Genomic DNA, 115,343 nt, shown 5'->3' with positions numbered 1-115,343 from the left:
TTACGCTAATGTTTTTGCCAGAAATTAAGGGGCGACAGCATCGTACACAGCCCCAAATAATGCAGCACAACAATATATGCGGCTAGTTTAATCTCATTACGTATCAACGGCTATAAGAATCGTGTGGGTGTGTTTTTGGCATGGAATGCCGAGTAACTTTATCTGACTGGACGCCTGCGGGCGAAAAGAGTGTTCGATAGAGAGGATGTCAGGAGGAACGATTGAAACATAAGCAAAGTTGGGCGGGTGCGATCTGCTGCTTTGTGCTCTTTATTGTAGTGTGTCTTTCATTGACGCTGAATATGAAAGGCGCATTTAGAGCGGCTGGGCATCCTGAGGTCGGGTTGTTATTTTTTATACTGCCTGGCGCTGTGGCAAGCTTTTTCTCCCACCGTCGGGAAGTGCTCAAACCCCTTCTTGGTGCAATACTGGCAGCACCGTGTTGCTTGTTACTGATGCGGTTCGTTTTTATGCCGACGCGTTCGCTGTGGCAAGAGGTGGCATGGCTGTTCAGTGCCGTGTTCTGGTGTGCGCTTGGGGCACTGTGTTTTTTATTTATCAGTAGTTTATTCAACCAGCGTCAGCGGCGGAAAAAAAACTGATGACGCCCTCCAGCGGAGGGCGTAGAAACAGCTATCAGGCGAACAGATTCATATTCTCTTTTGCCCACGCCTCAAAATCCGTGCAGCCGCCGATGTGTTGTTGATCAACGAAAATCTGCGGAACGGTTTCAACCGGCTTACCTACCGTTTTTTCCAGATCTGCTTTAGTAATTCCTTCGGCATGGATATCAATGTAGCGGAAGTTAAAATCGTCATGCTCATTGCTCAATTTTTCTGCTAATTCTTTTGCGCGCACGCAATACGGGCACCCTGGGCGACCAAAAATAACGGCAAACATCTCTATCTCCTCGAACTTATCAGGCCGGATGGCGAATGTTGTTATGATGCCGCGATTTGTGACGGATGGAAAGCAGGTTCAGCCTGTTGCTTTGATATCCTTAGTCTATGCCGCATTTTTGTTAAACATGGGCAGTCGGAACGTTTTACACTAAGCGCCATTTATCGGGAGGCACCTATGCGCACAGTGGGCGTGTTACCCAAAAGCGTATTGATTCTGGAAATCATCGGGATGATTTTGTTATCGCTGGCGCTGCTGTCGCTTAACGATTATCTCACTTTACCCGCACCGCTAAACGGGCCATTGGCCTGTGTGGTAATGATATTTCTGGGTGTACTGTTGATGCTTCCCGCCGCAGTGGTATTGATGTTGCGCATTGCGCAGCTGTTGGCACCGCAGCTGATGTCGCGTGCTCCCGACGCTTCTTCCCATTCAGCCAGAGAAAAAAAAGATGACTCCAACCATTGATTTAATTCGCAGCCACCGTTCCATTCGCCATTTCACCGATGAAGGTATTTCCGATGCACAGCGGGAGGCGATTATTGCTGCCGCTCAAGGAACATCAAGCTCAAGTTTTTTGCAGTGCACGACGATAATTCGTATTACCGATCAAAATCTGCGTGAGTCCCTGGTGACATTATCGGGGGGACAAAAGCACGTCGCACAAGCCGCCGAGTTCTGGGTTTTTTGTGCTGATTTTAATCGCCATTTGCAGATTTGCCCCGAGGCGCAACTGGGGCTGGCTGAGCAACTCTTGCTTGGCGTGGTTGATACGGCGATGATGGCGCAAAATGCGCTGACAGCGGCGGAATCGCTGGGGCTTGGCGGTGTGTTCATTGGCGGCCTGCGTAATAATATTGAGCCGGTAACGGAATTACTGATGCTGCCGAAGCATGTTTTGCCGCTGTTTGGCCTGTGTCTTGGCTGGCCTGCGGATAACCCGGACATCAAGCCCCGGCTGCCAGCAACACTGGTGGTGCATGAAAACCAGTATCAGCCGCTCGATCAGGATGCATTGTCGCAATATGATGAACAGCTTGCTCAGTACTATCTGACCCGTGGTAGCAACACGCGTCGCGATACCTGGAGCGATCATATTCGCCGCACCATCATTAAAGAAAGCCGTCCCTTTATCCTGGAATATTTACATAAACAGGGATGGGCGACGCGCTAAAGCGTTTAACCCAGTGTATGATACGCCAGCTTTTACCAGGTCTTTTAGAGAGGTGCAGGGTGAAAATTGCCATTTTGTCCCGGGATGGAACGCTCTATTCTTGCAAACGCCTGCGTGAAGCGGCGATGCAACGCGGTCACCTGGTTGAAGTTATCGATCCTCTTTCTTGTTATATGAACATTAGCCCGGCAGCGTCTTCTATCCATTATAAAGGCCGCCAGCTTCCCCATTTTGACGCGGTCATTCCAAGAATTGGCTCAGCCATTACCTTCTACGGTACGGCGGCATTACGTCAGTTTGAGATGCTGGGTAGCTACCCGCTGAATGAGTCAGTAGCGATTACCCGCGCACGCGATAAGCTACGCTCGTTACAACTGTTGGCGCGACAGGGTATTGACCTGCCGATTACCGGAATAGCCCACTCGCCGGACGATACCAGCGATATGATTGATATGGTCGGTGGTGCGCCGCTGGTGGTGAAGCTGGTGGAGGGGACTCAAGGCATCGGTGTGGTATTGGCCGAAACGCGCCAGGCCGCAGAGAGCGTAGTGGATGCATTTCGTGGTCTGAATGCCCATATTCTGGTCCAGGAATACATCGAAGAGGCGAAGGGGAAAGATATTCGCTGTTTCGTGGTGGGTGATGAGGTGGTCGCTGCTATTGAGCGGCGGGCTAAAGAGGGCGATTTCCGTTCTAACTTGCATCGCGGCGGAGTTGCCACTATTGCCAATATCACGCCGCAGGAAAGGGACATTGCGCTTAAAGCTGCCCGCACGATGGGGCTTGACGTTGCTGGCGTCGACATCCTGCGTGCAGAACGCGGACCGCTGGTTATGGAGGTCAACGCCTCTCCTGGGCTGGAAGGCGTGGAGAAAACCACTGGGATAGATATTGCTGCGCGAATGATCCAGTGGATCGAACGTCATGCTACTCCTGAATTTTGTCTTAAAATCGGCGGCTAAACGCATTATCGATAGCGATCGTGGTATGACACGGTCTTTTTGCGTAAGCTGTGCCGGTAATTTTTTCATCAATAGAGGTCACACATTATTATGACATCACTGGTCGTTCCCACTCTGGATACGTTGCGTCAATGGCTCGACGACCTGGGCATGAGTTTTTTTGAATGTGATACCTGTCAGGCGCTGCATCTACCGCACATGCAGAACTTCGACGGCATTTTTGATGCAAAAATTGATCTGGTGGATAACGTCATTCTGTTTTCCGCGATGGCGGAAGTCAGACCTTCAGCGCTGCTACCGTTGGCCGCCGATCTGTCCGCTATCAATGCGAGCTCGCTGACGGTAAAAGCCTTTCTGGATATGCAGGATGATAATCTGCCAAAGCTGGTGGTTTGCCAGTCTTTATCCGTTATGCCGGGTGTGACGTTTGAACAGTTTGAATGTTTTGTGCGTCAGAGCGAGGAACAGATATCGATGGTGATCCTTGAAGCCGGGGCACATCAGTTATTGTTTAACGCCGAAGAAGACGGGCAAAACAGCAACGCAGAGGTTCATTTCCTCCACTAATAGTTCCTGAATATGGGGACCTATAGCGCAGCCGCTGCCAGAGCGGTTGCGTATTTCACGTTTTTATTCTGCATTTAACCTTTTCTTAAAGAATTATTCACTTCGATTCCGCCCCTTCCGCTTTACGTCATAGACAAAACCTGCATAAAAAATTGATAAAAGACGTTTTTTTATCTGGGCTATATCCACAATTCCTGGCTAAAGTTATTCTTGCAAAGCTTGTAAACGTCACCGTTCAATTTGCCCATTATGAGCTATCTGTAGCTGTATGCATGTTGAATGAGCCAGCGGATATCAGCGAGCAATAGCGGCGGGGAGAGAGACCACTCTTTCATTGATGCCGCATGAAATAATATGCACGTTTCTTGCATATCATTAGAGTGTGACTTTTTTGTTCGTTTGTTAACGAACTTTCAGAAGGAAAGAGATTATGACCGCCTTAAATAAAAAATGGTTATCAGGCCTGGTTGCAGGTGCTCTGATGGCCATCTCTGCCGGCACGCTCGCTGCTGAACAAAAAACACTGCATATTTATAACTGGTCTGACTATATTGCTCCGGACACGGTGGCTAATTTTGAGAAAGAGACCGGCATTAAAGTCATTTATGATGTATTTGACTCCAATGAGGTGCTGGAAGGTAAGCTCATGGCTGGCAGCACCGGTTTTGACCTCGTTGTTCCGTCAGCCAGTTTCCTCGAACGGCAACTGACCGCGGGCGTTTTCCAGCCCCTGGATAAGAGCAAACTGCCTGGCTGGAAAAACCTCGACCCTGAACTGCTGAAACTGGTGGGTAAACACGATCCAGACAATAAGTTTGCTATGCCGTATATGTGGGCAACCACCGGTATTGGCTACAACGTGGATAAAGTTAAAGCGGTGCTGGGTGCGGATGCCCCGGTTAACAGCTGGGATTTGATCCTGAAACCGGAAAATCTGGAAAAACTCAAAAGCTGCGGTGTCTCTTTCCTCGATGCGCCTGAAGAAGTGTTTGCTACTGTGCTGAACTATTTGGGTAAAGATCCAAACAGTACCAAAGCGGATGATTACACCGGGCCGGCAACCGATTTGCTGTTGAAACTGCGTCCGAATATCCGTTATTTCCACTCTTCGCAATACATTAACGATCTGGCAAATGGTGATACCTGTGTCGCGATTGGCTGGGCAGGGGATGTATGGCAGGCCGCAAACCGTGCGAAAGAAGCGAAAAATGGCGTTAATATCTCCTTCTCGATTCCCAAAGAAGGGGCGATGGCGTTCTTTGATGTGTTCGCGATGCCTGCAGATGCGAAAAACAAAGACGAAGCTTACCAGTTCCTCAATTACCTGCTGCGCCCTGATGTGATTGCGCATATTTCCGACCACGTGTTCTACGCCAATGCTAACAAAGAAGCGACGGCTCTGGTCAGCCCAGAAGTGCGTGATAACCCTGGTATCTATCCACCAGCGGACGTGCGCGCCAAACTGTTCACACTGAAAGTTCAGGATCCGAAGATCGATCGTGTACGTACCCGCGCCTGGACGAAGGTGAAAAGCGGAAAATAACCCGATGATCGGGACACGACCCGGCGGTGCTTGTGCCTGCCGGGGATGTCGTGATCCCGAACACACAAAACCCGGCAATACGCACCAGTAAGGTGCGTTATTTGCACCGTTTCTTTGTTTTATGCCGGAGAGCACTTGAGTGAATGATGCAACCCCACGCCCACAAGCGAAAATCCGTAAGGCGCTGACCCCGCTGCTTGAAATTCGCAACCTGACGAAGTCATTTGACGGTCAGCATGCTGTCGATGACGTCAATCTCACTATCTACAAAGGCGAAATATTTGCCCTGCTTGGTGCGTCCGGTTGTGGTAAATCAACCCTGTTGCGCATGCTGGCGGGGTTTGAGTTGCCGACTACCGGACAAATCATGCTGGACGGTGTCGATCTGGCGCATGTTCCACCTTATCTGCGTCCAATTAATATGATGTTTCAGTCCTACGCTCTGTTTCCACATATGACGGTGGAACAGAATATTGCCTTTGGACTCAAGCAGGACAAGCTACCGAAAGCGGAAATCGCTGGCCGGGTGAATGAGATGCTCGGACTGGTGCACATGCAGGAGTTCGCCAAACGTAAGCCGCATCAGCTTTCAGGCGGTCAGCGTCAACGTGTGGCGCTGGCCCGGAGCCTGGCCAAACGCCCTAAGCTGCTGTTACTGGATGAACCGATGGGCGCGCTGGATAAAAAACTGCGTGACCGCATGCAGCTGGAAGTGGTTGATATTCTTGAGCGCGTAGGGGTGACCTGCGTGATGGTGACGCACGACCAGGAAGAAGCCATGACCATGGCGGGCCGTATAGCCATCATGAACCGCGGAAAATTTGTGCAGATTGGCGAACCGGAAGAGATCTACGAGCACCCGACCACCCGCTACAGCGCTGAATTTATCGGTTCGGTCAACGTTTTTGAAGGGCTGCTAAAGGAGCGCCAGGAGGACGGTCTGGTGATTGACTCTCCGGGGCTGGTGCATCCGCTAAAAGTGGATGCTGATACTTCTATCGTCGATAACGTGCCGGTGTATGTCGCGCTTCGTCCGGAAAAAATCATGCTCTGTGATGCCCCTCCGCCGGATGGCTATAACTTTGCGGTGGGCGAGGTGGTGCATATTGCCTACCTGGGTGATTTGTCTGTGTATCACGTACGTTTAAAAAGCGGCCAGATGTTGAGTGCCCAGTTGCAAAACGAACATCGCTATCGCAAGGGGCTACCGACCTGGGGTGACGAGGTACGTTTGTGTTGGGATGCAGACAGCTGTGTGGTGTTGACGGTTTAAGGAGTAAAGATGAGTACACTTGAACCTCCGGCACGTGCCGAAAAAGCGAGCCGTTTCACGCTGTATATGTCGCAGTTGCAAATGAAACATGGTCGCAAGCTGGTGATCGCGCTGCCGTATGTGTGGCTGGTTCTCCTGTTTTTATTGCCGTTTCTGATTGTCTTCAAGATAAGTCTGTCAGAGATGGCCCGGGCGATACCGCCATACACAGACCTTGTGGCATGGGCCGATGGTCAGCTCTCTATTACGCTCAATTTAGGTAACTTCCTGCAACTGACGGATGACCCGCTCTATTTCGATGCTTATCTGCAGTCTTTGCAGGTCGCGGGGATTTCGACGATCTGCTGTCTGTTGTTGGGGTACCCACTGGCGTGGGCCGTGGCACACAGTAAGCCTTCTACACGCAATATTTTGCTGTTGCTGGTGATCCTGCCTTCCTGGACCTCTTTCTTGATTCGCGTCTATGCCTGGATGGGGATCCTGAAAAATAACGGGGTGCTGAACAACTTCCTGATGTGGCTGGGCGTTATCGATCAGCCATTGACGATCCTGCATACCAACCTGGCGGTTTATATCGGTATTGTTTATGCCTATTTACCCTTTATGGTGCTGCCGATTTATACCGCACTGACGCGCATTGACTATTCTCTGGTGGAAGCTTCGCTGGATCTGGGTGCACGGCCGTTGAAAACCTTTTTTAGCGTGATTGTGCCGTTGACCAAAGGCGGGATTATCGCTGGTTCAATGCTGGTGTTTATCCCGGCAGTAGGGGAATTTGTTATTCCGGAACTGCTTGGGGGGCCGGACAGCATTATGATCGGCCGTGTGCTATGGCAGGAGTTTTTCAATAACCGCGACTGGCCGGTGGCGTCTGCTGTTGCCATCATCATGTTGCTGTTACTGATTGTGCCAATCATGTGGTTCCATAAGTATCAGCAGAAAAGCGTGGGGGAACACGGATGAATAATTTGCCGGTCGTCCGCTCGCCGTGGCGGATCTTTATCCTGGTCGTGGGGTTTACGTTCCTGTACGCCCCCATGCTGATGTTAGTTATCTATTCGTTTAACAGCTCCAAGCTGGTGACGGTGTGGGCGGGTTGGTCAACACGCTGGTACGGTGAACTTTTCCACGATACTGCAATGATGAGTGCCGTCGGCATGAGTTTAACGATTGCTGCCTGTGCTGCGACGATGGCAGCCATTCTGGGTACGATTGCTGCCGTAGTGATGGTTCGTTTTGGCCGTTTTCGTGGTTCAAATGGTTTTGCCTTCATGATCACCGCGCCGCTGGTTATGCCGGATGTGATTACGGGTTTATCATTGCTGTTGCTGTTTGTGGCCCTCGGACATGCGATTGGCTGGCCAGCCGATCGCGGTATGTTGACCATCTGGTTGGCGCACGTCACCTTCTGTACGGCGTACGTAGCGGTGGTGATTTCCTCGCGTTTGCGTGAACTGGATCACTCCATTGAGGAAGCGGCGATGGATCTCGGTGCGACGCCGCTGAAAGTCTTTTTCGTCATTACGCTGCCGATGATTATGCCGGCGGTCATTTCCGGTTGGTTACTGGCCTTTACGCTGTCACTGGATGATTTGGTTATCGCCAGCTTTGTTTCTGGCCCTGGGGCGACAACCTTGCCAATGCTGGTATTTTCCAGTGTGCGTATGGGGGTTAACCCAGAGATCAACGCACTGGCGACGTTGATCCTTGGCGTGGTAGGAATTATCGGATTTATCGCGTGGTATCTGATGGCGCGAACAGAAAAACAACGGATACGCGATATCCAACGTGCAAGACGCGGCTGAAAAAACTAAAATCTGCCAATCTGTCTATACGGCGCAACTGCGGTGGTTGCGCTGTTTTCAAGGAAGACGACGCGTTGGGATTTTTTAAGAAATCATCCACATCACATGCTCGCTTAAACGTCCCTGCTTTAGTGCAGGTGGCGGCGCTGGCTATCATCATGATCCGCTGTCTCGATCTGTTGATGATTTTTAATACGCTTGGTTTTCGTGGAACCAGTGAGTTTATTCATCGCAGTGTGCAGACCTGGAATTTGACGCTGGTGTTTCTGGGTAGCCTGGTGCTGCTGTTTGTCGAAATTTACTGCGCATTTTCGCTGGTCAAAGGACGAAACTGGGCGCGCTGGATCTACCTGCTGACCCAGGTTATCGCTAGCATTTATCTGTGGGCGGCTTCGCTGGGCTACGGATATCCGGAACTGTTCAGTATTGCGGGGGAGTCCAGACGTGAAATCCTGCATACGCTGGTGATGCAAAAATTGCCGGATATGCTGGTGTTGCTACTGCTGTTTATTCCTGCGTCCAGCAGGCGGTTCTTCCGTTTGCAATAACGTGTATAATCTTGGCCCCCGGTTAATTTGTAGGTCTTTGTATGCAGTGCGCACTATATGACGCCGAACGCTGCCGCTCTTGTCAGTGGATAACGCAGCCCATCGCCGAACAACTCTCTGCAAAAACAGCTGATCTGCAGAATCTGCTGGCCGATTTTTCGGTCGGGGAATGGTGCGCGCCGGTCAGTGGTGCGGAAAGCGCGTTTCGTAATAAAGCCAAAATGGTAGTCAGCGGCAGCGTGGAAAAACCGCTGCTGGGAATGCTGCATCGTGACGGTACGCCTGAGGACTTGTGCGACTGTCCGCTCTATCCTGAGTCTTTTGCGCCTGTATTTTCCGCGCTTAAGCCGTTTATCGCTCGTGCGGGGCTGACGCCCTATAACGTGGCGCGCAAACGCGGGGAGCTGAAATATCTGCTGTTAACGGAAAGCCGATACGACGGCGGTATGATGCTGCGTTTTGTCCTGCGTTCTGACGCAAAACTGGCACAACTGCGCGCGGCGCTACCCTGGTTGCAGGCACAACTCCCACAGTTAAAAGTGATCACTGCCAATATTCAGCCGGTGCATATGGCGATTATGGAAGGGGAGACAGAAATCTTCCTGACGGAACAACAGGCGCTGGCGGAACGCTTTAACGATGTACCGTTGTGGATCCGCCCGCAGAGCTTCTTCCAGACCAATCCGGTGGTAGCGGGGCAGTTATATGCCACGGCGCGTGACTGGGTGCGTCAGCTTCCGGTTAATCACATGTGGGATCTGTTTTGCGGCGTCGGGGGTTTTGGTCTGCACTGTGCTACACCGCAAATGAAACTGACGGGGATTGAAATCGCGCCAGAGGCGATTACCTGCGCGAAGCAGTCAGCGCAGGAGCTTGGGTTGCAGAATCTGCATTTTCAGGCGCTGGATTCAACCCAGTTTGCTACCGCTCAGGGCGAAGTACCGGACCTGGTGCTGGTGAACCCGCCGCGTCGCGGGATTGGCAAACCGCTGTGCGATTTTCTTTCCCAAATGGCGCCACGTTTTATTGTTTATTCCAGCTGTAATGCGCAAACCATGGCGAAGGATATTCGCGAGTTGCCAGGGTATCACATTGAACGTGTTCAGCTTTTCGATATGTTTCCGCACACTGCACACTATGAAGTGTTGACGCTGCTTAGCCGACAATAACTGCCATCCCTGATGGCGCTTCGCTTATCAGGCCTACGACGAGATGGAAGAAATGTAGGCCGGATAAGGTGCTTGCACCGCATCCGGCAAATGCAACAGGCGAAAAAAAAGCCCGTACTTGCGTACGAGGTCTTCTTAAAATATGGCGGTGAGGGGGGGATTGACTCGCTTCGCTCGCCCTGCGGGCAGCCTGTTCGCTGCGCGCTCAGTCTGTCCAACTGGCTGCGCCAGTAGTCGAACCCGGTCCGGGCTTCTCATCCCCGCCAGGCTGTGAAATATGCGAAAAAAAAGCCCGTACTTGCGTACGAGCTCTTCTTAAAATATGGCGGTGAGGCGGGGATTCGAACCCCGGATACGTTGCCGTATACACACTTTCCAGGCGTGCTCCTTCAGCCACTCGGACACCTCACCATATTGTATTGCTGCCTGACCGCTTGGGGGGCAACGGGGCGCTACTATAGGGAGTTGCGCTAAAACGGTCAAGCAGAATTTACGTGTTCATATTCGTTTGGTTACGCAATGTACATATTCCCCCACCCGGACGGGCGTGGGGGAGACGATTAGCGCTGAGAGTCCAGTTTTTCACCGTTGGTGATGACTTCCTGAGCTTTGCTGTAGCTCTCAATCAGCAACTGATATGCCGGGAATACTTTTGTGTACACTTCTGCCCACTCTGCGGCATCTTCACGGTTCCATGTTCCCTGCAACTCAGAAGCAACCGCGGCGGTATCCATCGGTACTACACCTGCCTGAACAACACGTGCCAGGGTAATTTCCTGCGCCATTTTACTGTAGGTGCCGGAAGCATCGATAACTGCGAACACTTTGTAACCTTCAGCAACCGCACTAATGGCTGGGAAAGCCATGCAAACACTGGTGATAGTACCGGCGATAATCAGCGTCTTACGACCGGTCGCTTTCACGGCTTTAACAAAATCTTCGTTATCCCAGGCGTTGATTTCACCTTTACGCGCCACGTATTGGGCGTGCGGCGCATTGGCGTGGATCTCAGGGATCAACGGACCGTTCGGTCCTTGCGGTACTGATGCGGTGGTAATCACCGGCATCTTCGCCAGAGAGGCCATTTTAGCCAGCGCGGCAGCACGTGCACGCAGTTCAGGCATTGGCATATCACCTACGGTCTGGAAAAGTCCGCTTTGGTGATCGATAAGCAGCATAACGGAATCATTTACATCGATGACCGGGCGTGAACCATTAAAGTTTGCAGGACTGGACATAGTATTCTCCTTTGATTCAGATTTGGCCAAAGCGGCCGGAGTTAAAATCGCGTACGGCTTCTGCGATTTCTTGTTTCGTGTTCATGACAAACGGACCGTAACCCACAATCGGTTCGTTTAACGGTTCGCCAGACAGCAGCAGCACGATGGCATCGCTGGTGGCTTCAATGTGCAGCGTTTTCCCTTGCTGGCTTAGCACCACCAGTTGCGCTTCGCTGGCTGGCGTGGTGCCGTTGACGGTGATATTGCCTTTCAATACCACTAGGGCGGTGCTCCATCCTTCCGGCTGGGACAACGTAAGCTGGTGATTACGTTGCAGGCGCATATCCCAGACGTTCAGTGGCGAGAAGGTATGTGCTGGCCCTTTTATATCCTCGTAGCTACCCGCAATAACGCGAACACTTCCTGCGTCATCAGGCAGAGCAACCGTGGGGATAACATCGCTGGTGATGCCCTGATAACCCGGCACGGCCATTTTGTCTTTTGCCGGCAGGTTGACCCAAAGTTGCACCATTTCCAGCTCGCCACCCTTCCGGGTAAATTCCGGAGAATGGAATTCTTCGTGTAATATGCCTGCACCTGCAGTCATCCACTGCACGTCGCCTGGGCCGATAATCCCACCGCGGCCAGTTGAGTCACGATGTTCAACTTCACCGCTGTAAACGATGGTCACCGTTTCGAAACCACGGTGAGGGTGTTCGCCCACGCCACGTTTTTCATTACCTGGGGTGAAGGTATGTGGCCCGGCGTAATCCAGCAGCAGGAACGGACTTAACTGTTCAGCATGAGACTGGTAAGAGAACATCGAGCGAACCGGGAATCCATCGCCAACCCAGTGTGGGCGAGGTGCGGTGTAGACGCCTGTTACTTGTTTCATATGTATCTCCTCAGTGGCGTTATCTTGATGTGAATAAGCTTATATTCATGACAGAGAACTGAGTAGTAGCTAAAATAGCCTTCACCGTCTCATAAATAGGACAATAAGATGACTAAGCCGGATCTCAATGATTTCGCATGGTTTGTTCACGTAGTTGAAGAGGGAGGATTCGCTGCGGCCGGTCGGGCGCTCGATGAACCGAAATCAAAACTGAGCCGCCGAATTGCACAACTGGAGGAGAGGCTGGGGGTGCGGTTGATTCAGCGAACCACCCGGCAGTTTAATGTTACAGAAGTTGGGCAAACGTTCTACGAACACTGTAAGGCTATGCTGGTGGAAGCGCAGGCAGCGCAGGATGCCATCGCGGCGTTGCAGGTAGAGCCGCGAGGTATTGTGAAGCTGACCTGTCCGGTCACTTTACTGCACGTGCATGTCGGCGCCATGCTTGCCCGTTTTATGGCGCGTTATCCTGACGTATCCGTACAACTGGAGGCCACTAACCGCCGTGTGGACGTTGTTGGTGAAGGCCTTGATGTCGCGATTCGCGTCAGACCCCGTCCTTTTGAGGATAGCGATCTGGTTATGCGTGTACTTGCAGACAGGGGGCATCGCCTATATGCCAGCCCGCGATTGATCGAGCAGATGGGCGCTTTACATGCGCCAGCGGAGCTGACCCGATGGCCGGGTCTGAGCCTGGCCACGGGTAAGCATGTGCATCGCTGGGAATTATTTGGCCCACAGGGCGCGCGTGCAGAGGTGCATTTCACACCGCGTATGATAACCACCGACATGCTGGCTTTACGCGAAGCGGCAGTGGCAGGTGTAGGGGTCGTTCAGCTCCCGCAATTGATGGTAAAAGAGCAAATAGCGGCGGGCGAGCTGGTGGCATTACTGGACGGTTGGGAACCAAAGCGAGAGATCATTCACGCGGTCTTTCCATCGCGCAGGGGGTTATTGCCGTCGGTTCGTGCATTGGTGGATTTCCTCACGGAAGAATATGCACGAATGAACGAGGATTAAATACGTAATATCAGTCCACAAAAAAGGCCGGTTAAACCGACCTTTTATTATCTGGACGCCATTCGGGCGTTAAAACAATCAGCGACTACGGAAGACAATGCGGCCTTTGCTCAGGTCGTACGGGGTTAGTTCAACAGTCACTTTGTCGCCCGTCAGGATGCGGATATAGTTTTTACGCATTTTACCGGAGATGTGTGCAGTAACCACGTGACCGTTTTCTAACTCTACGCGGAACATGGTATTAGGTAACGTATCGAGAACGGTACCCTGCATTTCAATATTGTCTTCTTTGGCCATCTAATCCTCTGGGGTATCACTACCGTAATTTGAACCGGCAAGATAATGCCGAAGTTCTTTTAATAAGTAAAGATTTGTGCGTTTAAAACGCAGCAAATCGGGTTTGGCGCATTACTCTAACCGCACACAACAAAGCCGCACTAAAAGCGCAACGTGTAAGGGAACGATGAGATAAACGATAGGCGTTGCCTGACGCGAACTGTTCCTTAACGGCGGCGGGGTAATGGGCTAAACCGACTCTGCGGCACCAATTATAACACCCCGACAAAAAATGTGCCGAAAACATTCACTCCTGAGGCGAAAATAACGTCCTGGGTACCCAGAAGTGGCTCGGTAGGCGCTGTTGGCGTAGCCTGCTTAAATGTTCAAGGTAGTCCCTGCGCGGAGTCTCAATGGCTCCCAGTGACGCGGTGTGGGTATTTAACACCTGGCAATCGATTAGTTTTCCGCCCTGACGGATAAATTCAGCGCAAAAAACAAGCAGTGCGGTTTTGGAGGCATTTTCCTGGCGACTGAACATCGATTCACCGCAGAAAAGAGTACCTTGCGCAACGCCGTACATCCCGCCGACTAATTCATTTTGTCGCCATACTTCAATAGAGTGCGCGTGTCCAAGTTCATGCAACCGATGATAGGCATCCACGACATCATGCGTTATCCAGGTGCCTTCTTCCCGGTCGTTTGCACATCCTTCAATGACCTGACCAAACGCGTAATTAAGCGTCACGCGATACGGTGAGTGTTTATGAAAGCGCTTCATGCTGCGACTTATGTGAAATTTGTCAGGCCAAAGAATGGCGCGTGGGTCGGGCGACCACCAGAGAATAGGGTCGCCAGGGGAAAACCACGGGAAAATACCGCGTTGGTAGGCCATTAGCAGGCGGGCAGGGCTGAGATCGCCCCCCAGCGCTAATAAACCGTTAGGCTCGCGTAAAGCGCCTTCCGGTGAGGGGAAGGCGATAGAATGGCGGGACAGTTGTACCAGGCGCATGACAGCGAAACTCCACTACGCGAGTCGGATCGTTCAATAATAGCTTACAGACGTTGCTTAAACTGGTAATAACGCCCCTGCCTGGCTAACAGATCTGCGTGATTACCTTGCTCAATTATGTGTCCGTTGTCCATCACTATTATTTGATTAAATCGCGACAGTCCGCGCAGGCGATGTGTGACCATGAGTACGGTTTTATTGCGCATCACATCGTTAATCAATTCAAGCATTTGACTTTCCGTTGTCGCATCCAGACCTTCAGTAGGCTCATCCAGAAGCATCAGCGGCGCATCGTGCAGCAAGGCTCGCGCGATAGCCAAACGGCGTAGCTCTCCGCCTGAAAGCTGACGACCGCCTTCACCTAACCAGGCATTGAGCCCGTCACCTTCAAGCAGTTTTTCCAGACCGACACGGCACAGCATCCCGGTTAGCGCTTCATCGCTGGCGTGTGGCGCAGCCAGCAGCAGGTTATCGCGCAATGTCGCACTGAACAGATGCACTCGCTGTGGTACGACGCTGATGCATTGGCGTAAAGCGGCTTCGTTCAGCGTTGAAATCGGATGATCGTTAATCAGGATTTCGCCGCTTTGCGGATCCCATGCACGGGTCAATAATTGCAGTAACGTTGATTTCCCACAGCCTGTCCGACCCAGAATCGCAATGTGTTCACCGGGTTTAGCGAGCAAAGAAAGGGTATCCAGAGCTTTTTGTGTTTGCCCAGGATAGCTGAAAGACACCTCACGCAATGTCAGAGTAATCTGTTCTGAAACAGTAGCTTCCGTATCCGGGAAGGTGACTTCCGGTTTCTGCTCTGTCAGCTCGGTAATACGTAGTGCTGAAGCAATCACCTGGCCGAGATGTTGAAATGCGCCGGTAACAGGGGCCAGCGCTTCGAAAGCGGCCAATGCGCAGAACACAAACAACGCTATCAGTGCGCCGGGTTGTGTGTTTCCGCCTACGCCACCTGAAGCCATCCATAACATCATCACCACAGCCAGAGCGCCAATCAGCAGCATGACAGCCTGAGACAAGGCCGTTAATTCGGACTGACGACGCTGCGCTTCGTGCCACTGTAATTCGGTGGTTTCCATTTGTGTGCGATAGCGATCGCTGGCACCAAAAATGGTCAGCTCAGCCTGACCCTGTAACCAGGAGGTCAACTGCTGACGATATTGCCCGCGCAGATGCGTCAGGTTCTGCCCGGTGCTTTTACCTGCCTGGTAAAACAACGGAGGCAAGATAAACAGAGTCAGCAGCATAATGCCGCCAAGGGTGATGGCGAGCGTGAGATCGAGAACGCTCAATCCTAGCGTGACCACCACAATAACGACAAACGCGCCAACCAGCGGGGAGAGCACACGTAAATAGAGATGATCGAGCGTATCGACATCCGCCACAACGCGGTTGAGCAGTTCGCCCTGACCGTATCGGGCGAGCCCGGCAGGGGAGAGCGGCAGCAATTTGCTGAAGGTGTAAATACGCAAATGCTGCAATACACGAAACGTCGCGTCGTGACTGACCAGTCGTTCGAAATAACGACCTGCGGTTCGGGTAATTGCCGCCCCGCGAACGCCAGCCGCCGGGAGCATGTAGTTAAAACTGTAGATCCCGGTGACACCGACAACGGCGGAAGCAGACAGGAACCAGCCTGAAAGCGTCAGCAAACCAATGCTTGCCAATAATGTGACGATCGCCAGAACGATCCCCAGTGTTAACATCCATTTATGACGTTTATACAGCGTCAGATAGGGTAGCAAAGCGCGCATTTAGATGTCCTCCTGACGGTGAGCCAGTAATGTCGCAAAAGCCCCGTTGGCTGCGCTAAGTTGCGCATAGGTACCTTGTTCGACAATCTGACCGTCTTGCATGACCCAGATAGCGTCCCAGTCGGCAAGATCTTCCAGCTGGTGCGTAACCATCAGTGTGCTCTGGCGGCGCGATGCCGCATTCAACGCCTGCATCACGCGTTGTTCGCTGTGTGCATCCAGACTGGCTGCGGGTTCGTCGAGCAGCAGTAACTGACACGGGTTGAGTAAGGCGCGGGCAACGGCAACGCGCTGTGCTTGTCCGACAGAAAGTCGACCTGCCTGGTCGCCTACAGGGGTATCCACACCCTGAGGAAGCAGCGGTAAAAACTCACTGACCCAGGCGCTATCGAGCGCGGCCTGTAGCTGTTCTTCGCTGGCATCAGGGCATGCCAGCAGCACATTTTCGCGCAATGTAGCAGCCGGAAGCTGCGGGTTTTGCCCAACCCATGAGAGTTGTTTACGCCAGGCGTCAGGCGACAAGTCACGAAGTTCAAAGCCATTAATACGCAATGAGCCCTGATACGAGAGAAAACCGGACAGGACATTCAGCAACGAGCTCTTACCGGACCCACTACGCCCAACCAGCACCGCGCGCTGGCCTGCAGGTAGGGAGAAGTTAAGCGGACCTGCCAGGATTTTTCCTTCGGGTGAGGTGATGATCAGATCTTCGGCTTCAATTGCAACCGCGTCTTTGGTCGCCAGCTCAATATCGCCACGCTCAGGATGCGCGAGCGGGGTTTCCATGAACGTTTTCAGACTGTCGGCAGCGCCTACCGCTTGCGCCTTGGCATGGTAAAACGTCCCCAGGTCGCGCAGCGGCTGGAAAAATTCCGGTGCCAGAATCAGCGCCAGGAAACCTGCCGCCAGCGTGACGCCGGTTCCGTAGTGGCCGAAATCAAGCTCGCCGAGATAAGAAAAACCGAAGTACACGGCTACCAGGGCAATAGAGAGCGAAGTGAAAAACTCCAGCACACCCGAAGAGAGGAATGCCAGGCGAAGCACTTCCATCGTGCGCTGACGGAAATCCTGCGATGCAGCCCGGATGCTTTCCGTCTCCGCTTCGCCGCGACCAAAAATTCTCAGTGTTTCCATGCCGCGCAAGCGATCGAGGAAGTGACCGCTGAGTCGGGCAAGTGCCTGAAAGTTACGCCGGTTGGCATCGGCAGCGCCCATACCGACCATCGCCATAAACAGAGGGATCAGTGGTGCGGTTCCCAACAGGATAAGGGCTGCAACCCAGTTTGACGGGAAAACGGCAGCCACAATCAATAACGGGACGCAAACCGCAAGCGCCATTTGCGGCAAATAACGCGCATAGTAGTCATGCATATCGTCAATCTGTTCCAGAATCAGCGTGGCCCAGCTTCCGGCAGGCTTCCCCTGTATCCATGCTGGCCCCGCCTGTTGCAGACGGTCCAGAACCTGGCGACGAATCTCAAAACGAATATGTTGGCCCGCGTGAAACCCTATTCGCTCACGTAACCAGACAACCCACGCCCGCAGGATAAAAATCAAGACCAGCACGACGAAAGGGAACAGCAGCGCTTCACGGGGAATATTTTCCATGATCATGTGCTGCAGAATCCGAGCCATGAGCCAGGCCTGAGCGACAATTAACAGGCCACTCACGAACCCCAACAGGCGTGAAATATTCAGCCAGCGTTGAGAAATGACACTTTGCTGTTTTAACCAGCGGGTAAGCTCTTTTTGACGGGTTTTATTCATTGCACGCTTAGCAGGTGAGTTATTGGAATTTTTGGGCAGGACAATGTTACAACGGGGCAAAAATAAAGGCGACTTATAGTCGCCTTTTTTACTTTTGTTACTGATTTGTAAAAACTATTTGCAGGCGTCCGCCAGACCGTCGAGATAACGTTCAGCGTCCAGGGCGGCCATACAACCTGTGCCAGCTGAGGTAATCGCCTGACGATAAATATGGTCCATCACGTCACCGGCAGCGAACACACCAGGAATGCTGGTTTGTGTCGCATTGCCGTGAATACCGGACTGAACTTTGATATAGCCGTTTTCCAGTTCAAGTTGACCATCGAAAATAGCCGTGTTCGGGCTGTGGCCGATGGCGACAAACAATCCGGCGACGTCGAGAGATTCAACGTTGTCAGTATTTTGCGTATCGCGCAGACGCAATCCGGTTACACCCATTTGATCGCCAGTCACTTCTTCCAGTGTGCGATGCGTGTGCAGCACGATGTTGCCGTTTTCAACTTTGTCCATCAAACGTTTGATGAGGATTTTCTCGGCACGGAAACTGTCGCGGCGGTGAATCAAGTGAACTTCGGAGGCGATATTCGCCAGGTATAACGCTTCTTCCACAGCGGTGTTGCCGCCGCCGATCACCGCAACTTTTTGGTTACGATAGAAGAAACCGTCACAGGTTGCGCAGGCGGAGACACCGCGGCCTTTAAAGGCTTCTTCTGAAGGTAAGCCCAGATAGCGTGCTGAAGCGCCAGTGGCGATGATCAGTGCGTCACAGGTGTATTCGCCGCTGTCTCCGGTGAGACGGAAAGGACGGTTTTGCAGATCAACCTTACTGATGTGATCGAAGATGATCTCCGTTTCAAATTTCGTTGCGTGCTCGTGCATGCGCTCCATCAGCAGTGGGCCAGTGAGATCGTTTGGATCGCCAGGCCAGTTCTCCACTTCTGTTGTGGTGGTCAGTTGACCGCCTTTTTCCATACCGGTAATCAGCACCGGCTGCAGGTTTGCGCGCGCAGCGTAGACGGCGGCGGTATAGCCCGCAGGGCCTGAACCCAGAATAAGAAGTTTACTGTGTTTGGTCGTGCCCATGAGATCCCCATAGTTGTTGGTAGGCAATGGGCAGGATTGTAGGGAATTTGCAGACGTAAAAAAAGAGTATGGCGATTTTGTTAACAATATGTGTAATAGCGGAAACCGATGATGGGCAAAATTGAGGGCCGTACACTTCTCTAACTCATTCGAGTTGGGGGGACGCGTGAAGCCAACGCACAGACAACGTGAAGTATGGCGGGGGTATAATGATTTCTACTTAAAATCGGTCAGTTATAAGGTGATAAAATGACGATTTTCCATCACTCCCAATGAATAACTGGCATGTTGTACTAAAAATCGATGTTTTGCTTTGACAATCACCTGCTGTTTTGCGAAAACATTCAAGGAAGAAAAAAACTGTGTCATGTATATGCTGCATAATCATGCATGTAGATACCATGTTTACCGGGTTAGTGAAATCTACGCATGGTGTGGACAGATGCCATTCGTGATGTCGATAGCCGCCGACAGGCAACGGTCTTCTCACCATAAACCCAGGCATTGCGCACCGTAAATCCCTCTGGGTTGCGGTTTATTGTGATGGGTAGCGACTCTGAACAGTGATGTTAGTAGAGTCAGGCAGGAGTAGGGAAGGAATACAGAGAGACAATAATAATGGTAGATAGTAAGAAGCGCCCTGGCAAAGATCTCGACCGTATCGATCGTAACATTCTTAATGAGCTGCAAAAGGATGGGCGTATTTCTAACGTCGAGCTTTCAAAACGAGTGGGACTTTCTCCAACGCCCTGCCTTGAGCGTGTGCGTCGGTTGGAAAGACAGGGTTTTATTCAGGGCTATACAGCGCTGTTGAACCCGCATTATCTGGATGCATCACTTCTGGTTTTTGTTGAGATTACTCTGAATCGTGGCGCCCCGGATGTGTTTGAGCAATTTAACTCTGCAGTACAAAAACTTGAAGAAATTCAAGAGTGTCATTTGGTTTCCGGTGATTTCGACTATCTGCTGAAAACACGCGTACCGGATATGTCGGCATACCGTAAGCTGCTGGGGGAAACCCTGCTGCGTCTGCCTGGCGTGAATGACACACGTACTTACGTGGTAATGGAAGAAGTCAAACAGAGCAATCGTCTGGTAATTAAGACGCGCTAACACGGAACAGGTGCAAAATCGACGCAGTTTGATTACACTCCTGTTAATCCATACAGCAACAGTGCCGGGGTAACCCGGTGCTGTTGTCCGTTTTAGCATCGGGCAGGAAAAGCCTGAAACCTGGAGAGCCGTTTTTGAGCCAGGAATACACTGAAGACAAAGACGTCACATTGACGAAGTTAAGCAGCGGGCGCCGACTTCTGGAAGCGTTGCTGATTCTTATTGCCCTTTTTGCCGTCTGGTTGATGGCTGCCTTACTCAGCTTTAACCCTTCGGACCCCAGTTGGTCGCAAACCGCATGGCACGAGCCTATCCATAATCTGGGCGGAATACCCGGAGCATGGCTGGCGGATACGCTGTTCTTTATTTTTGGTGTCATGGCTTACACTATCCCCGTGATAATCGTCGGCGGTTGCTGGTTTGCCTGGCGACATCAGGCCAGCGACGAATACGTCGATTACTTCGCCGTATCGCTGCGTATTATTGGCGTTCTGGCGCTGATCCTCACCTCTTGCGGGCTTGCCGCAATCAATGCCGATGACATCTGGTATTTTGCCTCTGGCGGCGTTATTGGCAGCCTGCTCAGTACCACGCTGCAACCCTTGTTGCACAGCAGTGGTGGTACGCTTGCGCTGTTATGTATCTGGGCCGCGGGTTTAACGCTGTTTACTGGCTGGTCATGGGTGAGCATTGCCGAGAAACTGGGCGGCTGGTTACTGAATATCCTGACATTTGCCAGCAATCGAACTCGTCGCGATGATACCTGGGTTGATGACGAAGAATATGAAGATGATGAAGAGTCTGTCGACGCTGTTGATGGCACCCCACATGAATCCCGACGGGCACGTATTCTGCGCGGAGCGTTAGCGCGTCGTAAACGGCTGGCAGAGAAGTTTACCAATCCACTTGGGCGTCACACTGATGCCGCGCTGTTCTCCGGCAAGCGCATGGATGATGAGGATGAAATTGAATACAGCGCGCGTGGCGTTGTAGCCGATCCTAACGATGTCTTGTTCTCTGGCAACCGTGCCACATTGCCTGAATACGATGAATTCGACCCGCTATTAAACGGCCATTCAGTGACTGAGCCGGTCACCGCGGCAGCGGCCACTGCGGCAACTCAGGCCTGGAGTGCGCCAGTCGACCCGCTGTTGCAACCTGCGCCAGTACCGGGAGCCGTTTTAGAACAACCCGTTCCTGCTGTGGCATGGCAATCTGCACCGGCTCCGCAAACCGGTGAAGCGGTTATCGCGCCAGCACCGGAAGGTTACCCACAGCCCGTTCAGTACGCACAGCCTCCGGTTCAGCCTTATGAACCCTGGCAGCAACCCGCACCGGTTGAACCGCAGATGCCATATTCTGTACCGCCAGTTGCCGAAGCTGGCTATGAACAGCCGACGATGCCGCAACCGGCAATGCCGTGGCAAGCACCTGAGCCGGTGGTGGAACACGCCTGGCAACCAGAACCGGTTTACCAGCAGAGTGCGCCGCTTGAACCGCAGCTTGTCTATCAGCAAGACACCGTGCAGCAACAACCCGTGGTTCATCAGCAGCCCGTGGTGGAACAGCCGCCGGTTGCCGAGCCTGAACCTGTCGTTGAAGAGGTGAAACCAGCACGTCCACCGCTCTACTATTTTGAAGAAGTGGAAGAAAAACGTGCGCGTGAGCGTGAGCAGCTAGCTGCCTGGTATCAGCCGATTCCAGAACCTGTACAAGAGCCTGAGCGGGTGAAACCCGTTGCACCGTCTATGCCTGCTGCATCCATACCTCCCGTTGAGTCTGTGGCTGCCGCAGCGCCGTTGGCTGCTGGGGCGAAAAACGCTGCATTGGGTGCCGGTGCAGCCGTTGCCGCACCGGTATTTAGTCTTGCTGGGAGTGGTGCGCCGCGTCCGCAGGTGAAAGAGGGAATTGGCCCGCAACTGCCACGTCCTAATCGTGTGCGTGTCCCGACACGCCGGGAGTTAGCTTCATATGGCATTAAGTTGCCTTCACAACGTATGGCTGAAGAGAAAGCGCGCGAAGAGCAGCTTGATACGGATGCGCAATACAGTGACGATGAAATTGATGCCATGCAGCAGGATGAACTGGCGCGTCAATTTGCTCAGTCGCAGCAGCATCGCTATGGCGAAGAGTATCAGGATGACACAGCGCATGCTGATGACGAAGATTCAGCAGCAGAAGCTGAACTGGCGCGTCAGTTCGCATCTTCCCAACAGCAACGTTATTCCGGCGCGCAGCCTGCCGGGGCGAATCCATTCTCGCTTGATGATTTTGAATTCTCACCAATGAAAGCGTTAGTGGATGAAGGTCCGCATGAGCCGCTGTTTACCCCCAGCGTGATGCCGGAACCTGCGCCACAGTATCAACAGCCTGTCGCACCGCAGCAGCATTATCAGCAGCCGCCACAGCCTGTTACACCGCAGCAGCATTATCAGCAGCCGCCGCAGCCTGTTGCACCGCAGCAGCATTACCAGCAGCCGCCACAGCCTGTCGCACCGCAGCAGCATTATCAGCAGCCGCCACAGCCTGTTGCACCGCAGCAGCATTATCAGCAGCCGCCACAGCCTGTCGCTCCGCAGCAGCACTATCAGCAGCCATCGCAGCCTGTCACACCACCGCCGCAGGAAAGCCTGATCCATCCGTTATTGATGCGGAATGGCGACAGCCGCCCTGTACAGCGTCCGACGACACTGCTGCCATCGCTGGATTTGCTCACCCCACCACCGGCGGAAGTTGAGCCAATAGATACATTCGCGCTGGAGCAAATGGCGCGTCTGGTGGAAGCGCGTCTGGCCGATTTCCGTATTAAAGCCGATGTGGTGAACTACTCGCCCGGACCGGTCATTACCCGTTTTGAGCTAAATCTGGCACCGGGTGTTAAAGCTGCGCGTATTTCTAACCTCTCCCGAGATCTGGCGCGCTCGCTATCCACTGCGGCAGTTCGTGTAGTGGAGGTTATTCCAGGTAAACCGTATGTCGGACTGGAATTACCGAACAAAAAACGCCAGACCGTCTATCTGCGTGAAGTACTGGATAACGCGAAATTCCGTGATAATCCGTCACCGCTTACTGTCGTTCTCGGCAAGGACATTGCTGGTGAACCTGTGACTGCCGATTTGGCGAAGATGCCGCATCTGTTGGTGGCAGGTACTACGGGGTCAGGTAAATCTGTTGGGGTCAACGCCATGATCCTCAGCATGCTCTACAAGGCGCAGCCGGAAGATGTTCGCTTTATCATGATCGACCCGAAAATGCTCGAGCTGTCGGTTTATGAAGGTATCCCGCATCTGTTGACTGAAGTTGTTACGGATATGAAAGACGCAGCCAATGCCTTGCGCTGGAGCGTTAATGAAATGGAACGCCGCTATAAGCTGATGTCAGCGCTGGGTGTGCGTAACCTTGCGGGCTACAACGAGAAGATTGCGGAAGCAGATCGTATGGGACGTCCAATCCCGGATCCGTACTGGAAACCAGGCGATAGCATGGATGTCACTCATCCGGTACTGAAAAAAGAGCCGTATATTGTGGTTCTGGTCGATGAATTTGCTGATTTGATGATGACTGTCGGTAAAAAAGTGGAAGAACTGATCGCCCGTCTGGCGCAAAAAGCGCGTGCGGCAGGTATCCACCTGGTGCTGGCAACCCAGCGTCCGTCAGTTGACGTTATCACTGGGCTTATCAAAGCAAATATCCCGACGCGTATAGCGTTTACTGTCTCGAGCAAAATTGACTCTCGTACCATTCTTGATCAGGGTGGCGCTGAATCCCTGTTGGGCATGGGCGATATGCTCTATTCTGCACCAAACTCAACGATTCCGGTGCGTGTACATGGTGCCTTTGTGCGCGATGAAGAGGTTCACGCGGTCGTCCAGGACTGGAAAGCGCGTGGCCGTCCACAGTACGTGGAAGGCATCACCTCGGACACCGAAAGTGAAGGTGGCGGCGGTGGTTTTGACGGTGGGGAAGAACTGGATCCGTTGTTCGATCAGGCGGTGAATTTTGTTACCCAGAAACGCAAAGCTTCCATCTCCGGCGTCCAGCGCCAGTTCCGCATTGGTTATAACCGTGCGGCGCGCATCATCGAACAGATGGAAGCGCAGGGAATTGTCAGCGAGCAGGGACATAATGGCAATCGTGAAGTGTTGGCCCCACCGCCCTTTGATTGATTGCAAAGTTAAGTAATTCAGTATTTTCTACTTTCCTCATGCTGATTTTTGGCCTGAAATGGATAGCAGAAGGAGCTCCCCGTTGGGAGTGACGTATTTTGAGGAATAACGATGAAAAGAATCGCAATCACCTGTGCATTATTGTCGAGCTTTGTGGTGAGCAGCGTTTGGGCTGACGCCGCCAGCGACCTGAAAAGCCGTCTGGATAAAGTCAGCAGCTTCCACGCCAGTTTTACCCAGAAGGTAACGGATGGTAGCGGCGCAGCGGTGCAGGAAGGCCAGGGTGATTTATGGGTTAAACGTCCGAATCTGTTTAACTGGCATATGACACAGCCTGACGAAAGCATTCTGGTCTCTGATGGTAAAACACTGTGGTTCTTCAACCCGTTTGTTGAGCAGGCGACGGCGACCTGGCTGAAAGATGCCACGGGTAACACGCCGTTTATGCTGATTGCGCGTAACCAGTCAAGCGACTGGCAGCAGTACAATATTAAGCAAAACGGCGATGATTTTGTGCTGACGCCCAAAACCAGCAGCGGCAACCTGAAGCAGTTCACCATCAATGTTGGACGCGATGGAACAATTCATCAGTTTAGCGCTGTTGAACAGGACGATCAGCGTAGTAGCTACCAGTTGAAATCGCAGCAGAATGGCGCGATCGAACCATCAAAATTCACCTTTACCCCGCCACAAGGCGTAACGGTAGACGATCAACGTAAGTAGAGGCGCTTGAGTGGGCAACCTGTCGCTCGATTTTTCTGATAATACCTTTCAACCCCTGGCCGCGCGTATGCGGCCAGAAAATTTAGCGCAGTATATCGGCCAGCAACATCTGCTGGCTGCGGGTAAACCCTTGCCGCGCGCCATCGAGGCCGGACACCTGCACTCCATGATTTTATGGGGGCCGCCAGGAACGGGAAAGACCACGCTTGCCGAAGTCATTGCCCGTTATGCGAACGCTGATGTTGAACGTATTTCAGCCGTCACCTCGGGCGTGAAGGAAATTCGCGAAGCGATTGAACGTGCGCGTCAGAACCGTAATGCCGGCCGACGTACAATACTGTTCGTGGACGAAGTTCACCGCTTTAATAAAAGCCAGCAGGACGCTTTTCTTCCGCATATTGAAGATGGCACGATTACGTTTATTGGGGCGACCACCGAAAATCCCTCGTTTGAGCTGAACTCGGCACTGCTGTCGCGCGCACGCGTTTATTTACTGAAATCATTGACCACTGAAGATATCGAGCAGGTGCTGGATCAGGCGATGTCAGATAAAGCGCGAGGTTATGGCGGCCAGGATATCGTTTTGCCGAACGATACGCGTCGGGCGATTGCTGAACTGGTAAACGGTGATGCGCGGCGGGCGCTAAATACGCTGGAAATGATGGCCGATATGGCCGAAGTTGATGATTCTGGCAAGCGCGTATTGAAACCAGAATTGCTCACTGAAATTGCCGGTGAACGTAGCGCGCGTTTCGATAATAAAGGCGATCGTTTTTACGACCTGATCTCAGCATTGCATAAGTCGGTTCGCGGTAGTGCACCGGATGCAGCTCTTTACTGGTATGCGCGCATCATTAGTGCAGGCGGTGACCCGCTCTACGTTGCCCGTCGCTGTTTGGCAATTGCCTCTGAAGATGTGGGAAATGCCGACCCTCGCGCTATGCAGGTGGCAATTTCTGCATGGGATTGTTTTACCCGCGTAGGTCCTGCGGAAGGTGAACGCGCTATTGCTCAGGCGATTGTCTATCTGGCCTGCGCGCCGAAAAGTAATGCGGTATACACCGCCTTTAAAGCCGCTCTGGCAGATGCCCGTGAACGCCCAGATTACGACGTACCGGTGCACTTGCGCAACGCGCCGACGAAGCTCATGAAAGAGATGGGGTATGGCCAGGAATATCGCTACGCCCATGATGAGCCAAATGCCTACGCTGCTGGAGAAGAATACTTCCCGCAGGAAATGGCACAAACGCGCTATTATCACCCGACAAACAGAGGTCTTGAAGGCAAGATTGGCGAAAAGCTCGCCTGGCTCGCCGGACAGGATCAAAATAGCCCTATAAAACGCTACCGTTAGTGTTATCGTTGCGGTAATGTTGTCGATGTATCCCTGTGACCGCAGGCTGTGGTCACTTTCTCCTATTTTAATTCGATAAGCACAGGATAAGCATGCTCGATCCCAATCTGCTGCGTAATGAGCCAGACGCAGTCGCAGAAAAACTGGCAAGCCGGGGCTTTAAGCTGGATGTAGATAAGCTGCGCGCTCTTGAAGAGCGTCGTAAAGTTCTGCAGGTACAAACTGAAAACCTGCAGGCAGAGCGTAACTCTCGATCGAAATCCATCGGCCAGGCAAAAGCGCGCGGGGAAGATATCGAGTCTTTACGTCTGGAAGTGAACAAACTGGGCGAAGAGCTGGATGCCGCGAAAGCTGAACTTGATACCTTACAGGCCGAGATCCGCGACATTGCGCTGACCATTCCTAACCTGCCGGCGGACGACGTTCCGGTAGGTAAAGATGAGAATGACAACGTTGAAGTGAGTCGCTGGGGTACCCCACGTGAATTCGATTTCGACGTGCGCGATCACGTGACGCTGGGTGAAATGCACACAGGTCTTGATTTCGCCGCTGCGGTTAAACTGACCGGCTCTCGTTTTGTTGTCATGAAAGGGCAGATTGCGCGTATGCACCGTGCGCTGTCTCAGTTCATGCTGGATCTGCATACTGAACAACATGGCTACAGTGAAAACTACGTTCCGTATCTGGTCAACCATGACACGCTGTACGGTACCGGTCAGTTGCCGAAATTTGCTGGTGATCTGTTCCATACGCGTCCGCTGGATGAAGAAGCCGACAGCAGCAACTATGCGCTGATCCCGACGGCAGAAGTTCCGCTGACCAACCTGGTACGCGATGAAATCATTGACGAAGACGCGTTGCCAATCAAAATGACTGCGCATACGCCATGCTTCCGTTCTGAGGCCGGTTCTTATGGTCGTGATACCCGCGGTCTGATCCGTATGCACCAGTTCGACAAAGTTGAGATGGTGCAGATTGTTCGTCCTGAAGATTCTATGGACGCGCTGGAAGAGATGACCGGTCATGCTGAAAAAGTACTTCAGCTGCTGGGCCTGCCGTACCGTAAGATCATCCTGTGTACTGGTGACATGGGCTTCGGCGCATGCAAAACCTACGATCTGGAAGTGTGGATCCCGGCACAGAATACCTATCGTGAAATATCCTCCTGCTCCAACGTGTGGGATTTCCAGGCTCGCCGCATGCAGGCGCGTTGCCGTAGCAAATCTGACAAGAAAACACGTTTAGTGCATACGCTGAACGGTTCTGGTCTGGCAGTGGGACGTACGCTGGTCGCCGTTATGGAAAACTACCAGCAAGCTGATGGCCGTATTCAGGTACCGGAAGTATTACGTCCGTACATGAATGGCCTGGAATTCATCGGCTAAGTCATTTTTCCTTGCTAAAAAAGCGCCTCAGGGCGCTTTTTTTACGCCCGTTTGATGCCGGACAATAACCCTTACTCCATTAGTGGTAATACTGCCTTCGAATGAAAGTCAGTATTTATCTCTGTCTTTGCATAAATTCGCTATATAACGGTCTGTATAACGATAGTATCGATATATAAACGACTATACAACGAACATTCCCTTTTTGTTTATTGTGAGCAGCAGAGTGAGCCACTATGAAAACTAAGATCCCCGATGCCGTGCTGGCAGCTGAGGTGAGTCGTCGCAGTTTGGTAAAAACGACGGCGATAGGCGGGCTGGCAGTGGCCAGTAGCGCGTTTACCCTGCCATTTACCCGTATTGCAAACGCTGCAGATGCCATCAACCCGTCACCCGTCAATGAGAAAGTGATCTGGAGTGCGTGTACGGTAAACTGCGGTAGCCGTTGTCCGCTGCGTATGCATGTCGTAGACGGTGATATCAAATATGTCGAGACCGACAACACGGGCGATGATAACTATGACGGCTTGCATCAGGTTCGTGCCTGCCTGCGTGGTCGGTCCATGCGTCGTCGTGTTTATAATCCCGATCGTCTGAAATACCCAATGAAGCGTGTCGGCAAACGTGGTGAAGGTAAATTTGAGCGCATCAGTTGGGATGAAGCCTACGATATCATCGCCAGCAATATGCAGCGTCTGATTAAAGACTACGGTAACGAGTCTATCTATCTTAACTATGGGACCGGTACGCTGGGCGGTACGATGACGCGCTCATGGCCGCCGGGTAAAACGCTGGTAGCACGTTTAATGAACTGTTGCGGCGGTTACCTGAACCACTATGGGGATTATTCTTCTGCGCAAATCGCGGCAGGACTGAACTATACCTATGGCGGATGGGCTGACGGTAACAGCCCGTCTGACATTGAAAACAGTAAGCTCGTTGTCTTGTTTGGTAATAACCCTGGCGAAACGCGTATGAGCGGTGGTGGGGTGACCTATTACCTTGAACAGGCGCGGCAGAAATCTAATGCCCGCATGATCATAATCGATCCCCGCTACACGGATACCGGTGCGGGACGCGAAGATGAATGGATCCCCATTCGACCGGGTACAGATGCAGCGCTGGTTAACGGTATTGCCTATGTGCTGATCAGCGAGAATATGGTTGATCAACCGTTCCTCGATAAGTACTGCGTGGGCTATGACGAAAAAACCCTCCCGGCGGGAGCGCCGAAGAACGGTCACTATAAAGCGTATATTCTTGGTCAGGGTAAAGACGGTATCGCGAAGACCCCGGAATGGGCTGCGCAGATAACCGGTATTCCTGCTGAACGAATTGTTAAGTTGGCGCGTGAAATTGGTAGCGCGAAACCCGCCTACATTAGCCAGGGCTGGGGACCGCAGCGCCACGCCAACGGCGAGATTGCGACCCGTGCCATTTCTATGTTGGCCATTCTGACCGGCAACGTCGGTATTAACGGCGGCAATAGCGGTGCACGTGAGGGATCATACGATTTGCCGTTTGAGCGTATGCCAACGCTGGAAAACCCCGTTGAAACCAGCATCTCAATGTTTATGTGGACGGATGCGATTGAGCGTGGTCCGGAAATGACGGCGCTGCGCGACGGTGTTCGTGGTAAGGATAAGCTCGACGTTCCGATTAAGATGATCTGGAACTATGCCGGTAACTGCCTGATTAACCAGCACTCTGATATCAACCGTACGCATGAAATCCTGCAGGATGATAAGAAGTGCGAAATGATCGTCGTTATCGACTGCCATATGACCTCCTCGGCGAAATATGCCGATATTCTGCTGCCGGACTGCACGGCCTCTGAGCAGATGGACTTCGCGCTGGATGCATCTTGCGGGAATATGTCCTACGTGATTTTCACCGATCAGGCAATCAAGCCACGCTTTGAATGCAAGACTATCTACCAAATGACCAGCGAGCTGGCGAAACGCCTCGGCGTCGAGCAACAGTTTACGGAAGGCCGTACTCAGGAAGAGTGGATGCGTCATTTGTATGAACAGTCGCGCAAGGCTATACCGGAACTGCCGACATTTGAAGAGTTCCGTAAGCAGGGCATCTTTAAGCAGCGTGATCCTGAAGGACATCACGTGGCGTATAAAGCGTTTCGAGAGGACCCCAAAGCCAATCCGCTTACCACGCCGTCAGGCAAGATTGAAATTTATTCTCAAGCGCTGGCAGAAATTGCCGCAACCTGGGAACTGCCGGAAGGCGATGTGATCGATCCATTACCGATTTATACACCGGGCTTTGAAAGCTTAAACGATCCACTGGTGGAAAAATTCCCTCTGCAATTAACGGGCTTCCACTATAAATCTCGCGTCCACTCGACCTATGGCAACGTTGACGTTCTGAAAGCGTCCTGTCGCCAGGAAATGTGGATTAACCCGATGGATGCACAACGACGCGGTATTAACAACGGTGACAAGGTACGTATCTTTAACGACCGTGGTGAAGTGCATATCGAGGCTAAAGTTACCCCGCGTATGATGCCTGGCGTTGTTGCACTGGGTGAGGGCGCCTGGTATGACCCGGATGTGAAGCGTGTTGATCAGGGCGGTTGTATTAACGTGCTGACGACCCAGCGGCCTTCTCCTCTCGCTAAGGGGAACCCATCACATACGAACCTTGTTCAGGTTGAAAAGGTGTAAGGAGTAACCGATGACAACCCAGTATGGATTTTTTATTGATTCCAGCCGTTGCACCGGTTGCAAAACTTGCGAACTGGCCTGCAAAGACTTCAAAAATTTAACGCCGGACGTCAGTTTCCGCCGTATTTACGAATACGCTGGCGGTGACTGGCAGGAAGATAACGGTGTCTGGCACCAGAACGTTTTCGCCTATTACCTCTCGATTGCGTGTAACCACTGTGAAGACCCGGCCTGTACCAAGGTGTGTCCAAGCGGCGCGATGCACAAACGTGAAGATGGTTTTGTGGTCGTGGATGAAGACGTGTGCATTGGCTGCCGCTATTGCCACATGGCCTGCCCGTATGGCGCACCGCAATACAATGCCGCCAAAGGACACATGACCAAGTGCGATGGCTGTCATGAACGCGTTGCTGAGGGTAAGAAACCCATCTGTGTCGAATCCTGCCCGCTGCGTGCGCTGGACTTCGGCCCGATAGAGGAACTGCGTAAAAAACACGGCACCCTGGCCGCGGTTGCGCCGCTCCCTGGCGCGCACTTTACCAAACCGAGCATCGTCATCAAACCAAATGCCAATAGCCGCCCGACCGGGGATACCACGGGTTATCTGGCTAATCCGAAGGAGGTGTAAGATGGGAAGTGGATGGCATGAATGGCCGCTGATGATCTTCACTGTTTTCGGGCAGTGTGTTGTGGGTGGCTTTATTGTTCTGGCGCTGGCGCTGATGAAAGGGGACTTACGCCCTGATTCACAGCAGCGTGTGATTACCTGCATGTTTGGCCTGTGGGTATTGATGGGCATCGGTTTTATTGCTTCCATGCTTCACCTGGGCTCACCGATGCGGGCGTTTAACTCCCTCAACCGTGTCGGCTCTTCCGCGCTGAGTAACGAAATCGCCAGCGGCTCGATCTTCTTTGCCGTTGGTGGTCTTGGCTGGCTACTGGCGGTGTTGAAAAAAATGCCGCCAGCATTACGCAATCTGTGGTTAGTTCTCACCATGGTGCTGGGCGTAGTTTTTGTCTGGATGATGGTGCGCGTATATAACACTATTGATACGGTGCCTACCTGGTATAGTGTCTGGACGCCGATTGGATTCTTCCTGACGTTGTTCATGGGAGGTCCGCTACTGGGATATCTGCTGTTACGGGTTGCCGGAATTGACGGCTGGGCGATGCGACTGCTGCCTGCTATTTCAGTGCTTGCGCTGGTCGTAAGCGGCATCATGTCCGTGATGCAGGGGGCCGAACTGGCGACAATCCACAGTTCTATTCAGCAGGCATCTGCGCTGGTGCCCGATTACGGTTCGCTGATGGCATGGCGGATTGTGGCACTGGCTTTAGCGTTGTGCTGCTGGATTATTCCGCAGGTGAAAGGCTACCAGCCGGCAATACCGCTGCTTTCCGTCGCGTTTATTCTGCTGTTAGTCGGTGAGTTGATTGGCCGCGGCGTGTTCTATGGTCTGCATATGACCGTCGGCATGGCGGTCGCCAGCTAACCTGAAAATGCCGAATGGCATCGCGCTTGTCCGGCCTACACATTACAGTACTGAACGTGTAGGTCGGATAAGGCGTTAATACGGTCATCTTGCAAATAAAAGATGCCGATTATCCATGAATTTTTTCGACTGAACGCAACGGGGCAATTTTGTTTTAGATCAATTAAAACAAATAGATGTATTTTCCCATTTTTTATCAATCCGCGTTAAGAATCAGTAATACGAATCGATCCCTCTGAAAGTGCCTCAGGTCCCTGATTGCGCCGATTGACAATGTTTTTTGCAGTGGCATGATGCGCATGAAATTTGAACTTCCTCACGGTTTTTATTCATGTCCACCTATACCCGTCCCGTCATGCTATTGCTGTGCGGGCTGCTTCTGCTGACCCTGGCGATCGCCGTGTTAAACACGCTCGTTCCGCTTTGGCTCGCCCATGAAAATCTGCCAACCTGGCAGGTAGGAGTGGTTAGTTCGTCTTATTTCACCGGAAATCTGGTTGGGACGTTACTGACCGGGTACTTAATTAAACACCTCGGTTTTAACCGCAGCTATTACATCGCTTCGCTTATTTTTGCCGCGGGCTGTGTCGGACTGGGCATCATGGTAGGTTTTTGGAGCTGGATGACCTGGCGTTTTATTGCGGGCATCGGTTGTGCCATGATCTGGGTGGTAGTGGAAAGTGCGTTGATGTGCAGCGGGACATCGCGTAACCGTGGACGCTTACTTGCCGCCTATATGATGGTCTATTACGTGGGAACGTTTTTAGGACAATTATTGGTCAGTAAAGTCTCGACAGAATTAATGAATGTTCTGCCGTGGGTGACCGGCACGATCCTGGCCGGAGTATTACCGCTGCTCTTTACCCGCATTGTGAACCAGCAGGGTGATGAACAACAGTCCACCCCCATTGTCTCTATGCTGAAGCTTCGCCAGGCCCGTCTGGGTGTGAATGGCTGCATTATCTCCGGGATTGTACTGGGGTCGTTGTATGGCCTGATGCCGCTGTATCTCAACCATCAGGGGGTCAGCAATGCCAGCATTGGTTTCTGGATGGCGGTACTGGTCAGTGCAGGTATTCTGGGACAATGGCCAATTGGTCGTTTGGCCGATAAGTTAGGTCGTCTGCTGGTTTTGCGCGTCCAGGTCTTTGTGGTGATCGTCGGGAGTATCGCTATGCTAAATCAGGCGGCGATGGCACCTGCATTGTTTATGCTGGGCGCGGCAGGTTTCACTCTTTATCCGGTTGCGATGGCCTGGGCCTGCGAGAAAGTAGAACATCATCAGTTGGTCGCTATGAACCAGGCATTATTATTAAGCTATACCGTGGGTAGCCTGCTTGGGCCGTCATTTACCGCAATGCTGATGCAAAATTATTCTGACAGTTTACTGTTTATCATGATTGCCAGCGTATCGTTTATTTATTTACTGATGCTGCTGCGTAAGACAGGGCATACCCCGAATTCTGTGGCGCATATCTGAGCTGATTTAACAGGATAAAAACAGGTTCCCATACATGCTGTTTATGTATACTTTATGGGAATCTGTTTTATTTGATTATCGCTATTCTTTCCTGAAAATAAAATGTGCAGAAGATTATAGTTTTACATTCTGCCGTTTCCGCTTGTCCATTTTACCGCGCATAATCCCTCGCTTCATTTATTGATTATCAAAAATAGCGTCTACGAAGGATCGCCAATGGCAAGTGTGCAGGAAAAACAATTGCGGTGGTACAACATCGCATTGATGTCTTTTATTACCGTATGGGGATTCGGCAATGTTGTAAACAACTATGCTAATCAGGGATTAGTGGTTGTCTCTTCATGGATATTTATTTTCGCCCTCTATTTTATCCCTTATGCACTGATTGTCGGACAACTTGGCTCCACGTTTAAAGACGGTAAAGGTGGGGTGAGTACATGGATTAAACACACAATGGGACCGGGACTGGCTTATCTCGCAGCGTGGACCTATTGGGTGGTGCATATCCCTTATCTGGCGCAAAAGCCACAGGCTATTCTGATTGCTCTGGGGTGGGCGCTGAAAGGTGATGGCTCTCTGATTAAAGAGTACACCGTGGTGGCGTTGCAGGGGCTGACGTTAGCGCTGTTTGTCTTTTTCATGTGGGTTGCATCCCGTGGCATGAAATCGCTTAAAATCGTTGGGTCGGTTGCGGGGGTCGCGATGTTTGTGATGTCCATTCTGTATGTCGTAATGGCCGTCACTGCTCCGGCGATTACTGATGTGCAGATCGCCACAACCAATATCACCTGGGAATCTTTTATCCCGCATATCGATTTTACCTATATCACAACGATCTCGATGCTGGTCTTTGCAGTCGGTGGTGCGGAGAAAATCTCTCCATACGTTAACCAGACGCGTAACCCTGGCAAAGAGTTCCCGAAAGGGATGTTAGTTCTGGCGGTTATGGTGGCGGTGTGTGCGATCCTGGGGTCTCTGGCAATGGGGATGATGTTTGACTCCCAGCATATTCCTGATGACTTAATGACAAATGGCCAGTATTACGCTTTCCAGAAGCTCGGGGAGTATTACGGCATGGGTAACACATTGATGGTTATTTATGCAGTTGCCAATACGTTAGGTCAAATTGCGGCTTTGGTGTTTTCTATTGATGCGCCGCTTAAAGTTTTACTGGGCGATGCCGATCGCAAATATATTCCTGAAAGCCTGTGTAAAACCAATGCCTCTGGTACACCGGTGAATGGCTATATTCTGACGCTGGTGCTGGTGGCGATTTTGATTATGTTGCCAACGCTGGGAATTGGCGATATGAACAATTTGTATAAATGGTTGCTGAATCTGAATTCAGTAGTGATGCCTCTGCGCTATCTGTGGGTGTTTGTGGCATTTATTGCCGTTATTCGTCTGGCGCAGAAATATAAACCGGAATATGTCTTTATCCGCAACCGCTCGCTGGCGATGACGGTGGGGATTTGGTGCTTCGCCTTTACCGCATTCGCTTGTCTGACCGGGATCTTCCCGAAAATGGAAGCCTTTACTCCAGAGTGGACGTTCCAACTCACGCTGAACATTGTGACGCCGTTTGTGTTGGTTGGACTGGGATTGATTTTCCCGCTGCTGGCAAGAAGAGGGCGTTAAGGGGAAATGGGGTGGGTAACAGGTCTGTTACCCACCACAAGACTTAGTACATCACTTTGTGACCATACTGCTCAAGGATGCCCTTGACGCGCTCCATGGTCTCTTTTTTCGGTGGCTTCACACCATCCAGTTTGTATTCTTCACCCATCGCCACCCATTTGTGTTTACCCAACTCGTGGTATGGCAGCAGCTCAATTTTTTCGACATTGCCCATATCGCGGGTAAATTCGCCCAAACGATGTGCTGAATCATCATCATCGGACCAGCCAGGTACGACAACATAGCGGATCCACACTTTGATATCTTTGTTGGACAGGTAGCGGGCAAACTCCAGTGTGCGATGGTTAGATACACCGACCAGGTTCTGGTGGATCTCGTCGTTCATCTGTTTCAGATCGAGCATCACCAGATCGGTCACTTCCAGCAACTCATCAATCACCGGGTCGTAGCGGCGAACAAAACCGTTAGTATCAAGACAGGTATGAATACCTTCTTTCTTACAGGCACGGAACCAGTCACGGACGAATTCAGCTTGCAGAATAGCCTCTCCGCCGGATGCTGTTACGCCACCACCGGATGCGTTCATAAAGTGACGATAGGTCACGACTTCTTTCATTAATTCATCGACGGTGACTTCTTTACCGCCGTGCGTATCCCATGTGTCACGGTTGTGGCAGTACAGGCAGCGCATCAGGCAGCCCTGGAAGAAGGTAATAAAGCGGATGCCTGGGCCATCAACAGTGCCACAGGATTCAAAGGAGTGAATGCGACCAATAACTGACATTGCGGTGTTTCTCCAGGTGTGGCCCATCCGGGGCCAGTGTTAGTGCACAGTTATTAACTGTGTCGAGTCTGTTTTGGCTGCTATCCATAAGTATAGATGGCTGACAAAGCAGGCTATTAAAAAGGCCCCACTTACGTGGAGCCTTTATTGTACGCTTTTTAAAGTACGATTTCAGTCAAAACCAATTACATGGTCTGAGTGAAGGTACGAGTAATAACGTCCTGCTGCTGTTCTTTAGTCAGGGAGTTAAAACGTACTGCGTAGCCAGAAACACGGATGGTCAGCTGCGGATATTTTTCCGGATGTTCCATCGCATCCAGCAGCATTTCACGGTTCATGACGTTCACGTTCAGGTGCTGACCACCTTCGATGGACGCTTCATGGTGGAAGTAACCATCCATCAGACCCGCCAGGTTGGTCTTACGAACTTCGTCGTCTTTACCCAGTGCGTTCGGAACGATAGAGAAGGTGTAAGAGATACCATCTTTCGCGTAAGCAAACGGCAGTTTAGCAACGGAGGTCAGAGAGGCAACAGCACCTTTCTGGTCACGGCCGTGCATTGGGTTAGCACCCGGTCCGAACGGCGCGCCTGCACGACGACCATCTGGGGTGTTACCAGTTTTCTTACCATACACAACGTTAGAAGTGATGGTCAGAACAGACTGAGTCGGGATAGCGTTACGGTAAGTAGTCAGTTTCTGAATTTTCTTCATGAAACGTTCTACCAGGTCAACCGCCATGTCATCTACGCGAGAGTCGTTGTTACCGAACTGCGGGTATTCGCCTTCGATTTCGAAGTCAACAGCCAGGCCGTCTTCGTCACGAATCGGTTTAACTTTCGCATATTTGATTGCAGACAGGGAGTCAGCAGCAACGGACAGACCAGCGATACCACACGCCATGGTGCGGATAACGTCACGGTCGTGCAGCGCCATCAGGGAGGCTTCGTAGCTGTACTTGTCGTGCATGTAGTGGATAACGTTCAGTGCAGTGACGTACTGTTTAGCCAGCCAGTCCATGAAGTGATCCATGCGGTCCATAACTTCGTCGAAGTTCAGAACGTCGCCTTTGATCGGTTCAGATTTAGGACCAACCTGCATTTTCAGTTTTTCATCAACGCCGCCGTTGATTGCGTACAGCATGGTTTTCGCCAGGTTTGCACGCGCACCGAAGAACTGCATTTGTTTACCAACAACCATTGGGCTTACGCAGCAAGCGATAGCGTAGTCGTCGTTGTTGAAGTCCGGACGCATCAGGTCATCGTTCTCGTACTGCAGAGAAGAGGTGTCGATGGACACTTTAGCGGCGAATTTCTTGAAGTTCAGAGGCAGTTTTTCAGACCACAGAACAGTGATGTTCGGCTCCGGAGAAGGACCCATGGTGTACAGGGTGTTCAGGAAGCGGAAGCTGTTTTTGGTAACCAGAGTACGGCCGTCAACGCCCATACCACCGATAGATTCAGTTGCCCAAATCGGGTCACCGGAGAACAGTTCATCATATTCAGGAGTACGCAGGAAACGAACCATACGCAGTTTCATGACCAGGTGGTCAATCATTTCCTGAGCGTCTTGCTCGGTGATTTTGCCAGCTTTGATATCACGTTCGATGTAAGCATCCAGGAAGGTGGATACGCGACCGAAGGACATTGCTGCACCGTTCTGAGATTTAACAGCGGCCAGGTAACCGAAGTAAGTCCACTGGATAGCTTCCTGAGCGTTGGTAGCCGGACCAGAGATATCGCATCCATATTTAGCCGCCATTTCTTTGATCTGACCCAGAGCGCGGTGCTGTTCAGCGATTTCTTCACGCAGACGGATAGTCGCTTCCAGGTTTACGCCATTTTCCAGGTCTGATTGCAGAGAGACGAACTGAGCGTATTTGTCTTTCATCAGGTAGTCGATACCGTACAGCGCAACGCGACGGTAGTCACCGATGATACGACCACGGCCATACGCATCTGGCAGACCAGTCAGAACACCGGATTTACGGCAGTTCAGAATGTCTTTGGTATAAACATCGAATACACCCTGGTTGTGGGTTTTACGGTATTCGGTGAAGATTTTTTTCAGCATCGGGTCCAGTTCGCGATTGTACGCTTTGCAGGAACCTTCAACCATTTTGATACCGCCAAACGGGATAATCGCACGTTTCAGCGGAGCTTCAGTCTGCAGACCAACAATTTTCTCGAGCGCTTTGTTGATGTAGCCAGCGTCGTGAGAAGTGATGGTAGAAGCAACGGAGGTGTCAAAGTCAACAGGCGCGTGAGTGCGGTTTTCCTGTTTAACGCCTTCCATTACGCTGTCCCACAGTGCAGTGGTCGCTTCAGTTGCGCCAGCCAGGAAGGACTCGTCACCCTCATACGGAGTGTAGTTTTTCTGAATGAAGTCACGGACGTTTACTTCATTCTGCCAATCACCTTTGGTAAAACCTTCCCAGGCTGTGGCTAACTTTTCATTAAGCTCGGACATGTAACACCTACCTTCTTAAGTGGATTTTTTATTTACTACGTGCAATGAGCATCAACAGATTAATGATGATCGTTACCACGCAGGTAAATGACCCAGTATGTCAACCCGACCAACAAACCGCCGCCGATAATGTTACCGATCGTAACCGGAATCAGATTATCGGTGATGAAATTCATCACGGTCAGGTGAGAAAAATTCTCCGGAGAAGAACCGACAGCGGTCCAGAATTCCGGGGTGGCGAAATCGCGTATTACGATACCCATAGGGATCATAAACATGTTTGCGATACTGTGCTCAAAACCGCTGGCAACAAACATTGCGACCGGTAATACCATGATAAACGCTTTGTCCATCAGGCTGCGGCCAGAGTAGCTCATCCAGACGGCCAGACACACCATTAGGTTAGCCAGAATACCAAGGCTTACAGCTTCAACAAAAGTATGGTGCACTTTGTGGTCGGCAGTTTGCAGGACGTTGAGTCCCCACGCGCCGTTGGCGGTCATATACTCGCCAGAAAGCCACATGAGTAACACAAAGATCAGCGCACCAATCAGGTTACCGACATAAACGTTAAGCCAGTTCTTCGCTAACTGACCCCAGGTAATACGACCACTGGCTTTAGCGACGACAATCAGTACGGTTGAAGTGAAGAGATCAGCGCCGCAGACAACGCAAAGGATCAGCCCCAGGGAAAAGCAGATACCACCCACCAACTTTGCCATGCCGAAAGGCATTGTGCCGGTACCGGTTGTGGCAGTGATATAGAAAACAAAGGCAATTGAAATGAACACACCGGCAGTAATTGCCAGATAGAACGTCTTAAGCGGATGTTTCGTTGCTTTATAGACGCCTGCTTCTTCGGCAACTTTGGCCATAGCAGCAGGAAGTATAAGATCAAAAGGGTTGTCAGCTTTCACACTAACTCTCTCTTTATTAAGTCGGCGACGAGATACTAACAAAGCATTATAGATGAGAATTTGATATAGATCATATCTCGCCTGGCTTATAGGCCCGCAAGACGCATGGTTTTTATGCGATTACGGTGTAACTTATTGATTATCCATATAAAAATAAATTTTAAAAATTATAAAGTGAGTTGAATTTTTTCTTTATGCCTCCAGTTGGACGGTTAATTAAAATGGAGTAATTGAGATAAATAGCGACATTAATAAACCAAAATTTTTAATATCAACTACTAATATTTAACCTTGCTTTTACATTTATTTTTGAGTAGACAAAAATAAAAAAACAGGGCGCTTAAAGCGCCCCGTAATATAGCCCAGACAATGCGTTTAGCCTACTCAACATAGGCTGTTTGCCACTATTTTGACCAGTGCGCTGCTTTCGCGCGTTGCAGCTTCTCATAGGCTTTCAGCAGAGACTGATGTGCCGGGAAAGCCTGCAGATCGCTATCAACTGTTTGTAATCCGTAGAATGGCGCTTCTCCGCTCATTGCTGCACTTGCTGCTTCAACTGCCTCTGCACCGTACATACGAACAAATGCGTTAAGATACTGCAGCGGCTGGCGGTCCTCTTCTTGTGACAACAGCAGCAGAGTTTGCAGGCAACGGTAATAGTTTGCGCGTTCAGCACTAAAGACGGATGCGTTAAATTCCATTGTCCATTCCGTCCAGATCAGTGCCTGCTCAAGGTCACCACCCGCCAGAGCCAGCATTACTTTGAGTTCGCCAATGCGCAGGGTATACCAGCCATTATCCGCACCGGTCGCCAAACCCAGAAGCTCACGTACGCGAGTGAAGTCGTCAAACCCTTCTTCATCCAGCTGTGCGAGCAGGTTGAGGTAGTCTTCTTTTTCCCATTCGCTACCCGGCAGAGACAGAATAGTGTCGCGCAGATGCGCGCCCATGCTGTTGTTGGCTAACCACAAATCTTCTGCTGGGTAGATGTCAGACATACCCGGAACGATAATGCGGCAAGCGTAAACGCTCAGATGCTCGTAGTCGGCGATGTAGACTTCTTTATCTTCCGCTTTGAAGATGGTCATCAGGGTTGCAAACTCTTTTTCCGTTGTACCGGAGAAATTCCAGTCAACGAACGGGTAATCGGCATCCTGCTTGAACAGATCCCAGGAGATCAGACCGCTGGAATCGATGAAGTGCGTTTCGAGGTTAGTGTGCTCAGCCACTTCTTCATTGTCGAAGGTTGGGGGGGTGAAGACATCAAGATCTTTCAGACCACGGCCCTGCAACAGCTCAGTGACGGTACGCTCCAGTGCAACACCGAAATCCGGGTGCGCACCGAAAGAGGCAAAACAGGTACCGTTAGCCGGGTTGAACAGTACAACGCAGATAACCGGGTATTTGCCGCCCAGCGAGCCGTCGTACGCGAAGATTGGAAATCCTTCGGCCTCCAGCTTTGCAATGGATTCAACGACTGCCGGGTAACGCGCCATCACTTCGGCCGGAATTTCCGGCAGGCTGATGCTTTCCGCGATAATGCGGTTCTTCACATAGCGCTCAAAAACTTCAGACAGCCCCTGAACGCGGGCTTCATTCGGTGTGTTACCCGCAGACATACCGTTAGATACGTACAGGTTACCGATAATGTTCATCGGAATGTAAACGGTCTGATTATCTGACTGACGGGTAAACGGCAGGCCACAAACGCCGCGTTCTTCATTGCCGGATTGCAGATCGATAAGCATGCTACCGGTCAGTTCATTGTCTGGATCGTAGAATGCACGCAGACGCGCATCCAGCAAACCTTCAGGTACGTCATCATCTTCAGTCAGTGGGAACCATTTTTCGTTCGGGTAATGTACGAACGGGCCGTTAGCGATGGTTTCGCCCAGCCAGAAATCCGCAAAGAAGTAATTCGTGGACAGACGCTCAAAATATTCGCCCAGTGCGGAGGCCAGCGCCGCTTTTTTCGTCGCACCTTTACCGTTGGTAAAGCACAGCGCGCATTCTTTGTCGCGAATATGTACAGACCAGACGTTAGGAACGGGATTCAACCATGAGGCTTCTTCAATTTGAAAACCGAGGTCGAGTAATTTTTGCTGGAAGCGAGCGATGGAATCTTCCAGTGCGGCATCTTTGCCGGGGATAAATGTTTGCGTCATGAAAATCACTTTTGTCGTACGGAAAGCGCGCAATGATACGGGTTTTCAATGAATGGCGCTATCGCCGCCGGAGCCTCGGCGTAAATAAAGCCTTTGATTCACACCGTAGCGTGTTCAGTCGAATGTCTGCGGACTATCTGCTGACGGGTAGGGGGCTTCTTTCTTTATGTCTCTCTGCGCCATGCAAAACCAGAATGGTCGAAGGTCGGCTGGGCAAAATGCGCCTCCTGATAGCGAAAATCTCGGTTTTTATCCGTCAATCCGATAGATTCTGTTGTGTGACGTATCGCTCATTTTGGTCCTGGTCAGTTTTACCCATTGCGGCGCGTGTCACTGAATGATAAAACCGATATCCACAGGAATAACTTATACCCAATGTCTGTCACAGGAATTATCGTAAACGACAGGATGTTGATTGGATGGATAACAACACAACGTGGTGAGGGGAAATGGCTCAGGTCTTCAATTTTAGTTCAGGTCCGGCAATGCTTCCGGCGGAAGTACTTAAACTGGCTCAACAGGATCTTTGTGACTGGAACGGTCTTGGCACGTCGGTGATGGAAATTAGCCACCGAGGCAAAGAGTTCATCCAGGTTGCAGAGGAAGCGGAGCAGGATTTTCGCGATCTTCTCAGTATCCCCTCCAACTATAAAGTGTTGTTCTGCCATGGCGGTGGTCGCGGGCAGTTCGCGGGTATCCCGTTAAATATTCTGGGTGATAAAACCACCGCGGATTACGTCGATGCCGGTTATTGGGCCGCCAGCGCGATTAAAGAAGCGAAAAAGTACTGCACGCCAAACGTTATTGATGCCAAAGTCACCGTTGACGGCTTGCGCGCTGTTAAGCCGATGAGCGAATGGCAGCTTTCTGACAACGCGGCGTATCTGCACTATTGCCCGAACGAAACCATCGACGGTATCGCGATTGATGAAACGCCGAATTTTGCCAGCAATGTGGTCGTCACGGCGGATCTGTCTTCTACCATTCTTTCCGCGCCGCTTGATGTTAGCCGTTATGGCGTTATCTATGCGGGGGCGCAGAAAAATATTGGTCCTGCGGGGCTGACCATTGTCATCGTACGCGAAGATTTACTGGGCAAAGCCCACGTGTCTTGCCCGTCAATCCTTGACTATACCGTACTGAATGACAACGACTCCATGTTTAACACGCCACCGACCTTTGCCTGGTATCTGTCAGGCCTGGTCTTTAAATGGCTGAAAAAACAGGGCGGTGTCAGCGCAATGGATAAAATTAACCAGCAAAAAGCAGAACTGCTGTACGGCGTGATTGATAACAGTGATTTCTACCGCAACGATGTGGCGAAGTCGAACCGTTCACGCATGAACGTACCGTTCCAGTTGGCTGACAGCGCGCTCGATAAACTCTTCCTGGAAGAGTCGTTTGCTGCGGGTCTGCATGCACTGAAGGGACACCGTGTGGTTGGCGGAATGCGGGCTTCAATCTATAACGCTATGCCGCTGGAAGGCGTAAAAGCACTGACCGATTTCATGGTCGATTTCGAGCGTCGCCGCGGCTAATCTGCTGTACTTTTCATCCCCACAGCCAGCCTGTGGGGTTTTTATGTCTGTTTTTGAGAGTTGAGTTTCATGGAATCCCTGACGTTACAACCCATTGCGCGGGTGGATGGCACCATCAATCTGCCTGGATCCAAAAGTGTTTCTAACCGCGCTTTGCTGCTGGCTGCATTAGCAAATGGCACTACTGTCCTGACAAACCTGCTGGACAGTGATGATGTCCGCCATATGCTGAATGCGCTGAATGCGTTGGGGATTAGCTATACCCTTTCGGCCGATCGTACCCGCTGTGAAATTACGGGGAATGGTGGTCCGCTGCATGCCGAAGGTGCTGTAGAGCTGTTCCTTGGTAACGCCGGAACCGCAATGCGCCCGCTGGCCGCCGCTCTGTGCCTGGGCAGCAATGATATCGTGTTGACGGGTGAACCGCGCATGAAAGAGCGCCCGATTGGCCATCTGGTTGATGCGCTGCGCCAGGGCGGAGCGAATATTGAATACCTGGAGCAGGAAAACTATCCGCCTTTACGTCTGCGTGGTGGCTTCGACGGAGGACAGGTTGAGGTAGACGGCAGCGTTTCCAGCCAGTTCCTGACCGCGCTGCTGATGACGGCACCGCTGGCGCCGCAGGATACGACGATCGCGATTAAAGGCGATCTGGTGTCAAAACCGTACATCGACATCACGCTGAACCTGATGAAAACGTTTGGTGTTGACATTGAAAACCAGAACTACCAGCGTTTTGTCGTACAGGGCAACCAACAGTACCAGTCTCCGGGCGCTTATCTGGTAGAAGGCGATGCTTCATCGGCCTCGTACTTTCTCGCGGCCGGCGCGATCAAAGGCGGTACGGTGAAGGTTACCGGAATTGGGCGTCATAGCATGCAGGGTGATATTCGCTTTGCCGATGTGCTGGAAAAAATGGGCGCGACCGTGACATGGGGTGATGATTTTATTGCCTGTACTCGCGGTGAGTTGAACGCTGTTGATATGGATATGAATCATATTCCTGATGCGGCAATGACCATTGCGACCGCCGCGCTGTTTGCAAAGGGCACAACGACTTTACGGAACATTTACAACTGGCGTGTCAAAGAGACTGACCGTCTGTTTGCTATGGCAACTGAGCTACGGAAAGTGGGTGCGGAAGTTGAAGAGGGGCATGATTTTATCCGTATCACTCCGCCGGTTAAGCTGCAGTTTGCGGATATTGCGACCTATAACGATCACCGTATGGCGATGTGTTTCTCGCTGGTGGCGCTGTCTGACACACCGGTTACCATTCTTGACCCGAAATGTACCGCCAAAACCTTCCCGGATTACTTCGAACAACTGGCCCGTATCAGCACACTTGCCTGACTTTATTGCCGCATCTTCGGGTGCGGCACATTCCGTCATCTCCGATTGCCCATTTATTCTACACTCAGTTTCAATGAGTCTGTATTTTTCACACAAAGATAACGTTCGTAGACGTTGGCGCGTATAATGCGCGGCGTTCACGTTAACGTATGCCTGTTTAAGGAGAAAAAGATGACGGCAATTGCCCCGGTTATTACCATTGATGGCCCAAGTGGTGCAGGTAAAGGCACCTTGTGCAAGGCAATGGCGGAAGCATTGCAGTGGCATCTGTTAGATTCAGGCGCGATCTACCGTGTACTGGCTCTTGCGGCGTTGCATCATCATGTTGATGTGACTTCTGAAGATGCTCTGGTACCGCTTGCATCGCATCTGGATGTGCGTTTTATCTCAACAGACGGCAATCTGGAAGTTATTCTGGAAGGCGAAGATGTCAGTGGTGAAATCCGCACTCAGGAAGTGGCAAATGCCGCATCCCAGGTGGCTGCATTTCCCCGTGTGCGCGAAGCGCTTTTACGCCGCCAACGTGCCTTCCGCGAAGCACCTGGCCTGATCGCTGACGGACGCGATATGGGCACGGTGGTATTCCCTGATGCGCCAGTAAAAATTTTTCTGGACGCCTCCTCGCAAGAACGTGCGCATCGACGTATGCTACAGTTGCAGGAGAAGGGCTTTAGTGTTAACTTTGAACGCCTTTTGGCCGAGATCGAAGAACGCGATGATCGTGATCGCAACCGTGCTGTAGCGCCGCTGGTTCCCGCTGCTGATGCTTTAGTTTTGGATTCAACCCGATTAAGCATTGAGCAAGTGATTGAAAAAGCGTTACAATACGCGCGCCAAAAACTGGCTCTCGCATAAGTGCGACCGAATTTGCAGTACCCCCGTTGCAATGGATTGACAGCGGGTATGTTAAACAACCCCATCCGGCATGGAGCCAGGTGGACGTTAAATATGAAACCTGAAGATTAAACATGACTGAATCTTTTGCTCAACTGTTTGAAGAATCCTTAAAAGAAATCGAAACCCGTCCGGGTTCCATCGTTCGTGGTGTTGTTGTTGCTATCGACAAAGACGTAGTACTGGTTGACGCCGGTCTGAAATCTGAGTCCGCCATTCCGGCAGAGCAGTTCAAAAACGCCCAGGGCGAGCTGGAAATCCAGGTTGGTGACGAAGTTGACGTTGCTCTGGATGCAGTAGAAGACGGCTTCGGTGAAACCCTGCTGTCCCGTGAAAAAGCTAAACGTCACGAAGCTTGGATCACGCTGGAAAAAGCTTACGAAGAAGCTGCAACCGTTACTGGTGTTATCAATGGCAAAGTCAAGGGTGGCTTCACTGTTGAGCTGAATGGTATTCGCGCGTTCCTGCCGGGTTCCCTGGTAGACGTTCGTCCGGTCCGCGACACGCTGCACCTGGAAGGCAAAGAGCTTGAATTCAAAGTCATCAAGCTGGATCAGAAGCGTAACAACGTTGTTGTTTCCCGTCGTGCCGTTATCGAATCCGAAAACAGCGCAGAACGCGATCAGCTGCTGGAAAACCTGCAGGAAGGCATGGAAGTTAAAGGTATCGTTAAGAACCTCACTGACTACGGTGCATTCGTTGATCTGGGTGGCGTTGACGGCCTGCTGCACATCACCGACATGGCATGGAAACGCGTTAAGCATCCGAGCGAAATCGTAAACGTTGGCGACGAAATCACTGTTAAAGTGCTGAAGTTCGACCGCGAGCGTACTCGTGTATCTCTGGGCCTGAAACAGCTGGGCGAAGATCCATGGGTAGCTATCGCTAAGCGTTATCCGGAAGGTACCAAACTGACTGGCCGCGTGACCAACCTGACCGACTACGGCTGCTTCGTTGAAATCGAAGAAGGCGTTGAAGGCCTGGTTCACGTTTCCGAAATGGATTGGACCAACAAAAACATCCACCCGTCCAAAGTTGTTAACGTTGGCGATGTAGTGGAAGTTATGGTTCTGGATATCGACGAAGAACGTCGTCGTATCTCCCTGGGTCTGAAGCAGTGCAAAAACAACCCATGGCAGCAGTTCGCGGAAACCCACAACAAGGGCGACCGTGTTGAAGGTAAAATCAAGTCTATCACTGACTTCGGTATCTTCATCGGCCTGGACGGCGGCATCGACGGCCTGGTTCACCTGTCTGACATCTCCTGGAACGTTGCAGGCGAAGAAGCAGTACGTGAATACAAAAAAGGCGACGAAATCGCAGCAGTTGTTCTGCAGGTTGATGCAGAACGTGAGCGTATCTCTCTGGGCGTTAAACAGCTCGCAGAAGATCCGTTCAACAACTGGGTTGCACTGAACAAGAAAGGCGCAATCGTAAACGGTAAAGTCACTGCAGTTGACGCTAAAGGCGCAACCGTAGAACTGGCTGACGGCGTTGAAGGTTACCTGCGCGCTTCTGAAGCTTCCCGCGACCGCGTTGAAGATGCAACTCTGGTTCTGAGCGTAGGCGACGACGTTGAAGCTAAATTCACCGGCGTTGATCGTAAGAACCGTGCAATCAGCCTGTCTGTTCGTGCTAAAGACGAAGCTGATGAGAAAGATGCAATCGCAACTGTTAACAAACAGGAAGATGCAAACTTCTCTAACAACGCAATGGCTGAAGCTTTCAAAGCAGCTAAAGGCGAGTAATATCGAGTGCTCCAAATCCTTTGTGCTATTAACAGCACAAAGGGTGACGAGTAGCTTGACAGATTACAGGATTCGTCCTGTAATCAATGACAAAGGGCGGCTACGGCCGCCCTTAATCAATGCAGCAGCTAATTTTGCCTTTAAGGAACCGGAGGAATCATGACCAAGTCAGAATTGATTGAAAGACTTGCAACCCAGCAACCTCATATTCCCGCGAAAGCGGTTGAAGATGCAGTAAAAGAGATGCTGGAACATATGGCCTCGACTCTTGCGCAGGGCGAGCGTATTGAAATCCGCGGTTTCGGTAGTTTTTCTTTGCATTACCGCGCACCACGCACCGGACGTAATCCGAAGACTGGCGATAAAGTGGATCTGGAAGGAAAATATGTTCCGCACTTTAAACCGGGTAAAGAACTGCGCGATCGCGCCAATATTTACGGTTAAGTCCTCAGCAAGACTTAGCTCCGAGAAAAGCACCTGTATGGGTGCTTTTTTCATTTTTACCTCTCTGTACTGGAATCGCTCTCCCAACCTGGTTGTATGTTACATCTGCAGTTAAATAACAGCGGAATGCACCTCGTTTACCGGTAAATAGTTGCCAGACATCTGCTGAGTTGTCCTGCACACTCTCTGTCACAGGGAGGTGTCATATGAAAATAACAACAATCAGTACGTGTGCGTTATGCGGCATTCTCCCGCTGACGGTATTACCCGTATTACCTGACATGCTATGTGTCAGCTTTGTATTTGGTCTGGCGTGTCTGCTTTGTCTCATTCCTCATCGATATATGCATTACGCCGGATTAGTCCTGCTGTTTTTCCTGTGGGGAATACTGGCAGCGAAAGAGGTTCTCTGGGCTGGGGATACGCTCCCGGCCAAAACGCAGCAGGCTATCGTTCAAATAACCGGGACCGACAATATGACCACGCACTACGGTCAGATTACACACCTTCAGGGGAGACGGATATTTCCTGCCGTTGGCGTCGTCCTGTATGGGCAGTACTTACCCGGCGATGTTTGCGCAGGTCAGACATGGGCGATGAGGCTGAAAGTTCGCGCTGTGCATGGGCAACTGAATGAAGGTGGATTTGATAGCCAGCGCTATGCATTGGCACAGCATCAGCCGCTGACGGGGCGTTTTCTGCAGGCCTCAGTGATTACGCCGCAATGCAGTCTGCGTGCACGTTATCTCTCCTCGCTAAAAACCACGCTTGCCGCCTATCCCTGGCAGCAAGTCATACTGGGGTTAGGGATGGGGGAACGTTTGTCTGTATCGCAGGCGGTAAAAAATATAATGCGTGATACCGGAACAGCACATTTGATGGCCATTTCCGGGCTGCATATTGCTTTTGCCGCACTCCTCGCTGGCGGACTGATACGCGGTGGACAATTTTTTATGCCGGCACGCTGGATCTGCTGGCAGGCTCCGCTAGTCGGGGGTGTGCTCTGCGCTGTATTTTATGCCTGGCTGACGGGGCTGCAGCCACCGGCATTACGCACGGTCACCGCGCTAATGGTATGGGGGGGACTAAAACTAAGCGGCAGGCAGTGGAGTGGCTGGGCAGTCTGGATTACCTGCCTGGCAGCAATTGTGGTAGTGGATCCGGTCGCGGTGCTTTCACAAAGCCTGTGGTTGTCTGCTTTCGCCGTAGCGGCGCTGATATTCTGGTATCAGTGGATGCCGATGCCGTACTGGCCACTCCCGCGTATCGGGCGTGCAGCACTGGCGCTTGCTCATCTTCAGTTGGGTATTACGGTGCTGCTTCTGCCTGTCCAAATCGCATTATTTCACGGTATTAGCCTGACCTCATTCTTGGCCAATTTATTTGCGGTACCGCTGGTCACATTTGTTTCAGTTCCCCTGATATTAGCGGGAATGGTCGTGCATTTAACCGGTCAGGTGATGATTGAGGCGGGATTGTGGTATTTCGCTGACCGTTCTCTGGCACTGTTATTTTGGGGACTCAATAGCTTACCGGAAGGATGGATCAACATTGATGGACGTTGGCAATGGCTTGCGCTGTCCCCATGGCTGACGCTTATTGCATGGCGATTAAAAGCATGGAAAACGCTACCGGTTGCCTGTTTTACCGGACTTTTGTTATTGAGTGGACCATTCTGGAGAACACCCCGCGCTGATTTGTGGCAGGTCCATATGCTGGATGTAGGGCAGGGACTGGCAATGGTGATTGCCCGTAATGGTAAAGCGATTCTCTATGATACCGGATTGGCCTGGCCCGAGGGCGATAGTGCGCAGCAGTTGATCATTCCCTGGCTACGTTGGCACAACCTGGAACCGCAAGGGGTAATTCTAAGCCACGAACATTTGGATCACCGGGGAGGGTTGCAATCACTACAGCAAGCCTGGCCGTCGCTGTGGATTAGAAGTCCGTTGGGCTGGAAAGGTCATCTCCCTTGTTTTCGCGGGGAACGCTGGCAGTGGCAGGGATTAACATTTAGCGCACATTGGCCAGTCAGTGGAAATAAAGAGCAGGGGAATAACCATTCCTGTGTGGTAAAGGTGGATGACGGACATCAGAGTATTCTTCTGACAGGTGATATTGAATCCCCAGCTGAACAAAAAATGCTAAGTCACTACTGGCAGCATCTGCAGGCTACGTTTGTGCAGGTTCCACACCATGGGAGTAACACGTCATCCTCATTGGCGCTAGTTCAACGCATTGGTGGACAGGCCGCAATAGCCTCTGCATCCCGCTACAATGCCTGGCGTCTACCGTCATGGAAAGTCCGGCAGCGTTACCGGCAACAAAATTACCAGTGGCTGGACACACCCCACCAGGGGCAAATCACGCTGGATATTTATCAAAAAAGTTGGCGAATACGCAGTTTACGGGATCAGATTTTACCCCGTTGGTATCATCAGTGGTTTGGCGTGTTGGAGGATAACGGGTAGAATATGCGGCTATTCTAACAAATGCTGGTTTTTTGAATGCATAACGATAAAGATCTCTCTACGTGGCAGACGTTTCGCCGACTATGGCCAACCATAGCGCCTTTTAAATCGGGTCTGATCGTGGCGGGTATAGCGTTAGTCCTTAACGCGGCCAGCGATACCTTCATGTTATCGCTCCTCAAGCCATTACTGGATGATGGTTTTGGTAAAACCGATCGCTCTGTGCTGCTGTGGATGCCGCTGGTGGTCATTGGGCTGATGATAGTTCGTGGTATTACGAGCTATGTCTCCAGCTACTGTATTTCATGGGTGTCAGGCAAAGTGGTTATGACCATGCGCCGCCGCCTGTTTGGTCATATGATGGGCATGCCTGTCGCCTTTTTTGATAAACAGTCCACCGGTACGCTGCTGTCTCGTATTACCTATGATTCAGAGCAGGTCGCGTCTTCGTCTTCCGGCGCATTGATCACTGTGGTACGTGAAGGGGCCTCAATTATTGGCCTGTTTATCATGATGTTCTACTACAGTTGGCAGCTGTCATTGATCCTGATTGTGCTGGCACCCATCGTGTCGGTGGCCATTCGCGTGGTCTCCAAGCGTTTTCGTAACATCAGTAAAAACATGCAAAACACCATGGGGCAGGTTACCACCAGCGCAGAGCAGATGCTGAAAGGCCACAAAGAAGTGTTGATTTTTGGTGGTCAGGAAGTTGAAACCAAGCGTTTTGATAAAGTCAGCAACAAGATGCGTTTGCAGGGGATGAAGATGGTTTCTGCCTCTTCTATCTCCGATCCTATCATCCAGTTGATCGCTTCTCTGGCTCTGGCTTTCGTGTTATATGCGGCCAGTTTCCCAAGCGTAATGGAAAACCTGACGGCAGGGACAATTACCGTTGTCTTCTCTTCAATGATCGCACTGATGCGTCCGCTGAAATCACTGACAAACGTCAATGCACAGTTCCAGCGCGGTATGGCGGCATGTCAGACCTTATTTACGATTCTGGATAGCGAACAAGAGAAAGATGAAGGTAAACGCGTCATTGAACGCGCTTCCGGCGATCTGGAGTTCCGTAATGTGACCTTTACCTACCCGGGCCGTGACATTCCTGCGTTACGTAACATCAACCTGAATATACCGGCGGGCAAAACCGTTGCCCTGGTTGGACGTTCTGGTTCTGGTAAATCCACCATCGCCAGCCTGATTACACGCTTCTACGATATTGATGAAGGGCAGATCCTGATGGATGGGCACGACCTGCGTGAATATACCCTGTCATCTCTGCGCGATCAGGTGGCGCTGGTATCGCAGAACGTTCACCTGTTCAACGATACGGTTGCCAACAATATCGCCTATGCGCGTACCGATATGTATAGCCGTGAGCAGATCGAAAAAGCTGCTCAGATGGCCTACGCCATGGATTTCATCAACAAGATGGATGATGGTCTGGATACGGTGATTGGCGAAAACGGCGTGCTGCTTTCAGGTGGTCAGCGCCAGCGTATCGCCATCGCTCGCGCCTTGCTGCGCGACAGCCCGATCCTGATCCTCGATGAAGCTACGTCGGCGCTGGATACCGAATCCGAACGTGCGATTCAGTCTGCACTTGATGAGCTACAGAAAAACCGTACTTCTCTGGTTATTGCCCACCGCCTTTCTACCATTGAACAGGCAGACGAGATCATCGTGGTGGAAGACGGGCTGATTGTTGAGCGCGGAACTCATAGCGAACTGCTTGAGCAGCGTGGGGTTTATGCACAATTACATAAAATGCAATTTGGTCAATGATCGCACGTATCTGGTCCGGTGAATCGCCGTTATGGCGATTATTACTGCCACTTTCCTGGCTGTATGGTCTGGTGAGTGGCGGGATTCGTCTATGCTACAAGCTTGGGCTTAAACGTGCATGGCGTGCGCCAGTACCGGTGGTGATAGTCGGTAATCTGACCGCAGGCGGCAATGGTAAAACACCGGTAGTCATCTGGCTGGTTGAACAGCTGCAGCAACGCGGTATTCGTGTGGGCGTAGTGTCCCGTGGCTATGGCGGGAAAGCAGCGACTTATCCGCTATTGCTAACGGCAGACACCACTACCGCAGAAGCGGGTGATGAGCCTGTGCTTATCTTTCAACGTACCGGCGTACCCGTAGCGGTATCTCCGGTAAGATCGGATGCGGTAAAAGCGATCCTTGCTCATCATGATGTGCAGATCATTGTGACGGACGATGGGTTACAGCACTATCGTCTGGCTCGTGATGTTGAAATCGTGGTGATTGACGGTGTGCGTCGGTTTGGTAACGGCTGGTGGCTTCCTGCGGGTCCAATGCGTGAGCGTGCTGGTCGGCTGAAATCGGTGGATGCCACGATCGTTAATGGCGGCGTTGCGCGACCGGGTGAAATTCCCATGCATCTTGAGCCGGGACTGGCCGTTAATTTACGTACCGGTGAACGCCGCGATGTCGCGCAACTTCCTGATATTGTCGCCATGGCGGGTATCGGCCACCCACCCCGTTTTTTTGCCACGCTTGAGGCATGTGGTGCAAGGCCACAAAAATGTGTCGCACTGGCGGACCATCAGTCTCTGACCTACAGTGACGTCAGTACGTTGGTAGCCGAAGGACAAACGCTGGTGATGACGGAAAAAGATGCCGTCAAATGCCGCGCATTTTCCGATGAGAACTGGTGGTATTTACCCGTTGACGCACATCTGTCAGGCGAACGGCCTGATGCGTTGCTGGATAGCTTAATCTCGCTGACTCGCTAACCGATTCAAGCTGCGGCAGCGGATCATTTATGAGGCCATAAATGTCGTTGCCGCACCTTTCTTTGACGGATGCCCGTCATCTTCACCTTGCTGCACAAGGTCTGCTGAAAAAAACACGTCGTCGGGCAACGCCGGCGGATATTCTGGCGACCATTTCTCGCATGTCCCTATTGCAAATCGATACCATCAATATTGTCGCGCGTAGTCCCTATCTGGTGCTGTTTAGTCGTTTGGGCGACTATTCCCCCCAATGGCTCGATGACGCCTTACTGCAGGGTGAACTGATGGAGTACTGGGCGCATGAAGCCTGTTTTTTACCGCGCAGTGACTTTATGCTGATACGCCATCGGATGTTGGCTCCGGAAAAAATGGGCTGGAAATACAAAGCGGCGTGGATGAAAGAACATGCGCATGAGATTGAGCAGCTGTTACAGCATATCCAGCATAATGGGCCGGTACGCTCAGCCGATTTTGAGCATCCACGTAAGGGTGCCAGCGGCTGGTGGGAATGGAAACCACAAAAGCGGCATCTGGAAGGGCTTTTTACATCCGGGAAAGTGATGGTGGTGGAGCGGCGTAATTTTCAGCGAGTGTATGATTTAACGCATCGCGTCATGCCTCATTGGGATGACGAGCGTGACTGGCTGTCGCAGGATGAAGCCGAAATTGTGATGCTGGATAATAGCGCTCGTAGTTTGGGTATCTTCCGGGAGCAGTGGTTGGCGGATTACTATCGACTGAAGCGCCCGGCGTTAAAAAACTGGTGCGATATGCGAAGGGAACAGCGACATATAATTCCTGTTGATGTAGAAGGGCTGGGCACCCTGTGGCTGCATAGCAACCTTCAGCCGCAACTGGAACTTGCTCTGGCAGGAAAGTTGACTGCCACTCACAGCGCTGTTTTATCCCCGTTTGACCCGGTGGTCTGGGATCGTAAACGGGCTGAACAGCTGTTTGATTTTAGCTACCGACTGGAATGCTATACGCCAGCGGCCAAACGTCAGTACGGCTATTTTGTCTTACCTCTGCTGCATCGCGGCCAGTTGGTTGGACGTATAGATGCCAAAATGCACCGTAAAACCGCTGTGCTGGAAGTCATTTCACTGTGGTTACAGGATGGCGTTAGGCCCGGGGTGACGCTACAAAAAGGCTTGCTCCAGGCCATCAGTGATTTTGCTCGCTGGCAGCAGGCGACGCGAGTGACATTGGGGAATTGCCCGGACGGTTTATTTGCTGACTCTCGGCACGGTTGGGAAATAGACCCAGCCTCTTAATTGATTATGTTAATATTTACGGATTCACAATCCGGTCCATCTGGAGGAACTATGGATCATCGTCTGCTTGAAATCATTGCCTGCCCGGTATGCAATGGAAAACTCTGGTTTAACCAGGAAAAACAGGAACTGATTTGTAAACTGGATAACCTTGCTTTCCCACTGCGCGATGGCATTCCCGTTTTGCTGGAAACCGAAGCCCGTGTTCTGACTGCTGATGAGAGTAAATCATGAGTTTTGTGGTCATTATTCCTGCGCGTTATGCATCCACGCGTTTGCCGGGTAAGCCGCTGCTGGATATCAACGGCAAGCCCATGATTGTGCATGTGCTGGAGCGAGCGCGTGAATCTGGCGCTGAGCGTATTATTGTTGCCACCGATCATGAAGATGTCGCTCGCGCGGTAGAAGCGGTGGGTGGCGAAGTGTGCATGACACGTGCCGATCATCAGTCCGGTACGGAGCGTCTGGCGGAAGTTGTCGAAAAATGTGGTTTTAGCGATGATACCGTTATCGTGAACGTACAGGGCGATGAGCCGATGATCCCGGCGGTCATTATTCGTCAGGTGGCAGAAAATCTGGCGCAACGTCAGGTCGGAATGGCGACGCTGGCAGCCCCCATTCATAGCGCGGAAGAAGCATTTAATCCGAATGCGGTAAAAGTTGTGCTGGATGCCGAAGGCTATGCACTCTATTTTTCCCGTGCGACGATCCCATGGGATCGCGACCGTTTTGCCAAAAGCCTCGAAACGGTGGGCGATACCTTCCTGCGTCACCTGGGCATTTACGGTTATCGCGCCGGATTTATTCGCCGCTATGTAAACTGGCAGCCGAGTCCGCTTGAGCATATTGAAATGCTGGAGCAACTGCGTGTGCTGTGGTACGGCGAAAAAATTCACGTCGCCGTTGCTAAGGAAGTGCCTGGCACAGGGGTTGATACCGCTGAAGATCTTGAGCGCGTTCGCGCTGAGATGCGTTAGTTTTTCTCACGATTCTCCATCAAGATACGCTGAATAATTTAAGTTGCAGGAGGCTTTACTCACCTGCAGCTTGAAGTATGACGTGTATTTTTGGGAGGCGTATCGTATCGTTACGCTTTTCCTCCACTTTTCTTTTCATCAATTGATCTCATCCGGGTGACATCTGTCTGCACGACGCTCATTATGAAAGCAGTAGCATTTATGAGGGCAATCTGAAATGGAACAGTTGCGTGCCGAACTCAGCCATCTGTTGGGTGAAAAACTCAGTCGTATTGAATGCGTAAATGAAAAAGTGGATACGGCCCTGTGGTCACTGTATGACAGCCAGGGAAATCCGATGCCACTGATGGCGAGAAGTTTCACCACACCGGGGATGGCGCAGCAGTTAGCCTGGAAAACTACCATGCTGGCACGCAGCGGGACGGTGCGTATGCCAGTCATTTATGGGGTCTTAACGCACGAAGAGCATCCCGGCCCTGATGTCCTGTTGCTTGAGCGTTTACGCGGTGTGCCGGTAGAAGCGCCTGCCCGAACCCCGGAACGCTGGGAGCATTTAAAAGATCAGATCGTGGAAGGCTTGCTGTCGTGGCACCGTCAGGACAGTCGTGGCTGTGTGGGGGCGGTGGACAATACGCAAGAGAATCTCTGGCCATCCTGGTATCGGCAGCGTGTTGAAGTGCTATGGAGCACGTTAAACCAGTTCAACAACACCGGACTGACGATGCAGGACAAGCGAATTTTGTTTCGTACCCGAGAATGCTTACCTGCCTTGTTTGAAGGCTTTAATGATAATTGCGTACTGATCCACGGTAATTTCAGTTTACGCAGTATGCTCAAAGATGCCCGTAGCGATCAGCTTCTGGCGATGGTGGGACCTGGCTTAATGCTGTGGGCACCGAGAGAGTATGAATTGTTCCGCTTGATGGACAATGCGCTGGCGGAAAGTCTGTTGTGGCAGTATTTACAACGTGCGCCGGTGGCGGAATCATTTATCTGGCGGCGCTGGCTATACGTGTTGTGGGATGAGGTTGCGCAACTGGTCAATACCGGACGTTTTAGCCGCTCTAACTTTGATCTGGCGACTAAATCTCTGCTGCCCTGGCTCGCCTGAGTAGCCGGTTGCGGCATTGCCGGATGGCAGCCTGAGCGCCTTATCCGGCCTACAATTGAGCGCTGAACACGCCGGCCTGATAAGACGCGTGAGTGTCGCCATCAGGCAGCATTCCTGTCAATGTTCCGATCCCTTCAGCCACTGCCAGATGCGTCCCAACGTTTCGTAACCAACCCGATCGCTATGCATCAGCCAGACAGGCGAAGGAATTGCTCGCTCCCACGGATTGAGTGGTGAATCGATGGCCAGTTGATTGGCGGGTGCAGGCAAAGGATGCAGTCCGGCCTGCTGGAAGAAAATCATCGCACGCGGTAAGTGCGATGCGGATGTCACCAGCAGGAACGGCGCATCGCCAATAGCCTGTTTTACTGCAATCGCTTCTTCTTCGGTATCTTTAGGTTTATCCAGCGTAATGATCTCGCTGCGGGGGACGCCCAGCGACTGCGCCACGCGAGCACCGACTTCGGCCGTGCTGACGTTATTGGTTTTCGCGGCCGCGCCGGTAAAAATCAGCTTCGATCCGGGATTCGCCCGCCACAAACGAATACCTTCATTCAGACGCGGAAGACTATTACTGATGAGGTTAGAACTCGGCGCCCACTGCGGATTCCAGGTGTACCCCCCACCCAGCACCACGATGTAGTGCACTTTTTGTGTATCCTGCCAGGTAGGATAACTGTCCTCAAGCGGTTTCAGCAGACGATCGGCGACAGGTTGCAGGCTAAGCAGTAAAAGTGCGAGCCAACTCAGGCTGATACACACTTTCCCCGTTTTCTGAAAGCGGCTAAACCAGATCAACCCCAGGCCGATGCCCATCACAAGCAGTATCAACGGAAGCGGCAGCATCATACCGCCAATCACTTTCTTCAGCGTAAAAAGCATCCTTTTTGGTTCCTTTTTTAACCATATAGCAGGGGATCTGCAGCGATATTACACCAGGAAGGTTCATTCTCGGCGTGGGTGTGACAAAATAGCGGTTTTACTTAGTTGCCCTAAAGCCAGCCTGTGGAGAGCCCGATGCGGGATCGCAATTTTGATGACATTGCAGAGAAGTTTTCCCGTAACATTTACGGCACCACCAAAGGCCAATTAAGACAGGCTATTCTTTGGCAGGATTTGGATCGCTTACTGCCCACGCTCGGTGAACAGAAATTACATATTCTGGATGCAGGGGGGGGCGAAGGGCAAACGGCCATCAAAATGGCGGAGCGCGGTCACTTCGTGACATTATGCGACCTGTCCGGTGAGATGATCGCCCGTGCGCAGCAGGCAGCAGAGGCAAAAGGTGTGAGCGGAAACATGCATTTCATACAATGCGCCGCTCAGGATGTTGCTGCGCATTTGGAAAGCCCGGTTGATCTGATATTGTTTCATGCTGTGCTGGAATGGGTGGCTGAACCAGTTTGCGTGCTGCAAACCCTGTGGTCGGTATTGCGTCCCGGCGGCGCGTTATCGTTAATGTTCTACAATGCTAACGGTCTGCTGATGCACAACATGGTCGCAGGGAATTTTGACTATGTGCAGGTTGGGATGCCAAAACGTAAAAAACGTACGCTTTCACCAGACTACCCGCGTGAACCAGGACAGGTTTATCAGTGGCTGGAAGAGATCGGTTGGCAGATAACCGGTAAGACAGGCGTACGCGTGTTTCATGATTATCTGCGAGATAAGCATCAACAGCGTGACGGTTATGAAATGTTACTTGAGTTAGAAACGCGCTATTGCCGCCAGGAGCCGTATATCAGCCTTGGCCGCTATATTCATGTCACCGCGCGCAAACCGCAGATGCAAGGATAACCTATGAGTGAATTTTCCCAGACAGTCCCCGAACTGGTTGCCTGGGCCAGAAAAAATGACTTCTCCATCTCTCTGCCGGTAGACAGACTTTCGTTCCTGCTGGCGGTGGCCACGCTGAACGGTGAGCGACTTGACGGTGAGATGAGCGAAGGCGAGCTGGTGGATGCGTTCCGCCATGTGAGTGATGCGTTTGAGCAAACCAGCGAAACCATCGGTGTTCGCGCCAATAACGCGATTAACGACATGGTACGTCAACGTCTGCTGAACCGCTTTACCAGCGAGCAGGCGGAAGGTAACGCTATTTATCGTTTAACGCCGCTGGGGATTGGCATCACGGATTACTATATCCGCCAGCGTGAATTCTCGACATTGCGTTTGTCGATGCAGTTGTCGATTGTTGCTGGTGAGCTGAAGCGCGCGGCAGATGCCGCCGCGGAAGGTGGTGATGAATTCCACTGGCACCGCAATGTCTATGCACCATTGAAGTATTCGGTAGCGGAAATTTTCGACAGTATCGATTTGACTCAGCGCATTATGGATGAGCAGCAGCAGCAGGTAAAAGACGATATCGCACAGTTGCTGAACAAAGACTGGCGGGCGGCAATTTCCAGTTGTGAAATGCTGCTGTCTGAAACGTCTGGTACGCTGCGTGAGCTGCAGGATACGCTGGAAGCCGCAGGCGATAAGCTCCAGGCGAACCTGTTACGCATTCAGGACGCGACGATGGCACATGACGATTTGCATTTCGTCGACAGGCTAGTGTTCGACCTGCAAAGCAAGCTCGACCGTATTATCAGTTGGGGTCAGCAATCCATCGATTTGTGGATCGGCTACGATCGACACGTGCACAAGTTTATCCGTACCGCTATTGATATGGATAAAAATCGCGTCTTTGCACAGCGTTTACGTCAGTCTGTCCAGAGCTATTTTGACGATCCGTGGGCGTTGACCTATGCCAATGCCGATCGTCTGCTGGATATGCGTGACGAAGAGATGGTACTGCGTGATGAAGAAGTCACCGGTGAGTTGCCTGCCGATCTGGAATATGAAGAATTTAACGAGATCCGCGAACAGCTGGCGGCAATTATCGAAGAACAGTTGGCTATCTATAAATCCAGACAAACGCCACTGGATCTCGGATTGGTCGTGCGCGAGTATTTGGCGCAATACCCACGTGCGCGTCACTTCGACGTTGCGCGTATTGTTATCGATCAGGCGGTACGCCTTGGCGTAGCGCAAGCAGACTTCACCGGACTGCCAGCCAAATGGCAGCCGATTAATGATTACGGAGCCAAGGTACAGGCGCATGTCATTGACAAATATTGAACAAGTGATGCCGGTCAAGCTGGCGCAGGCGCTGGCGAATCCGTTATTTCCGGCGCTGGATAGCGCCTTACGTTCGGGCCGCCATATCGGCCTGGATGAACTGGATAATCATGCCTTCCTGATGGATTTTCAGGAATATTTTGAAGAGTTTTACAGCCGCTATAACGTGGAATTGATTCGTGCACCGGAGGGGTTCTTCTATCTACGTCCGCGTTCAACCACGCTTATTCCGCGCTCGGTCTTGTCTGAACTGGACATGATGGTCGGTAAAATTCTTTGCTATCTCTATCTCAGCCCGGAACGTCTGGCGAATGAAGGGATCTTTACCCAGCAAGAACTGTACGACGAGCTGCTAACGTTGGCTGATGAAGCCAAATTGCTGAAGCTAGTGAACAACCGTTCAACCGGTTCAGACGTTGACCGCCAGAAGCTACAGGAAAAGGTACGCTCTTCACTTAACCGCCTGCGCCGTTTAGGCATGGTGTGGTTTATGGGCCACGACAGCAGCAAATTCCGTATTACGGAGTCTGTGTTTCGCTTTGGCGCGGATGTGCGTAGCGGCGACGATCCACGCGAAGCACAGCGTCGCTTAATTCGTGATGGTGAGGCGATGTCGGTCGAGAACCACCTGCAGCTCAATGATGAGCCAGAAGATAATCAGCCGGACAGTGGAGAGGAAGAATAATGATTGAACGTGGTAAATTTCGCTCACTTACGCTGATTAACTGGAATGGTTTTTTTGCTCGTACGTTTGACCTTGATGAGCTGGTTACCACGCTGTCGGGTGGGAACGGGGCGGGTAAATCCACCACCATGGCGGCATTCGTTACAGCGCTTATCCCGGATTTAACCCTGCTGCATTTTCGTAATACCACCGAAGCCGGCGCAACTAGCGGCTCACGCGATAAAGGTCTGCACGGAAAGCTGAAAGCAGGTGTCTGTTACTCGATGCTTGACGTGCTCAACTCGCGCCATCAGCGTGTGGTCGTCGGCGTGCGTCTGCAGCAGGTTGCCGGGCGCGATCGTAAAGTGGACATCAAACCGTTTGCGATTCAGGGGTTGCCGATGTCGGTGCAACCAACCCAACTGGTTACGGAAACCCTGAACGAACGCCAGGCTCGCGTTCTGTCTCTCGCCGAGCTGAAAGAGAAGCTTGATGAGATGGAAGGTGTGCAGTTTAAGCAGTTTAACTCGATCACCGATTATCACTCGTTGATGTTCGATTTGGGCATCATTGCCCGTCGTCTGCGCTCTGCGTCCGACCGTAGTAAATTCTATCGCCTGATTGAAGCCTCGCTGTACGGCGGTATCTCCAGCGCCATTACCCGCTCGCTGCGTGATTACCTGCTGCCAGAAAACAGCGGCGTGCGTAAAGCGTTCCAGGATATGGAAGCGGCGCTGCGTGAAAACCGTATGACGCTGGAAGCCATTCGCGTCACCCAGTCGGATCGTGACCTGTTTAAGCATTTGATCAGCGAAGCGACTAACTATGTGGCAGCGGATTATATGCGCCACGCTAATGAACGTCGTATTCACCTCGACAAAGCGCTGGAATATCGCCGTGAACTGTACACCTCGCGCCAGCAGTTAGCGGCTGAGCAGTATAAGCACGTGGATATGGCGCGCGAGCTGGGTGAGCATAACGGCGCGGAAGGCGATCTTGAAGCCGATTATCAGGCGGCAAGCGATCACCTCAATCTGGTGCAAACTGCGCTGCGTCAGCAGGAAAAGATTGAACGCTACGAAGCGGATCTTGAAGAGTTGCAGATTCGCCTCGAAGAACAAAATGAAGTCGTGGCAGAAGCTGCCGATCGCCAGGATGAAAATGAAGCCCGTGCGGAAGCTGCCGAGCTGGAAGTGGATGAGCTGAAAAGTCAGCTGGCCGATTACCAGCAAGCGCTGGACGTTCAGCAAACGCGAGCCATCCAGTATACTCAGGCGATTCAGGCACTGAGCCGAGCCAAAGAGCTTTGCCATTTACCCGATCTCACCGCCGACAGTGCCGCTGAATGGCTGGAAACCTTCCAGGCCAAAGAGCAGGAAGCGACCGAGAAGTTGCTGACGCTGGAACAAAAAATGAGCGTGGCGCAAACTGCGCACAGCCAGTTCGAGCAGGCTTATCAGCTGGTGGCGGCTATTAATGGTCCATTGGCGCGTGGTGATGCCTGGAGCGTCGCGCGTGAGCTGCTGCGCGAAGGTGTTGAACAGCGTCATCTGGCGGAACAAGTTCAGCCATTACGCATGCGTCTGAGCGAGCTGGAACAGCGTCTGCGGGAACAGCAGGAAGCCGAGCGTCTGCTGGCTGAATTCTGCAAACGTCAGGGTAAGCATTTCGATATCGATGAGCTTGAGGCTCTGCATCAGGAGCTGGAAGCGCGCATTGCCGCCTTGTCTGACAGCGTATCGTCTGCCAGCGAACAGCGGATGGCGCTGCGTCAGGAACAGGAACAGCTGCAATCCCGTATTCAGCATTTAATGCAACGCGCGCCGGTCTGGCTGGCTGCGCAAAATAGCCTGAATCAACTGAGCGAACAGTGCGGCGAAGAGTTTACCTCCAGCCAGGACGTGACCGAGTATTTGCAGCAATTGCTGGAGCGCGAGCGTGAAGCCATTGTTGAGCGTGATGAAGTTGGCGCACGCAAAAACGCGGTTGATGAAGAAATTGAACGTTTAAGTCAGCCGGGCGGGGCGGAAGATCAGCGTCTGAACGCACTGGCGGAACGCTTCGGCGGCGTGCTGCTGTCAGAAATTTATGACGATGTTAGCCTCGAAGATGCGCCGTACTTCTCTGCACTGTATGGCCCTTCGCGGCATGCTATCGTGGTGCCGGATCTGTCGCTGATTACTGAGCAACTTGATGGGCTGACGGATTGCCCGGAAGACCTCTACTTCATCGAAGGGGACCCGCAGTCGTTTGATGACAGCGTCTTCAGCGTCGATGAACTTGAAAAAGCGGTGGTGGTGAAAACCGCCGAGCGCCAGTGGCGTTACTCCCGCTTTCCAACGGTGCCGATTTTTGGTCGTGCCGCGCGTGAAAGCCGTATCGAAACGCTGCACGCTGAGCGTGAGGGGCTGTCTGAACGTTTTGCGACGCTTTCATTCGACGTACAGAAAACACAGCGTCTGCATCAGGCATTTAGTCGCTTTATCGGCAGCCATCTGTCGGTAGCGTTTGAGGCCGATCCAGAAGCCGAAATTCGTCAGTTGAATAGCCGTCGCGTTGAGCTCGAACGTGCGCTCACCAACCATGAAAATGATAACCAGCAAAGCCGTACGCAGTTTGAACAAGCGAAAGAAGGTGTTTCTGCCCTGAACCGTCTGCTGCCGCGTTTAAATTTGCTTGCGGATGACACATTAGCCGATCGCGTGGATGAAATTCGCGAACGCCTGGATGAAGCTCAGGAAGCGGCGCGTTTTATTCAACAACATGGTAATCAGCTGGCCAAACTGGAACCGATGGTTTCCGTTCTGCAAAATGACCCAGAGCAGTTTGAACAGCTGAAAGAAGACTACGCGTATTCTCAGCAGATGCAGCGTGATGCGCGTCAGCAGGCCTTTGCACTCACTGAAGTCGTTCAGCGTCGGGCGCATTTTAGTTATTCCGACTCCGCCGAAATGCTCAGCGGTAACAGCGATCTGAATGAGAAACTGCGTGAGCGTCTGGAACACGCGGAGGCTGAACGTACCCGTGCTCGTGAGGCTTTGCGCAGCCATGCCGCACAGCTAAGCCAGTACAATCAGGTCATGGCCTCGCTGAAAAGCTCTTATGACACCAAGAAAGAACTGCTGAACGATTTACAACGCGAACTGCAGGATATCGGCGTTCGTGCTGATAGCGGTGCGGAAGAACGTGCGCGTATTCGTCGTGATGAACTGCATGCGCAGCTTAGTAATAACCGTGCTCGCCGTAATCAACTGGAAAAAGCGCTAACCTTCTGCGAAGCAGAGATGGAAAACCTGACCCGCAGATTGCGCAAGCTTGAGCGCGATTACCATGAAATGCGTGAGCAAGTGGTGACCGCGAAAGCCGGCTGGTGTGCCGTGATGCGGATGGTAAAAGACAACGGCGTTGAACGTCGCCTGCACCGTCGTGAGCTGGCTTATCTTTCCGGCGATGAACTGCGTTCGATGTCGGATAAGGCGCTCGGTGCGCTGCGCCTGGCGGTGGCGGATAACGAGCATCTGCGCGATGTACTGCGCATGTCTGAAGATCCCAAGCGACCAGAACGTAAAATCCAGTTCTTCGTGGCGGTCTACCAGCATCTGCGTGAACGTATTCGTCAGGATATCATCCGTACAGACGATCCGGTCGAAGCCATCGAGCAGATGGAGATTGAATTGAGCCGTCTGACGGAAGAGTTAACCTCCCGTGAACAGAAGCTGGCTATCAGCTCGCGAAGCGTGGCGAACATCATCCGTAAGACTATCCAGCGTGAGCAGAACCGTATTCGTATGTTGAACCAGGGTCTGCAAAGTGTGTCGTTCGGTCAGGTAAACAGCGTTCGTCTGAACGTAAATGTGCGTGAAACACACGCGACTTTGTTGGATGTCCTGTCCGAGCAGCATGAACAGCATCAGGACCTGTTTAACAGCAACCGTCTGACCTTCTCTGAAGCGCTGGCGAAGTTGTATCAGCGTCTTAATCCGCAGATTGACATGGGGCAGCGTACGCCACAAACCATTGGTGAAGAACTGCTCGACTACCGCAACTACCTGGAAATGGAAGTTGAGGTTAACCGTGGTTCTGACGGTTGGTTACGTGCTGAATCGGGCGCATTGTCCACGGGGGAAGCGATCGGAACCGGGATGTCAATCCTCGTGATGGTTGTACAAAGCTGGGAAGATGAAGGTCGCAGACTGCGTGGGAAAGATATCTCGCCATGCCGCCTGTTGTTCCTTGATGAAGCCGCACGACTCGATGCCCGCTCCATCGCAACCCTGTTTGAACTGTGCGAGCGTTTGCAGATGCAGCTGATTATTGCAGCGCCGGAAAACATCAGCCCGGAGAAAGGCACAACTTACAAACTGGTGCGTAAAGTCTTCCAGAATACCGAACACGTTCACGTGGTGGGTCTGCGTGGTTTTGCCCCTCAGTTACCTGAGCCGTTACCTGGCATAGATGATGCCTCTTCGCAGGCAAGCTAAGTAAAAAGGCGGTGTTAAAGCCTAATGCCTGTCAGTTAAGCATGTAGGGTGAATATGTGATTCTTGCTCAGGGTTCCGTTCACCTCAGCAGTATCACTTCTCTGAATCACAGATACCTGTGAACGTGCAAGGGAGGCTCGCCGCCGCCTCCCTTGCAACCCAGGCTCCCGGCGGGAAAATCGTCGCTGCGCGAGTTATTCGTCTTATGCCGTCTGCCTGTCGGGTCGGGGCCGAGCCTGCGTCCCTGCAGGCCGTCCTCTCTACCCGCATCCCTGCGGGCAGCCCCGGTCCGCCGTCAACGTCTCATCGATTTTCAGCCGGACCGAGGATATCGCTTCTACTCTCTGACTTTCAGGTATTTCGGTTTCGCTGTTTGAAAAAACGGCGGAAATGGTCAGATATGGGCTGGTCCGGCTGAAAATTGCCGACGTGTTTCCGTAAGGCCGGGAGAACCCGCAGGGATGCGGGTTCAGGGTGCGTGCTACAGGGATGTTGCATCGCGCCCGGCCCGGTAGCCTGGAGGAATAAGCGGAGGGGATTGCGCAGCAACAATTTTCCGTGCCGGGAGCCGGGATTGTTAAGGGTGCGGCGATAGCACCCTTAACACGTTCACTGGCGTTCAGTGTACAGAGAAGCGATGAACATGAGGTGAACGGAACCCTTTCTCTGAGAGAGCATGTTCATTACCCCGCCAACACATGTTGATGCTTTCTGAAACTGAAATGTTAACTGAACAGCATTAGGCGCTAAAGCCGCCTTTTTCTTTTCCGACATGCACATGATACCTGGTGTAATTTCTTTAGACTTCTTTACATTAGGTTAGGCAAAAACGATTTGATGTTTATATACTGAAGGTAAGCCTAACGCGTCACCGGGCTTGCTCGTCATACTTCAGAATGTATTGGCGTTTTACAGGCCCGCTCCCGTGAGAGTAACGGGGAATACAGGCGGTCTGGCTACTCAAAGTATGATAAAGAAAACAGGGGGCAAGGGATGTTGCTTAATAAAATGTGTGGTCGTCGGCTGTCGGCAATCAGTTTGTGCCTGGCCGTAACATTCGCTCCACTGTTCAACGCGCAGGCTGATGAGCCTGAAATGATTCCTGGCGACAGCTCTGCGGCCGTCAGCGAACAGCCTACAGCGTTATCGCAACCGCAGGTACAATCTTACGCGACCGGTGTGATGGCGGGAATTCAGTCTCTGCCCGATGGCACATCTGTGGATAAAGCTCGCGCTGAATTGCAATCTCAGCTACCAGCAGGCTATACGCCGGTATATATGAGTCAGCTGGAATTGCTGTATGCCGCACGCGAAATGAAACCGATGTGGGAAAATCGTGATGCAGTAAAAGCCTTTCAACAACAGTTAGCCGAGGTGGCGATTGCCGGTTTTCAGCCGCAGTTTAACGCCTGGGTCGCGTTACTGACTGACCCGGCAGTCACAGGTCTGGCACGTGATACTGTGCTTTCTGATGCGATGATGGGCTATCTCCACTTCATTGCAAATATCCCCGTCAAAGGTAGCCGCTGGCTCTATAGCGATAAGCCTTATGCACTGGCAACACCACCGCTCTCCGTTGTTAACCAATGGCAGGTGGCGCTGGACAACGGTCAGCTAACTTCATTTATCACCAGCCTTACACCTCAGCATCCACAGTATGCTGCGATGCATGCGTCGTTGCTGAAGCTGGTGGGGGATTCGCGACCCTGGCCACGGTTGACCAGCACCACGACGTTGCGCCCCGGTGAATGGAGTAATGATATCCCGGCACTGCGCGAAATTCTGCGCCGCACCGGAATGCTGAACGCCGGTGTCAGTACTTCTGCCAAAGAAGGGCGTAGCGCCTACGATCGCGAACTTGTTGACGCGGTGAAACGTTTTCAGACATGGCAGGGGCTTGGGGCCGATGGCACGATTGGCCCTGCAACCCGCGACTGGTTGAATGTCACGCCTGCTCAGCGCGCAGGGGTACTGGCGCTTAATATTCAGCGTTTGCGCCTGCTGCCGAGTGAGTTGTCTACCGGCATCATGGTGAATATTCCCGCGTACTCGTTGGTGTATTACCAGAATGGCAATCAGGTGCTGGCTTCCCGTGTTATCGTCGGACGTCCCGATCGTAAAACACCGATGATGAGCAGTGCGTTAAATAACGTGGTTGTAAACCCGCCGTGGAATGTGCCGCCGACGCTGGCGCGTAAGGATATACTGCCTAAATTGTGGAACGATCCGGGGTACCTTGAGCGTCACGGGTATACTGTAATGCGCGGCTGGAACAGCAAAGAGACGATAGATCCGTGGCAGGTTGACTGGGCTACAATCACCGCTTCGAATCTGCCGTTCCGCTTCCAGCAGGCACCGGGCGCGCGTAATTCTCTGGGGCGCTATAAATTCAACATGCCGAGTTCTGACGCCATTTATCTGCACGATACGCCAAACCATAATTTGTTCCAGAAGGATACTCGGGCACTAAGTTCTGGCTGTGTGCGCGTGAATAAGGCCTCGGAACTGGCGAATATGCTGCTGCAGGATGCTGGCTGGAATGATACACGCATCTCGGATGCCCTGAAGCAAGGGGATACGCGATATGTCAATATTCGCCAGAATATTCCGGTCAACCTGTACTATCTGACAGCCTTTGTGGGAAGCGATGGACGTACGCAGTATCGAACAGATATTTACAATTACGATCAGACAGCGCGATCCAGCGCACAAATCATGTCGAAAGCTGAGCAATTAATCAGATAAATGAAGCAGTTCGAGGAAAATGATTGTCGTAAGTTATGATGAAAACGGGGCAGGATGGCTGTAAGCCCCGTATTTCCTGGGTTTGGGAGCCTTGACGTGGACTACTTAGCCAGATAAGGTTTCCCGCGTGCGCTAGAGCATACATACGATAACATTGACCTGTAGACCTTAATACCATGGACAAATTTGACGCTAATCGCCGCAAATTGCTGGCGCTTGGTGGCATTGCCCTCGGCGCTGCCATCCTGCCCACGCCTGCGTTTGCAACTCTCTCCACCCCACGTCCGCGTATATTGACGCTGAATAACCTGCATACCGGTGAGTCAATTAAAGCAGAGTTTTTTGATGGCAGGGGCTATATTCAGGACGAATTAGCAAAACTTAATCACTTTTTCCGTGACTTTCGGGCGAATAAAGTGAAATCCATCGACCCGGGATTGTTTGATCAACTCTTCCGTCTGCAGGGACTGCTGGGTACGCGTAAACCCGTACAACTGATCTCCGGCTATCGCTCCATCGATACCAATAACGAACTCCGTGCACGTAGTCGTGGTGTGGCAAAGAAAAGCTACCACACGAAAGGACAGGCAATGGATTTCCATATTGAAGGCATCGCATTAAGTAATATTCGCAAAGCTGCGTTATCTATGCGCGCAGGTGGTGTAGGATACTACCCCAGCAGTAACTTTGTGCATATTGACACCGGGCCTGCACGGCACTGGTGATCCGTAAGCTTAATGAAACAGGAGCTGTATGAACTATCGTATTATTCCGGTCACTGCATTCGCCCAGAACTGCTCGCTAATCTGGTGTGAGCAGACGCGTCTGGCCGCACTGGTCGATCCCGGCGGTGATGCCGAGAAAATCAAACAGGAAGTGGATGCCAGCGGTCTTACGCTCATGCAGATCCTGCTTACCCACGGTCATCTCGACCATGTTGGGGCGGCAGCAGAACTGGCACAGCATTACGGTGTACCGGTTATTGGGCCGGAAAAAGAAGATGAGTTCTGGCTGCAGGGACTGCCTGCGCAAAGCCGTATGTTTGGCCTGGGTGACTGTGAGCCGCTAACGCCCGATCGTTGGCTAAACGAAGGCGATCGGATTAGCATCGGCAACGTAACCTTACAGGTGTTGCATTGCCCAGGTCACACGCCAGGGCATGTCGTCTTCTTTGATGAACAATCAAAGTTACTGATTTCCGGCGACGTGATTTTCAAAGGTGGCGTAGGGCGCAGTGATTTCCCGCGTGGGGATCACAGCCAACTGATTGACGCGATCAAACGTAAACTCTTACCGCTGGGTGATGACGTGACGTTTATTCCGGGTCACGGACCACTCTCTACGCTGGGTTACGAGCGGTTGCATAACCCGTTCCTGCAGGATGAAATGCCGGTTTGGTAACACTACAGATAAATAAAAAGGCCGCGATTGCGGCCTTTTTTGTGTGCGATAGATTACAGAACAGCGACAATCGCTTCGCATAACGGCGCCATGTTGTCTGGCGTCATTCCTGCTACGTTTACGCGTCCTGAAGCAACAGCATAAACACCAAACTCTTCACGCAGACGAAGAACTTGTTCTTTCGTCAGGCCGCTGAATGAGAACATACCATTCTGTTTGATGATAAAGCTGAAATCGCGGTTTGCGCCTTTCTCCTGCAACGTGTTGACGAACAGCAGACGCATGCGCTGAATACGTTGGCGCATGTCAGTCAGTTCCTGTTCCCAGATTGCACGTAGCGCATCGTTGCTCAGAATTGTCGCGACAACTGAGGCACCGTGTGCCGGTGGGTTGGAGTAGTTCGCACGGATGACTGATTTCATCTGGCTAAAGGCACGGTCAACGGTTTCTGCATCGGCAGCGACCAGCGTACAGGCACCTACACGCTCATTGTACAGACCAAAGTTTTTGGAATAGGAACTGGCGACAATCAGCTCTTTATGCAGCGCGGCGAATGCACGCAGACCTTCTGCATCTTCTTCCAGACCACGAGCAAAGCCCTGGTAGGCAAAGTCGAATAGTGGTAACCAACCTTTGTCGACTGACAGCTGAGCCAATGTTTGCCATTGCTCCAGCGTCGGATCAATACCGGTCGGATTATGGCAGCAGCCGTGGAATAATACGACGTCGCCAGCTTGTGCTTCAGCCAGGCTTGCCAGCAGCGCATCAAAGTCCAGTGAATGGTTTGCCGCATCGTAATAGTTATATTCACGCACTTCCAGACCAGCTGAATTAAATACGCTCTTATGGTTCGGCCAGCTTGGGTTGCTGACCCACACGCGTTTTGCGCTGGTGTTTTTTGCCAGGAAATCAGCGGCCACACGCAGGGCACCCGTACCACCAGGGGTCTGTGCTGTACGTGCGCGTTTGTCATTAATCAGTGCACTTTCTTTACCAAACAGTAATTCCTGAGTGCAGCGACCAAACTCTGGAATACCGTCAATGCCAAGATAGTTTTTGGTGGTTTCATTTTCCAGGATATATTGCTCGGCTTTTTTAACGCTGGTCAGTACCGGCGTTTTGCCTGTCTCATCTTTATATACACCGATTCCGAGGTTTATTTTCCCCGGGCGGTCATCGGCACGAAACAAATCAGCCAGGCCCAAAATGGGGTCGGCAGGAGCGGCGGTAATGTTCTCAAACATGACGAGGTTCCATTGTGGTTACAGAAGGGAAGTCCGCTATCAGGTTAACGGTAGATTTACAAAATGCCAACCGTTAGTGACGAAAAGCAGGGGTGTTTTTTGAAGACGCAAGAATCCGCTGGCGGAGATAAAAAAACAGGACCGAAGTCCTGTTTTTTAGGCATTTAGCAAAGAGGTCTGCTATTAGAACTGGTAAACGATACCCACTGCAACGGTGTCGTCAGAGCCTACGCCCAGTTTGTTGTCAGAATCGATCTGGTTGATGATGTAATCAACATAGGTGGACATGTTTTTGTTGAAGTAGTAAGTCGCGCCCACTTCGAAGTAGTTCACCAGATCTACGTCACCGATACCTTCGATATCCTTACCTTTAGATTTGGTATAGGCGATGGACGGACGCAGACCGAAGTCGAACTGGTACTGAGCAACTAACAGTACGTCTTCAGTTTTGTTCGCATAACCGTTAGAGATACGGGTTGCGTTGCGGGTTTCGCTGTAGTTCGCTGCCAGGTAGATGTTGTTAGCATCGTATTTCACGCCGGTAGCCCACTGCTCAGCTTTGTCGCCATGGCCGCGCAGAAGCGGGTTTTGCTGGGCATCGGTACGGTCAGCCGCGCCGTATGCACCGACGATACCGAAGCCTTCGAATTCGTAGCTTACAGAACCGCCAACGCCGTCACCATTAGAGCGACGAACGTCATCACGCTCGTTTTTACCTAGGTACTGAACAGCGAAGTTCAGGCCTTCAACCAGACCGAAGAAGTTGGAGTTACGGTAAGTCGCGAGGCCACCGTTACGCTGGGAGAAGAACTGGTCGGAAGCCGCAGTATCGCCACCGAATTCTGGCAGCATATCGGTGTAACCCAGTGCATCGTATACGACGCCGTAGTTACGACCGTAATCGAAGGAGCCTGCGTCACCGAATTTCAGACCAGCAAACGCCAGACGGGTTTTGTTCCCTTTCTGAGAGTCGTCACCGCCTTCGGAGTTATTGCCGCTGAACTGGTATTCCCACTGGCCGTAACCGGTCAGTTGGTCGTTAATCTGAGTTTCCCCTTTGAAACCAAGACGGGCGTAAGTCTGATCGCCATTAGGTGCGTAAGCGTTGTCACCGTTGTTCTTGGAGAAATAGTGCAGACCTACAGCTTTACCGTAGATGTCTACTTTATTGCCATCTTTGTTATAAACTTCTGCAGCGTTAGCTGCCCCGGCTACCAGCAGAGCAGGGATAACCACTGCCAGAATATTGCGCTTCATCATTATTTATTACCCTCATCGGTTTTTATATGACACCTGCCACTGCCGCCAATGAATTCCGTCAATAAAAATTTACGGAACTATTGATGAGAGTTTGGTGTCTTTATGTGTCTGCAGGCATCTTTCCATTCAAACTACCGTTTCGCTACTGTCAAAGTGCTACAAATATAAAGATTTAGTTTCAAAAAGAAAAAATGTGTAACAAAATGTTATTTTTATGCAACTTTGTGAACGACTTCAAATTTCAGCTGTCCCTGCGATTGAATTTTGCTCATTTTTATCTATTTATATGATTTTCTTATACTTAATTTTGCTAACGACATTTTTATCTAACCCTGCTTAAAAGAACCATTTTTACAAATGCTTATTTTGGACGTCCAGAACGCCGTGCGGATGGGTAATAAATGCTCTATTTGATCATGAAGTGCTAATCCACAATAAAAATAGTGATTATTTTTTGTTCTTAAATGTTGCAGTGAAACATCACGTAACAGGAAGGGGGAATTTACGGGTTGAGTTTAGTGCGGGATGAGGGTCCATCTACGGTGAAAAATGCAGCAATGCGCTGAACGTAAAAAGGCCAGCAGTGCTGGCCTTTAAGGTTAAAACGATAGCGTTAGAAGCTGGCGTTACGCGGTGTACGCGGGAACGGAATAACGTCGCGGACGTTCTGTACGCCGGTGACATAAGCAATCAGGCGCTCAAAGCCCAATCCGAAGCCGGAATGCGGAACGGTACCGTAGCGACGCAGATCGCGATACCACCAGTAATCTTCTTTGTTCAGACCCATTTCCAGCATACGGGCATCCAGCACGTCCAGACGCTCTTCACGCTGAGAGCCACCGATGATTTCACCGATTCCCGGTGCCAGCACGTCCATTGCCGCAACGGTTTTACCGTCGTCGTTAAGGCGCATATAAAACGCCTTAATATCTTTTGGATAGTTTTTAACCACCACCGGCGCTTTAAAGTGTTCTTCGGCAAGATAGCGTTCATGTTCAGAAGACAGATCGACACCCCAGTAAACCGGGTTTTCGAACTGTTTGCCGCATTTTTCCAGAATGCTTACCGCATCGGTGTAATCCACCTGTGCAAAGTCAGCATCAATGAAACGTTCCAGGCGTGATACCGCGTCTTTGTCGACACGTTCGGCGAAGAACTTCATATCATCCGCACGTTCTTCCAGTACGGCCTTGAACGCGTATTTCAGCATCGCTTCAGCCAGACCTGCAACATCGTTCAGATCGGCAAAAGCGACTTCCGGCTCAAGCATCCAAAACTCTGCCAGGTGACGGCTGGTGTTGGAATTTTCCGCACGGAAAGTCGGTCCAAAAGTATAAATTTTGGACAGTGCACAGGCATAGGTTTCGCCGTTCAACTGACCGGAAACTGTCAGGAAGGCTTCTTTACCAAAGAAGTCTTTATCGAAATCGACTTTACCCTGATCGTTGCGTGGCAGGTTTTCCAGATCCAGCGTTGACACGCGGAACATTTCACCGGCACCTTCGGTATCGGAAGCGGTGATCAGTGGGGTAGAAACCCAAAAGAAACCCTGCTCATGGAAGAAGCGATGCAGCGCTTGCGCCAGCGTATGGCGTACTCGCGCAACCGCACCAATCATATTGGTACGCGGACGCATGTGTGCTACTTCACGCAGGTACTCAATACTGTGACGTTTCGCAGCCATGGGATAGGTATCAGGATCTTCAACCCAGCCGGTAACTTCAACTTCCGTTGCCTGAATTTCAAAGCTCTGTCCTTGTCCTGGTGACGCAACGACTTTACCCGTTACGATAACCGAACACCCCGTCGTCAGGCGTAATACGTCCTGATTGTAATTGGGCAGAGAATTATTGATGACGGCCTGTACAGGATCAAAGCAGGAACCGTCATAAACGGCGAGGAAGGAGATGCCAGCTTTTGAATCTCGGCGGGTACGCACCCATCCGCGCACGGTGACTTCGCTGTCAACGGCTACGCGGCCCTGGAGTACGTCGGCTACAGGCACAACGCTCATAATATTCTCTCTGTTAATAGTCGGATATATAAACACATGTCCACCCGTAATGGGGGGATACCTATGTTACCTGGCATCTGCAATCAGACAAGCAGAATTCGTAGCTGGAGTGAAAGATTTCGGAAATAAACGTGAAAAGGGAGCCAAAGTGGCTCCCTGGGAAGGCTAGCTGGCTTTTTTAATATGCGGAAGATCGAAGGCTTTACGCAGCGCACGAACAAATGCTTTATCGTGGCAAATGGTTTTGCCTGGACTATCTGACAACTTGGCTACCGGCTTACCGTTACATTCGACCAGCTTGATAACGATATTCAGCGGCTTCACTTGGGGGATATTACACGTCAGGCGTGTCCCGATACCAAAGCTCAGCTGCACGCGAGAAGAGAAGTGGCGATAGAGTTCAATCGCTTTATTCAGATCGAGGTTATCTGAGAACACCAGCGTTTTGCTTTGCGGGTCAATACCCAGTTTTTCATAATGGGCAATGGCTTTCTCACCCCATTCAACCGGATCGCCAGAGTCGTGGCGCAAACCCTGATAGCGGGTTGCAAACTCAACGCCAAAGTCGCGCAAAAACGCGTCCATAGTAATGCAATCGGTCAGGGCGATGCCGAGCTGGTCGGGATATTCGTTCAGCCAGGCGGCCAGGGCAACGCGCTGACTGGTCGCAAGCTCAGGGCTGATTTGCTGATGTGCCTGGAACCATTCATGTGCCTGGGTTCCCATCGGCGTTAATGACAGACGACGGGCAAGATCGTAGTTGCTGGTGCCAACAAACCACGGTTCCTGCTGCAGACGCTGAACAATAGCTTGCTGCACTTCGCGTGAAAAACGACGACGCGTGCCGAAATCCATCAGATGGAAGCGGGACATGTCGACATCTTTCGTTAATGTAGTGAATTCTGCTAACTTGTTTTCCAGCTCAGCCAGTGCCTGCGGCACGCCAGATTCTGGCGAACGGTAACGGTGCACCAGTTCGCTAATTACCGCCAGCAGCGGGACTTCCCACATGATGACTTCACGCCATGGGCCGGTTAAGCGGATGTTCAGCTTACCGTTATCATTGGTGACGTGCACCTGTTCCGGGTTGTAGCGGAAATCACGTAACCAGGTGAGGTAATCAGCTTTAAAGAAAGGCAGGCCGGAGAGCCACTGGTACTCGTCCTCCTGAAGTCGCAGGTGCTGCATAGCGTTAACCTGCTCACGAATAGTGTCGGCATAAATACCGAGCAGGTCATCGCCACGGCAACGAAATTCAGCCGCTACTTGTACATCATAGTAGTGGTGAAAAACGGCTTGCTGCATATGCAACTTATAAGCGTCTGTATCCAGCAGCGAGTGCAGAACAGGAGAAGCGAATTGTGTCATAGGTGCGCAGTAGCATCCTCTCGCGGGAGCGTTTAGTACAATAAACAACTAAGAAAACCGCTGGAGTATACCCTGTTTAGCGATTTATTGAACCCCGATCACACCATAAGCTGTCTTTCTGGTCGAGTGCATTTCGTGCCGCGTGTTATTAAAATGTAGTAATAGTGCTACTAACATTATGATTTTCAATAATTCTACTGTGCTGCTAAAAGCTCATGGGGCATGGATGGGGCAAAACGCGAAAGCGCTTGGTTGAGCAACGACACCTGCTCAGCACTCTTCTCTGACATCCATTTACCGTAAACTTTGTACACCATCTGGGCATCGGCATGCCCCATCTGAGCTGCAATAAAATTTGGATTTGCCCCGGCTGACAATGACCAGCATGCATACGTATGCCTGGATTGGTAGGCGTTACGATAACGAATGCCTGCGCGCTTGACTATTGGGGCCCAAATTTTATTAATCGAATTAACCGCGTAGTGATATCCTGTCCGAGGTCCACGTTTGACGCACTGAGGACTGAAGACAAAAGTGCAGGGATGAATGGCTGATTGGCCATACTCCCGCAGTTTCACTTCAACCTCATACTGCCGGCCAAGGCGTGTCAACTGGGCCTGATTTTTCAGGGCATCAATAGCTGGCTGAATGAGATAAATCACCCTGTCAGTCCCTGCTTCGGTTTTTGGCAGGGTGAACTCATCCGTCTGGGTAAGGTTGCGTTTTACAGTAATGGTACCGGCATGGAGATCGATATCTTCCCATGCCAGACCGCACAACTCCCCATGCCTCATTCCGGTATAGACTGCCAGTGACCAGAGATTTCTCATCTGCTGGTGGCCGCATGCCTGGATAAACCTGATGAACTCGTCTGACGTGAGTGGATCGGGTTCTCCCTTAGCTTTCTTGAGGCGGTTAATTCCGCTAAACGGGTTTTCTTTTGCATAACCGTTATCAGTTCCGAACTGGAAGATCTCGGCCATTAGCATCATGTAATTATTGACTGTGGATGACTTCCGGCCTTTAACCTGTGTCCGGTGATCCTTTTTCATGACATGAAAACCTGTCAGCAACTCTTTCCTCACATACAGCAAATCCTCGGCGGTTACTGCAGAAACCATTTTGTTTTCGCCAATGCGTGGAAGCATGTTTTTTATGATGGATTCGTACCGACTCATGGTGTTTGAGCTGATTTCCATTCGTTTCAACTCTGACCATTTTTCAGCAAGCTCCAGCACAGTAATTTCCTTACTATCCTGACCGAACCGGGCAAGGTTCGGTGAGTTTGGGAATTTTTCTGCATAATTAAAATTCCCCATCCTTATCGCAAAACAAACAGAAGAGCGAAGCTCGCCGGCTATCTTGCGATTTTTTGCAGTATCAGGGACACCGAGGTTTTCCCTGACTCTTTTACCTTTATATAGAAACCAGATGCGGAGTGAACCGCCGTGGTTTTCGACGCCTATCGGGTACGATGCATTAGCCATTATTCCCTCCTGACGTCCAGGAGCACCGGCGAGTGTACTTCTTTTCATGTCCGATGCGCACCCGGTTGATTTTTTTTCTGAGCTTCGATCCACTGATCAACTGCTTTTCTGTTGTACATGCATTCGCTAGAAGGCTTGGGATTGCCGTCTGGTGAAATGTGCAGGTACTCGCGGCCCAGCATCCAGGATTCTTTTCTGGCGCGGGTGATGGTTCCGGGCTTGAGCCCGGTAACCGCGATAAGAACGCTTTCACAAACCCACTCGTTGGGGGCTAACTGGAAAATATTGCTCATGGTTATTTATCCATTACCCTGGCTGCACCCAGGGGAAATTACAGATCGCTGCTGGTGGCAGCCTTGCAACGATCCATCAGCGATTGGGCCGTTACCGTTAGCAGGTTTAAATCAACCTCTGAGCCGTGAAAAATCACAGCAAGGCGATTTAGCGTGGCTTGCGCTTGGCTATCAGACTTGCGGCGTTCCTGTAGCTCTACCCGCTCCGCCCGGAGCATATCAATAAGCTTTCGGACAACATGCGCCGTGCCGCCTACATCGTCCATTTTGCAAAGCAAGTCGAAAGAGGCCATATACGCCCCGTTTTTCTCTGCCAGTTCGCACGATACCGCTTCACCGTAGATTTCCTGCAACTGCTCGTCTGTTAGTTTGTTAGTTGTCATGGTGTACTCCAGTTATCTTCAATTGCCACACCAAGCCGATGAAGCCAGTCGGCCAGCTTCAGCATCGCTTCTCGCTCGCTTAATCTTTCGGGAAAGTCGGCAAGCTCGACCATCGGTTTAAACCGACCAAACGCATCGTTCTCAACAACAAGTTTTTGCTCAAGCGTGGTCTGCTTAACTTTGCTGTGATGCCGTAGCAGGTAAACCGACTTTGATTTTTTGTTTTCCGGGTCGTATTCATAGGCAGTGAGTATCATCTGGCTACCGCCGCGATTCGTTCCTCGCCACATATCTCACTCCCCCTTCACACCAATGCCAGCGGCCGCCGCTTCACGCTGTGTTGCCGGATTAAACCAGAGGCATTCAGTGCGCACTTTCGTACCGCGCCCTGCACTGATACGTGATGCCTTTTTGGTTTTGGTCCAACCCGGCAACATGTCGTTGTACAACTCGCAGTCATAGCCGCTGATTATCACCATGCCGGTCATCGTTCTGGCCACAGCTAACAGTTGCTCATGCCCTTCAACGGTCATTTCATGGTTGTAATAGCGGTTACCCTGTACGCGCGTTTNCGGCACATAAGGCGGATCTATGTAATGCAGAGTGGTATCGGCGTCGTGGGCGCGCATCACTGCCAGGGCGTCTTTGTTCTCGATAATGACACCCTGCAGGCGCTGGCATATCGCAGCCAGGTTCTCTGGATAGCGCTCCCACAGATGCGCAGCAGTTGCGTATTTACGCTTGCTGTCACTGCGAAATCCCGAGTTACCACCGATACCGGATGCAGAGCCAAAACCCATACAAGCACGCACAACCATTCGGCGGGCACGTTCTACCGGATCGGATGTTGCCTCTCTCGCAGCGCAAAATTCATCGCGGGAATATGGCGTCAATGCGCAGGTATCCTGCAGGTGTTGGTTCAGTTCCGGGTCACGCAGGACGCGGAACAGGTTTACCACCTCACCATCAAGATCGTTATAAACCTCTGCATAGCTGCGTGGCTTTTGCAGTAGCACTCCTGCTGCGCCGCCGAATGGCTCTACATAGCAAACATGCTCTGGCATCTGATCGATAATCCATGGTGCCAGGCGGAACTTACCACCGTGATAACGAATTGCGGGATGTTTGATCGGCGCCTGTTTGTTGAATGCTGTCATTGGGCTGCCTCCATAAGTTGTATTACGTACCGCTTGTGTTCTTCGCTTTGAGGGACGCCTGTAAAGTTCACCGCCATGAAATAAGCGAGACGGTCCTTGTACATCACTTCATCCAGCACAATTGCGGGGAGTGAGCGACGACCAAATGCCAGTTGCTCCGCGCGAGTCATGTCTCGCCAGTAAAGCGGACCATCATCCAGGATGATTGGAATCTCATTGGTGATGAATTTTTTCAGAGTTGTGAGGCGCTGCTTACCGTCAACGACTTCTATGTAAGGAAGCTCACGCGAACACCAGTCAGGCGCCTTTGCCAGCGCCACTGAACCGATAGGAAAACCAGAAATCACTACGTTTAAGAATTCCTGCTGCTCTTCGTGCCCCCATACATACCCGCGCTGATAATTGGCATCAAAATCAAGTTCACCACCAATGATCCAGCGAATGTACATATCAACCGGATACTCCGCGGTGCGAGCGTCGAATACTTGAGCATTGCGAATTCGGTTGCTCATAGCGCGGCTCCTTTACGAAGCTGGGAGGCGAACAAGCGAACGCCGGAAGCTTCACTGCGAAGAAACTTAACAGCATCATCAAATCCATCACGCTCAGCATCGTCAGCGCCACGGTCCAAATTATCGGCGTACATCTCCACACCCTGCGCCCGCACTTCAGCCAGGAAAGCGTCGGTGGATGGGGTTTTTGCATACACAGAATCCACCGTTTGGAGTAGTTCGGTTGCGTCTTCCATCGCGCCACGCCAGTCCATGCGGCCGCCACTATGCTCAAGAATCGAAACCGCCAGCGCGCGGATGAATATATGGCGCTCACGCGCATGAGCATTCTCCGCCGCCAGCTCCCTGCACTTGCTCTCGGCGTTAGCGAGCTGTACTGCAAGGTCTGCGTTTTGTGATTGCAGTTCTTCGTACTTCCTGCGCACTTCGCGAATTTCTAAAACAGCAATCTGAACCGCATAGGCAAATATGGACACAGGACGTTCACCCATCTTTTCACTGTCAGACTGCATGCGCATTGCGACAGCCATCAGTTCATCAAGCTGAGCGCCGGTCATTGGTTTATTGGTGGCTGTCATGATTATTTCCCTGCTGTAGTTTGTATTGCTTAACGAAGTGGGCCACTGCTTTTGACTGGCTGGCGATTATTTTTTTATCGCCTAAATCCAGAGTGACGTTCTTCCCTCGATAAATTATTGCCGAGCCGATTTCCTTACCATCTAGCTTCACATACAGCACTTTCCCAATAATCTCTGTCGTAGGGATTGGCTGTGAAAGGCGATAGGTTTCGCGAGCTTCAGCAATGGCTTTGTGTTCGTCGATGATCGCCAGAGCTTCAGCCAGTGCCGTACCTTGCAAAGTGAACACGCCTTCATCGCTGATCGTCGCCATGGCCATTAATTCCACGAAACGACGAGCACTTTTAATGTTGAGTTCCGGAGCGATAGAACTGCGTGTAACCTTTGTTTTTCCCTGGGCGGCGGCTACGGCTTTATCGTGCTGGAGAACTTCACCAGCCTGTTCGCCAAACTCGCGAACTCGGTCAACGGCAACATCAACAGACACAGCCCCTGATTTAACTTCCTGCTGAACGTCATGGTTCGCTGTGCTGAGTAGAAGAAGCTTTTCTACGGTGGCTACAGACTTGTTGACCAGCTTTGCAATCTCGCTGGTGGTCTGGTTGAAAGCGTTATGAAGCTCCTGAATAACAGCAGCCTGTTCAATATCGGAAAGGGGGAGTTGGTTATTACTGGTCATGATGCGAGCCAGACGCTGCACATCGTTACCGTTAAACGGCATGATATGAATGCGGTCTACTGGCTTACCTGCTTCAGCACAACGTGCGTAGCAACGGCGACGGCGGTGGCCTTCAACAACCCACACCCCACCTTCATCACGTGCGATAACTTCCAGTGGAGGGACGGTGCCACCGTTCATCAGATAGTTAAACAGGTCGTCATCTGCCTGGCGGGTGCGTTCGTCGTCTTCACGCTTGTTGAAACCTTCACGCACGTGGATATGGTCAAGGCTGATAAACATCCCGGTATCGGTACGCTTGATGGTCCCGTCACGGGACATCTGCTTGAATGAGTTAGCGGCCATCACTTAGCCCCTTCATTCATCACAACATTAGTTACCGGAGTTAACTCACGTAGTTCGCGCTGAGCTTCCAGGAGGTGAATGTTGCTGCGTGTTTTTGTGTGTCTTTCAACAATGCGGTCGCATTCTTTTGCCCAGCAGATAATGTCATCGCGTAATGCGGTGTTTTCAATTGCCAGCGCTTTACGCTGTTCCATTGATTCGCACAGCACTACAGCCTGAACATCGTAGCGGTTAGCCAGTTCGTTCATCAGCCACTGGGAAGCAGCTGGCAGGAGAGGGGCAGCTTTACGTGCTGCATCGATCAGTTGCTCTCTGGTCATACGTGGTTGTAACTCAGTGACGTTCTGTGTGGTCGTCATGGTTAGTTTCTCCGTGTTATATGCGCCCTGCACGGCGCTGAATTCTTTGGCCTTGATACTTAAAAGAGGCCACCTTGGTCTTTAGGTTGGACACGTTTTCTTTTTGTGACTTCGGACGTAGAAACCTGCTTATCTGCCCAGGCTTTTGCATGCCTCATCACATCGTCAAAAATCGCGCCTTTTTTACTGGCTTGTGACATTCGCTTATATAAATCAAGTGCTTGCCATGCCCCCCCCTGAGCCACTGAAGAGGAAAAACCTTGTTTAATAAGGATTTCCCTTACGTTCTTCTCAATAAATTCGAGGTGGTTCATTAGTCCTCCAGTGGAAAAATCCGCTGAATTTTGGTTGCACGAATCCCTCGCCAAAAGGCGAATAAAAGTTTGGGTTTCGTTTCAGTAAATGCCCCATCAAGAGGCACTTAGTGAAACGGGCGACTGCAATCGCCGGTAAGTTTCTCCACTCAATTGAAAGCGCGTTCCGCTGGTTTTGGATTTAACGAACTGGCACTTAATGACAAGGGACAGAACGCGCTTTCAGTTGAGTAAAAAGGGCGGTACCAGGGACTTCAAAGGTTGGTACTGGTACCGCCAAGACTCCACACAGCTTTTATGTTTCGTGCCAGCTTTTAACCACATCAGGCGAGGTGGATCCTGCTATTCCCCAACAACAAGGATTCGGTTAATCTGGATGTCCCCAACAATAATATGAGTACTCAAGGTGATCGCTGAACTTTCAGCGGCTATGACCGCTATCAAGGAGACTGCCGGTCTCGTCAAAGTTATCAATGACGCAAAGACTGATGCTGAAGTTAAAGCTGCAACTATCGAACTTCAAAACAAATTAATCGCGCTTCAGGCGGAGTGCTTCTCCCTCGGCGATGTGATCCGCCAGCGCGAGGAAGAAACAATGCTTCTCAAAGCAAAAATTGCAGAGTTTGAAGACTTTAAGAGCCAAACTGAAGGTTATGAACTTGAGCGTCTTGATTCGGGTACGTTGGTGTACTCGAAAAAGGTACTTGTGAACGAGCGACCCGAGTCTGTGTACCTTTGCCCACGTTGTTTTGCAAAACATGAAGTATCTATACTTCAGCCCATGGAGGTTATGTGGAGTGCCGGTCATTTTCGAACTCATTGCCCCTCCTGCGATAATAAGTTTTGGATGAACTCAAGACAAATAAGTGACTAATTGTGTTGGGTATATCCAGATTGTTAAAGAGCTAAGCGTCCTGTGGGCGCTTTTTTGTTACCTGCGAATCATCCGGTCATTCAAGCGCCACTTGTAAATACATGGTTGGTTGAGTACCTGTTCACTTTCGATGTAATGACTATAGCTACTTTAAGTAGATAATTGCAACAACAAAAAGTAGAAAAATATAGTTTTGAGTAGTCTGATTTTATGGGGGTATGAATTTTAGGCGTAAAAAAACCGGCTTTCGCCGGTTTCTTAATGAATAAGTTATTAGCCAAACTCTATCATTTTTAGAGGCAAGCATCTGATTAGTTTGCCGAAAATGTATAGTTCATTCATTTCATGCTCTTCTATGAAGAAGGGCGGGTAGTGCTCATTGTCTGAAAGGACCGCTAGTCGTCGCCCTTTTACCTTCTGTAGGCGTTTTACGAACGTACTGTCTTCAAAATTGAATACATAAACTCCATCGCCACTAAACTGCTCAACCTTGCTGTCTATGAATAGCAGGTCCTTTGGGCAAAGCGTGGGCATCATGCTATCGCCATCAACATTTATCATGACGATGCCATCAAGGCTTCTACGACCAAACAACTCGAAGATCCTCTCTTCCGGAATCTCTATTGAGCTCACTATTGTAGGGAATGGTTGGTTTATATATCCGGAACCAGCTGAAGCATGAACATCCAATTGCTCTATTCTGACTGTGCCTTTCGCGGGCGCGTCGCCACCATTAACAGGCACACCATAATCAAGATAAGCCGGTGAGACAGCAAGTCTTTCTGCAATTCGAATCATCTTTTCATCTCTCGGTTTTGCAGTACCAAGAGTGTAGCGCCGCGCCATCTCATACGAGACACCACTGAACTCTGACAATTCTTTAACTCCAATAGATTGCTCTTGGAGAGACTTGTTTAGCCTTTCGGCAAAGTCTTTGTATTTAGCATTTTCCACCATAAGTAGAAGATTAAGCGCACAAGGCATAGTTGTCATTTCTATTTTAAGTTGCTAACAAATGCTACTATAAGTAGTATTGATGCAGGCTTAGTCATAGGAGAACACATGTCATCTCAACATAAGAATGTAACCGCCCAAGCTGTAAGGGCTATCGGGTCGATTTCAGATGTGTCAAGGCGGTTTGAATTCCAATCAGTTCAATCTGTTGCGAATTGGATAGCAAAGAACCGAGTACCTTCTGAACGAGTTATTCAACTTTGTCAGTGGGGCGGATGGGCTGTAACTCCCCATCAATTACGACCTGATATTTATCCGAATAAAAACGACGGCTTACCTTCCGCTAACAACAATAATCAACTTTAAGTTGATTGTTAACTACCAAAGGAAAAGCAAGATGGTAGAGCAAACCCTTAAAGAAGTGGTGAAAGCGATGTGCAAGGCGTACCCCGTAGGCCGCCAGGCTATGGCTGGTGCATTGGGCATGTCAGAAACTCAATTCAACAACAACCTGTACGAGAAAAACGGTTGTCGTTTCTTTGAAGTCACCGAACTGGAAGCGATGGAAGACATTTCCAACACGTCATTTGTTGCTGACTACTTTGCCAAGCGTCGCGGTGCACTGCTGGTGGATGTACCAAACCTGGAAGATCTGGACCGTGTTGATTTGTTCAGTCGTGCAATGCGTACAGCAGCTGCAAGAGGGCAGGTTGATCAGATTATCCAGAAGGCGCTTGAAGATGGAGTGATTGAAAAGCATGAAGCCGAAGAGATTCAGGAACATCACCGCCGTCATCTGGCAGCGCGTGAGGAAGAAATCCGAGCGATTGTGGCCTTATTCAGCCGCCGCCAAAAGAAGTGACGCCAGCGAGTGTGCAGCTCCTGGCGTCGTGGCGTGTCGTATTCAGTGGAGAAACTAACGCATGAACAGTGTAACAACACAGTACCGCAGGTCGCAACTTATTGCTCGACCTATGCCCGGTGGAAAAGGTCCGGCGCAGTTCGTGTATGGGGTAATGGTATCCGGATGCTTTGAGCCTGTCTGCTACCAGTTTGCCGATTGGGTTGTAGGTGATTTCAACGGCCAGGCGGAGAAGGTCGAATGCGAGCACTCAACAGACGGTTCAAAGACAGCTACGGCGTCCCAGTCAGGGTTATCCGGTGGGAACCGGAAACTCAACGGGTTATATACCTGCGCGACGGATACGAGCATGAGTGCTTCAGTCCTCTCGAACAGTTTCAGCGTAAATTCAGGGAAATAGAGGGTCCGAATGAGCCTGTTAATGACATCCCGACCAATAGTGATAAATCCTGACCTTGCGTACAGCATTGGCCTGAATGAGGCGATTGCATTGCAGCAGATTAACTACTGGCTGAAAGAAACAACGTCTGGCATGGAGCGTGACGGTGTTCGCTGGATTTACAACACGACTGAACAGTGGCTGGAGCAGTTCCCGTTCTGGTCAGAGTCGACTCTGAAGCGAACCTTCACCCGCCTGAAGACCCTCGGTGTGCTCAAAATTGAGCAACTGAACAAGTCTCAACGCGACATGACCAACTTCTACACGATCAACTATGAAAGCGAGCTTTTAGATGAAGTCAAAGTGACCGAATCGAAGAGGTCAAAATGCGCTGTTCCATCAGGTCAAAATGACACGATGGAAGAGGTCAAAGTGAAACGCTCCATCAGGTCAAAACGAACCGATGTCATCAGGTCAAAATGCACTGATGATCCTACAGAGATTACAACAGAGAGTACTACAGAGATTACAGGTAAAGACTCTTGTCCGGTTGCGGTGCAACCAGACCGAGATGTGTTGATTACTGATCAGGCTAAACAGGTTTTGGTTCACCTGAACCAGGTCACGAACTCACGCTACCAGGTTTCAACCACGTCACTGCAAAACATCCGTGCACGTATCGGCGAAGGATTCACCGTTGAAGAGTTGTCGCTGGTGGTAGATTACTGCAATGCGAAGTGGGGTGATGACCTGAAGATGTCTGATTACCTGCGACCACAGACGCTTTTCCAGCCGTCCAAGTTCCCTGGGTACTTGAAGTCAGCAAATAGCTGGGCCAAAGCAGGAAAACCTGAACGAGTGAATGGTGAATGGGCCCGCGAAGACGGCATTTTCAAACCCAGCTTCAAGAACACTGATTACAGCGCTATTCCACCAGGGTTCAGGGGGTAACGATGAGCATTCTGAAAACAGTCCAGATGTTTATTGCCATGAATCCCGGCTCCACGACCAGGGATATCATCGAAGGTCTGACTCAATACAGCCAGGACCAGCTTCAACTCGCTGTTTGCCGCCTTTATGGTTCAGAACTGGCAACACGTAAACGTGATGGACGTCAGTTCCGTTACTACGCGGAACCGCCAGCAGATTGCCACTTCGAGGTATTTGAACCAACACCTGAAGTAAGCGCTTTACTGGAAACGGCAAAAGGTCTGGAGTCGAAAGGTCTCTTTCACCGTGCTGCGACGATATACATGGAGGCGTTCAGCTCATCAGTCATTGAATCAGAGCGAGCAGCAATACTGGCAGAACGTCAGCGCTGCCTTGGCCTGGCTAAACCAGCGGTTATTACCGAAGACGGGTGCTATCTGGCTGGTCGATTTTCGGGAGGCCGTTAATGAGCTACTCACTGATTTACGCCGATCCGCCGTGGGAATACGGGAACACCATCAGCAATGGTGCAGCGGAAAACCATTACGGCACGATGAAACTCATCGACATAAAACGCCTGCCTGTCTGGGAGCTGGCTGCGGAAGATTCCGTTCTGGCCATGTGGTTCACCGGTACACATACCCGTGAAGCGATCGAACTGGCTGAGGCGTGGGGTTTTAAGGTTCGGACCATGAAGGGATTCACCTGGGTGAAGTTCAACTCACTGGCTGAGCAGCACATCAACAAAGCGCTTCAGGCTGGTGGAGTAGAGGACTTTTACGACTTCCTCGACCTGTTGAACGCTCAGACCCGAATGAACGGTGGTAACCATACTCGCGCCAATACCGAGGATTTGCTAATTGCCACCAGAGGGAAAGGTCTTGAGCGTCAGGACGCGAGCGTAAAACAGGTTATCTACAGCCCACTCGGCGAGCACAGCCAGAAGCCAGCAGAAGCGCGTTACCGCTTGGAGAAATTATACGGCGATGTGTCACGCATTGAGTTGTTCAGCCGCTGCGCGGCCCCCGGCTGGCATCACTGGGGAAATCAGGCAGAAAACCCTGATGTAATCATGGCTCCTGGTTACGTTGGTAAACCTGGTTCGCTACTGGAGGTTGCTTATGCAGGACGTTGAAGCACGTAACGCGCTTCGTAACATCGCCAGAAGATGCAACGAGGAAATAACTGCTAAACGCAAGGCTAACCCTGGCATGAATTGCGGCGAAATAGCCAGGCCAATTTTTAACTGTGCCATGGGGATGGTTAAGCAGCTTGGCTTTACACAATCTCATTTGTATCTCGAAGTCGGGATTCTGAACAAGCGGATTAAGGAGCGCTGAAGTGAACAAACTTACCGTGAGACAAAGTGAAGTACTTGGTTCGATCGTGAACTATCAGCGCCGGTTTGGATTCCCTCCAACGATATGTGAACTGGCTGGGCTGATTGGTTGCTCATCACCGAACGCCGCAGCGGAGCATGTGAAGGCCATAGCGAAGAAGGGATATATCTCAGTTGCGCCTGGAGTTGCCAGGGGCATATCACTCATCGAGCAGAACCCTAAGCGAATATCTCTTAACTTGAACGACATGGTTAGAGTCAAGTTATCACCTTTGGCACTTAATGAGCTCAAGCGTCTTCATGATGAATTGAAAGTGCACAAACCATGGTTGTATGGGGATTTCGTCGCGCCAATAACCGATGATGAGGGATTCACCACAATGCCTCTCTGGAAGGTTATGAGCGATTTAGGAGGTATTTGTTATAACGGCGCGGATATTCCATTTGAAATTGAGATTGATTTGGAGGCCAAGTGAAACTGGTACTCCCGTTCCCACCAACAGTTAACACCTATTACCGGTCCCCTGACCGTGGAACGTTAAAGGGTAAGCATCTGATAAGCGAGATGGGGAGAAAGTTCAAGAAGAACGTTTATGCCTCTGTTGTGCAGCAGTATGGCGGCATACCTAAACCAGTTAACGTCAACGTTGAGGTAAACATAGTTCTTTTCCCGCCAGATAACAGACGACGGGATCTTGATAACTACAACAAAGCGCTGTTCGACGCACTGACGAATGCCAGAGTCTGGGAAGATGACAGTCAGGTTAAACGGATTGCTATCGAGTGGGGACCGGTAGTAAAGCCTGGAAGGGTAGAGATAACGATCAGCCGATTTGAAACCTTGGCGGGTGCAGCCGCCTGATAAGTGGAGACAGAGCATGCAACAAATGAGCATAACAGTAACGTGTCCGACCCATCATGCAGCGACAGTGGGGCAGCAGATCACCATGTCCAGCCGTGAGATTGCGAAACTGGTTGATTCCCGTCACAGCAATGTCTGCGTAACGATAGAGCGCCTCATGAATTCCGGTGTGATTGGAGGGTATGCTGCATTGCAGTACACCCATCCCCAGAACGGGCAGACATACCATCACTACGAAGTGAACAAACGAGACAGCTATGTAATCGTTGCTCAATTATCGCCGGAGTTTACCGCCCGACTTGTTGACCGCTGGCAGGAACTGGAGAGCAACGGTGGAATGATTGTCCCCCGGTCACTTCCTGAGGCCCTGCGCCTTGCTGCTGATCTGGCAGAACAGAAACAGCGCCTGAGTGAAGAACTGGCAGTATCCGCACCGAAGGCTGAGTTTGTTGATCGTTATGTGACGGCTACTGGTTCAATGACTTTCCGACAGGTCGCCAAGCTGCTTAACGCTAAAGAGCCAGAGTTTGCTATGTTCCTGATTGAGAACGGCATCATGTACCGGCTTAACCGTGTTCTCACACCAAAGAGCAAGCATATCGAAGCTGGGCGCTTCGAGGTGAAGACGGGTACGACAAACCAGACAAATTACGCGTTCAATCAATCCCGCTTCACTGCCAAGGGTGTTCGCTGGATTGGTGGCCTGTGGGCAGAGCATATTGCTAAGGGGCAGGTAGCGTGAGGGCATTACTGACACCTGAAGTGGCACCTATGACCGGGGTAGTGATATTTCGCCCAGGCAGTGAACTGATGCATCTGTTCAGACGTGGGCGTGTTCTTATCGAGCCACAGGAAGAGTCAATGGCTGAGTTACCCTCTGGTCTGCTTCCAGAGACTGCCCAGGAGCTTCAGAACGATCCGTTAATGCGTGATGTCTTCGAAAATCAGAAGGTCATACATCGTGCTGGTGGACTGAATTCACTGGATGCCTGGCTCGAAAGAAAACTGGAATGTCAGTACCCACACAGCGAGTGGCACGATCGCAACTACACCATCACCCGGCATTCGCCTGGCTCAATCCGCACATGCTGGGGCTGCGACTTAAAAATTCGTGATCAGTTCACTGAAGGTCTGGCGGGTATAGCCCGTGAAAACCTGGTATCCTGGCTACTGAAGGTTGTAAACGGCCAATTAGGTTTCAGTGAGGACCACATTCTTACGCTGCCGGAGTTTTGCTGGTGGATGGTCAGGAACGACCTGGCTGATGAGATACCTGAAGCCGTAGCCCATAAAGCTCTTCGTCTGAATGAAGATACTCACCAGTCGGTAACACGTGAAAGCGATATTGTTCCGACATTACCTGCTCAACAACTGGTACAGGAGAAAGCGAAAAAGATAGTGGCGATGAAGGTAGACCCGGAGACACCGGAATCCTTCATGCTTAAACCCAAGCGTCGCCGCTGGGTGAATGAGAAATACACGAGATGGGTTAAGGCCCAGCCGTGCGTCTGCTGTAACAAGCAAGCTGACGACCCCCACCACCTGATTGGCCACGGGCAGGGTGGTATGGGTACAAAGGCACACGACCTGTTTGTGATTCCTCTGTGCAGAGAGCATCACGACGAGTTGCATGCTGATCCTGTGGCATTTGAATCGAAATACGGTGACCAGCTGGTCCTCGTGTTTCGGGTTATAGATCGTGCGCTGGCAATCGGCGTACTGGCGTAAGTGGAGAACGCTAAATGATTAATCCTTCTGAAGTTGGTAAATCTGGTGAAATGGTTCGTCTTCGTACTCTGGAAAGCATCTGGATACAGGGTAAGTTGCGCATGTGGGGCCGCTGGTCTTATATCGGCGGTGGTAGTGGAGGGAACATGTTTAACCAGCTACTGGCATCCGGGAAAATCACCAAGACGGCAATCAACGAAGCGCTACGCCGGATGAAGAAAGCGGGTATCAGCAAGACAGAACTGGAAGAATTCTTCAGAGAGATTCTTGAAGGGAAGAATAAAAGCTGCCTGGCCTTCTGCTCTGACGATGAAGGCTTAAAAATTGACGGCGTCATAGCTTCCGTTTTGATGAACGATGCATACGGCTCTCTCTATGGGGTGATCGTAGACCGACACCGCCTGCGTAAGAGTAAGCGCCAGATGGCCACTGAGTTGCAGCAAAAACACCCTGAATGGACCTTCATGACCTGCCGCCGTCGAATTGATACATGGTTAAGTTTTGCAGAATCGATGCTTTACGCACCACTTTGTGACACATTCGACACAAATGGCGGCAAATTCTACTTGAAAAGTGAGCCAGTAAGTGCTTAAATTGTGATAAGCTCGGGGCGTTAAAGCGAACTGAGCAACAAACATTAAGAACCCGCCATTGCGCGGGTTTTTTTATCAGCGATCACTGTATTTTTTATTTTGCTAAGTTATTGTGTTCATAAGAACAAATAATTAAATGGTGACGTTGTGCTTTCCAATAATGAACGGTGGGTTTCTTTCTTTGATTTTGCTTTGACACCTACGCACGCAGCTGCCCCTAACATTCCAATTGTTGATGTACTAACAAAGCTGAAAGTTCTCGTAGACTCGGGGAACGCTGTTAAGCTTTACAACAATAAAATGCGCGCACTGAGAATTTCCGAAATGAAGTTTGCTACTGGTGATCAGCAAGCTACTTTGCTCATCCAGCTTTGTGATAAGAACGGTTCTGATCCTGTTTTTGGTGAGCTAACCACAGGAAATTTAAGGGTTGAGCCAAAGTTAGCTGGAGAAGGCATTGCGGTTTCCTGCCATATCGTGATATCGACAGATGTTGTCAAACACACTGCCGATCATTACAAAACTTTAGTTGAGTCGGTTCCAGGTATCAGTAAATCCGTTCTCGATCCATTTCTTAACTCCATGCTTAGAGATGCTTTCTCTGGATGTGAATTTAAAAATCCAGCAACAAAAGCTATGTGCCAGCATCGCCCAAAATTAGAGATTTATTCGCATGGGTCACAAACCCTAATGGATGCACTCAAAGGGGCGAAACTTCATAACGTCAAACTTGTGAGCACTAGAAAGAAAGGTGGATTGGATCAAAGCGCGTACACTCAACTGTCCGAACGTTCAGTTAGGTATAAAATTATCAAACAACCACCTTTGAAAGATAAAGAGAGGCTGCTTGAGATTTTACGCAAGAAAGGTCAACAATCCGGATATTCCAAGGTGTCAATTAGCTATTCAAAAGATGGGAAACAGGCTAGCTTGGATTTGGATCGTAATGAGGATGCTTCCACCAAACTGTTCACAAAAAGTGAGAAGGTCATCCTGGGTAAGCTCATTAATCAATGTGAAAGTACAGTCCATCTGGAGCTTGAAGCAAAGATGATTGGGCTGCTCTAAGGGGAGTTTCAAATGAAACTTTTTTCGCCGCTAAGTTATCTCCGCATTAAACATGAGGAAAAGAAATGGTACGACTTCATCGTACCATTCGCGGTGTCTGTGTGTTTAACAATTGCTTATCATTTTCATGCTAATAAAATCCCATTGATCGAGACTAATGGACTTCTGCTCCAGGTTAATGGGTTACTGCAGGTGCTGATAGGATTTTACATTGCGGCTTTGGCTGCGGTATCTACGTTTTCAAGTGCTACTATCGATGAAGTTATGGCTGGCGATCCCCCTACCTTGTTAGAAGAGTTTCGTGGGGAAAAAATGACCGTATTACTAACTCGCAGGCGCTTCGTTTGTTACCTTTTTGGCTATCTTGCTCTTGTAAGTTTTATGTTGTTTTGCTTAGGAATGGTTTCAATTCTAGTCGGTAAACCGTTTCATTTATGGTTGCTTACCTTTTGGTCTCCTGACGTCATTATCTGGCTTAAAACATTTTTCGTTGGTGGATACTTATTCATCTTAATGAATATAATAACCACTACTTTGCTGGGGCTTTACTTCCTTGCAGTAAGATTTCACCAATAATCATTATAGAAAATTCTATACAGTCGAGGCTGCCTACGGGTGGCCTTTTTTATTCCCCTCGTTCTGAGACGACTCACAGCAATAAGGTGAGTACGCAGAATTGAGCGTACTGTGCTTAAAAAGTGACGCTACGAGTTTTCTGCTTAATTCAACATGTAGAATTTCTAACGCCTGCGGCATTGTCCAATGCATATACTGCTCAGTAACTAGGGCGGGATGGGGACGTATATGAAAGAAGGTTATTACTGGATTCAGCATGTCGGTGTTGTACAGGTAGCGTACTACACGAATGACACTGTTGATGATCTGGAAACGGGTAAAACAATCACAGGGGTCTGGCATCTGACCAGAGGCGATGACATTTGCCATAACGGTGAAGCCGATGTGTTAGAAGGTCCTCTCACTCCACCTATGTAAACAACCTATCTGACTTCGAGGCTGCCGTATGGCGGCCTTTTTTATTCCCCTCATTTCTGAGAGGACTCACAGCAATAAAGAGGGGGCTAAATGTCCGATCCGATTTCCGGTACTGGGCTGGCTGGTGGTGTCCTGACGGGAGCCAGTGTCTATGGATTTGTTTCCGGAACCGATTACGGCGTGGTGTTTGGCGCATTTGCCGGGGCTGTATTTTACATTGCAACCGCCGCGGACCTGAGTGCAGCGCGCCGGCTGGCGTATTTTGTCGTGTCCTACATCGCCGGGATCATCTGCTCAGGGCTGGTTGGTTCAAAGCTGGCTGACTGGACTGGCTATAGTGATAAGCCTCTGGACGCTATCGGAGCCGTAATCGTTTCTGCTTTAGCTGTCAAAATCCTGACGTTTCTGAATAACCAGGATGTCGGCTCGCTGGTGGCGCTAATAACGCGCCGGGGAGGTTCAGGTGGTACTAAATGACCAATCGGCAACAATCAACGCGCTGCTTTGCGCTGGGGTAGTGCTGACCCTGATGTTTTACCGTCGCGGTGATTCCCGACATCGACCATGGATATCTCGCTTAGCGTGGCTGCTTACTGTCATCTACAGCGCCGTTCCGTTGGCGTATCTGTGTGGCATCTACCCTTATTCATCGTGGGCCACTATCGGGGCCAACATTATTTTCCTGTCCGTGCTGGTCGCCGTCAGAGGCAATGTGGCACGTCTGGTAGATCATCTGAGGCAATAATGAACCAATCACAATTTATGCAGGCGGCTGGTATAAGCGCCGGGCTTTCTGCGCGCTGGTTTCCGCACATTGATGCGGCAATGAAAGAGTTTGGAATTACAGCGGTTAATGATCAGGCCATGTTCATTGCACAAGTTGGGCATGAATCCAATGGCTTTACCTCGCTGGTGGAGAGCTTCAACTACTCGGTAGATGGGCTGAAGAAAACCTTTGGTAAACGCCTTACGCAGTATCAGTGTGAAATGCTGGGGCGTGTCGATGGTAAGCAGGTCGCTCACCAGCCGCAAATAGCCAATCTGGTTTACGGTGACCGCATGGGGAATAACAGCCAGGGTGACGGCTGGAAATATCGCGGTCGTGGCCTGCTTCAAATCACCGGCCGTGAGAACTACACCAAATGCGGTGCGGCGCTGAAACTTGACCTTGTCAGTACGCCAGAATTGCTAACGCAGGAGCGACATGCGGCCCGTTCGGCGGCGTGGTACTTCACGTTACGCGGCTGCCTGATGTATTCGGGGGATGTGGAACGCGTAACGCAGATTATTAACGGCGGGCAGAACGGCATTAAAGACCGCCGTGAACGTTACGCAAAAGCAAAAGCCGCACTGGTATGAGGTCACTATGGGACTCGAAATGATTATCGGCCTGGTTGTTGCTGTGCTGGCTGCAATTGCAGGTGCTTTTGGTCTGGGTAAATCACGCGGTACTAACATCGCTGAGACAAAAGCGAACCAGCAACGCACTGAGGAACGTGCAGCAGCTACTGAAGCCGTTGCAGAACGCCGGGTAGAGACAACAAAAGGAGCCAGGGATGTACAGCAGACTGTTAATCATCTTCCTGATGACGATGTTGACCGTGAGTTGCGCGAAAAATTTACCCGCAAAACCTGAAGTAACTGACACGGCCTGTGACTGGGTGAACATCATCTACCTCACAGAGCATGACATTGAGGTTATGGACCGCCAGACTAAGAAAGATGTGTTGACGCATAACCGGTCCGTTCAGCGCAACTGTCCAAATAAAATTACTACGGCCTCGCAATAGCGGGGCTTTTTATTACCAGAAGAAGAAGAAGGAAAGACAATGTTTACAGTTAAGACCATCATCAACGGTGTGACACATATCTGCGAATTGCCTACGTTCACAGTGGCCCGCCCTGACTCAGAACGATTTGAAGAAATACTTGAGTTGACCAATAACCACTCCAACCCAGACTTTGCCATCTGGCTTCCAGACGTTTATGCCGACCCAGAGTGCAAAAATGCGCTGCAGGAAGAAGAGTTGATCGTCAGCGAGCGCGAGGGGGTTCTTGATCGTCATGCCATTGCTATTCTTATTGAGGATTTCGAAAGTCCTGAGCATGCGAAGAGAAAAGCCTTTGACGGTCTGCGCTATCAATTCATCTACCCAGGCGATCAGGTTTATGTGATGAACTCACACGGATCAACCATCGAAACGGTTAAGTAGGCATTACAGCAGGCATTCACTGAGTGCCTGCGATAATGCATGACTCCTGGAGGTTACCGATGAATAACGCTGTTGAAATTGGTGAAAAGGGTGTAACGGTTCACCTTGCTGGTGGTGGTCGTGTCGTTGTTGGTAATTGGGGTAACGACACCAGTACAGCGGCAAATCCACTACCACCTCTTACACCAGACGAAGAAAAATATGGACGTGGTCTTTGCCTGCTGCCTACTGGTTGGGAGGAGCTTAGTGTTGGTGAACACTGGCAAAACCACTTAAGCGATTCCTTGCGTCAATTGTGGCCATCGTTCAACAGGGAACAGAAAATGGCTATAGCCTACACCATCAGTGAGCTGTCAGATGAGCTGGCCAACATCTCATACGAACACTCCTGGTAGTACCACCGAAGCGCATCGCACGCGCATATCGAAGAGAGTCTTTCAGTAGTGAGCCTGGGTGATGCCGTTAGGTTGCGTTTACCTCTCGGGCGGCATTGCCGTGCGACAGGCTCACGTCTAAAAGGAAACGCACATGAAGTATCAGCTCGCAAAATTGTATCGCGGTGATCGTTTCTTCGGGTATGGAATAGCAGTAGGTGGCTTGCTTATTGATGGTCAGGTTTCAACGGTGGTAGAAACTGCGCCAAACGAAATGCCGAAAGTAATTGCGACATTTAATCTCAGCAATGAACATTCCGAAAAACAACCACGAATTGATTTAGATAATCCCAGCGCTTCTACCGAACTCAACGTTGTAATCCATCCAGATAAGCCATTAACCATCGAGCAGGCAGATGAACTACGAGATTTAGTAAAAGACTTTGTTGCCAAACATAATCTCTCTGATGGTGGTTTATGGAAGTATTAATAAACGGGGTACGTTTTATACCAGAAGGCGATAATAAAGTACGTATTGGGATAGCAATCACAACTCATAATCGTCATGAAGTGCTTAAGCGTGCCATTGAGCAGCACATGAAGCATCTTCCATCTGGTGCGCTGGTGGTTGTGATAGACGATGGATCAAGTCCTGCTGCAATAGTTCCTGATGGGGTTAAGTTGGTACGCCATGAGCAATCACGCGGCATTGTCGCTTCCAAGAACGCCAGCCTGACAGCGCTGGTGGACGCAGGGTGTGAGCATCTTTTCCTGTGGGATGATGATGCATGGCCAATAGCTGATAATTGGCATCTACCCTACATCGAGTCACCAGAGCCCCATTTGGCTTATCAGTTTCTTGACCTCGCTGGCCCACGAAAGATTAACGATATGACAGTCCTGTACAGGGATGATAAGCATATCGCTTACACCGGGCAGCGCGGTGTAATGCTGTACTACCACCGCAGCGCCATTGATAAGGTTGGCGGCTTTGATCCGGTATACGGTCGTGGTATGTACGAGCATCCCGATCTGGCGCTTCGTATTCACAACGCAGGGTTATCGACATGGGCCTTCGCTGACGTGGTTGGCTCTGAAAATCTGATTCACTCAATGGATGAGCACGAAGAGGGCTCACGCTCCATCCCTCGGCCAGATCGCGAAGCTTTAGTGAAGCGTAACGTTGGTATTTTCAACGCGCGGCGTGATAGCGGATATACAGCTTTCACTTCTTACCGAAGTAACCCAAATCTTGTTCTGACCACATTACTAACAAGTCAGCCAGATCCACAGCGCACAGGTAGAATGAAACATGATGCGGGTATTCTACAGTCGTGGGCTGATTCAGTATCTGGTGCGGTGCCGGTTGTACTGGCGGATGAACTGAAAGTATTACCTTATGGCGTAGAGTTATACGAAGTTCCCGAGTTGAGCATGAGCCCTTACTTTGCTCGCTGGCTTCACATCTACCAATACCTGCGCTCACATCCTGAATTTGATCTGGTCTGGTGCACTGATGGTACTGATGTCGAGATGCTTAGAGAGCCATGGGCAGAAATGCAGCCGGGTAAAATATATGTTGGTTCTGAGCACAAGACGTATTCCGATGGATGGATGAAGGCTAATCACCACGGCAAAGCATATAGCGACTTCATCGAGCAGCATCGTGATGAACCACTGCTGAATGCTGGTCTGTTAGGTGGAAGTAGAACTGATGTGATGGAATTCGCTCACCGCATCATCCGTCAGTATTACCTGATAGAAAGTCACCGCTTCTGGAAGATGGAAGCTGCACCCGCCACGCTGGTGGATATGGGTGCTTTCGGAATGGCTGCAAAGTCATTCGGTGATCGAATCGTTACCGGACCTCTGGTGCATACCATCTTTAAAACAGACGGTTTCGGTAAGGAGTTAGCGTGGTGGAAACACAAGTGAAGTTCGTAGTGGTCGGACACCATGACCGCTTTGCCTCTGCAGTTCTTCTGGCAAGCGATTTGGGAGCCCATCTTCTTCTGGATGAAGGTGAGCATGGGGCCAACTGGAATCATCGCCGAGCGCTTGAATGGGCTGCCAACCAATCATGCCGTGTTGTCGTACTTGAAGATGATGCTATGCCAGTCACTGGGTTCCGCGACAAGATTGCTGTGTGGCTTTCTCGATATCCAGATGCACTGTGTTCATTTTATCTCGGCACTGGCCGTCCACCACAGTATCAACTGGAGATAGCATCAAAGCTAATAGCAGCTGATAAGGCCAGAGCTGACTTCATAACATTGCCGCGTCTTATTCATGGCGTCTGCTACAGCGTACCTCAGCAACATATCAAGAGAGTGCTGGATAAATGGAACCACAGCAAAGCAGCAGACTATGCAGTCGGTGATGCTTACGGTGGCCCTGTTGTCTATCCATGCTACTCACTTGTTGACCACGCTGATGGACAGCCAGTAGAACCAGCCAGAGACAATCAGCCAAGAACAGAACGCCGCAGAGCATGGAGGTTACATGTCTAAGTTAAAGACACTACAACCTCGCCTGAAAGCTATCGACACCCGACGAATAAAGCCTGTCTATGGTGAGCATCGCCGCGTAAGCGGTAGCGCAAGGGTGAGCCTCAAGCGTCGTATATATGTGCGCGACGGTGGACACTGTTGCATGTGTCAGCGAGTGGTTGACCTGCATGACAGTGAACTTGATCACCGCATAGCACTACAGTTTGGTGGTGACAACGATGAGAGCAACCTGTGGACGCTGTGCATTGATTGCCACTCAGGTAAGTCATCGCGCGAAGCATCAATGAACCAGCCAGACAGTGAGGCTCTGAAGCACTCTGTGCCGAAAGATAAATTGCAAGACGGCATCGTAATTCTCTGACCAAACACCGGGGGGGGTATCAGTGGGTGTCAACGCCGATCGCGCTGGACACCGCGCCCCCTCTCACGCGCAGAAAATTTTCCCCTTTGGAGGGTGTTAACGTGTTAACAGGACAAAAGCGCAAATTCGCACAAGCGCTGATGTCCGGTTCATCCCAGGCTGAAGCAGCCCGAAAGGCCGGTTACTCCGAGAAAACCGCGAGGTCACAGGGTTCCCGGCTGGCAAAAGACCCGGATATCATCGCGTTTATCAGTAAAAAACGTGGGGCCGAAGTCATTGCCGAGCAGGCTATTTCTGAACCAGATGATCTGCCAAAAGTTGTTAACAGAACGGTGAAGGAATTTGATGATCCGCTTGAGTTCCTGAAAGCAGTGATGAACGACGTATCAGAAGAGACGGATGTCAGAAAAGACGCCGCAAAAGCGATGCTGCCATACCTTCACCCCAAAAAAGGAGAAGGCGGTAAAAAGGATGCAAGACATGCCGCCGCGAAGGTCGCAGCAACGGGTAGCAAGTTTGGAGCAATGGCACCGCCGAAGCTTGTTGTTAATAACAAGGGGTAATCAATGGCTCAATGGACCACGGCTTGCCCTGAATGGGAATCTCTTCTGGTTGCAAAGCAATCAATCATCCCACCACCAATTTTCCCAGACCAGGCAGAACAGGCACTTGGCATCTTCAAAGAGTTACGCGTCTCTGATTTACCAGGGAAGCCAACATTTGGTGAGTGTTCTGAGGAATGGGTATTTGACTTTGTTAATGCCATTTTCGGTGGCTATGAAGCAGAGACTGGTAAGCAGTTAATCCGCGAATATGGACTACTTATCTCGAAAAAGAACACAAAATCGACCATCGCTGCAGGAATTATGCTGACCGCGCTAATCCTGTGCTGGCGTGAAGATGAAGAGCACCTGATTCTCGCGCCGACAAAAGAGGTGGCTGATAACAGTTTTAAACCTGCTGCCGGGATGATACGCGCCGATGAAGAGCTATCTGATATGTTTCAGATTCAGGACCATATCCGCACCATCACACACCGAGTAACACGAAATACACTCAAAGTAGTAGCAGCTGACACCGATACTGTTTCAGGTAAAAAGTCAGGGCGCATTCTGGTCGATGAGCTTTGGTTGTTTGGCAAGCGAGCTAATGCCGAAGCCATGTTTATGGAAGCACTTGGTGGGCAGGTATCTCGCAACGAAGGGTGGGTTATATTCCTGACTACGCAAAGTGATGAACCGCCTGCTGGTGTATTCAAAGAACGCCTTGATTACTGGCGAGCTGTGCGAGATGGGAAGATTAATGACCTTAAAACACTCGGCGTCCTGTATGAATTCCCTGACTCTATGGTGGAAAGCAAGGCTTACCTTGAACCAAAAAATTTCTACATCACCAATCCGAATATTGGTCGTTCGGTAAGTGAAGAATGGATTGCCGATCAGCTTCTGAAGAACCAGAACAAAACAGACGGCACATTACAGCAGTTCCTTGCGAAACACCTCAATATCGAAATTGGTCTGAACCTCCGCAGTGACCGATGGGCAGGTGTTGATTTCTGGGAGCCGCAAATTAGGCAGGTAACATTCAGCGATATCCTTCAGCGAGCTGAGGTTGCTACGGTTGGGATAGATGGTGGTGGCCTTGATGACCTTCTTGGTCTTTACATTATTGGTCGTGACAAAGAAACCCGTGAGTGGATTGGATGGGGCCATGCCTGGGCGCATGAAATAGCTGTGCGCCGCAGAAAAAGCGAGGAATCCAGGTTCAACGATTTCGTTAAGGCCGGTGATCTGACTATCGTAAAACGAGTAGGACAGGACACTGAGGAAGTTGCTGAATATGTCAGCCGTATCAATGATGCGGAACTGCTGGATAAAATTGGCATTGACCCTTCTGGTGTCGGTCAGATCCTTGATGCTCTTGTAGAAGCTGAAATACCTGAAGATTCAGTGGTTGGTGTCAGCCAGGGCTGGAGACTTGGTGGTGCGATTAAGACAACAGAGCGCAAGCTTGCAGAGGGGGTGCTAATTCATGGTGGACAGCCATTAATGGCCTGGTGTGTAGGCAACGCCAGAGTAGAACCTAAAGGTAACGCTATCCTCATCACTAAACAGGCCAGTGGAAAGGGGAAAATTGACCCCCTTATGGCCTTGTTTAATGCCGTTTCGCTAATGGCACTTAATCCTGAAGCGAAGAAGAAAGATTACCAGGTATTTTTTATATAAATAACACGTCAGTTAATGACCCGCCACGGCGGGTTTTTTCGTTTCTGGAGGACAGTAAATGAAGCTTGACCGCGCATGTACGATCATGACGGTGAAAGCGGTGGATGAGGACAAACGGATAATCACCGGGATTGCTTCCACACCATCACCTGACCGTGACGGCGACATTATGGACCCTGACGGTGCGAAGTTCGGTAGTGAAAACCCTTTCCTCTGGCAGCATGACAGAACCCAACCTATTGGGAACTGTTCTGCAAAGAAAGTGAAAGAAGGGCTTCAGATCACGGCGCAACTTGTTAAGCCAACACCTGACATGCCATCGCAGTTGGTGGCCAGGCTTGAAGAAGCGTGGGCATCAATCAAATCAGGTCTTGTGAAAGGCCTGTCTATCGGCTTCAAGCCAATTAAATACGCATATCTCGACTCTGGTGGCATCCATTTTCTTGAATGGGAGCTTCTTGAAGTTTCTGCAGTAACGATCCCGGCGAATGCCGAGTGTTCGATTCAAACCGTTAAGTCGTTTGACCGCCAGTTACTCGCCGCGCTCGGCAATGAGAAACCGGTAGTGAAAACCATAAATTCTGCTGGCGCTTCAGCACCGAATAAATCTTCTCAAAAAGGAAAATCAACGATGAATATCGCTGAACAGATCAAAAGTTTTGAAAACAAGCGTGCAGCGCTGGCCTCTTCACTGAACGACATCATGAGCAAAGCCGCCGATGAAGGCCGCACGCTGGATGCGGAAGAAACAGAAAGCTACGATAACACCTCTACTGAAATCAAAGCGGTCGACGAGCACCTTAAACGCCTGCGTGATATGGAAACCAGCATGGCATCAACCGCCAAGCCAGTAACTAAAGCAGCATCTGGTGAAGTAACAGTGGTGAATAAGGCACCATCCATCATCCGTGTAGAGCCTAAGCTGGAAAAAGGTATCGCCTTTGCCCGTTTCGCCAAGTCTCTGGCAGCTGGTAACGGTAGCCGCTCAGAAGCGCTACAGATTGCGAAAAATCAGTATCCTGATGACACCAAACTTCACCATGTTCTGAAAGCAGCAGTTAGTGCTGGTACCACCACAGACCCTACCTGGGCTGGCGCTTTAGTTGAATATCAGGATTACGCGCAGGATTTCGTTGAGTTTCTTCGCCCTCAGACCATTATCGGGCGCTTTGGCCAGGGCAGCATCCCGTCACTGCGGCAGGTACCGTTTAATGTGCGTATTCCTGCGCAAACCTCTGGAGGGTCAGCTGGCTGGGTAGGTCAGGGTAAAGCCAAACCTCTGACCAAGTTTGACTTTGCAACCATCACCTTCGGTTTTTCCAAAGTGGCGTCTATTGCAGTTCTGACAGAAGAGCTTATCCGTTTCTCTAATCCATCTGCTGATGCTCTGGTACGTAACGCCCTTGCTGAAGCAGTGATCGCTCGACTGGATACCGACTTCATCGACCCGGCAAAAGCGGCAATGGCTGATGTTTCCCCGGCATCTATTACCAACGGCATCACTGCGATTCCGTCTACTGGTGACCCGGATACCGATGCTGCAGCAGCATTTGGTCAATTTATTACCAACAACCTGCAGCCGAATGGCGCGGTCTGGCTGATGTCCAGCACTACGGCTCTTACGCTGTCCATGCGTAAAAATGCACTGGGCCAGAAAGAGTATCCGGACATGACCATGCTGGGCGGTACATTCCAGGGACTGCCAGTAATTGTCTCCCAGTACGTTGGCAATCAGTTGGTGCTGGTTAATGCACCGGATGTATACCTGGCTGATGACGGCGGTGTGGCAGTTGATATGTCTCGCGAAGCTTCTCTGGAAATGCAGAGCGCTCCGACCCATGACAGCACCACCCCAACGGCAGTGGAACTGGTATCCATGTTCCAGACCAACAGCGTGGCCATCCGTGCAGAGCGCTGGATTAACTGGAAACGCCGTCGCGATGCAGCAGTGGCCGTTATCTCCGGCGTTGATTACAGCACTGGCGCTACCAGCTAAGAAGGAGGGCGGGGGAAACCCCGCCGTTTCATATGGCAAAGATCAGATACCTACAGCGTACACATGACTCATTGCCTGGTGATGAGAAAATTGTGAATGACCAGTGCGCAAAGGTACTGGTTCTGCTGCATAAAGCTGAATATGTGACTGGCAAAAAAGCTGGTGGACCGAAAAAGAAAAAAGTTAACGCGGAGAATGGCTGATGTGGAATCCTTTTAGTCGGAAAGAGAAAGCACTACAGCAACCATCATCTCGCGGCTGGACTCCGATATTTTCCTTTGTCAGAGAACCTTTCGCAGGTGCCTGGCAAAGAAACATGGAAATCAGGAATGAGACCGTACTTTCGTATTATGCGGTGTTCTCTTGCATTACGCTGATAGCCAGTGACATTTCAAAGATGTCGCCAGCCATTCAGGCCAAAGATTCTAACGGCATCTGGAAAGAAGTTTCGGATAATGAATTCGACACACTAATCAGTAAACCTAACCAGTTTCAGAACACAATTCAGTTTTTTGAAACGTGGATGAATTCAAAACTTTCTCGCGGAAATACCTACGTGATGAAGGTTAAAAACAATACCGGGAAGATTACAGAACTTCGTATTCTTGATCCGGATAAAGTCACACCCTTAGTTGCTGATGATGGTTCTGTTTTTTATCAAATTAGCCCTGACCAGATTAGCGGTTTGCCGACACAAGTAACCGTTCCGGCGCGAGAAATAATTCACGATCGCTTTAACTGCCTATTTCATCCTTTGATCGGTATTTCTCCTATCTATGCATGTGGACTCGCAGCAATGCAGGGTAAGCACATCCAGGAAAGCTCTGCGTTCTTCTTTAAAAATGGCGGCAAACCAAGTGGCGTTATTACTATTCCTGGCTCTGTTGATGCTGACAAAGCCACAGAAATAAAAAAAGCATGGGATGCTGGTTACACAGGGGAAAATGCAGGAAAGACTGGACTGTTATCAGGTGGCGCAGAATACAAAGCGATCACCATGTCTGCGGTAGATGCGCAGACTGTTGAGCAGCAGAAACTTTCTGCAGAAATGGTTTGTTCTGCCTTCCATGTCCCGGCATATAAGGCTGGCGTTGGCGAAATCCCAAGTTCTGATAACGTTGAAGCACTTGAACAACAATATTACTCGCAGTGCCTTCAGGTACTGATTGAGTCTATCGAGTCACTCTTGAAAGAAACTTTCGAACTGGATGGCAAAAAGCGTGTTGAGCTTGATATCGGCGCGCTGTTACGAATGGACAGCGAACGCAGAATGAAAGTGCTGGGTGATGGAGTTAAAAACACCATCCTTACTCCAAACGAAGCTCGCAAAAGTGAAAATCTCCCTCCAGTTGAAGGCGGAGATTCACTCTTCCTGCAGCAGCAAAACTTCAGCTTGGCAGCTCTGGCAAGACGAGACGCATCTGAAGACCCGTTCAGCAAAGGACAGCAGCAGACACAACCATCACCAGAGCCAGTAGAAGAAAGTGGAAAGGCACTAAGCGAAACTGAACTTTTCGCGGCGAAAACAATGCTCAGAGGATTATTAACAAAATGAATGAACGTGAATTATCCCTGATAAAGGCGCTTGGTGAAGAGTTTGGAACAGCCATTCAAAAAATGGCAGATGACTTTCAGCAAGCGCTGGAGAAAACAGCCAGTAATCTGGGAAAGCAACTTGAAGAACTGAGGGGATCAATCCCTGAAGTTCAACCTGTAGAAATTCCTGATGTATCAAAAATGGTTGCAGACGCGGTGAGTGCTATTGAATTGCCGAAAGCACCAGAACTACCCGACTTTAGCCAGATCATCGCTGAAGCAGCTAAAAGTGCGGTGAACCAGTCTTTAGAATCACTTCCCAAGCCTAAGGATGGTAAAAGCGTCACGGTTGATGATCTGCGTCCCCTTGTCGAAGAGGTAGTTAATGCGTTAATTCCTGAGCCGGTAGATGTTGAAAAGCTCGCTCAGGATTTGTTGTCAAAGATTCCTGTTCCTGAACCGGGTTCAGATGGTCGTGACGCTCTTGCAATAGAGCTTGAACCATTCATCGATGAGAAAAAAAGCTATCCACGCGGTACCTATGCGACTCACAAAGGCGGACTTTGGCGCTCCCACGAAAAGACGCACGGCATGCGAGGCTGGGAATGTATTGTTGACGGTGTGTCGGGCATTGATATCAAACAATATAACCAGCGAACCTTCTCAATTTCTCTCGAAAGAGCAAGCGGTACTGTTGAAGTTAAGTCCTTTGACATCCCGGTAACTATCTATCGCGATGTATTCAAATCTGGTACCGAATATCAACCTGGCGATACGGTCACATGGGGTGGTTGTATGTGGCATTGCAACGAGAAAACATGTGACAAGCCTGGTGAGACAGGATCGAAAGGATGGACGCTTGCTGTTAAGAAAGGGCGAGATCTGAGGGATAAGCCATGATCGAACTGGTTTCGCTCGAAGAGGCTAAGTTGCATCTCCGTATTGACGACGATTACGGAGATTCAGACCTTACCTTAAAAATTCAGGGCGGCAGCGCAGCAATACTTTCCTACATTCAGGGAAGTCGCGCGTTAGTCGTGGATAATTCAGGAAAACTAATTGATGGTGAGCCGCTTACTCGCGTTCAGACAGCTCTGCTGGTTCTGCTTGGCTATCTTGACCGTAACCGTGGCGGCGAAGAGGAGGACAAGTTGAAGCAGGGCGAACTTCCGTTTTCTGTTTCAATGCTGATTTACGATCTCCGTAAACCGACAATTATTTAAGGGGCAGGTATGGCATGCGCAGGATGCGCCAGACGGCGCGAGTGGATTAAAAAGTGGACGAGGATTGCCTATGAACGAGCAGCAGGTAAACGAACTAACGGCGGCACTGAAAGCGCTGGCAACGTCTCAACTGAAACAGGCAGAAGCGATAAACCGCTTGGCTCTGGCTGATGAAACACTGATATCTCTGATTGCAAAAACGCTCGTTGATGAAATTGATGATGAGCTACCACCGCAGACCTATCTTGATGGTAAGCCGAGGTAATCGTGGAGTTTGCTAAACTGCGTCACCGTATCACTATTCAGCGACGAACAGGCGTCCAGTCATCAACCACAGGGGCAATGGAATATACATGGAACAACCTGGCAGATGTTTATGCCAGCGTGGTTTCTTCATCAGTCCGTGACTTCATTACAGCTCAAGCCGCTAACGTAAAAGTTACTGCCAGAATCACCATTCGTTTTCGGGATGATATTCAGGAGAAAGACCGCATCCTCTTCCGTGGAAAAATATACAGCGTTGAAGGGATTTTACCTGACCCGAATAGCGGACTTGAATACCTGACTCTTCCATGTTCTGAGGGGGTTAAAGATGGCTGACAGCATTGAGTTAAAGCTTGAAGGTGTAGATTCACTGCTTGGTAAGTTAGAAGCCATTACTACGGAAACCAAACGGAAAACAGGGCGTTTGGCACTGAGAAAAGCGGGAAACATTATCGTAACCCAGATAAAGAGAAACGCAGAACGACTCGACGATCCACACACTGCCCGTAGCATTGCTGATAATGTCGCGCTGCGCTGGAATGGTCGAATGTTCAAACAAACTGGTGATCTTGCCTTCAGAATAGGTATTCTTCAGGGCGCTGTACTTAAAAAGCATCCGAATACGGCAAAAGATGCACCTACCCCTCACTGGCGTCTTCTGGAATTTGGCACTGAAAAGATGGCGGCAAAACCTCTGGTTCGTGCTGCAGCTAATGCTCGACTGATTGAGGTTTTCAACACCTTCTCTGTGAATTATGAGGCGGGGATTGACCGAGCTATCAAACGAGCACAGAAGAAAGGAGGGACCGCATGATTGCTCCCATTTTTCCTGTTTGTGCGGCGAATCCGGCAGTGACTGCTCTACTTGGAAGCAACCCTGTCAGAATTTACCCTTTCGGCATTCAGGATGATGACGTTGTTTATCCATACGCCGTCTGGCAGAACATCAGCGGGTCTCCTGAAAATTTCCTCAACCAACGACCAGATGCGGACATGTATTCGCTTCAGGTTGATATCTATGCCGATACTCCTGATGAGGCTATTGCTGTCGCTAAAGCCATGCGTAATGCGATTGAGGTAGAAGCCAACATTGTTCGATGGGGAAATCAAACACGAGACCCTGAAACGCTCAGGTATCGATATTCTTTCGACGTTGACTGGATAGTCAACCGATAACAAACCTTCCACAACCGGCCTTGAGCCGGTTTTTTTATACCCGGAGATAATTATGTCAGTAGTGACTCAAGGCACTCAGATGTACATGCTGAATAACGGTGTGGTACAGGAAATAGAATGCATCACTTCTTTTTCACCTGGCAGTAGCCCAGCAGATCAGATTGAAGATACCTGTCTGAGTGAAACCAACACACGTTCCTACAAAAAAGGGTTGCGCACCCCAGGGCAGGCTACGGTTGCACTTAACGCTGACCCGGCAAACGCCAGTCACGTAATGCTGAGCAATCTTGCTGAATCAAGCGACCAGACAAACCTGACCTTTGCTATCGGCTGGGCTGATGGTACTGAAGAACCTACTGCGGCTACTTCTGGCACTCCTGACGCAGTGGATGGTCTTTCTCTTCCTGACACTCGTACCTGGTATGTATTCCAGGGCTATGTGTCTGATTTTCCCTTCGATTTTCAGGCCAATACAGTAGTTCAGACTTCCGCGACTATTCAGCGTTCCGGTCAGGGTGTTTGGGTTCCTAAAGCACAGCCAACCAGTTAATCGTAATCAGGTATTAACTTGCGGGGGAAACCCCGCAATACGAGAGGAAAGAAATGAAACTTAATCTTGATTCATTAAAAAAGGCTGGGGCATTCACAGGTCGTCCTGTAGAGAAAGAAATTAAATGGAAAGGTGCTGACGGGGAAGAACACATTGCCACAACCTATGTTCGCCCTCTGGGTTATCACACTGCTACGTCTGACGTCCTCGCCGGGCTAGGCAAGATTGATGGCGTTGCTGGACGTATTGCAGCTTCAATCTGTGACGAAGACGGGCATCAGGTGTTTACCGTAGCTGATGTAACAGGTGAGGCTGATCCGGAACGTGGCGCACTGGATGGGAATCTTACAGTGGCTTTGCTGGTGGCCATTCAGGAAGTTAACGATCTGGGAAAGACGGACTCAGCGCAGAAGACGAAATCTGGTGCGAACTAGTCCTCAACGGGATTGGTGGTCGTACCATTTCAGAAGCTCAGGAACGCCTTAGCTTCCTTGAGTTCCAGCAGTGGGTTCAGTATCGTCAAAAATACGGAAGCCTGAACCCAATGATGCGGACGGAATGGGGCGCAGCATTGATTTCTTCTGTGCTGGCTAATGTTCATCGCGGTACAAACACACCGGCATTCAGCATTGCTGATTTCGCCCCTCACATAGCAGCTGTAGAGCGCGTTGCCGCTAACGAACCAATCAGCCTGCAGGAAGCGATGAGGACGTGGAATTGAAAAGTAGAATTTATTAGAAACGCTTTCCTTGCTACCCTATCTAAAAACAAGGAGATCAAGGAATGGCTTTAATTAAATGCAAAGAGTGTGGAGAACAGGTATCTGATAAGGCCGCATCATGTCCAAAGTGCGGAGCTCCCATAGCAAAAAAAAACAAAGGTCCATCGGGATGTATGATGGTGTTTTTTATTTTTGTAGGGGTTCTTATCCTTCTTTTGTTTATTGGCAAAGTAAGCAATAAAAAAGAAGCACCTAGCCAAACAGTGGGTAGCACTCAGGTAAGCACTGATAAGTTGAAAAATGATGTCGTAAAAGAAGTAGAGGTAAAAAAAGAACCAGTTACAGTTATTAACTGGCATAACCAACCCACGAAAGATAGCGTTACTGGTGAGGTTGGGGAGATTTTTTATAATACATCGAAAAATCATGTTAATTTCCCATTCCCATACAACGTTGATGGTGGATCTGTACTCAACTTGGTTTTCCGCAAAAGAAAACAAGGTACTGATGCCTATGTCGTGATATCTAAAGGGCAGATTGTATGTGGTTACTCAGATTGCTCAATAAGAACGAAGGGCGATAACGGAAAGGTAAAAACCTGGACTGCAAGTAGTGAGGCGTCTGGAAGGTCAGATATGATTTTTCTTGATAACCCACAGTCTTTCGAAAAATATATCAAGAGCAATAAAAAAATCACTATTGGAGTGACATTTTATCAATCTGGCGAACAGGGGTTCGATTTTGATGTTTCAGATTATCCAGAGCAAGCAAAGAAAAAATAAAAGTAATATTTACACTATTTAATAAGTATTAAAATGCCTCGCTTTGCGGGGCTTTTTTTTACCTGGAGGACAGCGTGGCAAGTAAATCATTAGGTACATTAACGATAGACTTAATTGCCAAAGTTGGCGGCTTTGTTGGCGGCCTAAGCCAGGCTGAAAGGGCATCGCAGAAATGGCGAAAACAGGTTCAAGAGGATGCAAAATCTGTAGCTGTTGCATTCACAGGGGCAGCAACTGCAGCAAGCGCCGCTGCTATTGGCGTAGGTGTGGCTGGATACAACCTGTTAAAAAACACCTCCAGGCAAATTACTGAGTCTGACCGTTGGGCTAAGTCGCTCAACATGTCTACTCAATCATTACTTGCTTGGCAGTATGCTGCAGAAAAAGCAGGTGTTTCAGGCGATCAAATGGCTGATATTTTTAAAGATATCGGAGATAAAATTGGTGACTCGGTACTGAATAAATCAGGTGAGGCTGTAGATGCATTGGATGCACTCGGTTTATCAGCTAAAAAATTATCGAGTGAATCGCCGGATAAGCAACTTTTAGCCATAAGTGATGCGCTAAGCAAGATTAAAACGAACGCTGAAAAGACTACTATCCTTGAAAGCTTGGGTAACGATCTCTCTAAGTTGCTTCCTTTGCTTGATCAGGGCGGTGATAAATTACAAAAATATATTAAGGCTGCGAAAGAATTTGGCGTAGCCCCAGATGATACCGATATAGAAAGTCTCGTAAAAGTTAATTCAATCTTTGAGGATATGGAAAACCAAGTTAAAGGGGTTAAGATTGAATTATCAGCTGGATTAGCAAAGGTTGACCTTTCTAACCTGCAGAAATCAATTAGCGATATGGGTGATGTATTTAAAGACCCTGAAGTTATCAAAGGTATCACCAACCTTGTTAGTGGCGTGGTCGACCTCGCTACCTGGCTTGTTAAGGTTGGAGCGGAAGCAGGAAAACTCATCGATCTTTACAAAGGGGGACAGGCAGTAGGGGAGAATGCATCTATAGAGGAAATTGATCGTCGCATAAGAAACCTTGATGCAGATTTAAATGACGAAGGTTTTCTTGCAGATTTCAACAGATTAGGAATGGATGTGGAAGGGAAACGGGCTGAACGATCAGAGCTTGAACGCCGCCGAGCAATCCTTAAAGCAGGAAATAACCTACCTCTATATCCAGCAACCATAGGTAATTATTCTTCATCTAAAACAGATTATGGTCTTGACGCAGGAGAATCAAACGGGAAATTAAAAACTGATACTTCAGCAAAAAAACTTGAATCAGCTTTTAAATCAATGGAGACAAGTTACCTCCGCCAGATTGCTCTCATCGACACCACTGGAAAGAAAAGCGCAGAAGTTACTGAACAGCAAAAACTACAATTTGATATCGCTGACGGAAAGCTAACTGGACTTAATGAAACACAGAAGCAACGCCTTGAACAACTGGCTACAGAGGTTGATCGCCTGAATTCCGTAAAAAAGGCGAACGAGGAAAATCTAAAACTGGCTGAATACGTTTCGAACCTTCAACGTGAAAATGCGAATTCAGCGGCTTCTCTTGATGCAGATGTCATTGGCGCAGGACTTGGTGATAAATCCCGCGAAAGGATGCGTGAGCAACTCAGTATTGAACGAGAATTTCTGGAGAAGCGAGAGGATTTGCAACGACGCTATCAGAGCGGAGATATTCGTAGCCAGGAGGATTATGACCGCTATAACCAGGAACTGGACAAAGCGCTTGCTGAGCGGCTCGATAAATACCGTTCTCATTATGACCAACTAGATGAGTTACAGGGAAACTGGCTGGCAGGGGCTCAGAATGGTCTGGCTAACTGGGTAGATACTTCCAGCGATTATTACACTCAGGTGTCAGATTTAGTCGGTAACACCCTTGATGGACTGGTGGACAACATGGCTGACGCCCTCAGTGGTAATAAAGCTGACTGGGCAAGTTGGGCGAACAGTGTGCTGAATGAGCTGCAGAAAGTCTTGCTCAGAGCAATTATGGTCAACACGCTTAAATCTGCTGGTGATAGCGGCTGGTTTGGTTCACTGGGTGGGATGTTTGGTAGTTCAGTAGCTGGTGCAGCATCCGCTGGCGGTGCAACACCGTCCGGAGCTTATACTGGTGCGGCATCTCAATTGAAATTCGCTAAGGGCGGCGTAATGGACTCCCCTGATCTGAGTCGTTTCCGTAATGGCGTCGTGAACAGCCCGACGATGTTTGCATTTGCAAAAGGTGCAGGCCTGATGGGAGAAGCTGGTCCTGAAGCGATAATGCCCCTGACGCGAACTGCTGACGGTAATCTCGGTGTTCGAATGGTGGATGACACAGTTTCTTCTGTTGGCGGCGGTGGGGCTCAGCTTCAACAAACCATTCAGCAGCATTTCTCTATTTCCGGTAATGGAGACGCTGCACTGAAGCAGGCTATGCAGGAAGCTGCGCGACAGGGAGCAAATGACGGTGCGAAGCAGGCGCGTCAGGATATCTTGCAGGACTTCTCTAATCGCGGCCAGGCAAGGCGATTGCTTGGCGTGTAACCATTATTAATATTCATTAAGCTGAAAGGCGGGAGACAACTATGACTTTAGAGCTAAAAGTTGAAGAGCAGGATACTAAAAAAATAGAACCGAAAATGCGGTTCGAAAAACAAACCGCGTCAATGAGTATCACTAAAAATAAGGTTGAGGTTAGAACTGGTAAGGCTAATCTTGTCCGCTTATTAAAGTTTTAACAATGATTCCAATTTGAGCAATGGCTAATTGGGATGACTTCTGACCTTTATTTTGCTCATAAACCTTGTCTAAATTACCTAAAAGCTTGTCACCGAAACCAGGGGACTGCTCATCCAATGTTTTCACTAAAACAGCATACGCGGCATTGAGGGAATATAGAGCAGTTGTAGAGTCTGGTACTTTCATTTCATTTGAAATTGATTATTCGAATTTATAAGTCATTTCCTTTCCTTATAAAGAGGTAATCAGCCATCCCTCCTTTCCCATGGACGTCTGTGTCTCATTACAGACGGGCTGAACGTCAACCATAGCCAGGTATGTAAATCATTTACATCCTGATAAATGATCAGTAGCGCCGACGCGCGCAGAATAATGCAGGAGAATCTATGGCTGTACTCGAATGGCCGGAAGATGTCTGTCCCGCGTCGCTGACATGGCGACCTGAGAGTAATACCAAAACCTTTCGATCTCCATTCAATGGGGCATCGCAGACAGCACGCTTCCCCGGTACCCGCTGGGTATGTTCCCTGACTTTTAATAACCTGACTGACGAAAAATCCAGGCGTATTGATGCCTTGGTGGCTTCGCTTGATGGTGAATATGGCAGGGTAAAAGTTCGTGACTGGGGGAGAAGTGGCAGAACACCTGCAGGTGCGCCCGTTGTTGATGGCGCTAATCAGACAGGGGTCCAAATTCAGAGTAAAGGCTGGACGCCGGGAGTAGTTGTGCTCAGACAGGGCGATTATTTCACCGTTAACGATGAACTGAAGATGGTTACAGCCGATGTAACGAGCGTGGCTAACGGTACCGCAATGATTGCATTTGCGCCGATGTTGCGTGGTTCTCCGCCTGCTAATGCTGTCATTGAGGTTGCGAAACCCTACGGCATTTTCAAACTGAAGGATAACCAGCAGGGTGCCGGTAACCGTGTGCCGGGTGTTTTTACCAGTTACACGCTGGAGCTTGAGGAGGCATTTTAATGCTGTATTCCCCCTTTTCTGACTCGATGGTGGAGTGGTTATCCCGCGACAGGGTGACAGTTGCGATTGCCGCTAATATTCAGTTTGAATCCGGCACCGTCTATGTGCATTCCGGTACCGGGACGCTGGTTCTCGGTGGCTATGTTTATTACGGCATGGGGCGCATGGGCTCCGTTGATGATGCCAGTGAAACCAGCACGACCAGCCCCACGCAGGTCAAAATGACCCTTTCTGGTCTGGATATGGCCCTCTTTGCCACCACGCTGAATGAGCGCTGTGTGGGCAGAAACGCCGAAATTTATCTGGTGGTCATGGATGATAACGGCGTTGTCCAGGCTGCCGATCTCCTGTTCAAGGGGAAGGTGTCCAGTACGGGGGCGACAGCCGGAGAGACGAACGCCCTGCAATACACTCTCAGTAATATTTTTGAAGACTGGCAGCGTCCTTTTCCCGATCGGTATACCGACGAATCACAACAGGCCGCTTATCCAGGCGATCACATATTCCGTTATGTGGCGCAGATGGCTGAACGTTCAATTTACTGGGGCAATAAAAAAGATGCACCCGGATTTACCTATAAGTGAGGAAGCATGAAGCATCCGGACTGGCATAACAGATTAATCACCGTAATAAGGGCCGCTGAAAAGCGGCCTTTTTTATGGGGTAGTCATGACTGCTGCCTGTTCGCGGCGGACTGTGCTCAGGCCATGTGCGGCGAGGATTTTGCGGCGGGCTGGCGCGGAACCTACGACAGCGAACACGGGGCGAAAAAGGCGATATTGCGCGGTGGCGGTTCGCTTGAAAAGGTGCTGGTCCGTTATCTCGACGAGGTGCCGGTGAAACTGGCGCAGCGTGGGGATATTGCCGTTGTTGAAAATGCCGGGGCGCGATGCGCCGGGGTGGTGTATTCCGGCGTTGTATGGGTTCCTGGCGAAAATGGTCTTGTCAGTCTGCGGGTTAAGCCGCTGAGTGTCTGGAGGGTGCGTTAATGCCTGCTGCTATTCCTATCATTGCCACCGTTGCTGCGGGTGCTGCCGCCTCATATCAGTATTACGGGATTGCAATGGCCATCACAGTGGCCGCTCAGGTGGCAACTCAGGCACTGACCAAAAAGCCATCACTGGGTTCATACCGTGACACATCGGAACGTAAACAGGTCCTTCGTGCCGCAGCCAGCGCCAAAACGGTTGTTTATGGTCACACCACGACAGCGGGAACATTGTTCTTTTCAGAGGAAGAGTCGGGGCAACAGGATGACGGTGAAATGCTGCACCTGGCTGTTGCGCTGGCGGGTCACTCATTATCCAGCATTGGAACCGTCTGGCTGGGTGACGAACCGATCAGCAGTTTTCCGGAGCATGCGTCTTTTGAACTGCACACAAATCGCCAGACCGTAGATCCGTACATGCTGGCAAACTGTCCGTCATGGAAAGAAGACATGATCGGAAAGGGGATCACGTGGCTGCGTGTGTCCCTCAAATTCAGTGCAGAAAAATTCCCGTCAGGCATCCCGAATATCAAGGTCGAAAAGTACGGGCGTGCCGTTTATGACCCGCGTACCGGGTTGACGGCTTACAGCAACAATGCGGCGCTGGTCATCCTGGATTATTACCGCAATTACCTGAAAGTGCCTGACGCCGATATTCTCTGGGAGCAGTTCAAGGAAGCGGCGAATATCTGTGATGAGGATGTGGTTACTGGGGGGAATACCGTTGAGAAGCGCTATACCATCAACGGAGAGTTCGATCTCAGTGAAAACAAAGTCAGTATCCTGGAAGGAATGCTGGCAGCGTGCGCGGGGGATGTAACATATACCGCGGGCAAACATGGTCTTCTCGTCGGGGCTTATTACGGACCCGCTACCGAAGTGATCACTGAAAGCCAGCTGGCCGGTGATATCGAAATCATGCCGGAAGTCTCTCAGGCGGAACGTGTTAACACTATCAAAGGGACATTTGTCGATCCGCAGCAGGGTTATACCGAAGCGGATTTCCCCTCTGTGTCTGTCAGTGAATGGGTGACAGAAGACGGGGTGGAAATATCGCAGGATATGAAGCTGCGATTTGTGACTTCAGAATTTCAGGCTCAGCGCCTCGCTGATGTGAAGTTAAAGCGTACCCGCATCGCCAGAACCATGAACGTTACGTTAAACCTGAGCGGATACCGTTACCGTCCCGGGATGTACGTGAAGGTGAATTTCCCGTCGATCGGTATCGTTAACGTTGAGATGCGGGTTACCGACTGGAAGTTCGGGGTACAAAATGGCGTACAACTGACGCTGAAGCAGGAAACTGCAGATGTCTGGGGTGATGCCATTGGTAAACCGATTGAGAGACCGCCATTTACTCAACTGCCACCAGGCGGAGTGGCTCAGCCGCAGAATCTGAAATATACCGTGGAGGAAATCGGGCAGGTCGTGCAGGGCATCCTGTCCTGGCAGAACATCGGTCAGGTTGTCTATAACAAAGTGATCATTCGCCGTAATGGTCAGATGGTCATGTCCGTCCAGGTTCCCGGGATGTTCACGCGTCTTACCGGTTTACCGAAAAATACCTACACAGCACACGTTATTGCTGTAAACCAGATGGGGGCAGAATCCCCGGAAGCTTATCTGGAATTCAGTATAGAAGCCCCACTGCCACCTTCTCATGTTGATATTGAGCAGGGCTTCTTTGCCGTCACGCTGATCCCGCGTCTGGCGGCGATCACTAATGTTTCCACGCAGTTCGATTTCTGGACATCGGGTGAAACTCAATTGCCAGGAACGTCCACTGAAACGGTTGAAGGTAACGCCAGTCGCGAGGGGATGGGAACCACCTGGACCAGCAGCCAGCTACAGGTGGGGCATACCTATTACTGGTATATCAGGACAATTAACGCTTTTGGTGCATCAGGCTTTATCGAAGTACCGGCGCTGTGCTCTATGGATACAGGTAGCCTCATTGATCTCATTGACGATTCTGTCCAGAAATCAGATGCATTCCAGAACATTAAGGATGGTGTGGATACGAACCTGGAAGGCATTATGGAAAATGCCCTCGCTAACCATGGGACGGTCCAGCGTCAGTTTGAGCAGTATGGCGAAGTCAAAGCTGAAGTAATGACCGTCACCACCACGGTTGCAAATCTGGATGGTGCGTTTGCGGAACTTGCTGATTATGTACAGGCACAAATTGGCCCCGATGGAGAGCTGATGGCTGCTGTAAATCAGAAGCTAAATGCAGAGGTCAACAGCGACGGCACTGCGAAAGCGTCATACACCCTGAACCTTGGCATTGTCAGAAACGGTGTTAAATACAACACTGGTTTCGGTATGTCTATCGAGCCTGATGGAAACAGCTATAAATCCACGGTTGTATTTGCTGCAGATCAGTTCGGTATTTATTCAGGTAATAATCCTGGTGACTGGCAGGCTGCATTCTTCGTCTATAACGGGCAGGTTTTTATTCGCAGCGTACTCATTCAGGAGGCATCCATTGATTTCGGTAAAATTACGGACTCTCTTCAATCTTCAAATTTTATACCCGGTGTAAGAGGGTGGAATCTGCCCAAGAATGCCAGCCCTGAATTCCACGGAAGACTGTATGCCGACAGCGGTGAATTTGCATTTAACGGCGTTAATAACATTGTCGTCATAAACGGGAATGGGCTGACAGTTAATCTTCCAGGTGGTGGGCGGGTTGTTGTCGGGAGGTGGTCATAATGCCGGAAGGGATTTTAATCGACTACAACGATGGCCGCCCTGTAATGGCGATTACTGCGGGGCTGCGCGCCCCCAGTTTTTGTACATCGTTCTCTGGCTGGTCCTCTCAGCCAATGCAGTACCCAGTCAATACCCCGCTCGTTCCCGGCTCTCAGGTCATCGTGATACCCACCAACCCTGTCTACATCTATTCCTTTGCTGAATTTGATGTGGCCTTTATGACGGTTGTCACCAGAAACGGAGATTCCGGGGTCATCATTGGTGCTGAGACAATCGGCGGTAAAAGCCTTGTCCCTGACTGGTCAGGTTACGTTATGGAACTGCTGCCTGCAGCGACTTATAACGAAGGGCTGTTTGTTTCAAATTCGACTGACTTCACCGCCATATCCAATCAGGCCGCGCTGATGACCTGTGCCTGGTCCGGTCGCATCACGGTTAATGGCAGCGCCCCCCTCCCAGTTGGTGGCATCCCTTTTGGTAAATGGGATAACCCGAATGTATCGGTGGGGTTTGATGGCGGCAATATTATCGTTCGCGATATCTCGTACACAGGGCGGGACGACGTGGCCGGAACGGCGACCATAGACCTTGTGATATTCAATCAGACAGCGCCTGTTGGTGGCGATGGTATCACCATGACCAACGCCGCTGGCCAGGTGACGTTCTCCACGCTGAAGCGGCCTTTTGTATACGACCGACAAATCCAGATTACCGATGCATTTCAGAATATTGGCGGCGGGTATTGCCAGATAGTTTACACCGGCGCACAGGTCCGGATGAACGGCGGTTACGGCAATCTCAGAATGAAGGGTGTCGTTATGTCCGGGGGAAGTGTCAGGTCTGCATATAACCGGGTTTTTGGTAACTACGCCAGCAATGGATGGGATATGACCCGAAACAGAAATATCTCCATGCCCATTCTCGTCCTCCCAAATATGTACTGAGGAAAATTTTATGTCAGCAGGAACACTCACCCTGACGAATAACTCTGCCCAGGTATCAGGGGCAGGGACTTCATTTACTACCGAACTCGCGGTAGGCGATTTTGTTGTTGCTACTGTAGGCGGCATCTCGTATACG

General features: G+C 50.6%; 118 protein-coding genes, 1 tRNA gene and 1 pseudogene. 90 read left to right on the top strand and 30 right to left on the bottom strand.

The window, feature by feature from the left end; translation table 11 throughout:
• Window positions 1-221: 221 nt before the first annotated feature.
• The gene (locus NNO08_RS08685; protein ID WP_271456561.1) at window positions 222-602 is read left to right on the top strand and encodes an inner membrane protein YbjM; all 381 of its coding nucleotides are present in this window, start codon (window positions 222-224) and stop codon (window positions 600-602) included.
• A gap of 34 nt (window positions 603-636) precedes the next feature.
• Here the strand turns inward: NNO08_RS08685 and NNO08_RS08680 are convergent, their stop codons facing one another.
• Window positions 637-900: a GrxA family glutaredoxin gene (locus NNO08_RS08680; RefSeq protein ID WP_005123606.1), complete on the bottom strand. Its 264-nt coding sequence runs from the start codon at window positions 898-900 to the stop codon at window positions 637-639.
• Window positions 901-1,077: 177 nt separating this feature from the next.
• Here NNO08_RS08680 and NNO08_RS08675 point away from each other — a divergent pair, with 177 nt between their 5' ends.
• The 10 genes from NNO08_RS08675 to rlmC all read left to right on the top strand — a co-directional run bounded on the left by NNO08_RS08675 (window position 1,078) and on the right by rlmC (window position 9,941).
• Window positions 1,078-1,368: a YbjC family protein gene (locus NNO08_RS08675; protein ID WP_271440628.1), complete on the top strand. Its 291-nt coding sequence runs from the start codon at window positions 1,078-1,080 to the stop codon at window positions 1,366-1,368.
• Window positions 1,352-2,074 carry a nitroreductase NfsA gene (gene nfsA, locus NNO08_RS08670; protein WP_271456560.1) on the top strand — a complete coding sequence of 241 codons (723 nt, stop codon included), beginning with the start codon at window positions 1,352-1,354 and terminating at the stop codon, window positions 2,072-2,074. Before NNO08_RS08675 ends, nfsA begins: the two co-directional genes overlap by 17 nt.
• Window positions 2,075-2,133: 59 nt before the next feature.
• Window positions 2,134-3,036, top strand: a complete 903-nt coding sequence (rimK, locus tag NNO08_RS08665; RefSeq protein ID WP_271449686.1) for a 30S ribosomal protein S6--L-glutamate ligase — start codon at window positions 2,134-2,136, stop codon at window positions 3,034-3,036.
• A gap of 90 nt (window positions 3,037-3,126) precedes the next feature.
• Entirely contained in the window at window positions 3,127-3,603 is a 477-nt protein-coding gene (locus NNO08_RS08660) for a YbjN domain-containing protein (RefSeq protein ID WP_202039038.1), read from the top strand.
• Window positions 3,604-4,033: 430 nt separating this feature from the next.
• On the top strand, window positions 4,034-5,146 hold the full coding sequence (gene potF / locus NNO08_RS08655; RefSeq protein ID WP_048212156.1) for a spermidine/putrescine ABC transporter substrate-binding protein PotF: 1,113 nt from the start codon (window positions 4,034-4,036) through the stop codon (window positions 5,144-5,146).
• A 139-nt stretch (window positions 5,147-5,285) separates the two neighbouring features.
• Window positions 5,286-6,419 (top strand): putrescine ABC transporter ATP-binding subunit PotG, encoded by a 1,134-nt coding sequence (gene potG, locus NNO08_RS08650; protein WP_271449685.1) that lies wholly within the window; start codon window positions 5,286-5,288, stop codon window positions 6,417-6,419.
• 9 nt (window positions 6,420-6,428) lie between these two features.
• Window positions 6,429-7,382, top strand: coding sequence for a putrescine ABC transporter permease PotH (gene potH, locus NNO08_RS08645; protein WP_271456559.1), 954 nt, complete (start codon window positions 6,429-6,431; stop codon window positions 7,380-7,382).
• A complete protein-coding gene (gene potI / locus NNO08_RS08640; RefSeq protein WP_271440632.1) occupies window positions 7,379-8,224 on the top strand; it encodes a putrescine ABC transporter permease PotI in 846 nt (281 codons plus the stop codon). Before potH ends, potI begins: the two co-directional genes overlap by 4 nt.
• Before the next feature lie 26 nt (window positions 8,225-8,250).
• The gene (locus tag NNO08_RS08635; protein WP_271456569.1) at window positions 8,251-8,772 is read left to right on the top strand and encodes a YbjO family protein; all 522 of its coding nucleotides are present in this window, start codon (window positions 8,251-8,253) and stop codon (window positions 8,770-8,772) included.
• Window positions 8,773-8,813: 41 nt separating this feature from the next.
• Window positions 8,814-9,941 (top strand): 23S rRNA (uracil(747)-C(5))-methyltransferase RlmC, encoded by a 1,128-nt coding sequence (gene rlmC / locus NNO08_RS08630; protein WP_271456558.1) that lies wholly within the window; start codon window positions 8,814-8,816, stop codon window positions 9,939-9,941.
• Between the two features lie 323 nt (window positions 9,942-10,264).
• On the opposite strand, the gene NNO08_RS08625 is transcribed toward rlmC, so the two are convergent.
• The 3 genes from NNO08_RS08625 to NNO08_RS08615 all read right to left on the bottom strand — a co-directional run bounded on the left by NNO08_RS08625 (window position 10,265) and on the right by NNO08_RS08615 (window position 12,056).
• Window positions 10,265-10,352: transfer RNA gene (locus NNO08_RS08625), tRNA-Ser, on the bottom strand.
• Between the two features lie 149 nt (window positions 10,353-10,501).
• A complete protein-coding gene (locus tag NNO08_RS08620; protein WP_271454953.1) occupies window positions 10,502-11,179 on the bottom strand; it encodes an isochorismatase family protein in 678 nt (225 codons plus the stop codon).
• Window positions 11,180-11,195: 16 nt separating this feature from the next.
• On the bottom strand, window positions 11,196-12,056 hold the full coding sequence (locus tag NNO08_RS08615) for a pirin family protein (protein ID WP_271454952.1): 861 nt from the start codon (window positions 12,054-12,056) through the stop codon (window positions 11,196-11,198).
• A 108-nt stretch (window positions 12,057-12,164) separates the two neighbouring features.
• On the opposite strand from NNO08_RS08615, the gene NNO08_RS08610 reads away from it, so the two are divergent.
• Window positions 12,165-13,076, top strand: coding sequence for a LysR family transcriptional regulator (locus tag NNO08_RS08610; protein WP_271456557.1), 912 nt, complete (start codon window positions 12,165-12,167; stop codon window positions 13,074-13,076).
• Between the two features lie 78 nt (window positions 13,077-13,154).
• On the opposite strand, the gene infA is transcribed toward NNO08_RS08610, so the two are convergent.
• The 5 genes from infA to trxB all read right to left on the bottom strand — a co-directional run bounded on the left by infA (window position 13,155) and on the right by trxB (window position 18,980).
• Window positions 13,155-13,373, bottom strand: a complete 219-nt coding sequence (infA, locus tag NNO08_RS08605) for a translation initiation factor IF-1 (RefSeq protein WP_002211347.1) — start codon at window positions 13,371-13,373, stop codon at window positions 13,155-13,157.
• Between the two features lie 286 nt (window positions 13,374-13,659).
• Window positions 13,660-14,364, bottom strand: coding sequence for a leucyl/phenylalanyl-tRNA--protein transferase (gene aat / locus NNO08_RS08590; protein WP_271440637.1), 705 nt, complete (start codon window positions 14,362-14,364; stop codon window positions 13,660-13,662).
• Between the two features lie 44 nt (window positions 14,365-14,408).
• Window positions 14,409-16,130: a heme ABC transporter ATP-binding protein/permease CydC gene (gene cydC / locus NNO08_RS08585; protein WP_271456556.1), complete on the bottom strand. Its 1,722-nt coding sequence runs from the start codon at window positions 16,128-16,130 to the stop codon at window positions 14,409-14,411.
• The gene (gene cydD / locus NNO08_RS08580; RefSeq protein ID WP_271454950.1) at window positions 16,131-17,897 is read right to left on the bottom strand and encodes a heme ABC transporter permease/ATP-binding protein CydD; all 1,767 of its coding nucleotides are present in this window, start codon (window positions 17,895-17,897) and stop codon (window positions 16,131-16,133) included.
• Window positions 17,898-18,011: 114 nt separating this feature from the next.
• Window positions 18,012-18,980 carry a thioredoxin-disulfide reductase gene (trxB, locus tag NNO08_RS08575; protein ID WP_005123580.1) on the bottom strand — a complete coding sequence of 323 codons (969 nt, stop codon included), beginning with the start codon at window positions 18,978-18,980 and terminating at the stop codon, window positions 18,012-18,014.
• Window positions 18,981-19,598: 618 nt separating this feature from the next.
• On the opposite strand from trxB, the gene lrp reads away from it, so the two are divergent.
• The 10 genes from lrp to NNO08_RS08525 all read left to right on the top strand — a co-directional run bounded on the left by lrp (window position 19,599) and on the right by NNO08_RS08525 (window position 35,013).
• Entirely contained in the window at window positions 19,599-20,093 is a 495-nt protein-coding gene (lrp, locus tag NNO08_RS08570) for a leucine-responsive transcriptional regulator Lrp (protein ID WP_002439523.1), read from the top strand.
• 134 nt (window positions 20,094-20,227) lie between these two features.
• Window positions 20,228-24,259, top strand: coding sequence for a DNA translocase FtsK (gene ftsK / locus NNO08_RS08565; RefSeq protein WP_271456555.1), 4,032 nt, complete (start codon window positions 20,228-20,230; stop codon window positions 24,257-24,259).
• A 111-nt stretch (window positions 24,260-24,370) separates the two neighbouring features.
• Window positions 24,371-24,982 (top strand): outer membrane lipoprotein chaperone LolA, encoded by a 612-nt coding sequence (gene lolA / locus NNO08_RS08560; RefSeq protein ID WP_040233939.1) that lies wholly within the window; start codon window positions 24,371-24,373, stop codon window positions 24,980-24,982.
• 10 nt (window positions 24,983-24,992) lie between these two features.
• Window positions 24,993-26,336 (top strand): replication-associated recombination protein RarA, encoded by a 1,344-nt coding sequence (gene rarA / locus NNO08_RS08555; RefSeq protein ID WP_271450428.1) that lies wholly within the window; start codon window positions 24,993-24,995, stop codon window positions 26,334-26,336.
• Window positions 26,337-26,428: 92 nt separating this feature from the next.
• Window positions 26,429-27,721: a serine--tRNA ligase gene (gene serS / locus NNO08_RS08550; RefSeq protein WP_271440642.1), complete on the top strand. Its 1,293-nt coding sequence runs from the start codon at window positions 26,429-26,431 to the stop codon at window positions 27,719-27,721.
• Between the two features lie 236 nt (window positions 27,722-27,957).
• Window positions 27,958-30,402, top strand: coding sequence for a dimethylsulfoxide reductase subunit A (dmsA, locus tag NNO08_RS08545; protein WP_271456554.1), 2,445 nt, complete (start codon window positions 27,958-27,960; stop codon window positions 30,400-30,402).
• Between the two features lie 10 nt (window positions 30,403-30,412).
• Window positions 30,413-31,030, top strand: coding sequence for a DMSO/selenate family reductase complex B subunit (locus tag NNO08_RS08540; RefSeq protein ID WP_005123570.1), 618 nt, complete (start codon window positions 30,413-30,415; stop codon window positions 31,028-31,030).
• A gap of 1 nt (window position 31,031) precedes the next feature.
• Window positions 31,032-31,895: a dimethyl sulfoxide reductase anchor subunit family protein gene (locus NNO08_RS08535; RefSeq protein WP_271454948.1), complete on the top strand. Its 864-nt coding sequence runs from the start codon at window positions 31,032-31,034 to the stop codon at window positions 31,893-31,895.
• Between the two features lie 331 nt (window positions 31,896-32,226).
• Window positions 32,227-33,375 carry an MFS transporter gene (locus NNO08_RS08530; protein WP_271440644.1) on the top strand — a complete coding sequence of 383 codons (1,149 nt, stop codon included), beginning with the start codon at window positions 32,227-32,229 and terminating at the stop codon, window positions 33,373-33,375.
• A 216-nt stretch (window positions 33,376-33,591) separates the two neighbouring features.
• Complete coding sequence (locus NNO08_RS08525) at window positions 33,592-35,013, top strand: amino acid permease (RefSeq protein ID WP_271456553.1); 1,422 nt, start codon at window positions 33,592-33,594, stop codon at window positions 35,011-35,013.
• Between the two features lie 43 nt (window positions 35,014-35,056).
• Here the strand turns inward: NNO08_RS08525 and pflA are convergent, their stop codons facing one another.
• The 4 genes from pflA to ycaO form a co-directional block, all read right to left on the bottom strand.
• Window positions 35,057-35,797 carry a pyruvate formate lyase 1-activating protein gene (gene pflA, locus NNO08_RS08520; protein WP_003035751.1) on the bottom strand — a complete coding sequence of 247 codons (741 nt, stop codon included), beginning with the start codon at window positions 35,795-35,797 and terminating at the stop codon, window positions 35,057-35,059.
• Between the two features lie 185 nt (window positions 35,798-35,982).
• Entirely contained in the window at window positions 35,983-38,265 is a 2,283-nt protein-coding gene (gene pflB, locus NNO08_RS08515) for a formate C-acetyltransferase (RefSeq protein ID WP_137382814.1), read from the bottom strand.
• Between the two features lie 59 nt (window positions 38,266-38,324).
• Complete coding sequence (gene focA, locus NNO08_RS08510) at window positions 38,325-39,182, bottom strand: formate transporter FocA (RefSeq protein ID WP_003831909.1); 858 nt, start codon at window positions 39,180-39,182, stop codon at window positions 38,325-38,327.
• A gap of 404 nt (window positions 39,183-39,586) precedes the next feature.
• On the bottom strand, window positions 39,587-41,347 hold the full coding sequence (ycaO, locus tag NNO08_RS08505) for a 30S ribosomal protein S12 methylthiotransferase accessory factor YcaO (RefSeq protein ID WP_271456552.1): 1,761 nt from the start codon (window positions 41,345-41,347) through the stop codon (window positions 39,587-39,589).
• 449 nt (window positions 41,348-41,796) lie between these two features.
• Here ycaO and serC point away from each other — a divergent pair, with 449 nt between their 5' ends.
• The 12 genes from serC to NNO08_RS08445 all read left to right on the top strand — a co-directional run bounded on the left by serC (window position 41,797) and on the right by NNO08_RS08445 (window position 55,916).
• Window positions 41,797-42,885, top strand: coding sequence for a 3-phosphoserine/phosphohydroxythreonine transaminase (gene serC, locus NNO08_RS08500; protein WP_137382816.1), 1,089 nt, complete (start codon window positions 41,797-41,799; stop codon window positions 42,883-42,885).
• A gap of 69 nt (window positions 42,886-42,954) precedes the next feature.
• Window positions 42,955-44,238, top strand: a complete 1,284-nt coding sequence (gene aroA, locus NNO08_RS08495) for a 3-phosphoshikimate 1-carboxyvinyltransferase (protein ID WP_271440646.1) — start codon at window positions 42,955-42,957, stop codon at window positions 44,236-44,238.
• A 171-nt stretch (window positions 44,239-44,409) separates the two neighbouring features.
• On the top strand, window positions 44,410-45,093 hold the full coding sequence (gene cmk, locus NNO08_RS08490) for a (d)CMP kinase (RefSeq protein WP_137382818.1): 684 nt from the start codon (window positions 44,410-44,412) through the stop codon (window positions 45,091-45,093).
• 113 nt (window positions 45,094-45,206) lie between these two features.
• On the top strand, window positions 45,207-46,880 hold the full coding sequence (gene rpsA / locus NNO08_RS08485) for a 30S ribosomal protein S1 (RefSeq protein ID WP_003035776.1): 1,674 nt from the start codon (window positions 45,207-45,209) through the stop codon (window positions 46,878-46,880).
• 159 nt (window positions 46,881-47,039) lie between these two features.
• The gene (ihfB, locus tag NNO08_RS08480; protein ID WP_003035780.1) at window positions 47,040-47,324 is read left to right on the top strand and encodes an integration host factor subunit beta; all 285 of its coding nucleotides are present in this window, start codon (window positions 47,040-47,042) and stop codon (window positions 47,322-47,324) included.
• Between the two features lie 206 nt (window positions 47,325-47,530).
• Window positions 47,531-49,795, top strand: a complete 2,265-nt coding sequence (locus NNO08_RS08475) for a ComEC family protein (RefSeq protein ID WP_271456551.1) — start codon at window positions 47,531-47,533, stop codon at window positions 49,793-49,795.
• A gap of 36 nt (window positions 49,796-49,831) precedes the next feature.
• Window positions 49,832-51,580 carry a lipid A ABC transporter ATP-binding protein/permease MsbA gene (gene msbA / locus NNO08_RS08470; protein WP_271449315.1) on the top strand — a complete coding sequence of 583 codons (1,749 nt, stop codon included), beginning with the start codon at window positions 49,832-49,834 and terminating at the stop codon, window positions 51,578-51,580.
• Window positions 51,577-52,554, top strand: coding sequence for a tetraacyldisaccharide 4'-kinase (lpxK, locus tag NNO08_RS08465; protein ID WP_271455082.1), 978 nt, complete (start codon window positions 51,577-51,579; stop codon window positions 52,552-52,554). The genes msbA and lpxK overlap by 4 nt, the downstream gene beginning before the upstream one ends.
• Window positions 52,555-52,595: 41 nt before the next feature.
• Window positions 52,596-53,828, top strand: a complete 1,233-nt coding sequence (locus NNO08_RS08460; protein ID WP_271440649.1) for a winged helix-turn-helix domain-containing protein — start codon at window positions 52,596-52,598, stop codon at window positions 53,826-53,828.
• A gap of 51 nt (window positions 53,829-53,879) precedes the next feature.
• Window positions 53,880-54,062 carry a protein YcaR gene (gene ycaR / locus NNO08_RS08455; RefSeq protein WP_003035793.1) on the top strand — a complete coding sequence of 61 codons (183 nt, stop codon included), beginning with the start codon at window positions 53,880-53,882 and terminating at the stop codon, window positions 54,060-54,062.
• Window positions 54,059-54,805 (top strand): 3-deoxy-manno-octulosonate cytidylyltransferase, encoded by a 747-nt coding sequence (gene kdsB, locus NNO08_RS08450; protein ID WP_016152452.1) that lies wholly within the window; start codon window positions 54,059-54,061, stop codon window positions 54,803-54,805. Before ycaR ends, kdsB begins: the two co-directional genes overlap by 4 nt.
• Window positions 54,806-55,022: 217 nt before the next feature.
• Entirely contained in the window at window positions 55,023-55,916 is an 894-nt protein-coding gene (locus NNO08_RS08445) for a YcbJ family phosphotransferase (RefSeq protein ID WP_137382824.1), read from the top strand.
• A gap of 117 nt (window positions 55,917-56,033) precedes the next feature.
• On the opposite strand, the gene elyC is transcribed toward NNO08_RS08445, so the two are convergent.
• Window positions 56,034-56,798, bottom strand: coding sequence for an envelope biogenesis factor ElyC (gene elyC, locus NNO08_RS08440; RefSeq protein WP_271440650.1), 765 nt, complete (start codon window positions 56,796-56,798; stop codon window positions 56,034-56,036).
• A 135-nt stretch (window positions 56,799-56,933) separates the two neighbouring features.
• Between elyC and cmoM the strand changes: the two genes are divergently transcribed.
• The 7 genes from cmoM to NNO08_RS08405 all read left to right on the top strand — a co-directional run bounded on the left by cmoM (window position 56,934) and on the right by NNO08_RS08405 (window position 68,330).
• Window positions 56,934-57,713: a tRNA uridine 5-oxyacetic acid(34) methyltransferase CmoM gene (cmoM, locus tag NNO08_RS08435; RefSeq protein WP_040231810.1), complete on the top strand. Its 780-nt coding sequence runs from the start codon at window positions 56,934-56,936 to the stop codon at window positions 57,711-57,713.
• A gap of 3 nt (window positions 57,714-57,716) precedes the next feature.
• The gene (gene mukF / locus NNO08_RS08430) at window positions 57,717-59,039 is read left to right on the top strand and encodes a chromosome partition protein MukF (RefSeq protein ID WP_048212134.1); all 1,323 of its coding nucleotides are present in this window, start codon (window positions 57,717-57,719) and stop codon (window positions 59,037-59,039) included.
• Window positions 59,020-59,724: a chromosome partition protein MukE gene (gene mukE, locus NNO08_RS08425; RefSeq protein WP_137382828.1), complete on the top strand. Its 705-nt coding sequence runs from the start codon at window positions 59,020-59,022 to the stop codon at window positions 59,722-59,724. The genes mukF and mukE overlap by 20 nt, the downstream gene beginning before the upstream one ends.
• Window positions 59,724-64,184: a chromosome partition protein MukB gene (mukB, locus tag NNO08_RS08420; protein ID WP_271440651.1), complete on the top strand. Its 4,461-nt coding sequence runs from the start codon at window positions 59,724-59,726 to the stop codon at window positions 64,182-64,184. The genes mukE and mukB overlap by 1 nt, the downstream gene beginning before the upstream one ends.
• 993 nt (window positions 64,185-65,177) lie before the next feature.
• The gene (gene ldtD, locus NNO08_RS08415) at window positions 65,178-66,929 is read left to right on the top strand and encodes a L,D-transpeptidase (protein WP_271456550.1); all 1,752 of its coding nucleotides are present in this window, start codon (window positions 65,178-65,180) and stop codon (window positions 66,927-66,929) included.
• A gap of 176 nt (window positions 66,930-67,105) precedes the next feature.
• Entirely contained in the window at window positions 67,106-67,654 is a 549-nt protein-coding gene (locus NNO08_RS08410; RefSeq protein ID WP_003831948.1) for a YcbK family protein, read from the top strand.
• Window positions 67,655-67,682: 28 nt separating this feature from the next.
• Window positions 67,683-68,330: an MBL fold metallo-hydrolase gene (locus NNO08_RS08405; protein WP_271440653.1), complete on the top strand. Its 648-nt coding sequence runs from the start codon at window positions 67,683-67,685 to the stop codon at window positions 68,328-68,330.
• Between the two features lie 53 nt (window positions 68,331-68,383).
• Here the strand turns inward: NNO08_RS08405 and aspC are convergent, their stop codons facing one another.
• The 14 genes from aspC to NNO08_RS08335 form a co-directional block, all read right to left on the bottom strand.
• Entirely contained in the window at window positions 68,384-69,574 is a 1,191-nt protein-coding gene (aspC, locus tag NNO08_RS08400) for an aspartate transaminase (RefSeq protein WP_137382832.1), read from the bottom strand.
• A gap of 183 nt (window positions 69,575-69,757) precedes the next feature.
• Complete coding sequence (gene ompF, locus NNO08_RS08395; protein WP_137382833.1) at window positions 69,758-70,834, bottom strand: porin OmpF; 1,077 nt, start codon at window positions 70,832-70,834, stop codon at window positions 69,758-69,760.
• A 613-nt stretch (window positions 70,835-71,447) separates the two neighbouring features.
• Window positions 71,448-72,848 (bottom strand): asparagine--tRNA ligase, encoded by a 1,401-nt coding sequence (asnS, locus tag NNO08_RS08390; protein WP_202039013.1) that lies wholly within the window; start codon window positions 72,846-72,848, stop codon window positions 71,448-71,450.
• Window positions 72,849-73,013: 165 nt separating this feature from the next.
• A complete protein-coding gene (gene pncB, locus NNO08_RS08385; protein WP_271449323.1) occupies window positions 73,014-74,216 on the bottom strand; it encodes a nicotinate phosphoribosyltransferase in 1,203 nt (400 codons plus the stop codon).
• A gap of 194 nt (window positions 74,217-74,410) precedes the next feature.
• A complete protein-coding gene (locus NNO08_RS08380) occupies window positions 74,411-75,703 on the bottom strand; it encodes a tyrosine-type recombinase/integrase (protein ID WP_239175711.1) in 1,293 nt (430 codons plus the stop codon).
• A 44-nt stretch (window positions 75,704-75,747) separates the two neighbouring features.
• Window positions 75,748-75,996: an excisionase family protein gene (locus NNO08_RS08375; protein WP_182318641.1), complete on the bottom strand. Its 249-nt coding sequence runs from the start codon at window positions 75,994-75,996 to the stop codon at window positions 75,748-75,750.
• Window positions 75,997-76,034: 38 nt separating this feature from the next.
• Window positions 76,035-76,379, bottom strand: coding sequence for a hypothetical protein (locus NNO08_RS08370; RefSeq protein WP_271456549.1), 345 nt, complete (start codon window positions 76,377-76,379; stop codon window positions 76,035-76,037).
• Window positions 76,376-76,669 (bottom strand): hypothetical protein, encoded by a 294-nt coding sequence (locus tag NNO08_RS08365; RefSeq protein WP_044701466.1) that lies wholly within the window; start codon window positions 76,667-76,669, stop codon window positions 76,376-76,378. Before NNO08_RS08365 ends, NNO08_RS08370 begins: the two co-directional genes overlap by 4 nt.
• Before the next feature lie 3 nt (window positions 76,670-76,672).
• Window positions 76,673-77,536, bottom strand: a complete 864-nt coding sequence (locus tag NNO08_RS08360; RefSeq protein ID WP_271456548.1) for a DNA adenine methylase — start codon at window positions 77,534-77,536, stop codon at window positions 76,673-76,675.
• Window positions 77,533-78,048: a DUF262 domain-containing protein gene (locus NNO08_RS08355; protein ID WP_271454609.1), complete on the bottom strand. Its 516-nt coding sequence runs from the start codon at window positions 78,046-78,048 to the stop codon at window positions 77,533-77,535. The genes NNO08_RS08360 and NNO08_RS08355 overlap by 4 nt, the downstream gene beginning before the upstream one ends.
• A complete protein-coding gene (locus NNO08_RS08350) occupies window positions 78,045-78,626 on the bottom strand; it encodes a hypothetical protein (protein ID WP_271456547.1) in 582 nt (193 codons plus the stop codon). The genes NNO08_RS08355 and NNO08_RS08350 overlap by 4 nt, the downstream gene beginning before the upstream one ends.
• Window positions 78,610-79,650: a chromosome partitioning protein ParB gene (locus NNO08_RS08345; protein ID WP_271456546.1), complete on the bottom strand. Its 1,041-nt coding sequence runs from the start codon at window positions 79,648-79,650 to the stop codon at window positions 78,610-78,612. Before NNO08_RS08345 ends, NNO08_RS08350 begins: the two co-directional genes overlap by 17 nt.
• Window positions 79,650-80,009 carry a hypothetical protein gene (locus NNO08_RS08340; RefSeq protein WP_271456545.1) on the bottom strand — a complete coding sequence of 120 codons (360 nt, stop codon included), beginning with the start codon at window positions 80,007-80,009 and terminating at the stop codon, window positions 79,650-79,652. The genes NNO08_RS08345 and NNO08_RS08340 overlap by 1 nt, the downstream gene beginning before the upstream one ends.
• 59 nt (window positions 80,010-80,068) lie before the next feature.
• Complete coding sequence (locus tag NNO08_RS08335; RefSeq protein WP_271456544.1) at window positions 80,069-80,323, bottom strand: hypothetical protein; 255 nt, start codon at window positions 80,321-80,323, stop codon at window positions 80,069-80,071.
• Between the two features lie 406 nt (window positions 80,324-80,729).
• Here NNO08_RS08335 and NNO08_RS08330 point away from each other — a divergent pair, with 406 nt between their 5' ends.
• Window positions 80,730-81,197, top strand: coding sequence for a hypothetical protein (locus tag NNO08_RS08330; RefSeq protein ID WP_271456543.1), 468 nt, complete (start codon window positions 80,730-80,732; stop codon window positions 81,195-81,197).
• A gap of 273 nt (window positions 81,198-81,470) precedes the next feature.
• On the opposite strand, the gene NNO08_RS08325 is transcribed toward NNO08_RS08330, so the two are convergent.
• A complete protein-coding gene (locus tag NNO08_RS08325; RefSeq protein WP_115257963.1) occupies window positions 81,471-82,190 on the bottom strand; it encodes a LexA family transcriptional regulator in 720 nt (239 codons plus the stop codon).
• A 69-nt stretch (window positions 82,191-82,259) separates the two neighbouring features.
• On the opposite strand from NNO08_RS08325, the gene NNO08_RS08320 reads away from it, so the two are divergent.
• From NNO08_RS08320 to NNO08_RS08120, 42 genes are all read left to right on the top strand, one after another.
• Entirely contained in the window at window positions 82,260-82,517 is a 258-nt protein-coding gene (locus NNO08_RS08320; RefSeq protein WP_071692364.1) for a YdaS family helix-turn-helix protein, read from the top strand.
• A 31-nt stretch (window positions 82,518-82,548) separates the two neighbouring features.
• Window positions 82,549-83,013, top strand: a complete 465-nt coding sequence (locus NNO08_RS08315) for a YmfL family putative regulatory protein (protein ID WP_271456542.1) — start codon at window positions 82,549-82,551, stop codon at window positions 83,011-83,013.
• Window positions 83,014-83,253: 240 nt separating this feature from the next.
• Window positions 83,254-83,466: a DUF4222 domain-containing protein gene (locus NNO08_RS08310; RefSeq protein ID WP_119922057.1), complete on the top strand. Its 213-nt coding sequence runs from the start codon at window positions 83,254-83,256 to the stop codon at window positions 83,464-83,466.
• Window positions 83,423-84,343, top strand: a complete 921-nt coding sequence (locus tag NNO08_RS08305; protein WP_271456541.1) for a conserved phage C-terminal domain-containing protein — start codon at window positions 83,423-83,425, stop codon at window positions 84,341-84,343. Before NNO08_RS08310 ends, NNO08_RS08305 begins: the two co-directional genes overlap by 44 nt.
• A 2-nt stretch (window positions 84,344-84,345) precedes the next feature.
• A complete protein-coding gene (locus tag NNO08_RS08300; RefSeq protein ID WP_271456540.1) occupies window positions 84,346-84,789 on the top strand; it encodes a hypothetical protein in 444 nt (147 codons plus the stop codon).
• Complete coding sequence (locus NNO08_RS08295; RefSeq protein ID WP_271456539.1) at window positions 84,789-85,457, top strand: MT-A70 family methyltransferase; 669 nt, start codon at window positions 84,789-84,791, stop codon at window positions 85,455-85,457. The genes NNO08_RS08300 and NNO08_RS08295 overlap by 1 nt, the downstream gene beginning before the upstream one ends.
• Window positions 85,444-85,662: a hypothetical protein gene (locus NNO08_RS08290; RefSeq protein ID WP_271456538.1), complete on the top strand. Its 219-nt coding sequence runs from the start codon at window positions 85,444-85,446 to the stop codon at window positions 85,660-85,662. Before NNO08_RS08295 ends, NNO08_RS08290 begins: the two co-directional genes overlap by 14 nt.
• 1 nt (window position 85,663) lies before the next feature.
• A complete protein-coding gene (locus NNO08_RS08285; RefSeq protein WP_271456537.1) occupies window positions 85,664-86,137 on the top strand; it encodes an SOS-response repressor and protease LexA in 474 nt (157 codons plus the stop codon).
• Window positions 86,134-86,523, top strand: a complete 390-nt coding sequence (locus NNO08_RS08280; protein ID WP_271456536.1) for a RusA family crossover junction endodeoxyribonuclease — start codon at window positions 86,134-86,136, stop codon at window positions 86,521-86,523. The genes NNO08_RS08285 and NNO08_RS08280 overlap by 4 nt, the downstream gene beginning before the upstream one ends.
• Window positions 86,524-86,548: 25 nt before the next feature.
• Window positions 86,549-87,265 carry a phage antirepressor KilAC domain-containing protein gene (locus tag NNO08_RS08275; protein WP_442870777.1) on the top strand — a complete coding sequence of 239 codons (717 nt, stop codon included), beginning with the start codon at window positions 86,549-86,551 and terminating at the stop codon, window positions 87,263-87,265.
• Window positions 87,262-88,251 (top strand): DUF968 domain-containing protein, encoded by a 990-nt coding sequence (locus NNO08_RS08270; RefSeq protein ID WP_271456534.1) that lies wholly within the window; start codon window positions 87,262-87,264, stop codon window positions 88,249-88,251. The genes NNO08_RS08275 and NNO08_RS08270 overlap by 4 nt, the downstream gene beginning before the upstream one ends.
• 14 nt (window positions 88,252-88,265) lie before the next feature.
• Entirely contained in the window at window positions 88,266-88,844 is a 579-nt protein-coding gene (locus NNO08_RS08265; protein ID WP_271456533.1) for a DUF1133 family protein, read from the top strand.
• 147 nt (window positions 88,845-88,991) lie between these two features.
• Window positions 88,992-89,912, top strand: coding sequence for a hypothetical protein (locus NNO08_RS08260; RefSeq protein ID WP_249018416.1), 921 nt, complete (start codon window positions 88,992-88,994; stop codon window positions 89,910-89,912).
• A gap of 12 nt (window positions 89,913-89,924) precedes the next feature.
• Window positions 89,925-90,488 carry a hypothetical protein gene (locus tag NNO08_RS08255; RefSeq protein ID WP_249018417.1) on the top strand — a complete coding sequence of 188 codons (564 nt, stop codon included), beginning with the start codon at window positions 89,925-89,927 and terminating at the stop codon, window positions 90,486-90,488.
• Between the two features lie 228 nt (window positions 90,489-90,716).
• Window positions 90,717-90,905, top strand: coding sequence for a hypothetical protein (locus NNO08_RS08250; protein WP_271456532.1), 189 nt, complete (start codon window positions 90,717-90,719; stop codon window positions 90,903-90,905).
• 90 nt (window positions 90,906-90,995) lie between these two features.
• Window positions 90,996-91,382 (top strand): phage holin family protein, encoded by a 387-nt coding sequence (locus NNO08_RS08245; RefSeq protein ID WP_061353905.1) that lies wholly within the window; start codon window positions 90,996-90,998, stop codon window positions 91,380-91,382.
• On the top strand, window positions 91,369-91,650 hold the full coding sequence (locus tag NNO08_RS08240; protein WP_271456531.1) for a phage holin family protein: 282 nt from the start codon (window positions 91,369-91,371) through the stop codon (window positions 91,648-91,650). Before NNO08_RS08245 ends, NNO08_RS08240 begins: the two co-directional genes overlap by 14 nt.
• Window positions 91,650-92,264, top strand: a complete 615-nt coding sequence (locus NNO08_RS08235; protein WP_271456530.1) for a glycoside hydrolase family 19 protein — start codon at window positions 91,650-91,652, stop codon at window positions 92,262-92,264. The genes NNO08_RS08240 and NNO08_RS08235 overlap by 1 nt, the downstream gene beginning before the upstream one ends.
• 7 nt (window positions 92,265-92,271) lie before the next feature.
• On the top strand, window positions 92,272-92,541 hold the full coding sequence (locus tag NNO08_RS08230) for a hypothetical protein (protein ID WP_125368507.1): 270 nt from the start codon (window positions 92,272-92,274) through the stop codon (window positions 92,539-92,541).
• On the top strand, window positions 92,498-92,695 hold the full coding sequence (locus NNO08_RS08225; RefSeq protein WP_032934485.1) for a hypothetical protein: 198 nt from the start codon (window positions 92,498-92,500) through the stop codon (window positions 92,693-92,695). Before NNO08_RS08230 ends, NNO08_RS08225 begins: the two co-directional genes overlap by 44 nt.
• Before the next feature lie 39 nt (window positions 92,696-92,734).
• Complete coding sequence (locus NNO08_RS08220; RefSeq protein WP_271456529.1) at window positions 92,735-93,118, top strand: hypothetical protein; 384 nt, start codon at window positions 92,735-92,737, stop codon at window positions 93,116-93,118.
• Between the two features lie 59 nt (window positions 93,119-93,177).
• Window positions 93,178-93,513, top strand: a complete 336-nt coding sequence (locus NNO08_RS08215; RefSeq protein WP_271456528.1) for a hypothetical protein — start codon at window positions 93,178-93,180, stop codon at window positions 93,511-93,513.
• 133 nt (window positions 93,514-93,646) lie between these two features.
• Window positions 93,647-93,982: a hypothetical protein gene (locus NNO08_RS08210; protein ID WP_069891564.1), complete on the top strand. Its 336-nt coding sequence runs from the start codon at window positions 93,647-93,649 to the stop codon at window positions 93,980-93,982.
• The gene (locus NNO08_RS08205) at window positions 93,970-95,427 is read left to right on the top strand and encodes a glycosyltransferase family 2 protein (protein ID WP_271456527.1); all 1,458 of its coding nucleotides are present in this window, start codon (window positions 93,970-93,972) and stop codon (window positions 95,425-95,427) included. Before NNO08_RS08210 ends, NNO08_RS08205 begins: the two co-directional genes overlap by 13 nt.
• Window positions 95,409-96,002, top strand: coding sequence for a hypothetical protein (locus NNO08_RS08200; protein WP_271456526.1), 594 nt, complete (start codon window positions 95,409-95,411; stop codon window positions 96,000-96,002). Before NNO08_RS08205 ends, NNO08_RS08200 begins: the two co-directional genes overlap by 19 nt.
• On the top strand, window positions 95,995-96,363 hold the full coding sequence (locus NNO08_RS08195) for an HNH endonuclease (RefSeq protein ID WP_271456525.1): 369 nt from the start codon (window positions 95,995-95,997) through the stop codon (window positions 96,361-96,363). The genes NNO08_RS08200 and NNO08_RS08195 overlap by 8 nt, the downstream gene beginning before the upstream one ends.
• Before the next feature lie 101 nt (window positions 96,364-96,464).
• Window positions 96,465-96,926 (top strand): terminase small subunit, encoded by a 462-nt coding sequence (locus NNO08_RS08190; RefSeq protein WP_271456568.1) that lies wholly within the window; start codon window positions 96,465-96,467, stop codon window positions 96,924-96,926.
• 3 nt (window positions 96,927-96,929) lie between these two features.
• Window positions 96,930-98,588, top strand: coding sequence for a terminase large subunit (locus tag NNO08_RS08185; protein WP_271456524.1), 1,659 nt, complete (start codon window positions 96,930-96,932; stop codon window positions 98,586-98,588).
• A gap of 58 nt (window positions 98,589-98,646) precedes the next feature.
• Window positions 98,647-100,584, top strand: coding sequence for a phage major capsid protein (locus NNO08_RS08180; RefSeq protein ID WP_271456523.1), 1,938 nt, complete (start codon window positions 98,647-98,649; stop codon window positions 100,582-100,584).
• 32 nt (window positions 100,585-100,616) lie between these two features.
• On the top strand, window positions 100,617-100,787 hold the full coding sequence (locus NNO08_RS08175) for a hypothetical protein (protein ID WP_176208446.1): 171 nt from the start codon (window positions 100,617-100,619) through the stop codon (window positions 100,785-100,787).
• Window positions 100,787-102,139 carry a phage portal protein gene (locus NNO08_RS08170; RefSeq protein WP_271456522.1) on the top strand — a complete coding sequence of 451 codons (1,353 nt, stop codon included), beginning with the start codon at window positions 100,787-100,789 and terminating at the stop codon, window positions 102,137-102,139. Before NNO08_RS08175 ends, NNO08_RS08170 begins: the two co-directional genes overlap by 1 nt.
• Window positions 102,136-103,020, top strand: coding sequence for a phage gp6-like head-tail connector protein (locus NNO08_RS08165; protein ID WP_271456521.1), 885 nt, complete (start codon window positions 102,136-102,138; stop codon window positions 103,018-103,020). Before NNO08_RS08170 ends, NNO08_RS08165 begins: the two co-directional genes overlap by 4 nt.
• Complete coding sequence (locus NNO08_RS08160; RefSeq protein ID WP_003833951.1) at window positions 103,017-103,343, top strand: head-tail connector protein; 327 nt, start codon at window positions 103,017-103,019, stop codon at window positions 103,341-103,343. The genes NNO08_RS08165 and NNO08_RS08160 overlap by 4 nt, the downstream gene beginning before the upstream one ends.
• A 70-nt stretch (window positions 103,344-103,413) precedes the next feature.
• Complete coding sequence (locus tag NNO08_RS08155; protein ID WP_003833950.1) at window positions 103,414-103,608, top strand: hypothetical protein; 195 nt, start codon at window positions 103,414-103,416, stop codon at window positions 103,606-103,608.
• 2 nt (window positions 103,609-103,610) lie between these two features.
• Complete coding sequence (locus NNO08_RS08150) at window positions 103,611-103,943, top strand: phage head closure protein (protein ID WP_271456520.1); 333 nt, start codon at window positions 103,611-103,613, stop codon at window positions 103,941-103,943.
• Window positions 103,936-104,421, top strand: a complete 486-nt coding sequence (locus NNO08_RS08145) for an HK97-gp10 family putative phage morphogenesis protein (protein WP_271456519.1) — start codon at window positions 103,936-103,938, stop codon at window positions 104,419-104,421. Before NNO08_RS08150 ends, NNO08_RS08145 begins: the two co-directional genes overlap by 8 nt.
• On the top strand, window positions 104,418-104,783 hold the full coding sequence (locus NNO08_RS08140; RefSeq protein WP_271456518.1) for a DUF3168 domain-containing protein: 366 nt from the start codon (window positions 104,418-104,420) through the stop codon (window positions 104,781-104,783). Before NNO08_RS08145 ends, NNO08_RS08140 begins: the two co-directional genes overlap by 4 nt.
• 52 nt (window positions 104,784-104,835) lie before the next feature.
• Window positions 104,836-105,333: a phage tail tube protein gene (locus NNO08_RS08135; RefSeq protein ID WP_049001826.1), complete on the top strand. Its 498-nt coding sequence runs from the start codon at window positions 104,836-104,838 to the stop codon at window positions 105,331-105,333.
• 53 nt (window positions 105,334-105,386) lie between these two features.
• Window positions 105,387-105,767: a phage tail assembly chaperone family protein, TAC gene (locus tag NNO08_RS08130; protein ID WP_049001825.1), complete on the top strand. Its 381-nt coding sequence runs from the start codon at window positions 105,387-105,389 to the stop codon at window positions 105,765-105,767.
• Window positions 105,768-105,877: 110 nt separating this feature from the next.
• A complete protein-coding gene (locus NNO08_RS23180; protein ID WP_442870776.1) occupies window positions 105,878-106,054 on the top strand; it encodes a phage tail assembly protein T in 177 nt (58 codons plus the stop codon).
• 62 nt (window positions 106,055-106,116) lie between these two features.
• A complete protein-coding gene (locus NNO08_RS08125) occupies window positions 106,117-106,836 on the top strand; it encodes a zinc ribbon domain-containing protein (RefSeq protein ID WP_077224034.1) in 720 nt (239 codons plus the stop codon).
• Window positions 106,837-106,910: 74 nt separating this feature from the next.
• Entirely contained in the window at window positions 106,911-109,385 is a 2,475-nt protein-coding gene (locus NNO08_RS08120; protein WP_271456517.1) for a phage tail tape measure protein, read from the top strand.
• A 165-nt stretch (window positions 109,386-109,550) separates the two neighbouring features.
• On the opposite strand, the gene NNO08_RS08115 is transcribed toward NNO08_RS08120, so the two are convergent.
• Window positions 109,551-109,766 (bottom strand): hypothetical protein, encoded by a 216-nt coding sequence (locus NNO08_RS08115; RefSeq protein WP_271456516.1) that lies wholly within the window; start codon window positions 109,764-109,766, stop codon window positions 109,551-109,553.
• Window positions 109,767-109,966: 200 nt separating this feature from the next.
• On the opposite strand from NNO08_RS08115, the gene NNO08_RS08110 reads away from it, so the two are divergent.
• The 6 genes and pseudogenes from NNO08_RS08110 to NNO08_RS08085 form a co-directional block, all read left to right on the top strand.
• The gene (locus NNO08_RS08110; protein WP_271456515.1) at window positions 109,967-110,560 is read left to right on the top strand and encodes a hypothetical protein; all 594 of its coding nucleotides are present in this window, start codon (window positions 109,967-109,969) and stop codon (window positions 110,558-110,560) included.
• Window positions 110,560-111,144: a hypothetical protein gene (locus NNO08_RS08105; RefSeq protein ID WP_271456514.1), complete on the top strand. Its 585-nt coding sequence runs from the start codon at window positions 110,560-110,562 to the stop codon at window positions 111,142-111,144. The genes NNO08_RS08110 and NNO08_RS08105 overlap by 1 nt, the downstream gene beginning before the upstream one ends.
• 6 nt (window positions 111,145-111,150) lie before the next feature.
• A complete protein-coding gene (locus NNO08_RS08100; protein ID WP_271456513.1) occupies window positions 111,151-111,549 on the top strand; it encodes a DUF6950 family protein in 399 nt (132 codons plus the stop codon).
• Window positions 111,549-114,263: a phage tail tip protein J-related protein gene (locus NNO08_RS08095; RefSeq protein ID WP_271456512.1), complete on the top strand. Its 2,715-nt coding sequence runs from the start codon at window positions 111,549-111,551 to the stop codon at window positions 114,261-114,263. Before NNO08_RS08100 ends, NNO08_RS08095 begins: the two co-directional genes overlap by 1 nt.
• Window positions 114,263-115,207 carry a DUF6453 family protein gene (locus tag NNO08_RS08090; RefSeq protein WP_271456511.1) on the top strand — a complete coding sequence of 315 codons (945 nt, stop codon included), beginning with the start codon at window positions 114,263-114,265 and terminating at the stop codon, window positions 115,205-115,207. Before NNO08_RS08095 ends, NNO08_RS08090 begins: the two co-directional genes overlap by 1 nt.
• 10 nt (window positions 115,208-115,217) lie before the next feature.
• A pseudogene (locus tag NNO08_RS08085) lies at window positions 115,218-115,343 on the top strand (tail fiber domain-containing protein); the annotation flags it as partial.

Origin of the sequence: Citrobacter sp. Igbk 17, assembly GCF_028069775.1 — a bacterium.
Classification (GTDB): Bacteria; Pseudomonadota; Gammaproteobacteria; order Enterobacterales; family Enterobacteriaceae; genus Citrobacter.
This window is presented reverse-complemented; position numbering and strand designations above follow the sequence as displayed.

What these genes read in the sequence shown, in the direction of transcription:
- cmk (WP_137382818.1), top strand. Translation starts at nt 44,410, where the DNA reads ATGACGGCAATTGCCCCGGTTATTACCATTGATGGCCCAAGTGGTGCA.
- serS (WP_271440642.1), top strand. Translation starts at nt 26,429, where the DNA reads ATGCTCGATCCCAATCTGCTGCGTAATGAGCCAGACGCAGTCGCAGAA.
- NNO08_RS08410 (WP_003831948.1), top strand. Translation starts at nt 67,106, where the DNA reads ATGGACAAATTTGACGCTAATCGCCGCAAATTGCTGGCGCTTGGTGGC.
- NNO08_RS08185 (WP_271456524.1), top strand. Translation starts at nt 96,930, where the DNA reads ATGGCTCAATGGACCACGGCTTGCCCTGAATGGGAATCTCTTCTGGTT.
- pflA (WP_003035751.1), bottom strand. Translation starts at nt 35,797, where the DNA reads ATGTCAGTTATTGGTCGCATTCACTCCTTTGAATCCTGTGGCACTGTT.
- mukF (WP_048212134.1), top strand. Translation starts at nt 57,717, where the DNA reads ATGAGTGAATTTTCCCAGACAGTCCCCGAACTGGTTGCCTGGGCCAGA.
- potF (WP_048212156.1), top strand. Translation starts at nt 4,034, where the DNA reads ATGACCGCCTTAAATAAAAAATGGTTATCAGGCCTGGTTGCAGGTGCT.
- NNO08_RS08335 (WP_271456544.1), bottom strand. Translation starts at nt 80,323, where the DNA reads ATGAACCACCTCGAATTTATTGAGAAGAACGTAAGGGAAATCCTTATT.
- NNO08_RS08355 (WP_271454609.1), bottom strand. Translation starts at nt 78,048, where the DNA reads ATGAGCAACCGAATTCGCAATGCTCAAGTATTCGACGCTCGCACCGCG.
- NNO08_RS08405 (WP_271440653.1), top strand. Translation starts at nt 67,683, where the DNA reads ATGAACTATCGTATTATTCCGGTCACTGCATTCGCCCAGAACTGCTCG.
- NNO08_RS08105 (WP_271456514.1), top strand. Translation starts at nt 110,560, where the DNA reads ATGCTGTATTCCCCCTTTTCTGACTCGATGGTGGAGTGGTTATCCCGC.
- NNO08_RS08620 (WP_271454953.1), bottom strand. Translation starts at nt 11,179, where the DNA reads ATGTCCAGTCCTGCAAACTTTAATGGTTCACGCCCGGTCATCGATGTA.
- NNO08_RS08140 (WP_271456518.1), top strand. Translation starts at nt 104,418, where the DNA reads ATGATTGCTCCCATTTTTCCTGTTTGTGCGGCGAATCCGGCAGTGACT.
- NNO08_RS08340 (WP_271456545.1), bottom strand. Translation starts at nt 80,009, where the DNA reads ATGACGACCACACAGAACGTCACTGAGTTACAACCACGTATGACCAGA.
- NNO08_RS08300 (WP_271456540.1), top strand. Translation starts at nt 84,346, where the DNA reads ATGAGCATTCTGAAAACAGTCCAGATGTTTATTGCCATGAATCCCGGC.
- NNO08_RS08275 (WP_442870777.1), top strand. Translation starts at nt 86,549, where the DNA reads ATGAGCATAACAGTAACGTGTCCGACCCATCATGCAGCGACAGTGGGG.
- NNO08_RS08290 (WP_271456538.1), top strand. Translation starts at nt 85,444, where the DNA reads ATGCAGGACGTTGAAGCACGTAACGCGCTTCGTAACATCGCCAGAAGA.
- NNO08_RS23180 (WP_442870776.1), top strand. Translation starts at nt 105,878, where the DNA reads ATGATGCGGACGGAATGGGGCGCAGCATTGATTTCTTCTGTGCTGGCT.
- lolA (WP_040233939.1), top strand. Translation starts at nt 24,371, where the DNA reads ATGAAAAGAATCGCAATCACCTGTGCATTATTGTCGAGCTTTGTGGTG.
- NNO08_RS08615 (WP_271454952.1), bottom strand. Translation starts at nt 12,056, where the DNA reads ATGAAACAAGTAACAGGCGTCTACACCGCACCTCGCCCACACTGGGTT.
- NNO08_RS08215 (WP_271456528.1), top strand. Translation starts at nt 93,178, where the DNA reads ATGAATAACGCTGTTGAAATTGGTGAAAAGGGTGTAACGGTTCACCTT.
- dmsA (WP_271456554.1), top strand. Translation starts at nt 27,958, where the DNA reads ATGAAAACTAAGATCCCCGATGCCGTGCTGGCAGCTGAGGTGAGTCGT.
- NNO08_RS08160 (WP_003833951.1), top strand. Translation starts at nt 103,017, where the DNA reads ATGATCGAACTGGTTTCGCTCGAAGAGGCTAAGTTGCATCTCCGTATT.
- pflB (WP_137382814.1), bottom strand. Translation starts at nt 38,265, where the DNA reads ATGTCCGAGCTTAATGAAAAGTTAGCCACAGCCTGGGAAGGTTTTACC.
- NNO08_RS08155 (WP_003833950.1), top strand. Translation starts at nt 103,414, where the DNA reads ATGAACGAGCAGCAGGTAAACGAACTAACGGCGGCACTGAAAGCGCTG.
- NNO08_RS08170 (WP_271456522.1), top strand. Translation starts at nt 100,787, where the DNA reads ATGTGGAATCCTTTTAGTCGGAAAGAGAAAGCACTACAGCAACCATCA.
- ycaO (WP_271456552.1), bottom strand. Translation starts at nt 41,347, where the DNA reads ATGACGCAAACATTTATCCCCGGCAAAGATGCCGCACTGGAAGATTCC.
- cmoM (WP_040231810.1), top strand. Translation starts at nt 56,934, where the DNA reads ATGCGGGATCGCAATTTTGATGACATTGCAGAGAAGTTTTCCCGTAAC.
- NNO08_RS08530 (WP_271440644.1), top strand. Translation starts at nt 32,227, where the DNA reads ATGTCCACCTATACCCGTCCCGTCATGCTATTGCTGTGCGGGCTGCTT.
- NNO08_RS08180 (WP_271456523.1), top strand. Translation starts at nt 98,647, where the DNA reads ATGAAGCTTGACCGCGCATGTACGATCATGACGGTGAAAGCGGTGGAT.
- NNO08_RS08325 (WP_115257963.1), bottom strand. Translation starts at nt 82,190, where the DNA reads ATGACAACTATGCCTTGTGCGCTTAATCTTCTACTTATGGTGGAAAAT.
- NNO08_RS08175 (WP_176208446.1), top strand. Translation starts at nt 100,617, where the DNA reads ATGGCAAAGATCAGATACCTACAGCGTACACATGACTCATTGCCTGGT.
- NNO08_RS08610 (WP_271456557.1), top strand. Translation starts at nt 12,165, where the DNA reads ATGACTAAGCCGGATCTCAATGATTTCGCATGGTTTGTTCACGTAGTT.
- aspC (WP_137382832.1), bottom strand. Translation starts at nt 69,574, where the DNA reads ATGTTTGAGAACATTACCGCCGCTCCTGCCGACCCCATTTTGGGCCTG.
- NNO08_RS08230 (WP_125368507.1), top strand. Translation starts at nt 92,272, where the DNA reads ATGGGACTCGAAATGATTATCGGCCTGGTTGTTGCTGTGCTGGCTGCA.
- NNO08_RS08245 (WP_061353905.1), top strand. Translation starts at nt 90,996, where the DNA reads ATGTCCGATCCGATTTCCGGTACTGGGCTGGCTGGTGGTGTCCTGACG.
- NNO08_RS08350 (WP_271456547.1), bottom strand. Translation starts at nt 78,626, where the DNA reads ATGACAGCCACCAATAAACCAATGACCGGCGCTCAGCTTGATGAACTG.
- NNO08_RS08535 (WP_271454948.1), top strand. Translation starts at nt 31,032, where the DNA reads ATGGGAAGTGGATGGCATGAATGGCCGCTGATGATCTTCACTGTTTTC.
- NNO08_RS08165 (WP_271456521.1), top strand. Translation starts at nt 102,136, where the DNA reads ATGAATGAACGTGAATTATCCCTGATAAAGGCGCTTGGTGAAGAGTTT.
- NNO08_RS08205 (WP_271456527.1), top strand. Translation starts at nt 93,970, where the DNA reads ATGGAAGTATTAATAAACGGGGTACGTTTTATACCAGAAGGCGATAAT.
- NNO08_RS08475 (WP_271456551.1), top strand. Translation starts at nt 47,531, where the DNA reads ATGAAAATAACAACAATCAGTACGTGTGCGTTATGCGGCATTCTCCCG.
- NNO08_RS08225 (WP_032934485.1), top strand. Translation starts at nt 92,498, where the DNA reads ATGTTGACCGTGAGTTGCGCGAAAAATTTACCCGCAAAACCTGAAGTA.
- NNO08_RS08235 (WP_271456530.1), top strand. Translation starts at nt 91,650, where the DNA reads ATGAACCAATCACAATTTATGCAGGCGGCTGGTATAAGCGCCGGGCTT.
- ompF (WP_137382833.1), bottom strand. Translation starts at nt 70,834, where the DNA reads ATGATGAAGCGCAATATTCTGGCAGTGGTTATCCCTGCTCTGCTGGTA.
- NNO08_RS08135 (WP_049001826.1), top strand. Translation starts at nt 104,836, where the DNA reads ATGTCAGTAGTGACTCAAGGCACTCAGATGTACATGCTGAATAACGGT.
- NNO08_RS08365 (WP_044701466.1), bottom strand. Translation starts at nt 76,669, where the DNA reads ATGTGGCGAGGAACGAATCGCGGCGGTAGCCAGATGATACTCACTGCC.
- NNO08_RS08265 (WP_271456533.1), top strand. Translation starts at nt 88,266, where the DNA reads ATGATTAATCCTTCTGAAGTTGGTAAATCTGGTGAAATGGTTCGTCTT.
- lrp (WP_002439523.1), top strand. Translation starts at nt 19,599, where the DNA reads ATGGTAGATAGTAAGAAGCGCCCTGGCAAAGATCTCGACCGTATCGAT.
- NNO08_RS08310 (WP_119922057.1), top strand. Translation starts at nt 83,254, where the DNA reads ATGCGAGCACTCAACAGACGGTTCAAAGACAGCTACGGCGTCCCAGTC.
- NNO08_RS08250 (WP_271456532.1), top strand. Translation starts at nt 90,717, where the DNA reads ATGAAAGAAGGTTATTACTGGATTCAGCATGTCGGTGTTGTACAGGTA.
- NNO08_RS08525 (WP_271456553.1), top strand. Translation starts at nt 33,592, where the DNA reads ATGGCAAGTGTGCAGGAAAAACAATTGCGGTGGTACAACATCGCATTG.
- NNO08_RS08375 (WP_182318641.1), bottom strand. Translation starts at nt 75,996, where the DNA reads ATGAGCAATATTTTCCAGTTAGCCCCCAACGAGTGGGTTTGTGAAAGC.
- NNO08_RS08540 (WP_005123570.1), top strand. Translation starts at nt 30,413, where the DNA reads ATGACAACCCAGTATGGATTTTTTATTGATTCCAGCCGTTGCACCGGT.
- NNO08_RS08315 (WP_271456542.1), top strand. Translation starts at nt 82,549, where the DNA reads ATGGTAGAGCAAACCCTTAAAGAAGTGGTGAAAGCGATGTGCAAGGCG.
- trxB (WP_005123580.1), bottom strand. Translation starts at nt 18,980, where the DNA reads ATGGGCACGACCAAACACAGTAAACTTCTTATTCTGGGTTCAGGCCCT.
- NNO08_RS08460 (WP_271440649.1), top strand. Translation starts at nt 52,596, where the DNA reads ATGTCGTTGCCGCACCTTTCTTTGACGGATGCCCGTCATCTTCACCTT.
- NNO08_RS08680 (WP_005123606.1), bottom strand. Translation starts at nt 900, where the DNA reads ATGTTTGCCGTTATTTTTGGTCGCCCAGGGTGCCCGTATTGCGTGCGC.
- elyC (WP_271440650.1), bottom strand. Translation starts at nt 56,798, where the DNA reads ATGCTTTTTACGCTGAAGAAAGTGATTGGCGGTATGATGCTGCCGCTT.
- rpsA (WP_003035776.1), top strand. Translation starts at nt 45,207, where the DNA reads ATGACTGAATCTTTTGCTCAACTGTTTGAAGAATCCTTAAAAGAAATC.
- NNO08_RS08115 (WP_271456516.1), bottom strand. Translation starts at nt 109,766, where the DNA reads ATGAAAGTACCAGACTCTACAACTGCTCTATATTCCCTCAATGCCGCG.
- cydD (WP_271454950.1), bottom strand. Translation starts at nt 17,897, where the DNA reads ATGAATAAAACCCGTCAAAAAGAGCTTACCCGCTGGTTAAAACAGCAA.
- ycaR (WP_003035793.1), top strand. Translation starts at nt 53,880, where the DNA reads ATGGATCATCGTCTGCTTGAAATCATTGCCTGCCCGGTATGCAATGGA.
- NNO08_RS08255 (WP_249018417.1), top strand. Translation starts at nt 89,925, where the DNA reads ATGAAACTTTTTTCGCCGCTAAGTTATCTCCGCATTAAACATGAGGAA.
- aroA (WP_271440646.1), top strand. Translation starts at nt 42,955, where the DNA reads ATGGAATCCCTGACGTTACAACCCATTGCGCGGGTGGATGGCACCATC.
- lpxK (WP_271455082.1), top strand. Translation starts at nt 51,577, where the DNA reads ATGATCGCACGTATCTGGTCCGGTGAATCGCCGTTATGGCGATTATTA.
- aat (WP_271440637.1), bottom strand. Translation starts at nt 14,364, where the DNA reads ATGCGCCTGGTACAACTGTCCCGCCATTCTATCGCCTTCCCCTCACCG.
- NNO08_RS08195 (WP_271456525.1), top strand. Translation starts at nt 95,995, where the DNA reads ATGTCTAAGTTAAAGACACTACAACCTCGCCTGAAAGCTATCGACACC.
- mukE (WP_137382828.1), top strand. Translation starts at nt 59,020, where the DNA reads ATGTCATTGACAAATATTGAACAAGTGATGCCGGTCAAGCTGGCGCAG.
- pncB (WP_271449323.1), bottom strand. Translation starts at nt 74,216, where the DNA reads ATGACACAATTCGCTTCTCCTGTTCTGCACTCGCTGCTGGATACAGAC.
- NNO08_RS08125 (WP_077224034.1), top strand. Translation starts at nt 106,117, where the DNA reads ATGGCTTTAATTAAATGCAAAGAGTGTGGAGAACAGGTATCTGATAAG.
- serC (WP_137382816.1), top strand. Translation starts at nt 41,797, where the DNA reads ATGGCTCAGGTCTTCAATTTTAGTTCAGGTCCGGCAATGCTTCCGGCG.
- cydC (WP_271456556.1), bottom strand. Translation starts at nt 16,130, where the DNA reads ATGCGCGCTTTGCTACCCTATCTGACGCTGTATAAACGTCATAAATGG.
- NNO08_RS08660 (WP_202039038.1), top strand. Translation starts at nt 3,127, where the DNA reads ATGACATCACTGGTCGTTCCCACTCTGGATACGTTGCGTCAATGGCTC.
- NNO08_RS08295 (WP_271456539.1), top strand. Translation starts at nt 84,789, where the DNA reads ATGAGCTACTCACTGATTTACGCCGATCCGCCGTGGGAATACGGGAAC.
- nfsA (WP_271456560.1), top strand. Translation starts at nt 1,352, where the DNA reads ATGACTCCAACCATTGATTTAATTCGCAGCCACCGTTCCATTCGCCAT.
- NNO08_RS08095 (WP_271456512.1), top strand. Translation starts at nt 111,549, where the DNA reads ATGCCTGCTGCTATTCCTATCATTGCCACCGTTGCTGCGGGTGCTGCC.
- NNO08_RS08305 (WP_271456541.1), top strand. Translation starts at nt 83,423, where the DNA reads ATGAGCCTGTTAATGACATCCCGACCAATAGTGATAAATCCTGACCTT.
- msbA (WP_271449315.1), top strand. Translation starts at nt 49,832, where the DNA reads ATGCATAACGATAAAGATCTCTCTACGTGGCAGACGTTTCGCCGACTA.
- NNO08_RS08675 (WP_271440628.1), top strand. Translation starts at nt 1,078, where the DNA reads ATGCGCACAGTGGGCGTGTTACCCAAAAGCGTATTGATTCTGGAAATC.
- rlmC (WP_271456558.1), top strand. Translation starts at nt 8,814, where the DNA reads ATGCAGTGCGCACTATATGACGCCGAACGCTGCCGCTCTTGTCAGTGG.
- NNO08_RS08380 (WP_239175711.1), bottom strand. Translation starts at nt 75,703, where the DNA reads ATGGCTAATGCATCGTACCCGATAGGCGTCGAAAACCACGGCGGTTCA.
- kdsB (WP_016152452.1), top strand. Translation starts at nt 54,059, where the DNA reads ATGAGTTTTGTGGTCATTATTCCTGCGCGTTATGCATCCACGCGTTTG.
- ihfB (WP_003035780.1), top strand. Translation starts at nt 47,040, where the DNA reads ATGACCAAGTCAGAATTGATTGAAAGACTTGCAACCCAGCAACCTCAT.
- infA (WP_002211347.1), bottom strand. Translation starts at nt 13,373, where the DNA reads ATGGCCAAAGAAGACAATATTGAAATGCAGGGTACCGTTCTCGATACG.
- NNO08_RS08345 (WP_271456546.1), bottom strand. Translation starts at nt 79,650, where the DNA reads ATGGCCGCTAACTCATTCAAGCAGATGTCCCGTGACGGGACCATCAAG.
- potH (WP_271456559.1), top strand. Translation starts at nt 6,429, where the DNA reads ATGAGTACACTTGAACCTCCGGCACGTGCCGAAAAAGCGAGCCGTTTC.
- ldtD (WP_271456550.1), top strand. Translation starts at nt 65,178, where the DNA reads ATGTTGCTTAATAAAATGTGTGGTCGTCGGCTGTCGGCAATCAGTTTG.
- NNO08_RS08220 (WP_271456529.1), top strand. Translation starts at nt 92,735, where the DNA reads ATGTTTACAGTTAAGACCATCATCAACGGTGTGACACATATCTGCGAA.
- NNO08_RS08130 (WP_049001825.1), top strand. Translation starts at nt 105,387, where the DNA reads ATGAAACTTAATCTTGATTCATTAAAAAAGGCTGGGGCATTCACAGGT.
- NNO08_RS08210 (WP_069891564.1), top strand. Translation starts at nt 93,647, where the DNA reads ATGAAGTATCAGCTCGCAAAATTGTATCGCGGTGATCGTTTCTTCGGG.
- NNO08_RS08145 (WP_271456519.1), top strand. Translation starts at nt 103,936, where the DNA reads ATGGCTGACAGCATTGAGTTAAAGCTTGAAGGTGTAGATTCACTGCTT.
- mukB (WP_271440651.1), top strand. Translation starts at nt 59,724, where the DNA reads ATGATTGAACGTGGTAAATTTCGCTCACTTACGCTGATTAACTGGAAT.
- NNO08_RS08445 (WP_137382824.1), top strand. Translation starts at nt 55,023, where the DNA reads ATGGAACAGTTGCGTGCCGAACTCAGCCATCTGTTGGGTGAAAAACTC.
- potI (WP_271440632.1), top strand. Translation starts at nt 7,379, where the DNA reads ATGAATAATTTGCCGGTCGTCCGCTCGCCGTGGCGGATCTTTATCCTG.
- NNO08_RS08370 (WP_271456549.1), bottom strand. Translation starts at nt 76,379, where the DNA reads ATGACAACTAACAAACTAACAGACGAGCAGTTGCAGGAAATCTACGGT.
- asnS (WP_202039013.1), bottom strand. Translation starts at nt 72,848, where the DNA reads ATGAGCGTTGTGCCTGTAGCCGACGTACTCCAGGGCCGCGTAGCCGTT.
- NNO08_RS08100 (WP_271456513.1), top strand. Translation starts at nt 111,151, where the DNA reads ATGAAGCATCCGGACTGGCATAACAGATTAATCACCGTAATAAGGGCC.
- NNO08_RS08110 (WP_271456515.1), top strand. Translation starts at nt 109,967, where the DNA reads ATGGCTGTACTCGAATGGCCGGAAGATGTCTGTCCCGCGTCGCTGACA.
- NNO08_RS08090 (WP_271456511.1), top strand. Translation starts at nt 114,263, where the DNA reads ATGCCGGAAGGGATTTTAATCGACTACAACGATGGCCGCCCTGTAATG.
- NNO08_RS08320 (WP_071692364.1), top strand. Translation starts at nt 82,260, where the DNA reads ATGTCATCTCAACATAAGAATGTAACCGCCCAAGCTGTAAGGGCTATC.